This is a genomic window from Kribbella swartbergensis, assembly GCF_054784135.1.
Window position 1 is genome coordinate 230211 of sequence record NZ_BAAGPM010000026.1, and the last position, 111317, is coordinate 341527.

At 69.3% G+C, this 111317-nt stretch carries 112 protein-coding genes, 2 tRNA genes and 1 pseudogene; 83 read left to right on the top strand and 32 right to left on the bottom strand.

The window, feature by feature from the left end; all coding sequences use genetic code 11:
• Window positions 1–3 precede the first annotated feature (3 nt).
• The 4 genes from ACYVOK_RS25155 to ACYVOK_RS25170 all read left to right on the top strand — a co-directional run bounded on the left by ACYVOK_RS25155 (window position 4) and on the right by ACYVOK_RS25170 (window position 1855).
• Window positions 4–942 carry a lysostaphin resistance A-like protein gene (locus ACYVOK_RS25155; RefSeq protein WP_460664999.1) on the top strand — a complete coding sequence of 313 codons (939 nt, stop codon included), beginning with the start codon at window positions 4–6 and terminating at the stop codon, window positions 940–942.
• 133 nt (window positions 943–1075) lie between these two features.
• Window positions 1076–1147 (top strand) — tRNA-Gln (locus ACYVOK_RS25160).
• 78 nt (window positions 1148–1225) lie between these two features.
• Window positions 1226–1301, top strand: a tRNA-Glu gene (locus ACYVOK_RS25165).
• Window positions 1302–1342: 41 nt separating this feature from the next.
• Entirely contained in the window at window positions 1343–1855 is a 513-nt protein-coding gene (locus tag ACYVOK_RS25170) for a 2'-5' RNA ligase family protein (protein ID WP_460665000.1), read from the top strand.
• Here the strand turns inward: ACYVOK_RS25170 and ACYVOK_RS25175 are convergent, their stop codons facing one another.
• Entirely contained in the window at window positions 1856–2575 is a 720-nt protein-coding gene (locus ACYVOK_RS25175) for an IclR family transcriptional regulator (RefSeq protein WP_012922430.1), read from the bottom strand.
• 163 nt (window positions 2576–2738) lie between these two features.
• Here ACYVOK_RS25175 and leuC point away from each other — a divergent pair, with 163 nt between their 5' ends.
• The 5 genes from leuC to ACYVOK_RS25200 all read left to right on the top strand — a co-directional run bounded on the left by leuC (window position 2739) and on the right by ACYVOK_RS25200 (window position 7246).
• A complete protein-coding gene (gene leuC, locus ACYVOK_RS25180; protein ID WP_460665001.1) occupies window positions 2739–4169 on the top strand; it encodes a 3-isopropylmalate dehydratase large subunit in 1431 nt (476 codons plus the stop codon).
• 18 nt (window positions 4170–4187) lie between these two features.
• Window positions 4188–4787, top strand: a complete 600-nt coding sequence (leuD, locus tag ACYVOK_RS25185; protein WP_460665002.1) for a 3-isopropylmalate dehydratase small subunit — start codon at window positions 4188–4190, stop codon at window positions 4785–4787.
• A 303-nt stretch (window positions 4788–5090) separates the two neighbouring features.
• Entirely contained in the window at window positions 5091–6239 is a 1149-nt protein-coding gene (corA, locus tag ACYVOK_RS25190) for a magnesium/cobalt transporter CorA (protein ID WP_460665003.1), read from the top strand.
• 60 nt (window positions 6240–6299) lie between these two features.
• Entirely contained in the window at window positions 6300–6485 is a 186-nt protein-coding gene (locus ACYVOK_RS25195) for a hypothetical protein (protein WP_460665004.1), read from the top strand.
• A gap of 212 nt (window positions 6486–6697) precedes the next feature.
• Window positions 6698–7246 carry an HU family DNA-binding protein gene (locus tag ACYVOK_RS25200; RefSeq protein ID WP_460665005.1) on the top strand — a complete coding sequence of 183 codons (549 nt, stop codon included), beginning with the start codon at window positions 6698–6700 and terminating at the stop codon, window positions 7244–7246.
• A gap of 119 nt (window positions 7247–7365) precedes the next feature.
• On the opposite strand, the gene ACYVOK_RS25205 is transcribed toward ACYVOK_RS25200, so the two are convergent.
• Together ACYVOK_RS25205 and cofC are read right to left on the bottom strand one after the other, a co-directional pair.
• Window positions 7366–7572, bottom strand: a complete 207-nt coding sequence (locus tag ACYVOK_RS25205) for a hypothetical protein (protein WP_460665006.1) — start codon at window positions 7570–7572, stop codon at window positions 7366–7368.
• A gap of 1 nt (window position 7573) precedes the next feature.
• The gene (gene cofC, locus ACYVOK_RS25210) at window positions 7574–8245 is read right to left on the bottom strand and encodes a 2-phospho-L-lactate guanylyltransferase (RefSeq protein ID WP_460665007.1); all 672 of its coding nucleotides are present in this window, start codon (window positions 8243–8245) and stop codon (window positions 7574–7576) included.
• A gap of 16 nt (window positions 8246–8261) precedes the next feature.
• Between cofC and ACYVOK_RS25215 the strand changes: the two genes are divergently transcribed.
• The 3 genes from ACYVOK_RS25215 to ACYVOK_RS25225 are packed head-to-tail and all read left to right on the top strand — an operon-like array spanning window position 8262 to window position 10974.
• Window positions 8262–9071 carry a lysophospholipid acyltransferase family protein gene (locus ACYVOK_RS25215; protein WP_460665008.1) on the top strand — a complete coding sequence of 270 codons (810 nt, stop codon included), beginning with the start codon at window positions 8262–8264 and terminating at the stop codon, window positions 9069–9071.
• Window positions 9068–10072 (top strand): NAD(P)H-dependent glycerol-3-phosphate dehydrogenase, encoded by a 1005-nt coding sequence (locus tag ACYVOK_RS25220; RefSeq protein WP_460665009.1) that lies wholly within the window; start codon window positions 9068–9070, stop codon window positions 10070–10072. The genes ACYVOK_RS25215 and ACYVOK_RS25220 overlap by 4 nt, the downstream gene beginning before the upstream one ends.
• Window positions 10063–10974 (top strand): aminoglycoside phosphotransferase family protein, encoded by a 912-nt coding sequence (locus tag ACYVOK_RS25225; protein ID WP_460665010.1) that lies wholly within the window; start codon window positions 10063–10065, stop codon window positions 10972–10974. The genes ACYVOK_RS25220 and ACYVOK_RS25225 overlap by 10 nt, the downstream gene beginning before the upstream one ends.
• Here ACYVOK_RS25225 and ACYVOK_RS25230 read toward each other — a convergent pair.
• Window positions 10950–12077 carry an ROK family transcriptional regulator gene (locus ACYVOK_RS25230; RefSeq protein ID WP_460665011.1) on the bottom strand — a complete coding sequence of 376 codons (1128 nt, stop codon included), beginning with the start codon at window positions 12075–12077 and terminating at the stop codon, window positions 10950–10952. The two genes, ACYVOK_RS25225 and ACYVOK_RS25230, sit on opposite strands and share 25 nt — an antisense overlap.
• Before the next feature lie 75 nt (window positions 12078–12152).
• Here ACYVOK_RS25230 and ACYVOK_RS25235 point away from each other — a divergent pair, with 75 nt between their 5' ends.
• Both ACYVOK_RS25235 and ACYVOK_RS25240 read left to right on the top strand, forming a co-directional pair.
• The gene (locus ACYVOK_RS25235) at window positions 12153–13247 is read left to right on the top strand and encodes a Gfo/Idh/MocA family protein (RefSeq protein WP_460665012.1); all 1095 of its coding nucleotides are present in this window, start codon (window positions 12153–12155) and stop codon (window positions 13245–13247) included.
• Window positions 13248–13258: 11 nt separating this feature from the next.
• Window positions 13259–14266 carry a sugar phosphate isomerase/epimerase family protein gene (locus tag ACYVOK_RS25240; RefSeq protein ID WP_460665013.1) on the top strand — a complete coding sequence of 336 codons (1008 nt, stop codon included), beginning with the start codon at window positions 13259–13261 and terminating at the stop codon, window positions 14264–14266.
• A gap of 4 nt (window positions 14267–14270) precedes the next feature.
• Here the strand turns inward: ACYVOK_RS25240 and ACYVOK_RS25245 are convergent, their stop codons facing one another.
• The 3 genes from ACYVOK_RS25245 to ACYVOK_RS25255 are packed head-to-tail and all read right to left on the bottom strand — an operon-like array spanning window position 14271 to window position 16198.
• The gene (locus ACYVOK_RS25245) at window positions 14271–14654 is read right to left on the bottom strand and encodes a PPOX class F420-dependent oxidoreductase (protein ID WP_460665014.1); all 384 of its coding nucleotides are present in this window, start codon (window positions 14652–14654) and stop codon (window positions 14271–14273) included.
• 12 nt (window positions 14655–14666) lie between these two features.
• Window positions 14667–15608, bottom strand: coding sequence for an NAD-dependent epimerase/dehydratase family protein (locus tag ACYVOK_RS25250; RefSeq protein ID WP_460665015.1), 942 nt, complete (start codon window positions 15606–15608; stop codon window positions 14667–14669).
• Window positions 15605–16198, bottom strand: a complete 594-nt coding sequence (locus ACYVOK_RS25255) for a dihydrofolate reductase family protein (protein ID WP_460665016.1) — start codon at window positions 16196–16198, stop codon at window positions 15605–15607. The genes ACYVOK_RS25250 and ACYVOK_RS25255 overlap by 4 nt, the downstream gene beginning before the upstream one ends.
• A gap of 88 nt (window positions 16199–16286) precedes the next feature.
• On the opposite strand from ACYVOK_RS25255, the gene ACYVOK_RS25260 reads away from it, so the two are divergent.
• On the top strand, window positions 16287–16742 hold the full coding sequence (locus tag ACYVOK_RS25260; protein ID WP_460665017.1) for a winged helix-turn-helix transcriptional regulator: 456 nt from the start codon (window positions 16287–16289) through the stop codon (window positions 16740–16742).
• On the opposite strand, the gene ACYVOK_RS25265 is transcribed toward ACYVOK_RS25260, so the two are convergent.
• The gene (locus ACYVOK_RS25265) at window positions 16735–17889 is read right to left on the bottom strand and encodes an MFS transporter (RefSeq protein ID WP_460665018.1); all 1155 of its coding nucleotides are present in this window, start codon (window positions 17887–17889) and stop codon (window positions 16735–16737) included. The genes ACYVOK_RS25260 and ACYVOK_RS25265 overlap by 8 nt on opposite strands.
• A gap of 76 nt (window positions 17890–17965) precedes the next feature.
• Between ACYVOK_RS25265 and ACYVOK_RS25270 the strand changes: the two genes are divergently transcribed.
• Together ACYVOK_RS25270 and ACYVOK_RS25275 are read left to right on the top strand one after the other, a co-directional pair.
• Window positions 17966–18703, top strand: coding sequence for a DeoR/GlpR family DNA-binding transcription regulator (locus tag ACYVOK_RS25270; RefSeq protein WP_460665019.1), 738 nt, complete (start codon window positions 17966–17968; stop codon window positions 18701–18703).
• Window positions 18700–19869: an MFS transporter gene (locus ACYVOK_RS25275; RefSeq protein ID WP_460665020.1), complete on the top strand. Its 1170-nt coding sequence runs from the start codon at window positions 18700–18702 to the stop codon at window positions 19867–19869. Before ACYVOK_RS25270 ends, ACYVOK_RS25275 begins: the two co-directional genes overlap by 4 nt.
• Here ACYVOK_RS25275 and ACYVOK_RS25280 read toward each other — a convergent pair.
• Complete coding sequence (locus ACYVOK_RS25280; protein WP_460665021.1) at window positions 19853–20965, bottom strand: trans-sulfuration enzyme family protein; 1113 nt, start codon at window positions 20963–20965, stop codon at window positions 19853–19855. The genes ACYVOK_RS25275 and ACYVOK_RS25280 overlap by 17 nt on opposite strands.
• 121 nt (window positions 20966–21086) lie before the next feature.
• Here ACYVOK_RS25280 and ACYVOK_RS25285 point away from each other — a divergent pair, with 121 nt between their 5' ends.
• Window positions 21087–22217 (top strand): D-alanine--D-alanine ligase family protein, encoded by a 1131-nt coding sequence (locus tag ACYVOK_RS25285; RefSeq protein WP_460665022.1) that lies wholly within the window; start codon window positions 21087–21089, stop codon window positions 22215–22217.
• 175 nt (window positions 22218–22392) lie between these two features.
• Here the strand turns inward: ACYVOK_RS25285 and ACYVOK_RS25290 are convergent, their stop codons facing one another.
• The 4 genes from ACYVOK_RS25290 to ACYVOK_RS25305 all read right to left on the bottom strand — a co-directional run bounded on the left by ACYVOK_RS25290 (window position 22393) and on the right by ACYVOK_RS25305 (window position 24868).
• Window positions 22393–23607, bottom strand: coding sequence for an RNA polymerase sigma factor (locus ACYVOK_RS25290; protein WP_460665023.1), 1215 nt, complete (start codon window positions 23605–23607; stop codon window positions 22393–22395).
• A 5-nt stretch (window positions 23608–23612) separates the two neighbouring features.
• A complete protein-coding gene (locus ACYVOK_RS25295; RefSeq protein WP_460665024.1) occupies window positions 23613–24029 on the bottom strand; it encodes a YciI family protein in 417 nt (138 codons plus the stop codon).
• Between the two features lie 118 nt (window positions 24030–24147).
• Window positions 24148–24603 (bottom strand): DUF3515 domain-containing protein, encoded by a 456-nt coding sequence (locus tag ACYVOK_RS25300; protein ID WP_460665025.1) that lies wholly within the window; start codon window positions 24601–24603, stop codon window positions 24148–24150.
• A gap of 28 nt (window positions 24604–24631) precedes the next feature.
• Entirely contained in the window at window positions 24632–24868 is a 237-nt protein-coding gene (locus tag ACYVOK_RS25305; protein WP_026163142.1) for an Lrp/AsnC family transcriptional regulator, read from the bottom strand.
• A gap of 138 nt (window positions 24869–25006) precedes the next feature.
• Here ACYVOK_RS25305 and ACYVOK_RS25310 point away from each other — a divergent pair, with 138 nt between their 5' ends.
• The 3 genes from ACYVOK_RS25310 to ACYVOK_RS25320 are packed head-to-tail and all read left to right on the top strand — an operon-like array spanning window position 25007 to window position 27391.
• The gene (locus tag ACYVOK_RS25310) at window positions 25007–25969 is read left to right on the top strand and encodes a thiamine-phosphate kinase (protein WP_460665026.1); all 963 of its coding nucleotides are present in this window, start codon (window positions 25007–25009) and stop codon (window positions 25967–25969) included.
• A gap of 1 nt (window position 25970) precedes the next feature.
• Window positions 25971–26774, top strand: coding sequence for a bifunctional hydroxymethylpyrimidine kinase/phosphomethylpyrimidine kinase (gene thiD / locus ACYVOK_RS25315; protein WP_460665027.1), 804 nt, complete (start codon window positions 25971–25973; stop codon window positions 26772–26774).
• Window positions 26771–27391 (top strand): DinB family protein, encoded by a 621-nt coding sequence (locus ACYVOK_RS25320; protein WP_460665028.1) that lies wholly within the window; start codon window positions 26771–26773, stop codon window positions 27389–27391. Before thiD ends, ACYVOK_RS25320 begins: the two co-directional genes overlap by 4 nt.
• On the opposite strand, the gene ACYVOK_RS25325 is transcribed toward ACYVOK_RS25320, so the two are convergent.
• Window positions 27369–28529: an ROK family transcriptional regulator gene (locus ACYVOK_RS25325; protein WP_460665029.1), complete on the bottom strand. Its 1161-nt coding sequence runs from the start codon at window positions 28527–28529 to the stop codon at window positions 27369–27371. The two genes, ACYVOK_RS25320 and ACYVOK_RS25325, sit on opposite strands and share 23 nt — an antisense overlap.
• Before the next feature lie 47 nt (window positions 28530–28576).
• Between ACYVOK_RS25325 and ACYVOK_RS25330 the strand changes: the two genes are divergently transcribed.
• Both ACYVOK_RS25330 and ACYVOK_RS25335 read left to right on the top strand, forming a co-directional pair.
• A complete protein-coding gene (locus ACYVOK_RS25330; protein ID WP_460665030.1) occupies window positions 28577–29233 on the top strand; it encodes an HAD-IA family hydrolase in 657 nt (218 codons plus the stop codon).
• Window positions 29230–30483, top strand: a complete 1254-nt coding sequence (locus tag ACYVOK_RS25335) for an MFS transporter (protein ID WP_460665031.1) — start codon at window positions 29230–29232, stop codon at window positions 30481–30483. Before ACYVOK_RS25330 ends, ACYVOK_RS25335 begins: the two co-directional genes overlap by 4 nt.
• Here ACYVOK_RS25335 and ACYVOK_RS25340 read toward each other — a convergent pair.
• A pseudogene (locus ACYVOK_RS25340) lies at window positions 30412–31914 on the bottom strand (GxGYxYP domain-containing protein); the annotation flags it as partial. The gene ACYVOK_RS25335 and the pseudogene ACYVOK_RS25340 sit on opposite strands and share 72 nt — an antisense overlap.
• Window positions 31915–32000: 86 nt before the next feature.
• Window positions 32001–32603 (bottom strand): HAD family hydrolase, encoded by a 603-nt coding sequence (locus ACYVOK_RS25345; protein WP_460665032.1) that lies wholly within the window; start codon window positions 32601–32603, stop codon window positions 32001–32003.
• 154 nt (window positions 32604–32757) lie between these two features.
• On the opposite strand from ACYVOK_RS25345, the gene ACYVOK_RS25350 reads away from it, so the two are divergent.
• From ACYVOK_RS25350 to rpmB, 5 genes are all read left to right on the top strand, one after another.
• The gene (locus ACYVOK_RS25350) at window positions 32758–34041 is read left to right on the top strand and encodes an ABC transporter substrate-binding protein (protein ID WP_460665033.1); all 1284 of its coding nucleotides are present in this window, start codon (window positions 32758–32760) and stop codon (window positions 34039–34041) included.
• 1 nt (window position 34042) lies between these two features.
• Complete coding sequence (locus ACYVOK_RS25355) at window positions 34043–35038, top strand: carbohydrate ABC transporter permease (protein ID WP_460665034.1); 996 nt, start codon at window positions 34043–34045, stop codon at window positions 35036–35038.
• Window positions 35028–35855 (top strand): carbohydrate ABC transporter permease, encoded by an 828-nt coding sequence (locus ACYVOK_RS25360; RefSeq protein WP_460665035.1) that lies wholly within the window; start codon window positions 35028–35030, stop codon window positions 35853–35855. The genes ACYVOK_RS25355 and ACYVOK_RS25360 overlap by 11 nt, the downstream gene beginning before the upstream one ends.
• A 28-nt stretch (window positions 35856–35883) precedes the next feature.
• Window positions 35884–37872, top strand: coding sequence for an aldo/keto reductase (locus tag ACYVOK_RS25365; protein WP_460665036.1), 1989 nt, complete (start codon window positions 35884–35886; stop codon window positions 37870–37872).
• A 105-nt stretch (window positions 37873–37977) separates the two neighbouring features.
• On the top strand, window positions 37978–38199 hold the full coding sequence (rpmB, locus tag ACYVOK_RS25370) for a 50S ribosomal protein L28 (RefSeq protein WP_131355194.1): 222 nt from the start codon (window positions 37978–37980) through the stop codon (window positions 38197–38199).
• Between the two features lie 144 nt (window positions 38200–38343).
• On the opposite strand, the gene ACYVOK_RS25375 is transcribed toward rpmB, so the two are convergent.
• Window positions 38344–39339 carry an SAM-dependent methyltransferase gene (locus tag ACYVOK_RS25375; protein ID WP_460665037.1) on the bottom strand — a complete coding sequence of 332 codons (996 nt, stop codon included), beginning with the start codon at window positions 39337–39339 and terminating at the stop codon, window positions 38344–38346.
• 35 nt (window positions 39340–39374) lie between these two features.
• On the opposite strand from ACYVOK_RS25375, the gene ACYVOK_RS25380 reads away from it, so the two are divergent.
• The 10 genes from ACYVOK_RS25380 to smc all read left to right on the top strand — a co-directional run bounded on the left by ACYVOK_RS25380 (window position 39375) and on the right by smc (window position 50990).
• Window positions 39375–40997 (top strand): DAK2 domain-containing protein, encoded by a 1623-nt coding sequence (locus ACYVOK_RS25380; RefSeq protein WP_460665038.1) that lies wholly within the window; start codon window positions 39375–39377, stop codon window positions 40995–40997.
• On the top strand, window positions 40994–43258 hold the full coding sequence (gene recG, locus ACYVOK_RS25385; protein WP_460665039.1) for an ATP-dependent DNA helicase RecG: 2265 nt from the start codon (window positions 40994–40996) through the stop codon (window positions 43256–43258). The genes ACYVOK_RS25380 and recG overlap by 4 nt, the downstream gene beginning before the upstream one ends.
• 25 nt (window positions 43259–43283) lie before the next feature.
• On the top strand, window positions 43284–43871 hold the full coding sequence (gene rsmD / locus ACYVOK_RS25390) for a 16S rRNA (guanine(966)-N(2))-methyltransferase RsmD (RefSeq protein WP_460665040.1): 588 nt from the start codon (window positions 43284–43286) through the stop codon (window positions 43869–43871).
• A complete protein-coding gene (gene coaD / locus ACYVOK_RS25395; protein WP_460665041.1) occupies window positions 43868–44338 on the top strand; it encodes a pantetheine-phosphate adenylyltransferase in 471 nt (156 codons plus the stop codon). The genes rsmD and coaD overlap by 4 nt, the downstream gene beginning before the upstream one ends.
• 129 nt (window positions 44339–44467) lie before the next feature.
• A complete protein-coding gene (locus tag ACYVOK_RS25400; protein WP_460665042.1) occupies window positions 44468–44989 on the top strand; it encodes a YceD family protein in 522 nt (173 codons plus the stop codon).
• Window positions 44990–45056: 67 nt separating this feature from the next.
• Entirely contained in the window at window positions 45057–45248 is a 192-nt protein-coding gene (gene rpmF / locus ACYVOK_RS25405) for a 50S ribosomal protein L32 (protein ID WP_077012766.1), read from the top strand.
• Window positions 45249–45261: 13 nt separating this feature from the next.
• On the top strand, window positions 45262–45990 hold the full coding sequence (gene rnc, locus ACYVOK_RS25410; RefSeq protein WP_460665043.1) for a ribonuclease III: 729 nt from the start codon (window positions 45262–45264) through the stop codon (window positions 45988–45990).
• 1 nt (window position 45991) lies between these two features.
• Window positions 45992–46846, top strand: coding sequence for a bifunctional DNA-formamidopyrimidine glycosylase/DNA-(apurinic or apyrimidinic site) lyase (mutM, locus tag ACYVOK_RS25415; protein ID WP_460665044.1), 855 nt, complete (start codon window positions 45992–45994; stop codon window positions 46844–46846).
• Between the two features lie 187 nt (window positions 46847–47033).
• Entirely contained in the window at window positions 47034–47189 is a 156-nt protein-coding gene (locus tag ACYVOK_RS25420) for a hypothetical protein (RefSeq protein WP_233712037.1), read from the top strand.
• Between the two features lie 240 nt (window positions 47190–47429).
• Window positions 47430–50990, top strand: a complete 3561-nt coding sequence (gene smc, locus ACYVOK_RS25425) for a chromosome segregation protein SMC (RefSeq protein ID WP_460665164.1) — start codon at window positions 47430–47432, stop codon at window positions 50988–50990.
• A 59-nt stretch (window positions 50991–51049) separates the two neighbouring features.
• Here the strand turns inward: smc and ACYVOK_RS25430 are convergent, their stop codons facing one another.
• Window positions 51050–51373 carry a nuclear transport factor 2 family protein gene (locus tag ACYVOK_RS25430; RefSeq protein ID WP_460665045.1) on the bottom strand — a complete coding sequence of 108 codons (324 nt, stop codon included), beginning with the start codon at window positions 51371–51373 and terminating at the stop codon, window positions 51050–51052.
• 87 nt (window positions 51374–51460) lie between these two features.
• On the opposite strand from ACYVOK_RS25430, the gene ACYVOK_RS25435 reads away from it, so the two are divergent.
• From ACYVOK_RS25435 to ACYVOK_RS25455, 5 genes are all read left to right on the top strand, one after another.
• Window positions 51461–51955 (top strand): hypothetical protein, encoded by a 495-nt coding sequence (locus tag ACYVOK_RS25435; protein WP_460665046.1) that lies wholly within the window; start codon window positions 51461–51463, stop codon window positions 51953–51955.
• 46 nt (window positions 51956–52001) lie between these two features.
• The gene (locus tag ACYVOK_RS25440) at window positions 52002–52550 is read left to right on the top strand and encodes a sigma-70 family RNA polymerase sigma factor (protein ID WP_460665047.1); all 549 of its coding nucleotides are present in this window, start codon (window positions 52002–52004) and stop codon (window positions 52548–52550) included.
• Window positions 52547–53218, top strand: coding sequence for an anti-sigma factor family protein (locus ACYVOK_RS25445; protein ID WP_460665048.1), 672 nt, complete (start codon window positions 52547–52549; stop codon window positions 53216–53218). The genes ACYVOK_RS25440 and ACYVOK_RS25445 overlap by 4 nt, the downstream gene beginning before the upstream one ends.
• Before the next feature lie 31 nt (window positions 53219–53249).
• A complete protein-coding gene (locus ACYVOK_RS25450; RefSeq protein ID WP_460665049.1) occupies window positions 53250–54341 on the top strand; it encodes a threonine aldolase family protein in 1092 nt (363 codons plus the stop codon).
• 177 nt (window positions 54342–54518) lie between these two features.
• Window positions 54519–55076 (top strand): dihydrofolate reductase family protein, encoded by a 558-nt coding sequence (locus tag ACYVOK_RS25455; RefSeq protein WP_460665050.1) that lies wholly within the window; start codon window positions 54519–54521, stop codon window positions 55074–55076.
• Here ACYVOK_RS25455 and ACYVOK_RS25460 read toward each other — a convergent pair.
• Both ACYVOK_RS25460 and ACYVOK_RS25465 read right to left on the bottom strand, forming a co-directional pair.
• Window positions 55069–55974: a M56 family metallopeptidase gene (locus ACYVOK_RS25460; RefSeq protein ID WP_460665051.1), complete on the bottom strand. Its 906-nt coding sequence runs from the start codon at window positions 55972–55974 to the stop codon at window positions 55069–55071. The genes ACYVOK_RS25455 and ACYVOK_RS25460 overlap by 8 nt on opposite strands.
• Entirely contained in the window at window positions 55971–56357 is a 387-nt protein-coding gene (locus tag ACYVOK_RS25465) for a BlaI/MecI/CopY family transcriptional regulator (protein ID WP_460665052.1), read from the bottom strand. The genes ACYVOK_RS25460 and ACYVOK_RS25465 overlap by 4 nt, the downstream gene beginning before the upstream one ends.
• Before the next feature lie 78 nt (window positions 56358–56435).
• On the opposite strand from ACYVOK_RS25465, the gene ACYVOK_RS25470 reads away from it, so the two are divergent.
• The 8 genes from ACYVOK_RS25470 (at window position 56436) to ACYVOK_RS25505 (ending at window position 66648) form a co-directional block, all read left to right on the top strand.
• Window positions 56436–57851, top strand: coding sequence for a cytochrome ubiquinol oxidase subunit I (locus ACYVOK_RS25470; RefSeq protein WP_460665053.1), 1416 nt, complete (start codon window positions 56436–56438; stop codon window positions 57849–57851).
• Window positions 57852–57866: 15 nt separating this feature from the next.
• Entirely contained in the window at window positions 57867–58865 is a 999-nt protein-coding gene (cydB, locus tag ACYVOK_RS25475) for a cytochrome d ubiquinol oxidase subunit II (protein ID WP_460665054.1), read from the top strand.
• A complete protein-coding gene (gene cydD, locus ACYVOK_RS25480; protein ID WP_460665055.1) occupies window positions 58862–60487 on the top strand; it encodes a thiol reductant ABC exporter subunit CydD in 1626 nt (541 codons plus the stop codon). Before cydB ends, cydD begins: the two co-directional genes overlap by 4 nt.
• A 236-nt stretch (window positions 60488–60723) precedes the next feature.
• Window positions 60724–62352, top strand: coding sequence for a thiol reductant ABC exporter subunit CydC (gene cydC / locus ACYVOK_RS25485; RefSeq protein ID WP_460665056.1), 1629 nt, complete (start codon window positions 60724–60726; stop codon window positions 62350–62352).
• A 43-nt stretch (window positions 62353–62395) separates the two neighbouring features.
• Window positions 62396–63568: a signal recognition particle-docking protein FtsY gene (gene ftsY / locus ACYVOK_RS25490; RefSeq protein ID WP_460665057.1), complete on the top strand. Its 1173-nt coding sequence runs from the start codon at window positions 62396–62398 to the stop codon at window positions 63566–63568.
• 81 nt (window positions 63569–63649) lie between these two features.
• Window positions 63650–64951, top strand: coding sequence for an NAD(P)/FAD-dependent oxidoreductase (locus ACYVOK_RS25495; RefSeq protein WP_460665058.1), 1302 nt, complete (start codon window positions 63650–63652; stop codon window positions 64949–64951).
• An 81-nt stretch (window positions 64952–65032) separates the two neighbouring features.
• Entirely contained in the window at window positions 65033–65440 is a 408-nt protein-coding gene (locus ACYVOK_RS25500; protein ID WP_460665059.1) for a YciI family protein, read from the top strand.
• Window positions 65437–66648, top strand: coding sequence for an RNA polymerase sigma factor (locus tag ACYVOK_RS25505; RefSeq protein ID WP_460665060.1), 1212 nt, complete (start codon window positions 65437–65439; stop codon window positions 66646–66648). Before ACYVOK_RS25500 ends, ACYVOK_RS25505 begins: the two co-directional genes overlap by 4 nt.
• Window positions 66649–66650: 2 nt before the next feature.
• Here the strand turns inward: ACYVOK_RS25505 and ACYVOK_RS25510 are convergent, their stop codons facing one another.
• Window positions 66651–67226, bottom strand: a complete 576-nt coding sequence (locus ACYVOK_RS25510) for a helix-turn-helix domain-containing protein (protein ID WP_460665061.1) — start codon at window positions 67224–67226, stop codon at window positions 66651–66653.
• Between the two features lie 81 nt (window positions 67227–67307).
• Here ACYVOK_RS25510 and ACYVOK_RS25515 point away from each other — a divergent pair, with 81 nt between their 5' ends.
• From ACYVOK_RS25515 to ACYVOK_RS25525, 3 genes are read left to right on the top strand one after another with little or no spacing between them, the layout of a single operon-like run.
• A complete protein-coding gene (locus tag ACYVOK_RS25515) occupies window positions 67308–68252 on the top strand; it encodes an NAD(P)/FAD-dependent oxidoreductase (RefSeq protein ID WP_460665062.1) in 945 nt (314 codons plus the stop codon).
• Window positions 68253–68278: 26 nt separating this feature from the next.
• Window positions 68279–68731, top strand: coding sequence for an RNA polymerase sigma factor (locus tag ACYVOK_RS25520; protein WP_460665063.1), 453 nt, complete (start codon window positions 68279–68281; stop codon window positions 68729–68731).
• On the top strand, window positions 68728–69966 hold the full coding sequence (locus ACYVOK_RS25525) for a TolB-like translocation protein (protein ID WP_460665064.1): 1239 nt from the start codon (window positions 68728–68730) through the stop codon (window positions 69964–69966). The genes ACYVOK_RS25520 and ACYVOK_RS25525 overlap by 4 nt, the downstream gene beginning before the upstream one ends.
• On the opposite strand, the gene ACYVOK_RS25530 is transcribed toward ACYVOK_RS25525, so the two are convergent.
• Window positions 69922–70566, bottom strand: a complete 645-nt coding sequence (locus ACYVOK_RS25530) for a TetR/AcrR family transcriptional regulator (protein ID WP_460665065.1) — start codon at window positions 70564–70566, stop codon at window positions 69922–69924. The genes ACYVOK_RS25525 and ACYVOK_RS25530 overlap by 45 nt on opposite strands.
• A 253-nt stretch (window positions 70567–70819) precedes the next feature.
• Between ACYVOK_RS25530 and ACYVOK_RS25535 the strand changes: the two genes are divergently transcribed.
• The 4 genes from ACYVOK_RS25535 to ACYVOK_RS25550 are packed head-to-tail and all read left to right on the top strand — an operon-like array spanning window position 70820 to window position 75826.
• Window positions 70820–72169, top strand: coding sequence for an ammonium transporter (locus ACYVOK_RS25535; RefSeq protein ID WP_460665066.1), 1350 nt, complete (start codon window positions 70820–70822; stop codon window positions 72167–72169).
• On the top strand, window positions 72166–72504 hold the full coding sequence (locus ACYVOK_RS25540) for a P-II family nitrogen regulator (protein WP_360486332.1): 339 nt from the start codon (window positions 72166–72168) through the stop codon (window positions 72502–72504). The genes ACYVOK_RS25535 and ACYVOK_RS25540 overlap by 4 nt, the downstream gene beginning before the upstream one ends.
• Complete coding sequence (locus ACYVOK_RS25545) at window positions 72505–74769, top strand: [protein-PII] uridylyltransferase (protein WP_460665067.1); 2265 nt, start codon at window positions 72505–72507, stop codon at window positions 74767–74769.
• Window positions 74770–74779: 10 nt separating this feature from the next.
• Window positions 74780–75826 carry a DUF2332 domain-containing protein gene (locus ACYVOK_RS25550; RefSeq protein ID WP_460665068.1) on the top strand — a complete coding sequence of 349 codons (1047 nt, stop codon included), beginning with the start codon at window positions 74780–74782 and terminating at the stop codon, window positions 75824–75826.
• On the opposite strand, the gene ACYVOK_RS25555 is transcribed toward ACYVOK_RS25550, so the two are convergent.
• From ACYVOK_RS25555 to ACYVOK_RS25565, 3 genes are all read right to left on the bottom strand, one after another.
• On the bottom strand, window positions 75817–76557 hold the full coding sequence (locus tag ACYVOK_RS25555; protein ID WP_460665069.1) for an arginase family protein: 741 nt from the start codon (window positions 76555–76557) through the stop codon (window positions 75817–75819). The genes ACYVOK_RS25550 and ACYVOK_RS25555 overlap by 10 nt on opposite strands.
• 270 nt (window positions 76558–76827) lie before the next feature.
• Window positions 76828–77826: a hypothetical protein gene (locus ACYVOK_RS25560; RefSeq protein ID WP_460665070.1), complete on the bottom strand. Its 999-nt coding sequence runs from the start codon at window positions 77824–77826 to the stop codon at window positions 76828–76830.
• A complete protein-coding gene (locus ACYVOK_RS25565; protein WP_460665071.1) occupies window positions 77823–78248 on the bottom strand; it encodes a hypothetical protein in 426 nt (141 codons plus the stop codon). The genes ACYVOK_RS25560 and ACYVOK_RS25565 overlap by 4 nt, the downstream gene beginning before the upstream one ends.
• Window positions 78249–78389: 141 nt before the next feature.
• Between ACYVOK_RS25565 and ffh the strand changes: the two genes are divergently transcribed.
• The 7 genes from ffh to ACYVOK_RS25600 all read left to right on the top strand — a co-directional run bounded on the left by ffh (window position 78390) and on the right by ACYVOK_RS25600 (window position 87359).
• The gene (ffh, locus tag ACYVOK_RS25570) at window positions 78390–79958 is read left to right on the top strand and encodes a signal recognition particle protein (RefSeq protein ID WP_460665072.1); all 1569 of its coding nucleotides are present in this window, start codon (window positions 78390–78392) and stop codon (window positions 79956–79958) included.
• Between the two features lie 124 nt (window positions 79959–80082).
• Window positions 80083–81447 (top strand): lytic transglycosylase domain-containing protein, encoded by a 1365-nt coding sequence (locus ACYVOK_RS25575; protein ID WP_460665073.1) that lies wholly within the window; start codon window positions 80083–80085, stop codon window positions 81445–81447.
• Between the two features lie 239 nt (window positions 81448–81686).
• Window positions 81687–82856 carry a lytic transglycosylase domain-containing protein gene (locus ACYVOK_RS25580; RefSeq protein ID WP_460665074.1) on the top strand — a complete coding sequence of 390 codons (1170 nt, stop codon included), beginning with the start codon at window positions 81687–81689 and terminating at the stop codon, window positions 82854–82856.
• A gap of 24 nt (window positions 82857–82880) precedes the next feature.
• Window positions 82881–83990, top strand: coding sequence for an amidohydrolase family protein (locus ACYVOK_RS25585; RefSeq protein ID WP_460665075.1), 1110 nt, complete (start codon window positions 82881–82883; stop codon window positions 83988–83990).
• 154 nt (window positions 83991–84144) lie between these two features.
• Window positions 84145–85494, top strand: a complete 1350-nt coding sequence (locus ACYVOK_RS25590) for an N-acetylmuramoyl-L-alanine amidase (protein ID WP_460665076.1) — start codon at window positions 84145–84147, stop codon at window positions 85492–85494.
• A gap of 69 nt (window positions 85495–85563) precedes the next feature.
• The gene (locus ACYVOK_RS25595; RefSeq protein WP_460665077.1) at window positions 85564–86733 is read left to right on the top strand and encodes a sensor histidine kinase; all 1170 of its coding nucleotides are present in this window, start codon (window positions 85564–85566) and stop codon (window positions 86731–86733) included.
• Entirely contained in the window at window positions 86721–87359 is a 639-nt protein-coding gene (locus ACYVOK_RS25600) for a LuxR C-terminal-related transcriptional regulator (RefSeq protein WP_460665078.1), read from the top strand. Before ACYVOK_RS25595 ends, ACYVOK_RS25600 begins: the two co-directional genes overlap by 13 nt.
• Window positions 87360–87423: 64 nt before the next feature.
• Here ACYVOK_RS25600 and ACYVOK_RS25605 read toward each other — a convergent pair whose 3' ends face one another.
• Window positions 87424–88776 carry a flotillin family protein gene (locus tag ACYVOK_RS25605; RefSeq protein ID WP_460665079.1) on the bottom strand — a complete coding sequence of 451 codons (1353 nt, stop codon included), beginning with the start codon at window positions 88774–88776 and terminating at the stop codon, window positions 87424–87426.
• 23 nt (window positions 88777–88799) lie between these two features.
• Window positions 88800–88994, bottom strand: a complete 195-nt coding sequence (locus tag ACYVOK_RS25610; RefSeq protein ID WP_460665080.1) for a hypothetical protein — start codon at window positions 88992–88994, stop codon at window positions 88800–88802.
• Window positions 88995–89101: 107 nt separating this feature from the next.
• Here ACYVOK_RS25610 and ACYVOK_RS25615 point away from each other — a divergent pair, with 107 nt between their 5' ends.
• Both ACYVOK_RS25615 and ACYVOK_RS25620 read left to right on the top strand, forming a co-directional pair.
• Window positions 89102–89503, top strand: a complete 402-nt coding sequence (locus tag ACYVOK_RS25615) for an effector-associated constant component EACC1 (protein ID WP_460665081.1) — start codon at window positions 89102–89104, stop codon at window positions 89501–89503.
• A 1-nt stretch (window position 89504) separates the two neighbouring features.
• A complete protein-coding gene (locus ACYVOK_RS25620; RefSeq protein ID WP_460665082.1) occupies window positions 89505–91727 on the top strand; it encodes a caspase family protein in 2223 nt (740 codons plus the stop codon).
• Here ACYVOK_RS25620 and ACYVOK_RS25625 read toward each other — a convergent pair.
• Genes ACYVOK_RS25625 through ACYVOK_RS25640 form a run of 4 tightly spaced genes read right to left on the bottom strand, consistent with a single transcriptional unit; the run spans window position 91693 to window position 95711 of the window.
• A complete protein-coding gene (locus ACYVOK_RS25625) occupies window positions 91693–92517 on the bottom strand; it encodes a carbohydrate ABC transporter permease (protein WP_460665083.1) in 825 nt (274 codons plus the stop codon). The two genes, ACYVOK_RS25620 and ACYVOK_RS25625, sit on opposite strands and share 35 nt — an antisense overlap.
• Window positions 92517–93467, bottom strand: a complete 951-nt coding sequence (locus ACYVOK_RS25630; protein ID WP_460665084.1) for a carbohydrate ABC transporter permease — start codon at window positions 93465–93467, stop codon at window positions 92517–92519. The genes ACYVOK_RS25625 and ACYVOK_RS25630 overlap by 1 nt, the downstream gene beginning before the upstream one ends.
• A complete protein-coding gene (locus ACYVOK_RS25635; RefSeq protein ID WP_460665085.1) occupies window positions 93464–94753 on the bottom strand; it encodes an ABC transporter substrate-binding protein in 1290 nt (429 codons plus the stop codon). Before ACYVOK_RS25635 ends, ACYVOK_RS25630 begins: the two co-directional genes overlap by 4 nt.
• A 4-nt stretch (window positions 94754–94757) precedes the next feature.
• Window positions 94758–95711 (bottom strand): carbohydrate kinase family protein, encoded by a 954-nt coding sequence (locus ACYVOK_RS25640; protein ID WP_460665086.1) that lies wholly within the window; start codon window positions 95709–95711, stop codon window positions 94758–94760.
• Window positions 95712–95837: 126 nt separating this feature from the next.
• Here ACYVOK_RS25640 and ACYVOK_RS25645 point away from each other — a divergent pair, with 126 nt between their 5' ends.
• The 14 genes from ACYVOK_RS25645 to ACYVOK_RS25710 all read left to right on the top strand — a co-directional run bounded on the left by ACYVOK_RS25645 (window position 95838) and on the right by ACYVOK_RS25710 (window position 106984).
• A complete protein-coding gene (locus ACYVOK_RS25645) occupies window positions 95838–96590 on the top strand; it encodes a DeoR/GlpR family DNA-binding transcription regulator (RefSeq protein WP_460665087.1) in 753 nt (250 codons plus the stop codon).
• On the top strand, window positions 96587–97963 hold the full coding sequence (locus ACYVOK_RS25650; protein ID WP_460665088.1) for a 6-phospho-beta-glucosidase: 1377 nt from the start codon (window positions 96587–96589) through the stop codon (window positions 97961–97963). The genes ACYVOK_RS25645 and ACYVOK_RS25650 overlap by 4 nt, the downstream gene beginning before the upstream one ends.
• 172 nt (window positions 97964–98135) lie before the next feature.
• Window positions 98136–98678 carry a 30S ribosomal protein S16 gene (rpsP, locus tag ACYVOK_RS25655; protein ID WP_460665089.1) on the top strand — a complete coding sequence of 181 codons (543 nt, stop codon included), beginning with the start codon at window positions 98136–98138 and terminating at the stop codon, window positions 98676–98678.
• A 5-nt stretch (window positions 98679–98683) separates the two neighbouring features.
• Window positions 98684–98935 carry an RNA-binding protein gene (locus ACYVOK_RS25660; RefSeq protein ID WP_460665165.1) on the top strand — a complete coding sequence of 84 codons (252 nt, stop codon included), beginning with the start codon at window positions 98684–98686 and terminating at the stop codon, window positions 98933–98935.
• Between the two features lie 139 nt (window positions 98936–99074).
• Complete coding sequence (rimM, locus tag ACYVOK_RS25665; protein WP_460665090.1) at window positions 99075–99623, top strand: ribosome maturation factor RimM; 549 nt, start codon at window positions 99075–99077, stop codon at window positions 99621–99623.
• Window positions 99623–100822 (top strand): tRNA (guanosine(37)-N1)-methyltransferase TrmD, encoded by a 1200-nt coding sequence (gene trmD, locus ACYVOK_RS25670; RefSeq protein WP_460665091.1) that lies wholly within the window; start codon window positions 99623–99625, stop codon window positions 100820–100822. Before rimM ends, trmD begins: the two co-directional genes overlap by 1 nt.
• Before the next feature lie 154 nt (window positions 100823–100976).
• Window positions 100977–101336: a 50S ribosomal protein L19 gene (gene rplS, locus ACYVOK_RS25675; RefSeq protein WP_460665092.1), complete on the top strand. Its 360-nt coding sequence runs from the start codon at window positions 100977–100979 to the stop codon at window positions 101334–101336.
• 143 nt (window positions 101337–101479) lie between these two features.
• Entirely contained in the window at window positions 101480–102109 is a 630-nt protein-coding gene (lepB, locus tag ACYVOK_RS25680; protein ID WP_460665093.1) for a signal peptidase I, read from the top strand.
• Window positions 102106–102873 (top strand): signal peptidase I, encoded by a 768-nt coding sequence (gene lepB, locus ACYVOK_RS25685; RefSeq protein WP_460665094.1) that lies wholly within the window; start codon window positions 102106–102108, stop codon window positions 102871–102873. Before lepB (ACYVOK_RS25680) ends, lepB (ACYVOK_RS25685) begins: the two co-directional genes overlap by 4 nt.
• Window positions 102874–103008: 135 nt before the next feature.
• On the top strand, window positions 103009–103707 hold the full coding sequence (locus ACYVOK_RS25690) for a ribonuclease HII (protein ID WP_460665095.1): 699 nt from the start codon (window positions 103009–103011) through the stop codon (window positions 103705–103707).
• A gap of 76 nt (window positions 103708–103783) precedes the next feature.
• Complete coding sequence (locus tag ACYVOK_RS25695) at window positions 103784–104107, top strand: DUF2469 domain-containing protein (protein ID WP_012922325.1); 324 nt, start codon at window positions 103784–103786, stop codon at window positions 104105–104107.
• An 89-nt stretch (window positions 104108–104196) separates the two neighbouring features.
• Window positions 104197–104553 carry a YraN family protein gene (locus ACYVOK_RS25700; RefSeq protein WP_460665096.1) on the top strand — a complete coding sequence of 119 codons (357 nt, stop codon included), beginning with the start codon at window positions 104197–104199 and terminating at the stop codon, window positions 104551–104553.
• Window positions 104553–106130 (top strand): YifB family Mg chelatase-like AAA ATPase, encoded by a 1578-nt coding sequence (locus tag ACYVOK_RS25705; RefSeq protein WP_460665097.1) that lies wholly within the window; start codon window positions 104553–104555, stop codon window positions 106128–106130. Before ACYVOK_RS25700 ends, ACYVOK_RS25705 begins: the two co-directional genes overlap by 1 nt.
• Entirely contained in the window at window positions 106127–106984 is an 858-nt protein-coding gene (locus tag ACYVOK_RS25710; protein ID WP_460665098.1) for a DNA-processing protein DprA, read from the top strand. The genes ACYVOK_RS25705 and ACYVOK_RS25710 overlap by 4 nt, the downstream gene beginning before the upstream one ends.
• A 289-nt stretch (window positions 106985–107273) precedes the next feature.
• On the opposite strand, the gene ACYVOK_RS25715 is transcribed toward ACYVOK_RS25710, so the two are convergent.
• Window positions 107274–108881 (bottom strand): APC family permease, encoded by a 1608-nt coding sequence (locus ACYVOK_RS25715; protein WP_460665099.1) that lies wholly within the window; start codon window positions 108879–108881, stop codon window positions 107274–107276.
• A 136-nt stretch (window positions 108882–109017) separates the two neighbouring features.
• On the opposite strand from ACYVOK_RS25715, the gene ACYVOK_RS25720 reads away from it, so the two are divergent.
• Together ACYVOK_RS25720 and ACYVOK_RS25725 are read left to right on the top strand one after the other, a co-directional pair.
• Window positions 109018–109959: a tyrosine recombinase XerC gene (locus ACYVOK_RS25720; protein ID WP_460665100.1), complete on the top strand. Its 942-nt coding sequence runs from the start codon at window positions 109018–109020 to the stop codon at window positions 109957–109959.
• An 85-nt stretch (window positions 109960–110044) separates the two neighbouring features.
• Window positions 110045–110524: an RrF2 family transcriptional regulator gene (locus ACYVOK_RS25725; RefSeq protein ID WP_460665101.1), complete on the top strand. Its 480-nt coding sequence runs from the start codon at window positions 110045–110047 to the stop codon at window positions 110522–110524.
• The last annotated feature ends 793 nt before the right edge of the window (window positions 110525–111317 follow it).

The following is a 111317-nucleotide window of genomic DNA, read 5'->3' on the forward strand; positions in this document are numbered from 1 at the left end:
CTGATGCCGTACGACGTGACGCCGGCGACGGACCGGGGCGACGCAGGACCACAGCCGTACCACCGGCTGCTGCGGAACCCGGTGAGCCCGACCGGTTACGTGATCCTCGGGGCCTTCACGATCTTCGCCGGATGGATCGTCGCCAGCCTGGTCATCCTGTCCGCCCAGCAGCTGATCCGGAAGGACCCCGAGGGGACCGTCTCCTGGTTCGGGTTGCTGGCGACGAACCTGTCGCTGATCGTGCTGATCCCGTTGGCCATGCTGGTCGCGCAGAAGCTGAACCGGCAGGCTCCGGGACTGTTGTCCTCGGTGGCCGGCCGGCTGCGGTGGCGGTCGCTGGGCTGGTTCGCGCTGGCCGCCGTACTGCTCGAGTTGCTGATGCTCGGTGTCATCAAGGTCGGCGGTGTCGAGCTGCTGGGTGACGGGAACGGCGGGATCGCGCCCGATGCGGCCGCAGTGATCGCGGTCACTCTGCTCACGTCGACGTTCCAGGCGGCGGGGGAGGAGTACTTCTTCCGCGGGTATCTGCTGCAGGCGGTCGGTGCGCTGGTGCGGAGCTCGGTGGTGGCGGTGCTCGTCACCACCGTGCTGTTCACGATGGCGCACGGGATCTGGCCGTGGGAGAGCCCGGCGTTGTTCCTCGACCGGTTCGCGTTCGGTGTGGTGGCCGGCTTCCTCGTCGTACGGACCGGTGGGCTGGAGGCGTCGATCGCGGTGCACGCGGCGAACAACGTGGTGACGTTCGTGTTCGCCGCGCTGACCGACAGCGTGGGCGCAAGCCTCGGCGCCGACGACGCGCCCTGGTCGCTGGTCGCGGTGGACGTGGCGAAGTTCGTCGCGTTCGGCCTGGTCGCGTTGTGGCTGGCGCGGCGGGCGAAGCTGTCGGCGGTGTGCGACCTGCCGCTGACGGCCGCTCCGCTGCCCGGGCTGCGGCTGAACTGATTCGGGGCTGGTGTGACGGGAGTGACAACCCGTCGGCGGGACCTCGTTTTGGAATCCTGGCCCTTGCTCGGGTAGGCTCAGCGGGCCAGGTTGTGAGGGCGGAGACGAACTCACAGCAGCAGTGAAATGCCTTTGGGGTATGGGGTAATTGGCAGCCCGACTGATTCTGGTTCAGTTAGTCTAGGTTCGAGTCCTAGTACCCCAGCGGATTGGACCCAGCCGATGGAAATCGGTAGAGTTCAACCTCGTTGCCCGGCCCGCAAGGACCGGACGACAACCCTCTGGCCCCGTTGTGTAGCGGCCTAGCACGCCGCCCTCTCAAGGCGGTAGCGCGGGTTCGAATCCCGTCGGGGCTACCAGAGAACGAGAGCCTCTCACCACTTGGTGAGAGGCTCTTCTCATGGCACTCGCCGTCTGTCTGTTGTTCGATCGGCGCTCGGAGCGGATCCTGCGCGGACTGTGGGACCGGCTGGAGGATCTCGGCGTACCGACGCTGAAGTCGCACACGCACGGGCGGCATGTGCCGCACCTGTCGCTGGCGGTGCTGCGAGAGTGGGACCAGGAGAAGGTGATCAAGGCCGTCCAGCCGCTGATGGCCGACGGGCCGGTCGGCTTGTACTTCGACGCGCTCGGCACGTTCCGGCGCGGCCGGGCCTGGCTGGTCCCGGCGGTCGGCGCCGAGGTCCTGCGACGTCAGGAACAGGTGGTCTCGGCGATCACGGCGACCGGTGCCGACCTGCACCGGCATTACCAACCAGGGCTCTGGGTCCCGCACTGCACCCTCGCACCACGGGTCCCACTGGTCGCGTTGCCGATTCTCGCGGCGGCGGTGTACGACGTACTGCCGCTCGAGACGACCGCCGACCATGCCGCCCTGATCGACAGCGGCACGGGTCAGGTCTGGCCGCTGTAGTTACTCGGAGGCGCGGCGGAGGGCTTCGGAGAGGCGTTCGGCGGCGGCCATGACGGCGGGTGCGTGCATGCGGCCGGGCTGCCGGGACAGGCGCTCGATCGGGCCGGAGACGGAGACGGCAGCGATCACCTTGCCACTGGGGGAGCGGACCGGTGCGGACACCGATGCCACGCCCTGTTCGCGTTCGCCGACCGAGTGGGCCCAGCCACGACGTCGTACGCCGGCCAGGGCGGCCGCGTTGAACGTGGCGTTGTGGAGGCCGCGGTGCATCCGCTCCGGGTCCTCCCACGCCAGCAGGATCTGGGCGGCGGAGCCGGCCGCCATGGTCAGCTGGCTGCCGACCGGCACCGTGTCGCGCAGACCGGACGGACGCTCGGCGGCCGCGACACAGACCCGGTACTCACCCTGCCGGCGGAACAGCTGCGCCGATTCACCCGTGATGTCACGCAGTCGCGCCAGCACCGGGCCCGCTGTCGCGAGCAGCCGGTCCTCACCCGCGGCGGAGGCCAACTCGCTGAGTCGCGGACCGAGCACGAACCGTCCCTGCATGTCCCGGCCGACCAGCCGGTGGTGCTCCAGGGCCACAGCCAGCCGGTGCGCGGTCGGGCGGGCCAGACCGGTGGCCGCGACCAGCCCGGCCAGCGTCGCCGGCCCGGACTCGAGCGCGGACAGAACGAGGGCTGCTTTGTCGAGAACGCCGACTCCGCTAGAGTTGTCCATGAGACGATATTGCCGTCTCGAATCGTGGAACGCAAGTCGCTTCTGAGACTCATTGCGGAGCACGCTGAAACGACGCAGTGAGGGCACTGTGAGCGATACGGCACCTCATCACACGGCCGACCGGGGCGGTGGGGTGGAAAAGTACTCGAGGAGGAGAAGTCTGATGGGTAGGACGTTGTCGGAAAAGGTCTGGGATGCGCACGTGGTGCGCCAGGCCGACGGAGAGCCCGACCTCCTCTACATCGACCTCCACCTGGTGCACGAGGTGACCAGTCCGCAGGCGTTCGACGGCCTCCGGCTGGCCGGCCGGCAGGTGCGGCGTCCGGACCTGACCATCGCCACCGAGGACCACAACGTCCCGACGTACGACGTGGACAAGCCGATCGCCGACCCGGTGTCGCGGACCCAGGTGGAGACGCTGCGCCGCAACGCCGAGGAGTTCGGCATCCGGATCCACACCCTGGGCGACCCGGACCAGGGCGTCGTGCACGTGATCGGCCCGCAGCTCGGCCTGACCCAGCCCGGCATGACCGTGGTCTGCGGTGACAGCCACACCTCCACCCACGGCGCGTTCGGCGCGATTGCCTTCGGCATCGGAACCAGCGAGGTCGAGCACGTGCTGGCCACCCAGACGCTGATGCAGGCCCGGCCGAAGACGATGGCCGTCACGGTCGACGGCGTACTGCCCGACGGTGTCTCGGCCAAGGATCTGGTGCTGGCGCTGATCGCGAAGGTCGGCACCGGCGGCGGCCAGGGCTACATCGTCGAGTACCGCGGCGAGGCGATCCGGGCGCTGAGCATGGAAGCCCGGATGACGATCTGCAACATGTCGATCGAGTGGGGCGCCAAGGCCGGCATGATCGCGCCGGACGAGACCACCTTCGCGTATCTGAAGGACAAGCCGCACGCGCCGCAGGGCGTGGACTGGGAAGCCGCGGTCGAGTACTGGAAGAGCCTGGCCACCGACGCCGACGCCACCTTCGACCGCGAGATCGTGCTGCGCGCCGAGGAGATCGCCCCGTTCGTCACCTGGGGCACCAACCCCGGCCAGGGTGTACCGCTGTCGGAGAAGGTCCCGTCGCCGGACGACTTCGAGACCGAGGTGGACAAGCGCGCGGCCGAGCGGGCGCTGGAGTACATGGGCCTGACCGCCGGGACGCCGATGCGCGACATCCGCATCGACACCGTGTTCCTGGGGTCCTGCACCAACGGCCGGATCGAGGACCTGCGTGCCGCCGCCGGAGTGCTGGCCGGCCGGAAGGTTGCCGAGGGCACCAGGATGCTGGTGGTCCCGGGCTCCGGCCGGGTCCGGCTGCAGGCCGAGGCCGAGGGCCTCGACACGATCTTCAAGGAGGCGGGCGCCGAATGGCGCGGCGCGGGCTGCTCGATGTGCCTGGGCATGAACCCCGACCAGTTGGCGCCGGGAGAGCGCAGCGCCTCCACGTCGAACCGGAACTTCGAGGGCCGGCAGGGCAAGGGCGGCCGGACGCACCTGGTCTCGCCGCTGGTCGCCGCCGCGACCGCCGTGACCGGAACCCTCGCGGCCCCGGCGGACCTGCCGCCCCTGGATGTCGCGGTACCCGAGAACGTCTGAGACCAGAGGAACCGAACCATGGATGCCTTCACCCAGCACATCGGTACGGCGGCCCCGCTGCGCCGCAGCAACGTCGACACCGACCAGATCATCCCAGCCGTCTACCTGAAGCGGGTCACCCGGACCGGATTCGAGGACGGGCTGTTCGCGGCCTGGCGCAACGACCCGTCGTTCGTGCTGAACCAGCCTGAGTACGAAGGGGTCTCGGTGCTCGTCGCCGGGCCGGACTTCGGCACCGGGTCGTCCCGGGAGCACGCGGTCTGGGCGCTGCTCGACTACGGGTTCCGGGTCGTGGTGTCGTCGCGGTTCGGCGACATCTTCCGGGGCAACTCGGGCAAGGCCGGTCTGCTCGCCGCCCTGGTGGAGCAAGACGTCGTCGAGCAGTTGTGGACCACGATCGAGACCGACCCCGGCACCAAGGTCACGGTCGACCTGGAGAACAAGACCATCTCGGCCGGTGACCTGGTCGCGCCGTTCGACATCGACGACTACACCCGCTACCGGCTGCTGAACGGTCTCGACGACGTCGGCATCACCTTGTCGCACGAGGCGGACATCGCCGCCTACGAGGCGACCCGGCCGAGCTTCAAACCGGCCACCCTGCCGGCCAAGGCCTGACTTCTTCTCTCCTCTCCGGTGGTACGGCGGCCGCCGCCGTGCCACCGGATTTCTGTGTGGAAACCTCGGCGTAACGCCAGGCACACCGGGGGCGATAACTTCGGTGTTACCCTTGCGTGGTTGTCAGCACAAGGCTTGCGAGATCCGGGAGGTGAGGCGCTCATGAACAGCGATCCCTCCAGACATACCGATCTCGCTCGACCTTCGAGAGGCTGATTTCTCCTTCTCTTGATGCGGCCGCGGGCCGCGGGGGTCGGGCAGACGTGTGCCCATACACACCCGCACCACGCATCTGGAGGACTCATGTCCGACCTGCGCACCCGCACGCTCCGTGCGTTCAGCCGCACCCCGATCCGTGCCGCCGCCCGCCGTGCCGTCACCCAGCCGGTCGAGCAGCCGGTCCGCGAATCCGCCACCCCGAAGCCCAACGGGCACAGCGTCGTCGACAGTGCGATCTACTGCGACGGCCGCCGGGTCGCGTCGCCGGAGTCGCTGGCCGAGACCTATCGCGTCCTGCACAACTCGCCGGGGAGCCTGGCCTGGATCGGCCTGTACCGGCCGGACCGGCGCGAACTCGCGTCCCTGGCCGAGGAGTTCGACCTGCACGAGTTGGCTGTCGAGGACGCCATCCAGGCCCATCAGCGGCCGAAGCTCGAGCGGTACGGCGACACGCTGTTCGTGGTCCTCAAGGCCGCCCGCTACCGGGACGCGACCGAGGAGGTCGAGTTCGGCGAGGTGCACGTGTTCGTCGGCCCGGACTTCGTAGTGACGGTCCGGCACGCCGAGGCCCCCAACCTGGCGGCGGTACGGCGCCGGGTCGAACGCGACCCCGAGTTGCTCGAGCGCGGCACCGAGGCGGTGCTCTACGCGATCATGGACAAGGTCGTCGACGGCTACGCCCCGGTGGTGGCCGGCCTGGAGAACGACATCGACGAGATCGAGACCGAGGTGTTCCGCGGCGACCCGAAGGTGTCGCGGCGCATCTACGAACTGTCCCGTGAGGTGATCGAGTTCCAGCGCGCGACCCGTCCGTTGGTCGGCATGCTCGAGGCGCTGCGCGGCGGGTTCGAGAAGTACGGCGTCGACGAGGAACTGCAGCGGTCGCTGCGCGACGTGGCCGACCACGTCACCGAGGTGGTGGAGAAGGTCGACGGGTTCCGCGAACTGCTGCGCGACATCCTGACCGTGAACGCGACGCTGGTGGCCCAGCAGCAGAACGAGGAGATGAAGAGCCTCACGATCGCCAGCAGCGAGCAGAACGAAGAGGTGAAGCGGATCTCGGCGTGGGCGGCGATCCTGTTCGCCCCGACCCTGATCGGCACCGTGTACGGGATGAACTTCGACCACATGCCCGAACTGCACTGGCAGTACGGCTATCCGTTCGCGATCGGCCTGATGGCCTTGGTGTGTGGAGGCCTGCACCAGATCTTCAAGCGGCGCGGCTGGCTCTGAATGGTTGGTGCCCGTCCCGGGCACTAGGGTGCAGACACCTGTCGATCTTGGAGGCGGACCATGTGGTTGTTCCTGCGCCGGCGGTTGATCCTGTGGGTGGTGCTGGCGATTGCCGTGCCGTTGCTGGACTACCTGCTGGGCAAAGTCAGTGACGAACTGCGGGCCAGGAAGGGCGAATCGGGTGTGACCCGAGGCCTCGACACGGCTCGATCGGGCCTGCGGTCACTGCGCGGCAAGCGTCGCTGAACCGGTCACGGATGGGGACCGGATCGTTGCTCTGAAGGGATTCCGGGGCGTGCGGAGACCCCGGAACGGGCGAATCGGGGTAAATTGTGGCCTGAATCGCCCAAAACAAGGCCGAATTGCCGCGTTGGTGTTTGTGAACGGCGGGTTCAGTCCATAACGTTCACGTGAGATCGAGCGCTGTGCTCGACGCCTAGTGTTCACGGAGGGAAGCAGTGAACAAGAGCCAGTTGGTCGAAGCGCTCGCAGTGCACTTCGACGGAAACCGCCGCCAGGCCCAGCACGCGTTGGAGTCGGTGATCGACACCGTCCAGCGCGAGCTGACCAAGAAGGGCGGCAAGGTCGCCATCACCGGCTTCGGTGCCTTCGAGGCCATCGAGCGTGGCGCGCGCATCGTGCGCAACCCGCGGACCGGTGAGACCAAGCGCGCCAAGAAGACCGTGGTCCCGAAGTTCCGCGCGGGTGCGGAACTGAAGGCCGTTGTCTCCGGTGCGAAGAAGCTGCCGAAGCTGGTCGTGCCGAAGCCGGCCGCGACCGCCAGCAAGGCGGCCGCCCCGGCGAAGAAGGCTGCTCCGGCCAAGGCCGCTGCGACCAAGACCGCCGCGGCGAAGAAGACGACCGCCAAGAAGGCCCCGGCCAAGAAGGCCCCGGCCAAGTCCGTTGCCAAGAAGGCACCGGCGAAGAAGGCGACTGTCGCCAAGAAGGCGCCGGCCAAGAAGACCGCCGCCAAGAAGGCCCCGGCGAAGCGCGCTGCTTCCCGCTGACCTTCAGCACTGCAGCACCGCACCATCAGCGAAGGCCGGTCACCCCACTCCAGGGGCGACCGGCCTTAGTGCATCTTGCCGCGCTGCCGCGCGGCGCGTCATGGGGCCTGCGGCAACCTTCAGAGCTCGGTGGCGAAGTGGACCTTGGTGATGGTCAGTCCTTCACCGGAACCGGTGGTTTCGAGCCGGACCCGCTGTCCGACGCGGAGATGCCGGACCGGGGTGTCGGCGACGGCGTGCACGGTGAAGGGCAGTTCGACACCCCGGTCGGTCAGTACCGCGCCGGAGAAGGTCTCGGTGTCGTAGCGGCTCACGGTTCCTTGCATGTCAGCAGGCTAGACCCTCGGTGCCGGTGGCGGCGCCGAGGACCAGCGACATCACGTCGGCGGTCGCCGGACCCACCCCGAGTTGTACGGCGTGGGCGAGATCGGCCGCGGTGTCGACGTCACGCCGTACCGACTCGATCCCGGCAAGCTGGATCGGGACCGCACCCGACACCTGATGGGCCAGCGCGGATCCCACGCCGAAGCGGGGATCCAGCGCGACTCCGGGTGCCGCTGCGAGCAATGTCGTACCGGTGCCGGGAAGGTCGACGACGAACGACCGCGGCGCCACACAGGCAGCCAGTACGGCGGTCAGTTCGGCCGGCCGCAGCGCGGGCAGATCCGCCGACAGCGCAACGACGCCGTGGGCCGGGAACTCCTCGGCGGCGATCCTGGCCCCGTGGAGCAAGGCCTCGTTGAGCCCGGTGGCCGGGAGGTCCGGCACCACCCGCGCACCGACCGCGGTGACGTCCGCGGCGACGACCGGATCGTCGGTGACGACCAGAACGGCGCGGACCAGGGGAGAGGCGAGGGCTGCCGCAGTAGTGTCGACAGCGAAGGCGCGGGCGAGCTCCGGTCGGTGCTGAGGGTAGGCCGCAGCGAGCCGGCTCTTCGCGATCGCCGTACGCTTCACCGGGATCGCCAGGGTCCAGGGAGCGACCTGTAGGTCTGCCATCAGGCAGGATTCTCCCATGACGGATGGCAGTGACGAGCACCAGGAGGCGGCAGTGGACGGCCAGCACGACGACGCCCGGGACGGCCGGCACCCGCGGCCGCGCCGGGGCTTCTGGTTCGGCCTGGTGGTCGCGATCGTCAAGCCGTTCATGCTGGTCTTCACCAAGCCGGAGTTCAGCGGGTTCGAGAACATGCCGCGGACCGGTGGGGTGGTGTTCGCGCCGAACCACATCTCCCACTTCGACCCGCTGGTGCTCGGGTTCTACATCTGGGAGTGCCGGCGGATCCCGCGGTTCCTGGGCAAGGCGTCGGTCTTCAAGATCCCGGTGCTCGGCCGGATCATCTCCAGCGCCGGGCAGATCCCGGTGTACCGGGAGTCGGCGCAGGCCGCGGACGCGTTCCGCGACGCGGTGGCGGCGGTCGAACGCGGTGAGTGTGTGGGCGTCTACCCGGAGGGCACGATCACCCGTGACCCGGATCTGTGGCCGATGTCCGGCAAGACCGGTGCGGCCCGGATCGCGTTGATGACCGGGTGCCCGGTGGTGCCGATCGCCAACTGGGGTGCGCAGGAGGTCTTCGAGTCGTACAGCGGCAGGCTGCGGATCCGGCTGCTGCCGCGCAAGCGGATCCAGGTCCGGGCCGGCAAGCCGGTGGACCTGAGCGAGTTCCAGGGCAGGCCGATCACCAACCAGCTGTTGCACGAGGCAACCGAGGCGATCATGCGGGCGATCGCGGAGACGCTCGGCGAGCTGCGCGGCGAGACCCCGCCCAAGGAACTCTTCGACCTGCGCAAGGCCCGGGCAGCAGACGACGAGGAGACGGCATGACCAAAGTCGCGGTGTTCGGTGCTGGATCGTGGGGGACGGCGTTCGCCACGGTGCTGGCGAATGCGGGCAACCAGGTGTCCGTCTGGGGCCGGCGGGAGTCGCTGTGCGAGGCGATCAACACCCGGCACGAGAACCCTGACTACCTTCCTGGTCTGCGCCTCCCGGACGCGATCACCGCGACCCACGATCCGGCCGCCGCCGCGGCCGGTGCGGAAGCCGTCGTGCTGGCGGTGCCGAGCCAGTCGCTGCGCGAGAACCTGAAGGACTGGGCCGGCGTGCTGCCCAACGCCGTACCCCTGGTCAGCCTGATGAAGGGTGTCGAGGTCGGTACGACGAAACGGATGAGCGAGGTGATCGCGGAGCTCACCGGCGCCGGCCCGGAGCGGATCGCGGTCGTCTCGGGTCCGAACCTGGCCCGCGAGATCGCCGAGGGACAGCCGGCCGCGTCGGTGGTCGCGTGCGCCGACGAGGGGACCGCAGCCCGGTTGCAGAAGCTGTGCCACTCGCCGACGTTCCGTCCGTACACGAACAACGACGTGATCGGCTGCGAGCTCGGCGGCGCGACCAAGAACGTGATCGCGCTGGCGGTCGGGATGGCGATCGGTCTCGGCTTCGGCGACAACGCCCGGGCGTCGGTGATCACCCGCGGCCTGGTGGAGACCGCCCGCCTCGGTACGGCGCTCGGCGCGCAGGAGCACACCTTCTCCGGCCTGGCCGGTCTCGGGGATCTGGTCGCGACGTGTTCGTCGCCGTTGTCGCGGAACCGCACGTTCGGCGAGAAACTCGGCCGGGGCATGACGGTCGCGGAGATCGCGGGCGGGACGCGGCAGGTGGCCGAGGGCGTGAAGTCCTGCGCCTCGATCACGGAGTTGGCCCATCACCACGACGTCGAGATGCCGATCGCCGAGCATGTCACCAAGGTCGTGGCCGGTGAGATGACGCCGAAGGACATGCTGTTCAGCCTGATCTCCCGCTCCGCGAAGTCGGAACGGTGGGGATAATCCCGGAGGCCTTCGCCCGGTCCACGATCGAACGCGAGGGTGAGGCGGGCGCCGCCTGGCTCACCGAACTCCCCGGCATCGTCGAGGATCTGCTGTCGCGGTGGAGGTGCGCCGTCGACGGTGAGGTCATGCACGGCGGGGTCGGCATCATCGTGCCGGTGCAGTCCGCTGCCGGGCCCGCGGTGCTGAAGGTCTCGTTTCCCCACCCGGGAAACGTGCACGAGCCGGATGCGTTCGCCGCGTGGGGCGGACGGGGAGCCGTGCTCCTGTACGAGCGTGACGACGAGCGGTTCGCGATGCTGCTCGAGCGAGCCCGGCCGATGACGCTGGCCGAGGGCGAGGACATCCCGAAGGTGGCTGGACGGCTCAGCCGCCGGCTGGCGATCGCCGCACCGGCGGGCTTGCCGCGGCTGCAGGACCGGGCCTACGAATGGGAAGAGCAGTTGCGCAGAGACGCCCAGGAGCTGACCCATCCGCTGCCGGGTGTGGTGGTGGACGCCGCTGTGGCTGTGATCGATGAGCTCGGCCGGGATCAGCCGGACCTTCTGGTGCACGGCGACTTTCATCCCCGCAACATCCTGCGCGGAGACCGGGAACCTTGGCTGGCTGTCGATCCCAAGGGGTATGTCGGAGACCCGGCGTACGACGGTGCCACCTTGCTCAAGCCTCGCGCGTTGGCGCTGATCGAGTCCGACGACCTGATGAAGGCGCTGCAGCGCGAGCTGGACGTGTTCGCCGAGGCCGCGGAACTCGATCGGGAACGTGTTCGGCGGTGGGCGCACCTGCAGATCGTGCAGGCCGCGTTCCACGCGCGGCGGCACGGCTTCCGGCGCGCTCGGAGCGGACCGTTGCTGGACCGGGTGATCGGCGTCGTGGATCAGCTGGCCGTCAGTTGGTGCTGAAGGACGAGCGTCGCGGCCCCACGCAGTGCGGCGTCCTGACCGGACCGACTGGTCACCACGCGTAGGTCGGTGGTGGCCAACGGCAACGATCTGGCATAGATCGCTTCCCGGATCCCGGCCAGCAGGCTGTCCCCGGCCTGGGAGAGCGAGCCGCCGACGACGATCACCGACGGGTTGAGCAGGCTGACGCAGGCGGCGAGGACAGTGCCGATCTCCCGACCTGCTTGACGGACCTCTGTGGTGGCGGCGACATCGCCCGCCCGCACCAGGTCCACGACACCTTGGCTTCCGGCGACTCCGAGCCGGGCTGCGATCGCCGCGGCCGACGCGACCGCCTCCAGGCATCCCGTGTTTCCACACCGGCAGATCTCACTGTGCCCCGGTGCCTGAATGTGCCCGATGTCCCCGGCGGCACCCTGGGCTCCACGATGCAGCCGCCCGCCGCTGATCACACCGGCACCGATCCCGGTCGCCACCTTCACGAACAGCAGGTGCTCGACGTCGGCGTACTCGGATGCGTGCTCGCCGAGCGCCATGATGTTGACGTCGTTGTCGACCAGCACCGGTCCGGGCAGTTCACGGCCCAGCCGTCCGGCCACGTCGTACGAATCCCAGCCCGGCATGATCGGCGGATGGTTCGGCCGGCCGGTGCTGTGCTCGACCGGTCCCGGCAATCCGACGCCCGTGCCGGCCAGATCCTTCAGCGATCGCCGCGCCGACCTGAGCAGCCCGCGCCCCGCCCGTACCACTGCACTCAGAACGGTCTCCGGGCCTTCCGCGATGTTCAGCCGGGTGGTCGACCGATCGAGGATCTCGCCGGTCAGGTCGGTGAGTGCGACCGACAGGTGCGTCGCACCGACGTCCGCGGCGAGGATGAGCCGCGCGGTCGGGTTGAACCGGAACCGCGCCGGCGGCCGCCCGCCGGTCGACGCCGCCTCACCCGACGGTACGACGAGACCCGCCGCGACGAGTTCCTCGAGCCGGCCGGCCACGGTCGACCGGGCCAGGCCGCTCAGGTCGATGAGTTCGGCCCGGGTCCGCGGGCGGCCGTCGAGGAGCAGGCGCAGGACCGCGCCGCTTCCCGCCGTACCCAGATCACTCATGCGCAGGACTTCCGTCGGAGGGCCGCTGGACTTTTGCTTGACAGGGTTCAAAAGTGTCACATAGCGTCCTTCAGCGTGTCCACCAGTGCGCGCAAGCTCCGGGTCGGGATCGTCGGCGGCGGCTTCATGGGCCGCGTCCACGGCAGGTCCGCGCTGGTCGCGGGCGCGCACGTGGTCGGTGCGATCGGTTCGTCACCGTCGAGGGCCGAGGCGGCGGCCGAGGCGACCGGCGCCGAGCGCGGGTTCGCGGACCTCGACGAACTGCTGGCCGCCGACATCGACGTGGTCCACGTCTGTACGCCGAACAACACCCACCTCCCGGTCGCTCTGAAGGCGCTGGAAGCCGGCAAGCACGTCATCTGCGAGAAGCCGCTCGCGACCTCGGTCCAGGACGCCGTCGGCCTGCACGCGGCCGCGCTCGAGGCGCAGCGGGTCGGGACGGTGCCGTTCGTCTACCGCTACCACCCGATGGTGCGCGAGCTCCGGACCCGGATCGCCGAGGGCGAAGCCGGCGTGATCACCAGCCTGCACGGGTCGTACCTGCAGGACTGGCTGGCCGGTGCGGACGACCAGAACTGGCGCGTCGACGACGAGACTGGCGGTCCGTCGCGGACGTTCGCCGACACCGGGTCGCACTGGTGCGACCTGACCGAGTTCGTCACCGCGGACCGGATCGCCGCGATCAGCGCACAGCTTCGGACGGTTCGTGCGCAGCGCGGCGGGACCGAGGTCCGGACCGAGGACCTCGCCACCGCGCAGTTCCGGACCGAGGCAGGGGTCGTCGGCACGATCGTGGTCAGCCAGGTCGCGGCCGGCCGGAAGAACCGGTTGTACCTCGAGGTCTCCGGGACCGAGTCCAGCTTCGGTTTCGACCAGGAGGACCCGGACCGGTTGTGGGTCGGCCGCCGTACCGCTTCACAGCTCCTGACCAGGGATCCCGAGACGCTGAGCCCGCCCGCGGCCCGGGTGAACCGGCTGCCGGCCGGGCACGCGCAGGGGTACCAGGACGCGTTCGACAGCTTCGTCGCCGACAGCTATGCCGCCGTACTGGGAGACCGCCCGGACGGCCTGCCCGATTTCGCCGCCGGTGCGCGGTCCGCCCGCGTGGTCGACGCCGTACTGCGTTCGGCCGCCGCCGACAGCGCCTGGATCACCGTCGACAACTCTTAGGAGCCAGTGAGATGCCACGTCCGATCACGTTGTTCACGGGTCAGTGGGCCGACCTGCCGTTCGAGGAGGTCTGCCGACTGGCGTCGTCCTGGGGGTACGACGGTGTCGAGATCGCCTGCTCCGGTGACCACTTCGACGTCCAGCAGGCGGTCGAGGACGACTCCTACGTGCAGAGCCGGCACGACATCCTGGACAAGTACAACCTGAAGGTCTTCGCGATCTCCAACCACCTGGTCGGCCAGGCGGTCTGCGACGACCCGATCGACTTCCGGCACCAGGCGATCGTGCCGTCGCGGGTGTGGGGCGACGGGGACCCCGAAGGTGTGCGGCAGCGGGCCGCCGAGGACCTGAAGAACACCGCGCGGGCCGCCGCCAAGCTCGGGGTGAACACGGTGATCGGCTTCACCGGCTCGTCGATCTGGCAGTACGTCGCGATGTTCCCGCCGGTCCCGGCCGAGCGGATCGCCGCCGGCTACCAGGACTTCGCCGACCGGTGGAACCCGATCCTGGACGTGTTCGACGAGGTCGGCGTGCGGTTCGCGCACGAGGTGCACCCGTCGGAGATCGCCTACGACTACTGGACCACCCAGCTCACGCTGGAGGCGATCGGGCACCGCGAGGCGTTCGGCCTCAACTGGGACCCGAGCCACATGGTCTGGCAGGACATCGACCCGGTCGCGTTCCTGTGGGACTTCAAGGACCGGATCTACCACGTCGACTGCAAGGACACCCGGATGCGGGTCGGCGGCGGCCGCAACGGCCGGCTCGGCTCGCACCTGCCCTGGGGTGACCCGCGCCGCGGCTGGGACTTCTACTCGACCGGCCACGGCGACGTGAAGTGGGAGGACTGCTTCCGGGTCCTCAACGCGATCGGGTACGACGGCCCGATCTCGGTCGAGTGGGAGGACGCCGGGATGGAGCGCAAGGTCGGCGCCGCGGAGGCCGTCAACGTCATCCGCGCCCTGGCCTTCGACCAGCCGGAAGCCTCCTTCGACGCCGCCTTCGCCACCGACAAGTAGGCCGTCAGCTCATCCCCACCTGCTGGCGGTCAGGCTCGATCAGCGCGATGACGCGTTCCTGCTCGCGCGGGTAGGGCCGGCCGATGTACTTCGTCGCGATCCGGTCGACGATCTCCCAGGCCGCGTCGCCCTCCAGCCACTCGACGACGCGGCCGCGGACGATCACCGGCTCGAACGGGTTGTCCACCGGAGTCAGGGAGAGCGCGACCCGCGGGTCCCGCCGCAGGTTGCGTGCCTTCTGCGAGCCGGGTCCGGTGAGGAAGGCGATGTGGTCGCCCACCGTCGTGACCCACAGCGGCACGGAGTGCGGTGAGCCGTCGGGAAGCACGGTGGCGAGGTGTCCGATCGCGGTGCTCTCGACCACACGTCGTACGTCGGGGTTCAGCATGGCGATCAGCTCCTAGCGAGGGTTGGTGGCGAGCCAGCCGACGTAGTCGGCGACGGCGGTGGTGGGGTCGTACCGCGGTGTGAAGCCGGTGTCGGCGTGAAGCCGGCTGATGTCGAGGTACGGCTCGATCGGGCCGCCGCCGGGTGTTAGGTCGACACGGGCGTCCGGTACGGCGGCCTCGAGCGCGGCAGCGAACTCGTGGTTGGCGATCGGGCGACCGCTCGACACGTTGTAGGTGTCGTGATTCAGCGTCGGGGCGGTCATGAGGAGCGCGATCGCCCGGCCGGCGTCGGGTGCGTAACAGCGGTCGCCGCCGTCGTCGGCGTACACCTGCGGTCGTTCGCCGCCGCGGACGACGGAGTTGATCAACGCCGGCAGCGGGTAGAAAGGTGACGCGGGATCGCCGAGCGGGCCCCACACGCTTCCGATCCTCAGCACCACCGGATGGACGCCGCTGCCGGCCAGAGCCTGCTTGGTCAGCGGCTCGGCCGCCTTCTTGAAGGCCAGGATCGGGTTGTCGAGCGTCAGCGGCGGCAGCGCGAGCTCTTCGTGGAAGCCGGCTTCCGGCCGGCCGAGGTACAGGCCGATGCTGCTGGCGACCGCGAAGCGGCGGACCTTCCAGGCCCGGGCGGCGTCGAGGGCGTTGAGCAGGCCGGTCGTGTTGATCCGGAGAAACTCGACGGGGTCGGCGACCGACACGCCGGTGGGGGACGGCGCGAACGGCGGACGCGGAGCCGCGAGATGCACGATGCCGGTGATGTCGTGACGAGTGCCGAGGTCGAGCAACGCGTCCCGATCGGTTACGTCGAGCTGTTCGACCGTGACCCGGCCCTCGAGGAAGGACGGAACGTCACCGCTGTGGTGTCGGGTGACGACCACCTGTTCACCCAGGTCGAGCAAAGCCTTCGCGGTGTGGGCCCCGATCATCCCGAGGCCGCCGGTCACGAGGATCATCGCTGCACCTCGTAGTGGAGGTGGGTGACACCTGGGGCGGCGACGACATCGACGATGCGCAGCCGGATGTGCTGGGGCAACTCCTGGAAGAACGGCCGGCCCGCGCCGAGCAGGATCGGCACCTGATGGAGGACCACCTCGTCGACCAGCCCTGCCTTCAGTGCCTCGGTGACGACCCCGCCGCCCATCAGTGCGACGTCCTTGTCGCCTGCTGCCTCCTTGGCGGCCGCCACCGCGTCCTCGATTCCGGTGGTGATGAATGTCTGGCGATCGCTGGTCTCCGGCGCCGGCCGGTGGCTGAGGACGAAGAGCGGCGCTGTCGGGTGCGGACTCCCACCGCCGAAGCCTTCGGAGTCGTCGTAGGTCTTGCGTCCGGCGAGGGAGGCGCCGACCCTGCCGGCGAGGGAGTCGAAGAGCCGGGCGCTGGGCTCGCTGAGCTTGAAGCCTTCGAACTCCTTGCTGGATACGTCGCCGTCGAAGTACCAGTCGAAGAGCCTCGAGCCGTCGCCGAGCCCACGCCCGGGACCGGGGTCGCGACCGGTGATGTAGCCGTCGACCGATACCGACAGTGCGGTGAGGACCTTGCTCATGGTCGATTCCTTCCGGGTTCCTTGAAGAGACTCCATGACCGTAACAGTCGGAGTTCCGTAAGGGAACCCCAAATGCTAGGCTGATGTCATGCAACGGACGAACTTCGGCGAGATGGTCTGCTCGATCGCGCGCACCCTGGACGTGGTCGGGGAGCCCTGGTCGCCGCTCATCCTGCGCGACGTGTGGGTCGGGATGACCCGGTTCGACCAGCTCCAGGCCGACCTCAAGATCTCGCGCAAGGTGCTGACCGAACGACTCAACCACCTCGTCGACCACGGCGTGCTCGAGCGCCGTCCGTACGACAACCGGCCGCGGTACGAGTACCACCTGACCGACAAGGGCGCCGAGCTCGTCGACCTGCTGATGGTGATGACCGCCTGGGGCGACAAGCACCTTGCGGGTGAGGCCGGTCCACCCGTGCTCTACCGCCACCACGCGTGCGGTCAGATCGCCAGTGTCGACCTCCACTGCAGCCACTGCGACAAGCCCATGCACTCCGGCGATGTGGACCCCGTGGCCGGTCCCGGCGCGGCTGTCAGCTGACCCGTGAGCGGCTGCGGGTGCGCAGTACCGGCGCGAAGATCGCCAGGCCGGTCGCGAGCAGGGTCACCACCAGGAACGAGATCGTCAGACTGCTCGCCTGTGCGATGCCGCCGATGATCGACGGAGCCACCAGCCCGGAGGCGTAGGTGATCGTCGCGACCCCGGCGATCGCGTGGCTCGCGTTGGCGCCGGTGCGTCCGGCCGCGGCGAACGCGAGCGGTACCACGACCGCGATCCCGATCCCGAGCAGGCCGAACCCGATGATCGCGACCACCGGATTCGGCGCGACCACGACCAGCACGCCGCCGATCGTGGCGATCACGCCGCTCCACCGGACCGTCCGTACGGCGCCGAACCGGTCGATCACCGCGTCACCGGTGATCCGCGCGACCGCCATCGTCAGCGTGAAGCCGGTGGTCGCGGCGGCCGCCACACCCGCCGAACTGTCGAGGATGTCGCGCAGGTAGACCGCCGACCAGTCCAGGCTCGCGCCCTCCGCGAACACCGCGCAGAACCCGACCGCGCCGATCAGCAACGCCGACCGCGGCGGCAGGGCGAACCGTGCCGGCGGCTCCTCGTCCTCCGACGGATGCAGGTTCAGCACGAACTGACACACCACGAGACCGATCACGGTCAGTACGGCGGCGGCCAGCGCATGGTGGATCTGGGCACTCAGTTCGGTGTGCGCGGCAACGGTTCCGACCGCGGATCCGATCAGCGCGCCGACGCTCCACAGGCCGTGCAGGCCGGACATGATCGACTTCTCCATCCGGTGCTCGACCTCGACACCGAGTGCGTTCATCGCGACATCGGCCATCCCCGCCGTACCGCCGTACACGAGCAGCGCCGCGCACAGGGTGAGCAGACCGGGGGACAGCGACGGGAGCACGAGCGACAGGGTCCACAGCGCGAGCAGGCCGCGCAGGGCGGTCCTGGTGCCGAAGGTGTGGGTGACGCGGGCCGCGAGCGGCATCATCAGCGCCGCGCCGAGTGCCGGGAACGCGAGCGCCAGCCCGAGTTCCCCCGCGGACACCCCGGAGTGGTCCTGGATCCAGGGCACGCGCGTCGCGAACGAGCCTGTCACTGCACCGTGGACGCAGAAGACCGCGGCCACGGCATACCGGGAACGGCGAACCAGGTCAGCCACAGGCAAACACTCTCTTTGTTCGATCGAACACGCGGATGATAGGTTTCTGCGCGTGAGGAGCGCAGAACGGCACCGAGTGATCGTAGAACGACTGCGCCGGCTGGAGAGAGTCTCGGTCCAGGAACTGGTCGAGGCCACTGAGGCGTCGGACATGACGATCCGCCGCGACCTCGACTTCCTGGCGGCGCAGGGCGTGCTCAAGCGCGTCCACGGCGGCGCGGTGTCCGCGATGCCGTCGGGTGTCGAGCCGCCGTACTCGCTGCGCGCCCAGGCCGCCGTCGCCGCCAAGCGGGCGATCGCCAGAGCGGCCGCCGAACACATCCACGACGGCGAGACGATCGTCCTCGACAGCGGTACGACGGCGCTCGAGGTGGCCAAGCTCCTGCATGACCGCGCGCTCACCGTCATGCCGCTCTCGCTGCACATCGCCCAAGAGTTGGCCGACGCGCCGCGGATTCGCCTGCTGATGCCCGGGGGAGAGGCACGCAAGGGCGAGTTGGCGCTGGTCGGCCCACTGACCATCGCGTCACTGCGAGCGCTGCGCTTCGACCTGGCCGTGCTCAGTCCCTGCGCCTTCAGCCTCGACGCGGGTCTGACCGCGTTCGACCTGGGGGACGCCGAGGTGAAGCAGACGGCGCTCGAGGTCGCCGCGCGGTCGATGGTGCTGGCCGACGGCGCCAAATGGGACCGGGCCGCGCTCGCCTACGTCTGCCCGGCCGACCGCCCCGATCTGATCATCACCGACCCGACCGCCCCGGAGGACCAGCGGACCATGCTCACCCAGCGCGGAGTACTGCTCGAGGTGGCCTCTTGAGCACCACCGATCTGCCGACGCGGACCGCGCCGCCCCGGGCCGCTCGCGTGGCCACCTGGACCTACTTCGGTCTCAACGGTTTCGCCGTCGGCATGTGGGTCGTCCACATCCCCAACATCGAGCACGCCACCGGGATCACACACAGCACCCTCGGTCTGCTGCTGCTCGTCCTCGGCGGCGCTGCATTCCTCGGCATGCAGGTCGCCGGCCCGCTCGTCGACCGCCTCGGCCAGCGCCGCCTGGTCCCGGCGGCCGGCATCCTCCTCGGCATCGCCCTGCCCTGGCCGGGCCTCGCCCAGAACTGGTGGACCCTCGGCCTCGCATTGATGATGCTCGGGTTCGCCAACGGCTCGATCGACGTGGGGATGAACGCGCAGGCTGTGGTGGTCGAACGCGGCTATCCGCGGCCGATCATGGCCGCCTTCCACGCGATGTGGTCGATCGGCGGTGCTTTCGCCGCGCTCATCGGGGCCGGCACGCTGCGAGCCGGCGTACCGACCGAGGTGACGCTCGGCATCGCGGGCGCCCTGTGTGTCGTGGTCTCGCTGGCCGCCAGCCGATTCCTGATCGAGGCAACGGCCGAGGAGCACGACGACGAGCAGGAGGAACGCGCGAAGCCGCCGGCCAAGCTGGTGTGGGCGCTCGGCGGGCTCGCCTTCGGCCTGATGCTCGCGGAGGGAGTCGCGAACGACTGGGCCGCCCTGCAGTTCCGCGACGTACTCGGCACCTCGGTCAGCACGGCGGCCTACGCGTACGGCGCCTTCGCCGTCGCGATGACCGTCGGGCGCTTCCTCACCGACCGCGTGGCGGCCGTCGTCGGCCCCGCCGCGATCGTCCGCTACGGCGCCGCGATGGCCGCGATCGGGCTGACGATCGTGATCGTCGTACCGTGGGTGCCGGTCGCCCTCTTCGGCTGGGCGCTGTTCGGTCTCGGCCTGGCCGGCGGCGTGCCGCAACTGTTCACCGCCGCCGGGAATCTCGACCCGCGTGCGGCCGGCGCGCTGATGGCCCGTGTCGTCGGCCTCGGGTACGTCGGTCTGCTGGCCGGACCGGCGCTGGTCGGCGGGCTCGCGCACTGGATGCCGCTGAACCTCGCGTTCATCCTGCCGGTCGTGCTGTGCGTACTGACGTTCCTCGGCGCGCCGGTGCTCAAGTCCCGGTCTTGAGGGCCTGCTCCAGATCCGCCCACAGGTCGTCGGGGTGCTCGATCCCGGCGGCCAGCCGGATCAGGTCCGCCGGGATCGTCGGCACCTCGATGGGCCAGCGGCGGCGGCGTTCCAGCATCGACTCGACCCCGCCGAGGCTGGTCGCGTGCACCCAGAGCGCCGTACTATCGCAGACCCTCTGAGCTCCCTCGGCGTCGCCGCCCAGCTCGAACGACAGGATCGCGCCGAACCCGGACATCTGCGCGGCGGCCCTGGCGTGGCCCGGGTCGTCCGGCAGACCCGGGTACCGCACTCGGCTGACCCTCGGGTGCCGCAGCAGCCGCTCGGCGAGGAACGCCGCGTTGGACTGTGCCCGCTCGAGGCGCAGGGCGAGAGTGCGCAGACCGCGCAGCGCCAGCCAGGCCTCCATCGGGCCGGGGATCGCGCCGAGACTGCGGCGGCGCAGTTCGATCGCGTTCCACAGGTCGTCGTCGGCGGTGACGACGGCGCCCAGGACGACATCGGAGTGGCCCGCGATGAACTTCGTTGCCGAGTGCATCACGATGTCGGCGCCGAGCCGGAGCGGTTGCTGCAGCAGCGGCGTGGCGAACGTGTTGTCGACGACCACGGTCGCCCCGGCCCGCCGTCCGGCCGCCGAGATCGCCGGGAGGTCGGCGACCTCCATCGCGGGGTTGGTCGGCGACTCGATCCACAGCGTGTCCGCACCCTCGACCGCCTCGCTGACCCGTGCGGTGTCGGCGATGTCGACCCGGTCGACGGTCAGCCGGCCGGTCGCCGCCTGCTGGTCGAGCAGCGCGAGTACGCCGGAATACGCGTGCTGCGGTGCGACCACCCGGCCACCGACCGGGACGAGGTCGACGATCGCCGCGACTGCCGCCATACCCGACGCGAACGTGCACCCGCGCCCGCCCTCGAGTTCTCCGAGTGTCTCCTCCAACGCGGTCCACGCGTCGTTCCCGAACCGCCCGTAGCCACGGTCCCCGCCGGCGACGTACGTCGAACTGAAGACGGGCGAGTTGCCGACCGGTGCGTTCGGTACCCGCTCAGGCCGTCCGGCGTGGACGACGACGGTGGAGGGATCGAGGTCGGGGGTCATACCGGAATTCTCCCGGCCGGGTCGGCGCACCCCGACGGCGGGGCGCTACGGACGGCGATCTGAAGAGCTCTTAACCGAACCCCGGTCGGAACTTGAACCCGGGGCCGCTACAGTCGAGCCGGTGAGTGAGTACTCGAGGGAACAACGCAAACCCCGCGTCGCCGTGGTGTTCGGCGGCCGGTCGAGCGAGCACGCCATCTCCTGCGTGACGGCGGCCAACGTTCTGCAGGTCATCGACCGGGACAAGTACGACGTCGTCCCGATCGGTATCAGCACCAGCGGTCACTGGGTCCTGGAGAGCGGTGACCCGGAGCGGCTGTCGATCACCGACGGGAAGCTCCCGGAGGTCGACGTGACCGCCCTGCCGGTGCTGTTCGGCGCGAACCGCGAGCTCGTGGTGAGCGAACCCGACCAGGTGCCGAGCACCCTCGGCGAGGTGGACGTGGTCTTCCCGCTGCTGCACGGCCCGTGGGGTGAGGACGGCACCATCCAGGGCCTGCTGGAGATGTCCGACATCCGGTACGTCGGCTCAGGCGTGCTGGCCAGCGCGGTCGGCATGGACAAGCACTACATGAAGGTCGTCTTCCAGGCGGCCGGGCTCGAGGTCACGCCGTACGTCGTCATCCGCGACCGCGACTGGACCCGCGACCCCGCGGCCTGCCGCGCGGCGGTCGACGCGCTCGGCTACCCGGTCTTCGTGAAACCGTGCCGCGGCGGGTCGAGCCTCGGCATCAGCAAGGTCGACAGCCTGGACGAACTCGACGACGCGGTCGCCGAGGCGCGCGCCCACGACCCCAAGGTGATCGTCGAGGCGTCCGCGAAGAACCCGCGCGAGATCGAGGTCGGCGTGCTCGGCGGCCTGGACGGCGGGCCGGCCGAGGTCAGCGTCTGCGGCGAGATCGCGGTGTCCGGCGGCGGGCACGTCTTCTACGACTTCGAGACCAAGTACCTGCCCGAGGGCGAGGAGTACACCGCCCTGTCCGTGCCGGCCGACCTCCCGGAGGAGATCGCGGCCGAGATCCGCGCCAAGGCACTCACCGCCTTCGACGCGATCGAGGGCGAGGGCCTGGCCCGGGTCGACTTCTTCCTCGACGCCGACGGCCGGGTCATCATCAACGAGATCAACACCATGCCGGGCTTCACCCCGACCAGCATGTTCCCGCGTCTGTGGGCCGCCACCGGCGTCGACTATCCCGCCCTCGTCGACCGCCTCCTCACCCTGGCCCTGACCCGCCGCACCGGCCTCCGCTGATCCACCCACCTACGGCCCAGGCAGCCGGCCGACTCCACCACGAGCTTGGACTCGTCGATCTCGAGATCGTCGAGTACTCGCCCGGCTCGGTGTGTCGCGCGGAACGCGGACATCCTCAGTTGCTCAGGCCGGTGGTGCGACGGTGGCGTCGCCTCGATCTGAGTCGATGCCGCCGTCAGAGGCGCCTCGCTCGTTCGTAGAGGTACCGCTGCTGCGGCAGACTCCTGGCCCGGCCGGCCGCCTCCTCGTACGCTGCCCGCGCACCCACCACGTCACCCGACATCTCCAGCAGATGCGCCCGCACCGCCGAGAGCCGGTGGTCCGACGCGAGCCGCTCGTCGTCCTCGATCGTGGCCAGCAACTCGAGCCCTTCGTCCGCCCCGCGCGCCATCGCCACCGCGACCACGTGGTTCAACGCCACCATCGGGTTGTCGACCAGTTGCAGCAGCACCTCGTACAACGCGACGATCTGCGCCCAGTCCGTCTCCGCCGCGGACGGCGCCTCGTCGTGCACCGCCGCGATCGCCGCCTGCAGCTGATACGGCCCCACCGGCCCCCGCGGCAGCGCCGCCGTGATCAGCTCGACTCCTTCCTGGATCAACTCCGGGATCCACAGCGACCGATCCTGCTCGGCCATCGGAACCAGCTCGCCGAGCGGCCCGGTCCGAGCCGGTCGCCGCGCGTCCGTCAGCAGCATCAGTGCCAGCAACCCCGCGGCCTCGCTGTCGTCCGGCAGCAACCGGTGCAGCATCCGCGCCAGCCGGATCCCTTCTGCCGCCAACTCGACCCGCTGCAGACTCGGTCCCGCCGTACTCGCGTAGCCCTCGTTGAAGATCAGGTACACGGCCTTCAGCACCGCGCCCAGCCGCTCGTCCCGATCCGCCGGCAACCCGAACCGCGCCCCGCTCTCCTTCACCGTCGCCTTGGCCCGGCTGATCCGCCGCGTCATCGTTGCCTCCGGCACCAGGAACGCCCGGGCGATCTCGGCCGTCGTGAGACCGCCGACCGCCCGCAGCGTCAACGCGATCTGCGACGCCGGCGACAACGACGGATGGCAGCACATGAACAGCAGGATCAGCGTGTCATCGGTGTCCCCGATCGGCTCACTCGGCCCTGGATCGGTCATCGTCGCCCACTGCGCCACTCGGTCCTCGCGCCGCTGCCGGGCCTGCTCACGACGGAGCAGATCCGTCAGGCGGCGCGAGGCCACCGTGATCAACCATCCCCGCGGGTTGTCCGGGACGCCCTCCACGGGCCACTGCTGCGCCGCGGCCAGCAAGGCCTCCTGCACCGCGTCCTCCGCGGTGTCGAAGTGCCCGTACCGCCGTACCAGCGCGCCGAGCACCTGCGGCACGAGCTCGCGCAGCAGATCCTGGAGAGCGGTGGACATCATGGTCAGTCCAGGATCTCGCCGCGGCCCTCGATGATCGGCCGGACGTCGGCGTACGCGGTCGACCGGACGAACTCGGGCGCCGGGACGTCAGCGAGCCGGGCGGCGATCTCGGTCGCCCGGTCGAACGACTCGCACTCGACGATCCAGTAGCCGGCCAGCACCTCCTGGGTCTCGGCGTACGGCCCGTCCGTCACGACCGAGGCGCCGTCCTTCGACCCCAGTCGCCGGGTGTGCACCGGCGCCGCGAGCCCGCGCGTCTCGACCAGTTCGCCGGACTCGATCAGGTCGTTGGTGAACTTCTCCATGAAGGCCCCCATCGCCGCGAAGTCCTCGGCGGTCCAGGCCGGCTTGCCGGTGTCCTTGCCCGCCATCCCGTCGTAGTCCTGCTGCGACGCGTAGGTCAGGATCATGTACTTCATCGGAATCTCCCGTCGTCCCGGGCACCACCTCGGTGCCTCTCGCCTGGTACGTCGCCCCCGCCGGACAGAACCGGACACCGCCGACGAACTTTTCGATGTCGACTGGAGTATGCCGTCGTCAGGTGCAGGGAGTGATGAGTTCGTTGAACCTGTGGACAGCGTCCGACACGTCGGTCAGCGCGTTCGCCTCGGGTGCGTACTCGGCCGGCACGGCGACCTCGAAGTACACCTTGCGGCCGATCGTGGTGAAGATGACGCCGTTCTCCACCTCCTGGGCGAACCAGCCGACGCCGTTCACCTCGAAACACTGCGACTGCGCCTGAGCCATTCCGGCCGGCGCGGCGACGCCACAGGTGATCTCGATCGGCGGATCGCCGTACGCGGCGGTGAGCGGGCTGACCGGCTCGGTCTCGCGCCGCTTCTCGTCCAGCACCTTCTCCGGCAGCGCCTTCACCAGCGGCTCACAGGCCGCGGCGACCTCGGGAGCGGGAGACGGTACGGCGACGGGCACCGGGCCCGGAGTGCACCCGGCCAGCACGGTCAGGCCGAGTGCGACGAACAGGACTTTGGGCATGCGAAAGGAGGGCGGGACCCCGTGGTGATCAGATGTGGACGACGGGGCAGGTCAGGGTGCGGGTGATGCCGGGTACGTTCTGGACCTTGGCGACCACCAGTTTGCCGAGCTCGTCGACGTTGCGGGCTTCCGCCCGGACGATCACGTCGTACGGACCGGTGACGTCCTCGGCCAGGGTGACGCCCTGGACCTCGGCGATCTGTGCCGCGACGTCGGCAGCCTTGCCGACCTCGGTCTGGATCAGGATGTAGGCCTGGACCACCACGTCGTTCTCCACTCAGTCGTCCTCAGCTGGCTCCGGCCGTGACACTGCGGGGGTACTGCGAGACGGCCGGGCGTACTCTTCGTTGCCCGGTCACGGTACCGCCTAGACTCCGGTTGGCGATATGGGAGGTCTGCTGACGTGACAGAGACGTTGGGGAGCACGGGTGAGTTCGGCCTGATCGCGGCCGTCACCAAGGGGCTGTCCACCAGTGAGGACGTCTTGGTGGGTCCTGGCGACGACGCGGCCGTGGTGGCCGTGCCGGACGGCAGGATGGTGATCACGACGGACCTGCTGGTGGAGGGTCGCCATTTCCGCCGGGACTGGTCGACGGCGTACGACGTGGGCCGCAAGGCCGCCGCGCAGAACCTGGCCGACATCATGGCGATGGGCGCCCGTCCGACCTCGCTCGTGGTCGGGTTCGGAGGTCCCGCGGACCTGCCGACCGCGTGGGCGCTGGAGCTCAACCAGGGGCTGGTGGACGAGGCGGAGCTGGTCCAGGCGAACATCGTCGGCGGCGACACCGTGCAGTCGGACAAGATCGTCGTCTCGGTGACCGCGTTCGGCACGCTGGACGGTCGTCCGCCGGTGCTGCGTTCCGGAGCCCGCCCTGGTGACGAGGTCGCCTTCATCGGGCGGCTGGGGTGGGCCGAGGCCGGGTGGGCGGTGCTGGCCCGCGGGTTCCGCTCGCCGCGAGCCGTGGTCGAGGCGCACCGCCGCCCGCAGCCGCCGTACGCGGAGGGCCCGCGAGCGGCCCTGGCCGGCGCTTCGTCCCTGTGTGACGTCAGCGACGGTCTGCTGGCCGATCTCGGCCACATCGCCGTCGCGAGCCAGGTGACCATCGACGTGCACTCCACGGCGTTGACCGTGCCGGAGCCGCTGCAGGCCGTGGCTGCCGCTACCGGCGCGGATGCGCTCAAGTTCGTCCTGACCGGCGGCGAGGACCATGCGCTGGTCGGTACGTTCGAGCCGGCCGACGTACCGGACGGATGGACGGTCGTCGGCTCGGTTGCTGAGGGCAACGAGGAACGACCCGCCGGGACGGTCACCGTGGACGGCGCCTCGTACGCCGCGGAGTCCGGTCACGCCCACTTCAGGAGTTGAGATGCTGCCCAGAGTGCTGACCATCGCCGGATCCGACTCCGGCGGCGGTGCCGGGATCCAGGCGGATCTGAAGTCGATGATGGCCAACGGCGTGCACGGCATGAGCGTGCTGACCGCGATCACCGCCCAGAACAGCCTCGGCGTCCAGGGTGCGTGGGAGCTGCCGGAGGAACAGGTGCGGGCGCAGTTCCACAGCGTGGTGGACGACATCGGCGTCGACGCGGTGAAGACCGGGATGCTGGCGTCCGCGTCGATGGTCCGGGTGGTCGCGTCGCTGCTGCGGACGCTGCCGCCGTCGGTACCCGTTGTCGTGGACCCGGTGTCGGTGTCCAAGCACGGTGACGCGTTGCTGGCCGCCGACGCGATGGACGCCGTACGGTCGGAGATCGTGCCGCTGGCAACTGTCCTCACACCCAACCTCACCGAGCTCGGACCGGTCGCCGGTCTGGAGTTGCAGACGGTGGAGGACCGGGAGCTCGCGGCAAAGGTGCTGCTGGACGCCGGAGCCTCCTGGGTGCTCGTGAAGGGCGGCCACGATGCGGGTACGGCGTCGGTCGACGTACTGCACGGTCCAGGGGTACGGCGGGCCTACAGCGCCGTACGAGCCGACAACCGGCACACCCACGGCACCGGATGCACGCTGGCCAGTGCGATCGCGTCGTACCTCGCCCGGGGGTACGACGTACCTGGCGCAGTGGGGGCGGCGAAGGAGTACGTGACCGGGGCGATCTCGGCCGGGTTCGCGCTGGGTGGTGGAATCGGTCCGGTCGATCACGCGTGGCGATTTCGAGGGAGCAGCAGTTGACCAAGCAGCAGCCGCCGGTGGACGGGTACTGCGAGCAGTGCGGGTTCAACTACGACACCGGCGATCTGCAGGGCACGGTGACCACTCTGGTCCGGCAGGCCGCGGACTGCAGCATGTCACTCACCAAGGCGGCTGCCGGTCCCGATCCGGACGTCGTACGGCTGCGGCCGGAGCCGGACGTGTGGTCTGCGATCGAGTACGCCTGCCACGTCCGCGACGTACTGGAGGTCCAGCGGCAGCGGATCGCTCAGTGCCTGGCGGAGGACCGTCCGGTGTACGCGCCGATGGACCGGACCGGTCGGGTGAAGGAGCTCAAGTACGAGGACCAGGACCCGATGGAGGTCGCGGCCGCGCTGATGCGGTTCGCCCGAGAGTTCGGTGCGGCTGCCCGGGTCCTGACGCCGCCGCAGCTGGGCAAGCTGGGTCTGTACAACTATCCGGTGCGTGCGCCGCGCACGCTGGGCTGGATCATCCGTCACACCGCTCACGAGATCCAGCACCACCGGCACGACATCATCACGGTCCTGGCCCAGGTGGAGCCGCCGATCGTTCCGAAGCCGAAGGAAGACGCCGAGCAAGAGGCCGAGAAAGACGTCAGCGTCGATCAGCCCAGCTAGCGATCGACGGCTCGGTGGTGAGGTGGTCGAGGGCCAGCGCCGCAGCGCCTCGCAGCGGACCGTCGGGCTGGTGGGTGGCAGACAGCACTGGTGGGGGAGAGGACCGGTGGAAGTTCATGAGGCCGGCCAGGTAGGCCTGCTCGAACGTCGGCTCGGCAGCAGCGCGGAGTGGAATGGCCAGCCCGCCTAGCGTGACCACGTCCGGGTCGTGCGCGTTGACGAGGCCCGCGATGCCTGTGGCGAGTGCAGTGACCACTCTGGCGACCGCACGGCTTGCAACACAGTCAGTACGTCGCAGGACTGCCTCTGCATAGCCGTACGGGTCGTCCGGCGTCGGCTCCTTGAGATGCCGAGCCAGCGCACGGCCGTCGACTTCCAGGTCCCAGCAACCCCGGGCGCCGCAGGGACACTGCCGAGCCGGCTCCCCGAACGGTATGTGACCGTACTCCCCACCAGCCCCTGACGCCCCCTGCGCCGGTACGCCGTCAATGAGCAGCGTGCCGCCGATACCCACCTCGACGATGAGGTGCAGCGCCGTACCGGCACCCGCCGCAGCCCCCGTGCGAGCCTCAGCCACACCACTCAGCGTCGCGTCGTTGCCGGCAAGCAGCGGGACGTCAATCCCGGCCGTAACGGTCTCCAGGTCCAGCTCCGCCCAGCCCAGCGTCGGTGCCTGCATCAGACGGTTGTCGCGGATGGTGCCCGGCGCTGCCACGCTCACCACTCGCAGGCGTTCGCCGTACTGCGCCTTCGTCTGCTCCACGACCCTCCGGAGGTTGCCGACCACCACCTGTGGCCGACGGCTCCTGTGGCGTCCGGACTGCTGTTCCAGGAACGACCCGTCCAGGGCGACCACAGCACTCCGCCAACTGCCCTGCCGCAGGTCGAGCGCCAGCACCACCGGCCCGCCCGGGTGCGCCCGCAGTACCGTCGTGGGCCGTCCACGGCCCTGACTGGGCGCCGGGACCTCGGTGAGCAGCTGCATGTCGCGCAGCCGCGCGGTCACCTCGGTCGCCGAACTCGTACTCAGCCGCAGTTCGCGCGCCACTGCAGCCCGGGTGATGCCTGGCCGGCGGCTCACCTGGGCGAGTACGTCGGCAGCCGTCTGCCACTGCCCTCGGCGTACTGCTGTTGTCATGGCGTGGTCCTACCTTATGCTCGGAGAACGAGTTTAATGGAGGGGCGATGGAGATCCGGGACATCCGCGCCGTGCTGTTCGACATGGACGGCACGCTGGTCGACTCCGACGCCGCGGTCGAGCGCGCCTGGACGGTCTGGGCGCGCGAGTACGACGTACCGATCGCCGACGTGCTCGCCATCGCCCACGGCAGCCCGGCCGAGTCCACCGTGGATCGCATGCGCTCCGATCTGTCAGCGGAGAAGAGGGCGGCCGCCGCGGACCGCCAGCTGCAGCTCCAGTACGACGACCTGTCCGACGTGGTGGCGACGCCAGGGGCGCACGAGGTGCTGAGCGTGCTGGAGAAGCTGGGTCTGCCCTGGGCGGTCGTGACGAGCGCGGACAACCGGCTGGCGAAGGCACGCCTCGGCGCGGTCGGTATCGAGCCGCGGATCCTCGTCACGGTCGAGGACATCACCCACGGCAAGCCCGATCCTGAGGGGTATCTACGCGCTACCGAGCTGGTCGGCGTACCTCCGCGGCGGTGCCTGGTCGTAGAGGACGCCGGCGTCGGTCTGGCTGCCGGGCACGCAGCAGGAGCTGTCACGGCCGGTCTGAAGGGTCTAGCGGCTGACATCGAGCTGAACGACCTGCACCAGCTTGCTGAGCTGTTCACTGCCGCCTGGGCGGACGACGCCGGGTCTACCGACCTGACTGCCGGATGAGTGCCCAGGCGGACGCGGTCCGCATCGGTGTCGGCCTGTCGTCGATGGGCTACCTCCTGGCCGGGCTCGGGGCCTGCATCGCCCTACTCGCGCGCGACCTGGACGAGTCCACAGGCCGGCTCGCGCTGCTGTCTTCCGGATTCGCAGTCGGGCTCTTGGCTGTAGCGGTCGTAGGACCGATGCTCTTGAGGTCCTGGCCGCTCACCACCGTGCTCCGCCTGGGTTCCCTCGTGTGTGCCGTTGGCGCGGTCCTGCTGGCGCTGGCACCTGCGTACGGCGTGGCGGTCGCAGGCGGACTGTGCATTGGACTGGGTGGGGCGCTGCTCGTTCTGGTCGCACCACTCATACTGCACGGCCCCACGGCTGCTTCGCGGTTGAGCCGCGTCAACGCGGTCGCCAGTGCCACGGGCATTCTCGCGCCTCTCGCCATTGGTGCTGTGGACTCTTTCGGTCCCACGGGTCGGCTGGCGTTGCTGGCCGCCGTACCGCCGCTTGTCGCCCTCGCCGTACTGAAGGGCAAGAAGCAGCCGCCCGTTGAGGCACCGCCTGACGAACCGCATCCGGGGTCGACCGGGACCGTTGCCGCGGCTGTCGCCATGGGGTGGCTACGAGTGGTGTTGGCGGTGGGCGTCGAGTTCTGCTTCGTGGTCTGGGCGGTCGCACGCTTGGTTGCCACGGGCTTGCCGCTGGCAACGGCCGCGCTGCTGGGCAGTGCGTTCCCGATCGGCATGGCGCTCGGTCGTGCGATCGGCCCGATCCACTGGCGCACCTGGTCCCCGGTCGTCCCCGGCGGCCTGCTGGCGATCGCCGGGACTCTCCTGGTCAGCCTGCTGGACTCACCCGCCGCCGTAGCCATCGGCCTGATCGTCGCCGGCACCGGCGTAGCCCCGCTCTACCCGGTCACCCTCGCCGCCCTGGTCGCCACCCCAGGCCTCACCCCCGCCCGCCTCTCAGCCATCGGCGCCCTGGCCTCCGGCGCCGCCATCCTCGTCACCCCCGCCGCCCTAGCCGCAATCGCCCGCGTAGTCGAACTCCGCACCGCCTACCTGATCACCATCCCGCTGATCCTCGCCCTGGTCGGCCTGAGCCGATGGTCGGGTCTAGGGCCGCGCGTAGCGCCGGACCATCTTCACCAGGGTGTCCGGCGGGACGACCTTCACGTGCGGAGCGAGGCCGTCGACGACGGTCATCACGTTGTCGACGGACTTGCTCCAGGCGTGCCAAAGGACGACCGAGTAGCCGGCAGTTGACGCCGGGTTCCGCGTTGCGCTGTTGAGCTCCGCGATCACCGACGCCTCGTCGGCGCCCGGCAGACCGTCCCACAGCATGGTGCGGGCTGAGATGACGGGCTTGCCTTCGGACCAGACGACCTTGCCCTTGTGGGTGTCGTAGCGGGAGTACTCGAGGTAGATGAGGCCGTCGATCTGCGGGTGTTTGAGGTACGACGACCACAGGCGGGTGTCCTGGAACGAATCGAAGTCGATGATCTGGACCGCGGAGAGGTCCGCTCGTTCCATCGACTGCGCCAGAGAGGCGGTGTGCTTGTCGAGGGCGGCAGTGGGGTAGCGGCTCGGGTACATGTAGCCGCCGCCGGACGGGCCGACGACCCAGCGGTCTTTCACCGACTGGTCGTAGTACCAGCGCATCACCGACGGTGCGAGATCGATGAGCGAGGGGGAGATGCCCCAGCCCAGCTCCACCTGGCCGCGTCGTGGGCTGCCGAACCAGCGCTTGTCGGTCGGGAAATCGCCCAGCATCCACTGAATGTTGTCGCCGTCGGTGATGAGGAAGGTGACGTAGTGGGCATTCGGGTCCGGTGCGAGGGCCCTCCCCCCACCCCCTCCACGCTGGCTCAATCGGTCTTCGCGGATGCCGGACAGGACTGAGAGGTTGCGGGCGTGGTCGGCCGGGATCGCCTTGACGCCGGCGTCGGAGTTCGGGCCGATGAACGTGTCCTCGCCGTGCGAGGCGTCGCCCCAGCCGATCACCGTCGCGTCGTCGTCGAGCGCGTCGACCACCTCGGCGCGGAACGCCGAGTTGCCGTCGAAGAAGGCGAGCGTCCCCGCCATCGTGACGTAGTCCCGCAGTCGTTCCGGCCAGTCTCCTCTCTGCTCGATCGCGACGTCGTGCCGCAACCGTGGCCAGTAGTTGTCCATCACCCAGCGGTCGTCCTTGTCCCGCACGTCCAGGACCTTGCGCAATCCGTGCCGGATCGCGAGCGCCTCCAAGCTCTCCTCGACAGCCACGGCACCCGTCACGCCGGCGAGCGTGGTCGCCACGTTGACCGACGGTGTGCCCGTTCGGAAGAGAACATATCCGCGCACGCCCGACCGGGTGACGGTTTTCCACAGGTCACCGGGCCGCGCGTGGACGCCGTACCGGGCGACGAGGTCGTCGAGCCAGATCTGGTAGCCGAGCGAGGGAATGTTGAGGTACAGCGTCTCGCCACCACGACGTGCCAGCAGGCCTTGCAAGGTGGTGGCGAGCGTGCGTTCGGCCGGGCTCAGCGAGTCCTCGGCGAGCACGCTCAGAAGCCGCGGCCGCTGACCTTTCGGGTACGCCGAGACAGCAGCGGCACTCGAGCCCGCAAAGGTGGGAGTCGGAAGAACGAGGGAACCGAGGCCGACGCCGGCGGTCAGGCCGAGGGCGCGGCGGCGGGTGAGACGTCGTCGATCGGACATGCGGTGCCTCCAGGAGCGGCTGGTGACTGTCCTACGTTGTCATCTGCCCGGCGACGATGCCACAAGCGTCACCGCACCACAAGGGTTCAGGCCAGTTCGTACCGGCGAAGCAGGTCGACCAGCGCCCCCACACCGGATGACAGGTCGTACACCTCCGCATGCAGTCCGACGCTCGCGGCACCCGCAACGTTGCTTTCGTTGTCGTCGATGAACAGCACCGACGACGCAGGGAGCCCCAAGGCACTGAGGATGGCCCGGAAGTACGCCGGATCCGGTTTGGCCAGCCCGAGATCGCAGGAGTAGAAGGTCTGGTCGAACCACTCGCCGTACCCGCGTTCGTCCTGCATGATCGCCCGCCGGTACGCCTGCTGGTTGGTGGCGAGATGACAGCCGACGCCGTCGGCCCGCAGGCGCGCGATCAGCGAGACCACCTCCGGCTCCGCGGCGAACCAGTGCCATGGCTCCAGTGCCTCCTCCAGTGACACCGGTGAGTTCCAGCGAACCAGGACGTCGGCCACCGCGTCCCGGAAGTCGCCCTTGCCGACCAGGCTCGGCTTCTCGGCCTCCATCAGGTCGGCGACGAACGACGGACCGTCGCCGGCCGGGACGAACGACGTCAGCCGGGACCACCAGTCGATGGTCGGGCGCTGGATGACGCCGTCGGCGTCGAAGAGTACGGCGGAGATCATGCGGCCCATCCTGTCAGGCGGTGCCGAGGCCGGGACCGGACAGAGAGAACGTCGGCCCCTTGACCGGTTCAGTCGGTATGCGCTTACCTAATGGCCACTAAACATATCTGGACACCTTCCGGCGAAATCCAACAGAAAGCGCCAGGTGAGGCGTATGACAGTGAGCAGAAGGAAGTTCCTCGCGCTCGGGGCGGGCGCCGCCGCGGCCGCGAGCGGGCTGACCGGATGCGGATCCCGCAGTTCGCTGGGCGCGTCGAACGAGCTCAGCATGTGGACCTGGGTCGGTTCGGTGAACGACGACCTGATCGGGCAGGCGGAGAAGGCGATCCCCGGGTACGACGACATGCGTCTGGCGATGACCCGGATCGGCACCAACTACAAGACCAAGGTGCTCACCGCGCTGGCCGGCAAGTCGCTGGTCCCGGACATCGTGGCGATCAACGACGACGTGGCGACGTACTTCCCGAACGCCGACCAGTTCGTCGATCTCAACGAGCTCGGCGCCAAGGAGCACGAGAGGGACTTCCTCGCCTGGAAGTGGAAGCTCGGGATCACGCCCGAAGGCAAGATGATGGCGTATCCGATGGACACCGGCCCCACGGCGCTGTTCTACCGCACGGACATGCTCCAGAAGGCCGGTATCGACATCGATCCGGCCGCCGTCGCCGAGTTGGCGCCGACCTGGGACGCCTACATCGAGCTCGGAAAGAAGCTGAAGGCGGCCGTGCCCGGCTCGGCCATCACCGACAACATCACCGGTGTCTACAGCTACGCGCTGGCCCAGCAGTCGAAGCGCTATATGACCGAGGACGGCCAGTACATCGGCGACCAGGACCACATCCGCGAGCAGTTCGACCTCGCGATCCGGGTGGTGAAGGAAGGGCTGTCCGCGAACGCGCAGTCCGGTACGACGGACGCCAACGCCGTCGTCACCAACGGCAAGCTCGTCGCCTACAACGCGGCCGTCTGGTGGGCTCAGCTCGGGCCGAAGAACGCCGCGCCGAAGACCAAGGGACTCTGGCGGGTCACGACCCCACCCGGCGGCGCCGGCAACCGTGGCGGTTCCTTCCTGGCCATCACGAAGTACTGCAAGAACCCCGAGGCCGCGTTCGCGTTCATCAGCTGGCTGGAGTCGGCGAAGAACCAGGCGCAGGCATTCCTCGATCCGGTGCTGTTCCCGTCCACGCCGGCCAGTTACACCGACGAGCGGATGACGGCACCGGACCCGTTCTTCGGCGGTCAGCGGATCGTCGACGTGTTCGCCGCGTCGGCCAAGAAGTACCCGGGCGCCTACTTCAGCCCGTACGACTCGATCATCGGCGCACCGATCTCCGCCGAGCTGGTCAACGTCGAGGTCGCCGGCAAGTCGCCCGACCAGGCGTGGGCTGACGCGCAGCGGCAGATCGAACGCGAACTCACCCGAGCGGGGGCGATCTGACATGGCAGTGACCAGCAAGACACTCCCGGCCGCGATCAGCACCACCAAGGATCCCGGATCGAAACCGCCGGGCAGGTACCGGCAGGCGCTGCCGCAGTACGCCGCGATCTCGCCGTTCTTCATCCTGTTTGCCGTCTTCGGCGCCTTCCCGGTGCTGTTCTCGATCTGGATCTCGTTCCACTCCTGGGACGGCATCGGGGAGATGACGTGGGTCGGGCTGGAGCAGTACAGCTACCTGCTCGGCGACCCGAAGTTCTGGCAGTCGATCGGGAACACGCTGATCATCTGGGTGCTGTCCACCGTCCCGATGCTGCTGCTGGCCCTGGTGATCGCCAACGCGCTGCACAACGCCACCCGGTTCCGCAGCTTCTACCGGATCGCGTACTTCATCCCGAACGTCACCTCGGTGGTCGCCGTCACGATGGTGTTCGGCTCGATCTTCAGCAACAACTTCGGCCTGCTGAACGCGTTCCTGCAGTCCGTCGGGCTGACCAAGATCGAATGGCTCACCCAGCCGTGGGGCATCAAGATCGCGATCGCCACCATCGTCACCTGGCGCTGGGTCGGCTACAACGCGATCATCTTCCTGGCCGGCCTGCAGGCGATCTCCAGCGACGTCTACGAGGCCGCCAAGGTCGACGGCGCCTCGTCCCGGCAGACGTTCTGGCGGATCACCGTGCCACTGCTGCGCCCGGTCATCCTGTTCACCGCGGTCACCTCGACCATCGGCGGCCTGCAGATCTTCACCGAGTCCCAGGTCCTGGTCGGCGACACCGGCGGCCCGGGTGCCGCCGGGACGACGATCGTGTCGTACCTGTACGAGAGCGCGTTCCTGGACAACCAGTTCGGGTACGGCGCCGCGATCGGCTGGGCCCTGTTCATCCTGATCGTGCTGTTCAGCATCATCAACTGGAGACTGATCGGCGGCGGCGGGGACGAGCGGATCGCCCGCCGGGCCGCCCGCCGCGCCGCAAAGGAGACCGCCGATGCACGCTGACCGGGCCCGTAACGTGATCAGCCACGTCGTGCTGATGTTCGGCGTGGTGGTGTCGATCTTCCCGTTCTACTGGATGGTGGTGATGGCCTCCAACACCACCTCCGACATCTTCAGCTACCCGCCCAAACTCGTGATCGGCTCGCACCTGTTCGAGAACATGGGCAAGGTGCTCGACAACATCGACTTCTTCGGCTCGATGCTGATCACCCTGATCGTCTCGCTCGCCGTCACCGTGCTGGTGCTGTTCTTCGACTCGCTGGCCGCCTTCGCGTTCGCGAAGTACGAGTTCCCCGGCCGGGACTGGCTCTTCGGGTTGCTGCTGGCAACGTTCATGATCCCGGCCCAGCTGTCCCTGGTGCCGCAGTTCGTGACGCTGGCCGAACTCGGCTGGATCGGGTCGCTGAAGGCGCTCATCATCCCCGGCGCGGCCAACGCGTTCGGCATCTTCTGGATGCGCCAGTACGCCCGCGGCGCCATCCCCGACGAACTCATCTCCGCCGCCAAGGTGGACGGCGCCGGGTTCTTCCGCCAGTACCTCACCGTCGGTCTGCCGGTGCTCCGCCCCGGCTTGGCCTTCCTGGGTATCTTCACCTTCATCAACGTCTGGAACGACTACCTCTGGCCGTTGATCGTGATGACGGACCCGAACCGGCTCCCGCTCCAGGTCGCCCTGCAACAACTGAACGGCATCTACGGCACCGACTACTCGATGGTGATGGCGGGTGCTTTGATGAGTGTCATCCCGCTGATCGGCGTCTTCATCATCGGCGGACGCCACTTCATCGCCGACATCGCCGCCGGCGCCATGAAGTTCTGACCCATACCGACAATCGAACGGGACACCCTTGACTGCGCCTGAAACCAAAGTCCGCTGGGGAATCATCGGCACCGGGAACATCGCGTCCCGGTTCGCCAGCCAGGTGCCGGCGTCGGCGACCGGTGAGGTCGTCGCCGTCGGCAGCCGGTCGATCGACTCGGCAGGAGCCTTCGCCGACAAGTGGGACATCGCCAACCGGTACGGGTCGTACGACGACCTGCTCGCCGACGACAGCGTGGACGCGGTGTATATCGCCACCCCGCACCCGATGCACGTCGAGTGGGCGATCAAGACCGCCGAGGCCGGCAAACACGTGCTGTGCGAGAAACCACTCGCGATCAACCGGGCCTGGGCCGAGGTGATGATCGAGGCCGCGGTCGCCAACGACGTCTTCCTGATGGAGGCGTACATGTACCGCTGCCTGCCGCAGACCAAGCTGATCGCCCAGCTGGTCCGCGACGGCGAGCTCGGCGCCGTGCACCAGATCCAGGCCTCGTTCGCGTTCAACTCGTCGTTCCGGCCGGAGAGCCGGATCTTCGCCGACGAGCTGGCCGGCGGCGGCATCCTCGACGTCGGCGGCTACCCGGTGTCGATGGCACGGCTGATCGCCGGCGCCGCGACCGGGCAGCCGTTCGCCGACCCGGCCGCGGTGACCGCCGTCGGTCACGTCGGCGAGACCGGTGCCGACGAATGGTCGGTCGCCACGCTGTTCTTCGACGGCGGCGTCACCGCCCAGGTCAGCACCGGCGTACGGCTCAGCGACGACAACCAGGTCCGCATCCTCGGCAGCGAGGGCTACCTCGTCGTCGAGGACCCGTGGTTCGGCGGCGACGGGAAGCCGACCCACGTCACCCTGCACAAGGTGGGGGAGGAGCCGCGCGACATCGCCGCCGAACCCGCCCTCATCTATGCCGCCGAGGCCGACGCGGTGGCGGCCGCGATCGAGCAGCGGCAGGCGCCCGAGATGAGCTGGGCCGACACGCTCGGCAACCTGACCGTCCAGGACGCCTGGCGCAAGGCGATCGGGCAGCAGTACGCCGGTGAGCGCGACGACGCGATCATCCCGACCGCGACCGGCCGGCCGCTGGCACGCAAAGCGAACGCACCGATGAAGTACGGCCGCGTCCCGGGGCTGGACAAGGACGTGTCCAGGCTCGTCATGGGCGTGGACAACCAGGAGACGCTGACGCACGCGGCGGCGATCTTCGACGATTTCGTCGAGCGCGGCGGTACGACGTTCGACACCGCCTACATCTACGGCGGCGGCCGCGGCGAGAAGCTGCTCGGGCAGTGGATGAAGTCGCGCGGCAACCGCGACGAGGTCGTTGTCATCGGCAAGGGAGCGCACACCCCGCACTGCGACCCCGAGTCGATCACCCGGCAGCTGCACGAGAGCCTCGAGCGGCTCCAGACCGACCACGTCGACCTCTACCTGATGCACCGCGACAACGAGGACATCCCGGTCGGCGAGTTCGTCGACGTCCTGGACGAGCACTTCAAGGCCGGCCGGATCAAGGCGTACGGCGGCTCCAACTGGTCGACCAGCCGCTTCGACGAGGCCAACGCGTACGCCGAGGCGAACGGCAAACAGCCGTTCACGCTGCTGAGCAACCACCTCAGCCTCGCCCGGGCGTACGACGTACCGTGGAAGGGCTGCCGGCACGTCGCCGACGACGAGTCGCAGGCGTGGTTGCGGGAACGCCAGGTCGCACTGTTCCCGTGGTCGAGCCAGGCCCGCGGGTTCTTCACCGGGCGCGCCAAGCCGGAGGACCGCTCGGACGAGGAACTGGTCCGCTGCTTCTACTCCGACGAGAACTTCCGCCGCCTCGACCGGGCCCGCGAACTCGCCGCTGCCAAGGGGGTCGAACCGACCGCGATCGCACTGGCCTGGCTGCTGCACCAGCCGTACCCGGTGTTCCCGCTGATCGGCCCGCGCCACATCAGCGAGACGCGGACCTCGATGCCCGGCCTGTCGGTCGAGCTCACCCCCGAGGAAGTGGCCTGGCTCACAGCCTGAACCGAGCCCGGGCCGAGCCTGAAACCAGGACTCACCCGAATTGGTCGTGCGGTGGCGCCCATGTAACATGGTCTGTCGGTGTCACGACCCTGAACACGGAGAATCATGTCTAAGAAGTGCGATGTCTGCGGCAAGCAGCCGACGTTCGGCAACAACGTTGCCCGCCTGGGTAAGGGCGCGATGATCCGCCGGGTCAAGGCTCGCACGCCGCGGCGGTTCAACCCCAACATCCAGCCGGTCCGGGCGCTCATCAAGGGCACCCCGACCCGCCTGAAGGTCTGCACGTCCTGCATCAAGGCCGGCAAGGTCCAGCGCGTCGTCGGCTGACCTCGAGCTTTCCTCCGTGTAGGGCCAATAGTGCGCTGAACAGGCGCCCGGGATCCCCCCGGGCGCCTCTTCGCGTCTGCTCACAGTTCCGACCACAATGCCGACTCGGAGCTTCGGCTCGGAGCTTCGACTCGGGGCTTCGAGTCAGAGCTTTCGGGCGACCACGGTGATCTCGTTGCGGTTGTGATGCAGTTGCCGGGCGTGCAGTACGGCGTACTCCTGCCGCAGCACGTCCATCCCACGCCGCGCCCCGTCGAGCGGGTTCCTCCCGCCGCCCTTCAACGTGACGACCGCCAGCCCGCCGCGGCGCAGGTGTGACGCCGCGTCGACCATCATCCGGGCGCTCATCACCTGGTCCATCCGCATGTCGTTCACCACCACGTCGAACCGGACCCGGTTCTCGGCGAAGAACCGCCCCGCCGTCGTCGCCGCGTGGTGAATCCTCCGGTCGCCGCGCAACCGGGCGTCCAGGGCACCGGGATCCACCGACCAGACCTCCTGACCGTGCAGGCGCAGGATCCGCGTCCATCCGCCCGGAGAGGCGCCCAGGTCCAGCGCCTTCCCGCCGGCCGGCAACTCCAGCCCGAAGGTCGCGATCGCCTCCTCCAGCTTGAACTCGGACCGCGACACCCGATCGTCCGAGCGAGCCAACCGCATCCGCCCACCCGGCCAGTCCGACAGGCTGTATTCGCGCCTGTTGAGGCCGAGGAGGACAGCGCGGCGGCCGGCGAAGCACGAGACGACGACGTCCTGGCCGGACCGCGTCACGGTCACTCCACGCTCGGTGAGGGCCTGCTGGATCCGGTGGTAGTACGAGCCGCCGGTGCCGGCTCCGTCGGTCCAGGCCTGGACCGCGAGCGCCTTCGGGTACTCAGGCAGCTCACCGAGCACCACGTCGGCGAGCTCGTAGTCGGGCGGCAGCTCCTCGAAGCTCGCGATCTCCCTGGTCAGGTGCCGGACGAAGACGATCCGCCCGGCGCCGCACGCCGCGGCAAGCTCCTCGACCGACGGCCCGGCGACACGCCCGAGGTCGCCGCTGACCCGCTCGATCCGAACCTCCCGGCCGAACTCGCCGCGGATCTCCCGCGCCGCCCACTCATAACTGTCGGCAGCGACCGAGAACAGGATCGGGGAGAGCACAGCACATGTTATGCGGACGGGTTAGCCTTCCGGGCGTGGAGGAACTGACCGTCGAGGTGTTGCGGGCGTGGGCTCGGACCGCACTGGCCGAGCTCGGCCGGGCGCGGACCGAGATCGACGAGCTGAACGTGTACCCGGTGCCCGACGGCGACACCGGGACGAACCTCTACCTGACCTGGGAGGCCGCCTGCGACGCTTTGCCCGACGGTGACCTGACCTTCGCCGAGGCGGTCCAGGCGTTCGGCCGCGGCGCCCTGCTCGGCGCCCGCGGCAACTCCGGCGTCATCACGTCCCAACTCGTCCGCGCCTGCGGTCTCCGCCTCGCCGAGAACCTCCCGCGTCACCAGGACGCCGAGGCCGCCGCCGTACTGGCCGATCCCAGGATGAGCGAGCCGGTCGCCTTCGCGGACGCGCTCCGGTACGCCGCCGACGCCGCGTACGGCGCGGTCGCACAGCCTGTCGAGGGCACCATGCTGACCGTCGCCCGAGCCGCCGCCACCGGGGCGATGACGGCCGCGAACGACGGGAAGAGCCTGGCCGACGTCTGCCTGGCCGCGGTCGCCTCCGCGCGGCAGGCGCTCACCAAGACGACCGAGCAACTGGAGGTACTGCGGCGTGCGGGCGTCGTGGACGCCGGGGGAGCGGGCCTGGTCGTCATCCTCGGCGCGATGGAGTCGGTGCTGACCGGTCGGCACGTGCGGGTCGACGTACCGGCCCGGGTGCAGCCGCAGGGGGAGAGCGCCGAGAGTCAGGAGGGACCGGCGTACGAGGTGATGTACCTGCTGGACGCGCCGGACGACAAGATCGGCGACTTCCGGCAGACCCTGGCCGGACTGGGCGACTCGGTCGTGGTCGTCGGCGGCGACGGGCTGTGGAACGTGCACGTCCACACCGACGACGTGGGCGCGGCGATCGAGCAGGGCATCGACATCGGCCGACCGCACCGGATCCGGGTCACCCACTTCGACGATGTCGCCCACCACCACGAGCCGGTCCCGGGCCGCGCGGTGATCGCGGTCGTCGCCGGCGACGGCCTGGCGGACCTGTTCACCCAGGCTGGGGCGCAGGTGATCCGCGGCGGTCCCGGAAGGCGGTGCTCCACCGGTGAGCTGCTCGAGGCGATCGAGAAGTCGAAGGCGCCCGAGATCGTGCTGCTGCCGAACGACAAGGACTCGATCGCGGTCGCCGAGGCCGCCGCGACCGCGGCCCGCCAGGACGGCATCCGGGTCGCGGTGATCCCGACCCGCGCACAGGTCCAGGGGCTGGCCGCGATCGCCGTCCACGATCCCGAACGCAGCTTCGACGACGACGTCGTTCACCTGTCCGCCGCCGCCGGTCAGACCCGCCACGGCGCGGTGACGATCGCGGTCAAGGACGCCTGGACGATGGCCGGGAGGTGCCGCGTCGGCGACGCGCTGGGCGTGGTGGACGGCGACTTCGCGCTGATCACCGAGGACCTCGAGGCCGCTGCCATCGGTGTCGTCGACCGGCTGCTCGGCGGCGGTGGCGAGCTGCTCACGATCGTCACCGGGCGGGACGCGGACCCCGGTCTGGTCCAGGCGGTCGAGCGGCACGTACGGCGGAATCGCAAAGATGTCGATGTCGTGGTGTACGACGGAGGACAGGACAGGTACCCGCTGCTGATCGGGGTCGAATGAAGACTGATCTGGACCGCAAGCTCCGCGACTTCCTCGGTGCCCGGACGGCCAAGACCTTCTCGGACGTGCTCGGGATCGAGACCGTCGGCGAACTGCTGCGCCACTACCCGCGCCGCTACCTGAAGAAGGGTGAGCTGACGCCGTTCGACGAGCTCGAGGTCGGCGACCAGGCCACCGTGAACGGCCGGGTCAAGAAGGTCACCGTCCGGTCGCTGGACACCAAGGCCGAGATCCCGCTCACCGACGTCCAGAAGTGGGCCCGGCGCCGGACCCTGACCAAGGTGGTCGTCACCGACGGCCGGCGCGACCTGGAGCTGGCCTTCTTCAACCAGCCCTGGCTGGCGACCAAGCTGCAGCCGGGCACCGCCGCCCTGTTCTGGGGCGAGGTGACGATGTTCCGCGACACCATGCAGCTGAAGAGCCCCGGCACCGAGATCCTCGACACCGACGACCTGTCCGAGGCCGAGATCGAACGCCGGGCCAGGCCGTTCCGGCCGCTCTACCCCGCCAGCGCCAAGTTGCCCACCGCAACGATCGAGCGGAGCATCAAGATCGTCCTGGACAGCCTGGACGAGAACCTGGACGACCCGATCCCCGAGCTGATCCTGCGCCAGGAGAGGCTCCTCGGGCTGCCGGAGGCCCTGCGGAAGGTGCACCTGCCGGACACCGAGAAGGACATCCGCGACGCACAGCACCGGTTCCGGTTCGAGGAAGCGCTGGTGATGCAGACGATCCTCGCCCAGCGCCGCGCCGTCACCGACGCGCTCAAGGCGGTGCCGCGGCCGCGGACCGAGGGCGGTCTGCTGGACGAGTTCGACCGGCGGCTGCCGTTCAAGCTCACCGAGGGCCAGGCGGAGGTGTGCGAGGAGATCTTCGCCGACCTGGCCCGCCCGCATCCCATGCACCGGTTGCTCCAGGGCGAGGTCGGCTCCGGCAAGACCGTGGTCGCGCTGCGGGCGATGCTGTCGGTCGTGGACGCCGGGGGCCAGGCCGTCCTGCTGGCTCCGACCGAGGTGCTCGCGACCCAGCACCACAAGACGCTCACCAAGATGCTCGGCGACCTGGCCGAGGCGGGCATGCTGGGCGGCGCCGAGCGGGCGACGCGGGTCGGCCTGCTCACCGGGTCGCTCGGGGCGGCAGCCCGCCGTACGGCGATGCTCGACGCGGCCGGCGGGGCTGCCGGGATCGTGGTCGGCACGCACGCGCTGCTCGAGGACAAGGTGCAGTTCGCGGACCTCGGACTCGTGGTCGTCGACGAGCAGCACCGGTTCGGGGTCGAACAGCGGGCCGCGCTGAGCCAGAAGTCGGGGGAGAACACCCCCCACGTGCTGGTGATGACCGCGACCCCGATCCCGCGGACCGTGGCGATGACCGTGTTCGGCGACCTGGCGGTGTCGACGCTCACCGAGTTGCCCGCCGGACGCTCACCGATCCAGTCGTCCGTGGTCCCGGCCAAGGAGAAGCCGGACTGGCTGCAGCGGGCCTGGCAGCGGGTCCGGGAGGAGGTCGGCAAGGGGCACCAGGCGTACGTCGTCTGTCCGCGGATCGGCGACGAGGTCAAGAACGCCGCCGACGAGGAGGGCGAGTTCGTCGGCGGCGAGCCCGAGGAAGCTGCGAACGCTGCCCAGGATCGGGCACAGAAGCAGGCCCGGCCGCCGATCTCGGTGATGCAGGTGTCCGAGGCGCTGGCCGAGATCCTGCACGACCTGCGGGTCGAGGTCCTGCACGGCCGGCTGCCGGCCGAGGAGAAGGACGCGGTCATGTCGCGGTTCGCGGCCGGCGAGGTCGACGTGCTGATCGCGACCACGGTCATCGAGGTCGGCGTCGACGTACCGAACGCGTCGACGATGGTGATCATGGACGCCGACCGGTTCGGCATCTCCCAGTTGCACCAGTTGCGCGGACGGGTCGGCCGGGGCAAGGTGCCCGGGTTGTGCCTGCTGGTCACGGATCTGTGGCCGGGGTCCAAGTCGTACGCGCGGCTGGACGCGGTCGCGTCGACCACGGACGGGTTCGAGCTGTCCCGGATCGACCTGGAGACGCGGCGCGAGGGTGACGTGCTGGGCGTGGCGCAGTCGGGCAAGCGAAGCAGCCTCAAGCTGCTCAGCGTGCTGCGGGACGAGGACGTCATCTTCGCTGCGCGGCACGTGGCGAACTCGATCGTCTCCGTCGACCCGGACCTGGCCGAGTACCCGGCGCTGCGGTCGTTCGTGCGGACCGCTCTGGAGTCCGAGACCACGGAATACCTGGAGAAGACGTGACGGTATTCGATCACCGGGAGGTCCCGTGACCAGGATCGTCGGGGGAGCGGCCGGTGGGCGGCGGATCGCCGTACCGCCGGGGACCGGGACCAGGCCGACCGCGGACCGGGTCCGGGAGGCGCTGTTCTCGTCCCTGGAGTCGGAGTTCGGCAGCTTCGACGGGCTCGCCGTGCTGGACCTGTACGCCGGGTCCGGGGCGATCGGGCTCGAGGCGCTGTCCCGGGGCGCCGCGCGGGTCGTGCTGGTCGAGTCGGATCGGCGGGCCGCCGACGTGATCGCTGCGAACGTCCGGACGGTCGGGCTGCCGGGTGCGACCTTGCTCACCCGGCCGGTGGAGAAGCTGGTCACCGGCGCGAGCCCGGCGGTCTTCGACCTGGTGTACGCGGACCCGCCGTACAAGCTGGAGACCGCCGAGCTGCAGGAGATCCTGGTCGCGCTGGCCGCCAATGGATGGCTGGCAGGCGACGCGGTCGTGGTGGTCGAGCGGGGGAAGCGGGAGCCGTGGGAGTGGCCGGACGGGTTCGCTGCGCTGCGGGAGCGCAAGTACGGCGAGGCCCGGCTTTGGTACGGTCACCGCCATGAGCACGGCATGGCCGGCGGGGTGGCGGAATGAGTAAGGCCGTCTTTCCCGGCACCTTCGATCCGCCCACGAACGGGCACCTCGACATCATCGCGCGGGCGTCGGCCGCCTTCGACGAGGTGATCGTCGCGGCCGGGGTGAACCAGTCCAAGCAGCGGCTGTTCGACGTGGCCGAGCGGATCGAGATGCTGACCGAGATCGCCGCGCCGTACCCGAACGTCCGGATCGGCACCTTCGAGGGCCTGCTGGTCGACTACTGCCGGGCCGAGGGCGCCGGCGTCATCGTCAAGGGGCTGCGCTCGGCCGCGGACTACGACTACGAACTGCAGATGGCCCAGCTCAACCACGCGATGACCGGGGTGGACACGATGTTCCTGCCGACCCGGTCCGAGAACGCGTTCATCTCCTCCAGCTGGGTCAAGGAGATCGCGAAACTGGGCGGCGACGTCGCTTCCTTCGTGCCGCCGTCCGTTCACGCACGGTTACAGAAGGTGCTCTAGGATCGCCCCGAATTGGGCGTCAGGCCGCGGAGTTGGTAGTCTTGACCACCGGTCTCGACGAGACCGAGTTCCTGCCTGCCCACGCCTGAAAGGGATGTCCTGAGCGTCTTGGACCCGCGGTCCCCACTCGTGATCGATACGCACGAGCTGACACGCCGCGCCGGGTCCCAGCGCGAAGTCACCTTCACGGCACCGGCGCCGGCGGATCTCGGTATCGGCGTGATCGGCGTCCCCGAGGGCGAGCCGATCCAGTTCGATCTACGGCTGGAGTCGGTCGTCGAAGGGGTCCTCGTCACCGGTACGGCCCGCGGCCGTCTGGCCGGGGAGTGCGCACGGTGCCTGGTCGACATCGAGGACGAGTTCCTCGCTGACGTCCAGGAGCTGTACGTCTACCCGGAAAGCGATGCCGAACCGGACGAGGCCAGCCGGATGGAGGGCGATCTGATCGACCTCGAGCCGGTGCTGAGGGACCAGGTGGTGCTCGCGCTGCCGTTCCAGCCGCTGTGTACGGACGACTGTCCGGGTCTGTGCCCCGACTGCGGGGTACGCCTGGCGGACGAGCCCGGCCATCAGCACCAGGAGCGGACCGACCCGCGCTGGGCCGCACTCGGCGGCCTGCTGAAGCAGGACGAACGACCGCACGACAACTAGATACCGAAAACACGTCAGCCAGCCGGCCGGGTCCACCAGCCCCCGGCCGAACCGAGGAGTCATAACCGTGGCCGTTCCGAAGCGGAAGATGTCGCGCAGCAACACCCGCAGCCGCCGGGCCCAGTGGAAGACCACTGCCCCGTCGCTGGTCACCTGCGTGAACCCCGCCTGCCGCGCGAAGCACCTGCAGCACACCGTTTGCCCCACCTGCGGCCAGTACGGCGCCAAGGGCGAGCGTCGCCAGGTCGTCGAGAGCTAAACGGCACCAGTCAGTGAATTCGGTCAACGAAACGGGGCTCTACGCCGAGCTGAACCAGCGGCTCGGCGTATCGCTGGCTGACGAACTACTGGAGCACGCCTTCACCCACCGCTCGTACGCGTACGAGAACGGCGGGTTGCCGACGAACGAGCGACTGGAGTTCCTCGGGGACTCCGTGCTCGGCGTCATCGTCACGGAGTCGCTGTTCCGCAACCACCCGGACCTGTCCGAGGGCCGGCTGGCCAAGTTACGCGCCGCCGTGGTCAACATGCGCGCGCTGGCCGGGGTCGCGCGGGAGCTCAAGCTGGGCAAGTACCTGCGGCTCGGCCGGGGCGAGGAAGCGACCGGCGGGCGGGACAAGTCGTCCATCCTGGCCGACTGCGTGGAGGCGCTGATCGGTGCCGTCTACCTGGACCGCGGTTTCGAGACCGCGGGCCAGGTCGTGCACAAACTGTTCGACGACCTGATGGAGTCCTCGGCCCGGCTCGGCGCCGGCCTGGACTGGAAGACCTCGCTGCAGGAGCTGGTCGCCCAGCTCGGCGTCGGGGTGCCCGAGTACGTGATCGCCGAGTCCGGCCCGGACCACGCCAAGACCTTCGAGGCGCGGGTCCGGATCGGCGCGGACACCTACGGCCACGGCATCGGGCGGAGCAAGAAGGAAGCCGAGCAGCAGGCCGCGGAGACCGCCTGGAAGGCGCTGCGCGCCGCACATCCCGACAGCACGGACCCCTCGCAGTCCTGAGGTGCCCGAGCTTCCGGAGGTCGAGGTCGTACGCCGCGGGCTGGCGCAGTTCACCACCGGGCGGACGATCGACGCCGTCGAGGTCCTGCATCCCCGCCCGGTACGGCGGCACGCCGCCGGGCCGGACGACTTCGTGGCCCGGCTCAAGGGCCAGGTGTTCGCCGAACCGGCCCGGCGCGGGAAGTACCTCTGGCTGCCGCTGGAGTCCGGCGACGCGGTGCTGACCCATCTCGGCATGAGCGGGCAGTTCCGGGTCCAGCCGGTCGGCGCCCCGGACGAGCCGCATCTGCGGGTCCGGTTCCGGTTCGCCGACGACGGCGGAGAGGTCCGGTTTGTGGACCAGCGGATGTTCGGTGGTCTGTCCTACTCCGAGGGCGGTGCGGGGCTGCCGGCGGAGATCGCTCACATCGCCCGCGACCCGTTCGATCCTCTGTTCGATCCGGACGCCGTGGTGGCCGCCGTACGGCGCCGCAGGACCGGTCTGAAACGCGCTCTGCTGGACCAGACCGTGGTCAGCGGGATCGGCAACATCTACGCCGACGAAGCGTTGTGGCGGGCCAAGCTGCACTACGCCCGGGCGACCGAGACGCTGAAACCCTTGCAGGCAAGGGAGATTCTGCGGCACGCGCACGAGGTGATGGCCGAGGCGCTGGACGTCGGCGGCACCAGTTTCGACGCCTTGTACGTCAACGTGAACGGGGAGTCCGGGTACTTCGAACGGGGCCTGAACGTCTATGGACAAGAGGGTTCGCCGTGCCCGCGGGACGGCCGGCCGATCCGTCGCGAGCCGTTCATGAACCGTTCGTCGTACCGGTGTCCGAGATGTCAGCCGGTCCCTCGCCACGTCCGGTGGTGAGAGAGGTATCGTTAAAGAGTGAGGACCCAGGTTGACCACTGGGCCCGCCGGTGTCACCCTGAAAGACGGCACACATTGTTTGTTCAGGCGCTCCGGGGACCAGGAGCGCTCACAGGCCAGAACCCTTCCGGAGGACAGCACAATGGCCAAGGCTCTTCTAGGGCACCTTGGAGGCACTGACCCGCGCATGCTCGAGCAGGTTCGTCTGCTCAACCGGCGTGTCGCCGATCTGGAGGCGCACGTGATGCGTCTGCAGGCAGAGAACGACCACCTCGTCGCACAGGTCCACGAGGGCCGGCTGCTCACCGTCGACGAGGCGCTGCGCGCCCCTGCTTCGGTCTGAGGACCCGAGCCGCAGACACAGAGTTCATCTCTACCGTCCGCACCAACCACGGCGGTGGCCCCCGTCCGGGCCTCCGCCGCCTTTTTTGCCCATTGTGATCGGTCGGCCTCCACCGGTTCGCGTCGTCGAGTTTGTAAACTGCGAAGCGGAACTACTTCCCCCGGGTAGCGGCAGCGTCACGAGCAGTTACGACGGTTCCTTCGGTATCGTCTGTCCTTTCACGGGTTGGAGAGCTTCGCTTTGTACCTGAAGAGCATGACGCTCCGAGGCTTCAAGTCGTTCGCGTCGGCCACGACGATGAACTTCGAACCGGGCATCACCTGCATCGTCGGCCCGAACGGCTCCGGCAAGTCCAACGTCGTCGACGCCCTCGCCTGGGTGATGGGCGAGCAGGGTGCCAAGTCGCTGCGCGGCGGCAAGATGGAGGACGTCATCTTCGCCGGCACCTCCGGCCGGGCCCCGCTGGGCCGGGCCGAGGTGGTGCTGACCATCGACAACACCGACGGCGCGCTGCCGATCGAGTACGCCGAGGTGACGATCTCGCGGACCATGTTCCGCAACGGCGGGTCCGACTACCAGATCAACGGCCAGAACTGCCGGCTGCTCGACGTCCAGGAACTGCTCAGCGACTCCGGTATCGGCCGTGAGATGCACGTCATCGTCGGCCAGGGCCAGCTCGACTCGATCCTGCGCGCCACCCCGGAGGGCCGGCGCGGCTTCGTCGAGGAGGCGGCCGGTGTCCTGAAGCACCGCAAGCGCAAGGAAAAGGCGCTCCGGAAGCTCGAGGCCACCGAAGGCAACCTGCACCGGCTCGGGGACCTGATCACCGAGATCCGGCGTCAGCTCAAACCGCTCGGGCGCCAGGCGGAGGTGGCGCGCCGGGCGGTGACGATCCAGGCGGAGGTCCGCGACGGCCGGGCCCGGCTGCTCGCCGACGACATCGTCCAGGCCCAGTCCGCGCTGGAGGCAGAGCTCAAGGACGAGGCCATGCTGAACCAGCGCCGGGCCGAGACCGAGGCCAAGCTGCGCGAGGCCCGCGAGTTCGAGGCCGAGCTGGAGGACGCGCTGCGCGAGGATGCGCCGGCCCTGCAGGCGGCCCAGGACACCTGGTACCAGCTGTCCGGCTTCAGCGAGAAGATCAAAAGCACGGCGCGGATCGCCGCCGACCGGATCCGCTCGCTGAACGACGAGGCCGAAGAGCCGAGGCCCGGACGTGACCCGGAGGAGCTCGAGCTGGAGGCGGCCCGGGTCCGGGAGACCGAGGCCCAGATCGAGGCCGAGGTCGAGGCACACTCCGAGCTGCTCGCCGAGGCCGTCGAGCGCCGCCAGCACGTGGAGGCCCAGGAAGCCGAGGAGGAGCGCCGGGTCGCCGCGCTGATCCGCGCCGCCGCGGACCGCCGCGAAGGCCTGGCCCGGTTGACCGGTCAGGTGAACGCGCTGAAGAGCCGCGCGGCCGCCGCCGAGTCGGAGATCGGCCGGCTCACCACCAACATGCGCGAGGCCGAGGCACGGGCCGCCAAGGCCCAGCACGACTTCACCGCGCTGGAGACCCAGGTGGCCGGCCTCGACGCCGGCGAACGCGGCTTGGACGAGGAGTACGAGGCGGCCCAGGCCGTACTCGACGAGCTGGACGAGCGTCTGGCCAAGCTGCGTGCCGAGGAGCGTGACGCCGAGCGCGAGCGCACCGGTCTGGCAGCCCGGAAGGAAGCGCTGGAGCTCGGTCTCAACCGCAAGGACGGCGCCGGCGCCCTGCTGGCCGCCTCCGAGCAGGTGAACGGCCTGATGGGCTCGGTGGCCGCGCTCCTGAGCGTGCGGCCCGGCTACGAGACCGCCATCGCGGCTGCGCTCGGTGAGGCCGCTGACGCCGTCGCGGTGACCCACGCCGACGCTGCCCTCGCGGCAGTCGGTCACCTGAAGCAGCACGATCTGGGCCGTGCCGGGATGCTCTTGGGTGACGCCCCGGCCGACGACTACGCGACCTGGCCCCAGCTGCCGTACGGAGCGTCGTACGCCGTTGACGTCGTGGAGTGCCCGCAGAGCCTGCGTCCCGCGTTGCGGCGGCTGCTGCGCAAGGTCGCCGTGGTGGACGACGTACCGGCTGCTCAGTCGCTGGTGCGTCACCTGCCCGACGTCACCTGTGCCACACGTGGCGGTGACGTACTGGGCGCTCACTTCGCGTACGGCGGCTCGGACGCGGCGCCCAGCCTGATCGAGGTGCAGTCCGCGATCGACGAGGCCGCGGAGAAGCTGACCGAGGCGACGGCGCGGAGCGAGCGGCTGCGGTTCGAGCTGGCCGCGCTCGAGGACGAGCGTGCGCGGCAGAAGGAGTCCGTCGAGATCACGCTGGCCCGGCTGCACGAGTCGGACGCGGCGATGGCCGCGGTGGCCGAGCAGTTGGCGCATTTCGGGTCGCTGGCCAAGGCGTCCCGCGGCGAGGCGCAGCGGATGGCCGAGGCGATCGCGGCGGCCGAGGAGGAGCGCGACCGGAACCTGTCCGGCCTGGCCGAGCTGGAGGAGCGCCTCAACGACGCCGAGCAGTTCGACGACGAGGGCGACGAGCCGGACACCACCGAGCGCGACCGCCTGGCCGAGGCGGCCAAGGCGGCGCGGGCCGCCGAGATGGAGGCGCGGCTGGCGCTGCGGACCACCGAGGAGCGGGCACGGGCACTGTCCGGGCGTGCTGACTCGCTGGAGCGCGCGGCGCGACAGGAGCGCGAGGCACGGGCGCGGGCGATCGCACGGGCTGAACGGCGCGCGCGGCAGGCGGAGGCGGCGCAGGCCGTGCACCTGGCGGCCGGCCATGTGCTGGCCCGGCTGGAGTCGTCGCTGCAGCTGGCCGCGGCCGAGCGCGCCGCGATCCAGGCGCAGCGGGCGGACCGGGAGCAGGCGCTGGCGCAGGCCCGGTCGGCGACGCGAAACCTGAGCTCCGAGCTGGAGCAGCTGACGAACACCGTCCACCGCGACGCGCTGGCTCGGGCCGAGCAGAAGATGCGGCTCGAGGCGCTGTACGAGAAGGCGCTCGGCGAGCTCGGTATCGAGGTCGACGCGCTGGTCGCGGAGTACGGCCCGGACCAGCTGGTGCCGCCGCTGCCGAAGGACGGCCAGGAGGACACCCTCGAGCTCGAGGGCGAGCCGTTCGACCGGGCCAAGGTGGAGAAGCGGCTCAAGCAGGCCGAGCGGGCGCTGAACCAGCTCGGGCGGATCAACCCGCTCGCGTTGGAGGAGTTCGAGGCGATGGAGGAGCGGCACCGGTTCCTGTCCGAGCAGCTCGACGACCTGAAGAAGTCCCGGCGCGACCTGATGGACATCGTCAAGGAGGTCGACGACCGGGTCGAGCAGGTCTTCACCGAGGCCTACCGCGACGTCGAGGTCGCCTTCCAGCACGTGTTCAGCCGGCTGTTCCCCGGCGGTGAGGGCCGGCTGGTGCTGACCGACCCCGACGACATGCTTGCCACCGGCATCGATGTCGAGGCGCGCCCGCCGGGCAAGAAGGTGAAGCGGCTGTCACTGCTGTCCGGTGGTGAGCGGTCGCTGGTCGCGGTCGCGTTCCTGGTCGCGCTGTTCAAGGCCCGGCCGTCGCCGTTCTACATCCTCGACGAGGTCGAGGCGGCCCTGGACGACACCAACCTCGGCCGGCTGCTGGAGATCTACGAGGAACTGCGCGAGAACAGCCAGCTCCTCGTCATCACCCACCAGAAACGCACCATGGAGGTCGCCGACGCCCTGTACGGCGTCACCATGCGCGGCGACGGCGTCTCCTCCGTCATCTCCCAACGCATCCGCGAACGCGAATCGGCCTGACCTCACCAGCTGTTGCCGGCTCCCGCCGCCGGAGTCGGGGGGTGCTTTCAGGCGTGTGATCAGGCGGTGATCGTCATGGAGGCGATCTGGTCGTTCCGCACGTCGAAGGTGAAGTGGGAGGGGCCGTTGTAGCCGTCGCCGCCGACCTGGGTGACGATGGTCAGCGGGTTGCCCGGGGTGGACACCGACGTGTCGGTGAAGGTGGCGCGCTTGCCGATCAGCTCGTTCTCGCTCCAGGCCCGGATCCGGTCCGGACCGCGGAACTGGCGGCCCCAGTCGTCGACGTACCCGTCCGGCGCGAAGGCCGCCACGAACGCGTCGTTGTCCTGCTCGTCGATCGCGGTCAGTACCCGCTGGACAGCGGCCGGGATCTCTTCGCTCATGCCGACGACGATAGCCCTGGTGGTTGAACCGGGGCGGGATTCCGCTCGTGTGGGGGGTGACAGCGGGAATCTCGAGGGGAGATCGTCATGAAGCGGCTGGGCAGTGTGATCGCCGTGGTGGTACTCGGCCTGGGCGGGCTGACGGCGTGCGGTGACGAGAGCGACACACCGGCGAGCGGTCCCACCGCCGCGAAAGCCGGGACGAAGCTGGCGACGGCGGAGGTGGCCGGCCTGGGCAAGATCGTTGTCGACGGCAACAGGCGGACGGTGTACGTCTTCGACAAGGACACCGCGGGAAAGTCGAACTGCGAGGGCGACTGCCTGGCGAAGTGGCCGGTGGTGCCGGCCGGTGACGGCGATCCGCAGCTCGACGGCATCGACGCCTCCCTGGTCGGTACGGTGACCCGCAGCGACGGCAGCAAGCAGCTGGCGATCGGCGGGCTGCCGATCTACCTGTTCGCCCAGGACACCAAGGCCGGCGAGGCCAAGGGCCAGGGGGTCGGCGGTGTCTGGTGGGTCGTGGGAGCGGACGGCAAGAAGATCACCACACAGCCGTCCGGCGATGGCAACTCCGGTTATTGAGTTGTTCCCCGTGTGGGTACCTGCCGCGACCGGTATCGTGCGGTCGGTGGGTGACTACCGGGGTCCGGAGGCAGCCGAGGCGCTTGTCCGGTCCCTGTACGCCGAACACGGCCGCAGCCTGCTCGCGTATGCGACCCGGCTCACCGGAGACCGGGCAGCCGCGGAGGACGTCGTACAGGAGACCCTGGTACGGGCGTGGAAGCACGCGGACGACCTGACCCAGGGCACGGGGTCGGTGCGCGGGTGGCTGCTCACTGTGGCGCGCAACATCGTCACCGACCGGGCCAGGGCGCGAGCGGTACGGCCGGCCGAGGTTGCGGACGTGGACGACCGGCCGCCGGTGGAGGGTGACCACTCCGAGTCCGTGGTGAACACCATGGTCGTGCTGGCCGCGCTGGACAAGGTTTCTGCCGAGCACCGTGAGGTGCTGGTGCAGCTGTATTTCCACGGCCGGTCGGTGACCGACGCCGCGAAGGAGCTGGGGATTCCGCCCGGTACGGTGAAATCGAGATCGTATTACGCCCTCCGAGCTCTGCGTGCGGTGATGGCCGAACAGCCTGTGTTGGCCGGCGAGGAAGGGGAGGTGGCCCGATGACTGAGCATGACCGCTCACAGCTCGGCGCCTACGCCCTGGGCGCGCTGGAGCCCGACGAGGCCCGCGAGGTGGACCAGCACCTGACCACCTGCGCGGAGTGCCGCGCCGAGCTGGCCGAGCTCGAGGAGGTGAAGGCATTCCTCGGCGAGGTACCGCCGGAGGCCTTCCTGGACGGCCCGCCACCTGACGGCGACCTCCTGCTGCAGCGCACCCTGCGTGAGGTCCGTACGACGACTCCCGTGCCCAAGAAGCGCTCACGCTGGCTCCTGGTCGCCGCGGCGGTCGTCGTGGTGGCCGGTGCGCTCGGTGGTGGCGTGCTGATCGGGCGGCAGACCGTGGAGCAGGACGACGAGCCGGTGGCCGGATCCAAGCACGTGACGGCGACAGACACGACCACTGGTACGACGATGGCCACCACAGTGGAGCCCCGGACCGGCTGGAGCTGGGTTCAGGTGCAGATCACCGGTCTGAAGGCCGGTGCCGAGTGTGAGCTGCTCGTGACCGACAAGGCCGGTAAGAAGTGGGTGGCCGGCACCTGGGTGGTGTCCGAGAAGGCAGCCCGCGACGGCAGCCGCTTCGGCGGCGGTGTGCTGGTCCCGATCGACCAGGTCAAGGCAGTCGAGATCAGGACGATCCAGGGGCAGCACGTGGTCACCACGACGCTCTGAGACGTGCGGGTCCGCCTGAGAGGATGGGGGTGTGGCTACTACCTCCGACGACCTTCGGGCCCGCCGTCAGGCTGCGGCTGACAACTGTGAGCGCTGGCTGTCCATGCCCAGGCTGCCGGTGCCAGAGAGGTTGCAGCGACTCGCTGAGGTCGCTGGGGAGGACAAGCCCGACGTGTACGGCAGCGGTGGAGACGTTGCCGCGTTGGAGCAGGAGGTGGCCGAGCTCCTTGGCAAGCCTGCGGCTGTGTTCATGCCAACGGGGATCATGGCCCAGCAGAGCGTCCTGCGGGTGTACGCCGACCGCGCAGGCACCAGCCGGGTAGCGGTGCACGGCCTGGCCCACCTCCTCGTCCATGAGCTGAACGCGCTGGAGGAAGTACACGGGCTCCGGGTCGAGCGGCTGACGTCAGAGCCGCGGCAGCCGCGACCGGACGAGTTGACCGCCATCCCGGGGAAGCTGGCCGCGGTGACGCTCGAGCTGCCGTTGCGGGAGGCCGGGTTCGTCCTGCCGACGTGGGACGAGCTGGTCGTGTTCGCGGAGTCGTGTGCGGAGCGCGGCGTACGACTGCATCTTGACGGCGCCCGGTTGTGGGAGAGCACGCCGTACCTAGACCACACCCTCGCAGAGATCGCTGCACTGGCTTCGAGCGTCTACGTGTCCTTCTACAAGGTGCTGGGCGGTCTGAGCGGTGCTGCGCTGGCCGGGCCGGAGGACGTGATCACAGAGGTACGGCGTTGGCAGCGGCGGCTGGGCGGCAACCTCTTCACGCTGTTCCCGTACGCCGTGTCCGCCCGCGAAGGACTCAAGACTGTACTGCCGCTCATGGGCGACCTGTACGAGCGGGCGGTCGAGCTCTCGATGGCCTTGCAGAGCGAGGGCTTCCGGGTGTTCCCGGAGCCGCCGCACACCAACTCGTTCCGCGTCTACGCGCCCCGGGCGGCGGAGGCGATCGACCGGGCCGCGATCGAGCGGATGGAACGGACACGGGAGGCGATCTGCCAGCCGTGGCAGCCGGCCGACGTACCGGGCTGGTCGTGGGTGGAGCTCGTGGTGACTCCGAACACGTTGGACTGGCAGGTGGACGAAGTGGCCAAAGCCTACGGGGAACTTCTGGAACAATGAGCTCGTAGCACCAGCAGTGAGGTTGGTGTGGGGATACGGGGAGAGATGTGCTGACATTCGTTGTCACCATGGTTGTTCTGCTGGTTCTGTCGGGGCTCGTGCTGCTGGCGGTCGCTCGGGGGGAAGGGAAGCATTTCGGGTAGTCACCGCAGCGGAAAGGTTCGGTACCGTGCCTGGATGAGACGGTTGATCTTCCAGGAGTACGTGACACTCGACGGGTACGCCGCCGATCCGGATGGTGGGCTGGAGTTCTTCGAAACGATCGGCGACGACGTGGATGCCGACAACCTGGCCTTGCTCGACGGCATCGACACCATGCTGCTCGGGGCCGAGACGTACCGGCTGTTCGCGGCCTTCTGGCCGACGGAGGCGTCGGCCGACGAGGTGCTCGCGCCCAAGCTCAACGCCTTGCGCCTGGTGGTCGTGTCGACGACCCTCGACAGCGCGCCGTGGGGTTCGTACGAACCCGGTCTGGTGCTCCGCGACATCGACCAGGTGCGAGAGCTGAAGGCCGAGGCCGGCAGGGACATCATCCTGTGGGGCAGCATCACGTTGTTCCACTCGCTGCTGCACGCCGGTCTGGTCGACGAGGTGCAGCTGCGGATCTGCCCGGTGCTGCTGGGTGCGGGCAGGAGCGCGTTCCCCAGCGGCGGTTCACCGGTCGGGCTGGAGCTGATCGAGGCCAGGCCGTGGTCGCAGGGCGGCGCTCTGCTGCGCTACGGCATGGCTAGCTGACCGCGTCGACGATCGCCTTCACGATCGGTGCCGCGACGGTGAACGTCGGCAGGATCAGCAGTCCGGCGGCAACGGCGTACGTCCCTGCCGAGAGCAAGGGGTAGCGGGGCTCGGGGTCAGCCAGCCGCTGGACACGCAGCACGGTGGCTGACTTGGCCGCGGCCAGTCCCGCCTCTGGAGCCGGTGCGCCGGCCAGTGCGACGAGTGCACGCGCCAGTGGGCGAGGGCCGTTGCGGCGGCGGGCGTCGTCGTCCGCCAGCAACTCGACCAGCGTGCGTGCCTGCTCCAGGGCGACCTCACTGCGCACCCAGCGCGGGAAGGCTTCGTGCAGCGCGGTGAAGGCCTCCAGCACCAGGTCATGCCGGGCGCGTAGATGCGCTTGCTCATGCGCCAGTACGGCGCGTAGTTCACTCTCATCGAGTCGCTCGAGGGCTCCGACCGAGACGACGACCCGTGAACCGCGAAGCGAGGGCAGGCAGTACGCGAGCGGCGTCTCCTCGGACAGGACCCGTAGGCCGGGGATGAGGCCATCCGGTGTCGCCAGTACGTCGACGAGGTCGCGGTGCCGCTTCCGGCGTGCCCTAGTACCGACCGCCACTCGTCCCGCGGCCCACAGGAGCCTCACCAGGACCAGTGCGGTCAAGGCGAGGATGGCAGCGGCGAGGAGGTCCCTGCCGGACGACGGGTCGAACCGCGGCTCACCCGGCTGGCCGGCGGTGGAGTAGGACAGTGCTACGCCCGCGCCGAGTGCTGCCAGGACGGCCGCGAGGGCTATCGCTTGCCAGAGCGCCACAGCAGCCCGGGGGATCCGGTAGGGCCAGGTGGAGCGGGCCAGCAGTGCAGGTGCCGGTCCGGTCAGCACCAGGGCCAGTGCGGCGAGCAGGACCGGGGTGATCACCCGTCCCGCTCCTCCAGCCGAGCCAGAGCCTCGCGCAGGAGCGCGGCCTCCTCGTCGCTGACCTGGCCGACGAAGCGGACCAGGGCCTCGCGACGGTCGCCCGCGCGGTCGAGGGCGTCCCGCATCAGATCGGCGGCCAGCTCCTCGCGGGGGGCGGCGGCCCGGTAGCGCCAGGCCTTCCCGTCGCGCTCCCGCTCGGTCAGCTTCTTCTTGGCCAGCCGGTCCAGGACCGTCATCACGGTCGTGTAGGCGAGTTCGCGGGTGGTTGCCAGTTGCTCGTGCACCTCGCGGACGGTCAGCGCGCCGGGGGACGCCCACAGCTGCTCCATCACCAGCCGCTCCAGGTCGCCCAGCGGACGCGGTGCCTTCTCGTCGATCGCCACGTGACCAGTATAACTACACGTCGTAGTAGATCCGCGCTACCATCTACTACGTAACGTCGTAGATGGAGAGGCCGGCACGTGGACACCCTGGATCTGGCGCGATGGCAGTTCGCCGTCACCACCGTGTACCACTTCTTCTTCGTCCCGGTGACGATCTCGCTGGTCGCGATCACCGCCGGGTTGCAGACCGCGTGGTACCGGACCGGCAAGGAGAAGTACCTGCGGCTGACCAAGTTCTACGGGAAGCTGTTCCTGATCAACATCGCGATGGGTGTCGTCACCGGCATCGTCCAGGAGTTCCAGTTCGGGATGAACTGGAGCGACTACTCGCGGTTCGTCGGTGACGTGTTCGGCGCCCCGCTGGCGCTGGAGGGGCTGCTCGCGTTCTTCCTCGAGTCGACGTTCATCGGGTTGTGGATGTTCGGCTGGGACCGGTTGCCGAAGCTGGTCCACCTGGCCTGCATCTGGATGGTGGTGCTCGGCACCCAGCTGTCGGCGTACTTCATCCTGGCGGCCAACTCCTGGATGCAGAACCCGGTCGGCTTCCGCTACAACGCCGAACGCGGCCGGGCCGAGCTGACCGATCTGTGGGCGGTGCTGACCAACAAGGTCGTGCTCGTCACCTACCCGCACACGATCTTCGCCGCCTTCATGGTCGGCGGCGCGTTCGTCGCCGGGGTGGCGATCTGGCACCTGGTACGGCGCCCGGACGTCGACACCGACGTGTTCCGGACGGCGCTCAAGCTCGGCGCGGTGATCGTGATCGCGGCCGGTGCCGGGGTCGCGATCAGCGGGGACCAGCAGGGCAAGGTGATGACCGAGGTGCAGCCGATGAAGATGGCCGCCGCCGAGGCGCTGTACGAGACGGAGAAGCCGGCGTCGTTCTCGGTGTTCACCGTCGGCACGCTGGACGGGTCGCGGGAGATCTTCTCGATCAAGGTGCCGTACCTGCTGTCGTTCCTGTCGACCGGGCACTTCGACGGCGAGGTGAAGGGGATCAACTCGCTGCAGGAGGCGTACGAACAGCTGTACGGGCCGGGCTCGTACAAACCGAACATCCCGCTGACCTACTGGACCTTCCGGCTGATGATCGGGGTCGGGATGGCGTCCGCGGCGATCGCGCTGTGGCTGCTGTGGACGACCCGCCGGGGCCGGGCGCCGAACCGCCGGTGGGTCTGGCTGGCGATCCCGCTGCCGCTGCTGCCGCTGGCGGCGAACTGCTTCGGCTGGATCTTCACCGAGACCGGGCGGCAGCCTTGGCTGGTGTTCGGACTGCTGCCGACGGCATCGGGTGTGTCGCCCGGGACGACCAGCGGCGAGGTGATCACGTCACTGGCCGGGTTCACCGTGCTGTACGGCGTACTCGCCGTGGTCGAGGTGAAGCTGATGTTCCGCACCATCCGGGGCGGACTGGCCGGGACCGACGGGACGGCCGGGCACGACGATCCGCCCGACGACGCGCCCGAGCAGAAGCCGCTGTCGTTCGCCTACTGAGAGGGCTGGGGAGAGATGGAACTCACGACGGTCTGGTTCATCGCCATCGCCGGGCTGTGGATCGGGTACTTCGTGCTGGAGGGGTTCGACTTCGGCGTCGGCATGCTGCTGCGCGTGCTCGGCCGCAACGAGCCCGAGCGGCGGGCGGTGATCACCACGATCGGGCCGGTCTGGGACGGCAACGAGGTGTGGCTGATCGTGGCCGGCGGGGCGACGTTCGCCGCGTTCCCGGAGTGGTACGCGACGCTGTTCAGCGGGTTCTACCTGCCGCTGTTCGCGATCCTGGTGTCGCTGATCCTGCGCGGGGTCGCGCTGGAGTACCGCGGGAAGCGTGACGACTCGAGCTGGCGTGGGCGGATGGACACGTTGATCACGATCGGGTCGGTCGTGCCCGCGTTCCTGTGGGGACTGACGTTCGCGAACCTGGTCCGCGGCGTGCCGCTGGACAATTCTTTCGAGTACGTCGGCGGCCTCGGCGACCTGTTGAGCCCGTTCGCCCTGCTCGGGGCGCTCGCCTTCACCGCGGTCTTCGTCGCCCATGGCGCGATCTTCCTGGCGCTTCGGACGACGGATGACCTCCGCGCCCGCGCCAACCGGCTGGCTTCCCGTGCCGGTGTCGCCGCTGCCGTTCTGGTGATCGCGTTCCTCTGGTGGACGCAGACGGTCCGCGGGGACGCCGGGTCGGTGGTCGTCGCGGCCTTGGCGGTGCTGGCGCTCGCCGGCGGACTGGTCGCGAACCGGGTCCGTCGCGAGGGCTGGGCTTTCGTCGGTACGACGTTCGCGGTCGGGCTGGCAGTGACCTCGCTGTTCGTGGCGATGTTCCCGGCCGTGATGCCGTCAACACTTGATCCCGGATCAACATTGACAACAGTTGATGCCGCGTCAACGCCGTACACGTTGAAGATCTTGACGATCATTGCCGCGATCTTCACGCCGATGGTGCTGCTGTACCAGGGCTGGACCTACTGGGTGTTCCGGAAGCGCGTCACCGTCGAGCCGGTTGCGGTCTCATGAAGCCGCTCGACCCGCGGTTGCTGCGCAGGGCGCGTGCTGCTCGGGTCTTTCTGGCCGCGTCGGTGGTCATCGGCGTCGCCAGCGGGCTGCTGATCATCGTGCAAGCCGTCCTGCTGGCACGCGGGATCTCCGGTGTCGTGCTGCACGGTGATCCGATCACAGGTGTGGCCTGGGCGCTGGGCGCCGTCGTGGTGGGGCGGGCGCTGCTCGTGTGGGGACAGGAGGTGGTTGCACAGCGGGCGGCAGCCGCCGTCAAGTCGACGTTGCGGCGGCAGGTGCTGGAGCACTCGCTGAAGCTGGGACCGGTCTGGCTGAGCGGCGAGCGCAGCAGCGCGTTGACGACGCTGCTCACCAAGGGTCTCGACGACCTGGACCCGTACTTCGCCCGCTACCTCCCGCAATTGGTGCTGGCAGCAACAGTTCCCGCCGGCGTCGTCGGCTGGATGGCCACCGGCGACCTGATCGCCGCGGGGACTGTAGTCGTCACGCTGCCGCTGATCCCGATCTTCATGGCGCTGATCGGCTGGGCGACCCAAGCACACAGCAGGCGTCGCCAGCGCGCCTTGTCCGTTCTGGCACACCACTTCGCGGATGTGGTTGCCGGTCTGCCCACGCTGAAACTGTTCGGTCGGGCCACGGCTCAGGAGTCCGCAGTACGACGGGTGACCGACAGGCACCGGGTGGCGTCGATGAGCAGTCTGCGGCTGGCGTTCCTGTCGTCGCTGGCGCTGGAACTGCTGGCCAGTATCTCGGTCGCGTTGGTCGCGGTCGGGGTCGGGCTTCGGCTGGTCGAAGGCAGGCTCGGCCTCGAGACGGCGTTGATGGTGCTGATCCTCGCCCCTGAGGCCTACCTGCCGCTGCGGCAGGTAGGCATGCACTTCCACGCCAGCGCCGACGGCGTTGCTGCCAGTGAGGAAGTGTTCCGTGTGCTGGAGACGCCGCTACCCGAGCGTGGCGACCGCACCGATGTACCGGACCTCCGGGAGAACTCGCTCCACCTGTACGACGTGACAGTGCGGTACCCGGGTCGCGACGAGCCGGCACTGGACAGCTTCGATCTCGACGTCAGGCCAGGCGAGGTCGTGGCACTCACCGGGCCGAGTGGTGCCGGGAAGTCGACCGTGCTGGCCGTGCTGCTCGGCTTTGTCGAGCCGGAGCGCGGTGTGGTGATTGCCGGGGGGAGTGCGGCCGACGAGTTCGACCCGGCGGTGTGGCGGCGGCAGTTCGCGTGGGTGCCACAGCGGCCGGGGCTGCGGATGGGCACGGTCGCGGAGAACGTGCGGATGGGCTGCCCGGGTGCGTCGGACGACGACGTACGGGTGGCGCTGCTTCGGGCCGGGGCAGGTGAGCTCAACCTCGACAAGCCGGTGGGGGAGCAGGGGCAGTTGCTCTCGGGCGGACAGCAACGGCGGGTGGCGCTGGCGCGGGCGCTGATCACGGACGCCCCGGTACTGCTGCTGGACGAGCCGACGGCGGGGCTGGACGCGGATGCGGAAGCGGCCGTCGTCGCGGGTCTGCGATCCAGCGGCCGGACAGTTCTGATGATCGCCCACCGCCCCGCCCTCATCGCCGCCGCAGACCGAACAGTCCTCGTAACCCCCCGACAACTGGTGAACGCATGAACACAACAACCACCGACGCGGTCGGCGGACCGGACCCCCACGGCGCCGTCGGCCGGCCTGCCCCCCACGGCGCCGTCGGTGGGTCAGCCCCACGCGGCGCGGCCGGCGGCTTGGACGCGCGCCGCGTGGTTGGTGGGTTGGAGGCACGGGGCGTGGTTGGTGGGGCGGGCGCGGGCGGGGGCGAGGGTGGGTTGGTCGGACGTGGGGGTGTTGGCGGGGCCGATGTACGTGGGGTGGTGGGTGGGTTGGGGGTTTGGGGGTTGGTTCGGCCTGAGGGGGGTGTGTGGGGGCGGTTGTTGGTGGCGTTGGTGTTGGGGGTTGCTGCGGCGGGGTCGGCGGTGGCGTTGTTGGCTACCTCGGCTTGGTTGATTACCGCTGCGGCGGCTCAGCCGCCGGTGCTGCTCCTGATGGTGCCGATCGTGGCGGTACGGGCGTTCGGCGTCGGCCGGGGCGTGTTCCGGTACGTCGAGCGGCTCATAGGGCACGACGCGGCGTACCGGGTGCTGGGTGAGACCCGGGCACGTATCACCGGCCGGCTGGAGAAGCTGGCACCGGGAGGACTCAGCTCACGACGCAAAGGTGACCTGCTGGCGCGACTCGTGCTCGACGTCGACGCAGTCCTCGACCTCTGGCTGAGAGTCCTGCTGCCCGTCGCAGTCGCCGCAGTCACCGCAACCGCGACGGTGGCCCTCCTAGCGCTTCTGCTGCCGGCAGCAGGAGCCGCGGTAGCACTGGCGGTCCTCATCGCCTGCACCGTCGTACCGTGGCTGACTGCCCAAACCGCCGCGAGAGCCGAGCGGAAGATCGCAGGCTCTCGCGGCGAGGTCGCGGCCGCAGCCACCGAGACTCTGCTCACCGCCGGCGATGTGCTCGCGTTCAACGCCGTCGACGACGTACTCAGGTCCTTCAGCGCGACTGACGCGAAGCTCGCCGCAGCCGAGCGGCGGTCGGCGTGGAGCGCGGGACTCGGCAGTGCGTTGCTCATGCTGTGCGTCGGCGGTGCAAGCGTGGCTGGGCTGGTCCTCGGCAGTACGGCGGACATAACCGGCGCGGTGTTCGCAGTACTCGTCCTGACGCCGCTCGCACTCGCCGACGTACTTGGAGGCATTCCAGCCGCCGCACAGCTCGCCATCCGCGTGCGCTCCTCACTTGGACGCGTGCAAGAGCTACTGGACAGCCCCGAGCCCGTGACCGAGCCGGCCACCCCACAGCCGTTGCCGAGCGGCCGCGACCTGCAGGTGAACCTCCTACGGGTCGGGTACGGCGACGACGACGTACTGGACGGCTTGAGCCTGGACATGCCGGCCGGGAGCCGAGTGGTGATCACTGGGCCGAGTGGCTCGGGCAAGAGCACCCTGGCGGCGGTGCTGCTGCGATTCCTCGAGCCGCGAGCCGGTCAGGTACTGCTCGACGGTGTTGACCTGGCAAGACTCGAGGGCGACCAGGTGCGGTCCGTGGTCGGGCTGTTGACGCAGGAGAGTCACGTGTTCGACACGAGCATCCGGGAGAACCTCCTGCTCGCGAAACCGGGTGCGAGCGACCTGCAGCTGTGGAAGGCGCTGTACCGGGCTCGGCTCGGGGTTTTCGTGGAGAAGCTGCCGGACGGGCTCGACACCATGGTCGGTGAGCACGGTGCGCGCCTGTCGGGCGGTGAGCGGCAGCGGCTCGCGTTCGCCCGGCTGCTCCTCGCCGATCGCGACGTACTCGTGCTCGACGAGCCGACCGAGCACCTGGACGAGGAGACCGGCCGGGCGTTGCTCGAGGACCTCTTCGCCGCGGCCGGTCGCCGTACCGTCGTCCTCCTCACCCATCGGCCCGAACTGGTTCCTCCTCACGTAACGCGACAGGTGGTGCGCCTGACGTGACGGATGCGGGGAGCGGGCCGGGCGTCTGTCAAGATGGGGAACCGTGTTGACTCCTCTGCTCGCAGACTCGGTTCTGATCGCCATCATCGTGGCTGTTGTGGTCGTGGTCGCCGGTACGGCCGGACTGGTCGTGACCCGGCGTCGCAGGACCGAACTGCCGCCGTCCACCCCGCCGGCGCCGCTGGAGACCGCGGAGCCGAAGGTCGGGGAGGATGCGGAAGAGCCGCGGGACACGCCGACCCGGACGCTGGAGGACACCGAGCTCCCCGAGGAGCCGGTCTCGACCATCGAGAAGCCGGAGTCGGCCCAGGGCCGGCTGGTACGGCTGCGGGCGCGGCTGGCGCGGTCGCAGGGCTCGCTGGGCAAGGGCCTGCTCGCCCTGCTCTCGCGGGACAAGCTGGACGAAGAGGCGTGGGAGGACATCGAGACCACCCTGATCACCGCTGACGTCGGCGTGACCCCGACCCAGGAGCTGGTCGAACGGCTGCGGACCCGGATGCGGGTCGAGGGCGTCGGCGGCGACCAGGCCCGGCAGATCCTCCGCGAGGAGCTGATCGAGCTGGTCAACCCGTCGCTGGACCGGTCGCTGAAGGTCACCCGCAAGGACGGCCAGCCGGCCGTGGTGATGGTGGTCGGCGTGAACGGCACCGGCAAGACCACCACCGTCGGCAAGTTGGCGCGGGTCCTGGTTGCCGAGGACAAGCACGTCGTACTGGGTGCGGCGGACACGTTCCGGGCGGCGGCCGCGGACCAGCTGCAGACCTGGGGAGAGCGGGTCGGCGTGCGGACCGTCCGCGGGCCCGAGGGTGGCGACCCGGCCAGCATCGCGTTCGACTCGGTCAAGCAGGGCATCGAGGAGGAGGCGGACGTCGTCATCGTCGACACCGCCGGCCGGCTGCACACCAAGACCGGCCTGATGGACGAGCTCGGCAAGGTGAAGCGGGTCATCGAGAAGTCGGCCGAGGTGGACGAGGTGCTGCTCGTCATCGACGCCACCACAGGGCAGAACGGTCTCACCCAGGCCAGGGTGTTCGCCGAGGTCATCAACGTCACCGGTCTGGTGCTGACCAAGCTCGACGGTACGGCGAAGGGCGGCATCGTGATCGCGGTGCAGCGCGAGCTCGGCGTCCCGGTGAAGCTGGTGGGTCTCGGCGAGGGGGCGGACGACCTGGCGCCGTTCGATCCCGAGCAGTTCGTCGACGCCCTGCTCGACTGAGTCCGCTCCGGGCTGAGCTCTCGAGCTCGGGTTCGGCCTGCGCTCTCGTGTGGCCTGGGCGGAATCTGGTACCCAGGAGGAATGAATCGACCGAGGATCGTCATCGTCGGGGCCGGCTTCGCGGGCTACAACGGGGCGAAGACGCTGTGCCGGCTGGCCCGTGGGCGGGCCGACATCGTGGTGGTCAACCCGACGGACTACTTCCTGTACGTGCCGTTGCTGCCCGAGGTGGCGACCGGGATCGTCGAGCCACGGCGGTTGACCGTGTCGATCGCCGACACCCTGCCCGACGTACGCCTGGTCCTCGGTGAGGTGGACGGGCTCGACCTCGATCGCAGGAAGGTGCAGTACGTCGATCCTCGGGACAGACGCGAGGAGATCCGGTACGACCGGCTCATCATCGCCGCCGGCAGTGTGAACAAGCTCCTGCCGATTCCCGGCGTGACCGAGTACGCACACGGCTTCCGCGGCATTCCCGAGGCCGTCTTCCTCCGTGACCACCTGACCCAGCAGATCGAGCTGGCCGACGCCACCGACAATCCTGCGGAGCGGAACGCGCTCTGCACCTTCGTCGTCGTGGGAGCCGGCTACACGGGCACAGAGGTCGCTGCGCACGGTGTGCTCTACACAGAGCTGCTCAAGAAGCGCCGGCCACGCCTACGCCACCAGCGGATGCGCTGGATGCTCCTGGACATCGCGGACCGGGTTCTGCCCGAGTTGGACGAGCGGTTGTCGCGTACGGCGGACAAGGTACTGCGTGAGCGCGGTGTCGACGTACTCATGGGCACATCGGTCGAGGAGGCCATGCACGACGGCGTACGACTCACCGACAAGTCGTTCGTCCCGACACACTCGCTCATCTGGTGCGTCGGCGTACGACCGGATCCCATGGTCGACGGACTGGGCCTGAAGACGGAGAAGGGCCGTCTGCTCGTCGACGAGTACCTGAACGTGCCGGACCACCCCGATGTGTTCGCCTGTGGTGACGCGGCTGCTGTGCCGGACCTGACCAGGCCAGGCGAGCTCACACCGATGACAGCGCAGCACGCCGAGCGTCAGGGCAAACGGGCTGCCAAGAACGTCGCGGCCGGCTTCGGGACGGGTGAGCGGCAGCCGTACGTGCACCACGACCTCGGGTTCGTCGTCGACCTCGGCGGTACCCAGGCAGCCGCCAACCCGCTGCAGATCCCGCTCTCCGGCCTCCCGGCGAAGGCGGTGACCCGGGGCTATCACCTGCTCTCCATGCCCGGTAACCGCCTCCGCACGGCCACCGACTGGTTGTACGACGCAGTGCTGCGGCGCCAGACCACTCAGCTCGGTGTCATCCCCGCGGCCGACGTACCTCTCGAGACAGCGAGCCCGGAGCGGACCAGAAGACACTGACACCAGAACGTAGAGAACCGCGCGCCGGTCTCGCCCTCCGGGTGAGAAGGCCCCAGGATGGGGCCCGGAGGAGGAGATGAGATGACCAGGTTCTTGCTGCTGGTGAACTATGACGGCGGGAACGTCGACACGCCGATGCTGGAGTGGGACGAGCCCGACATGAAGGCGCACATGCAGTACCTGAACGACCACCTCGAACGGCTGCGGGAGAGCGGCGAGCTGGTCGAGGCACAGGCGCTGACGTGGGCCAAGCACGCGAAGGTGGTCCGTGCGGCCAGCGTGAACGCGCCGGTGCTGACCGACGGCCCGTACGCCGAGTCCAAGGAGGTGCTGGCCGGCTACGAGATGATCGACGTCGAGTCCGAGGAGCGGGCGATCGAGATCGCGGCCGAGCTGTCCATGGTGCCTGGCCCGGGTGGTGTCCCGACCGAGCAGCCCATCGAGGTCCGCCGGGTGATGGACTCGGACTCCGACCTCTACGACGTGTGACCGGCCAGAGCATCGAGGACCTGCTGCGTGAGCTGACGCCGCAGGTCCTCGGCGCGGTCGTGCGGTGGTCCGGCGACTTCGCCGCGGCCGAGGACGCCGTACAGGAGGCCCTGCTGGCGGCCGCGACCACGTGGCCGCGGGACGGTACTCCGGACAAGCCGAAGGCGTGGCTGATCCAGACGGCGTCGCGCCGGCTGATCGACGAGGTGAGGCAGCAGCAGGCGCGGCGACGCCGCGAGGAGCGTGCCGCGCTGCGGGACGTGCCGCCGGAGGACGTCGAGGAGCAGGACGACACGCTGCGCCTGCTCTTCCTCTGCTGTCATCCGGCGCTGACGCCCGCGTCCGCGATCGCATTGACGCTGCGGGCCGTCGGCGGTCTCACCACGGCGGAGATCGCCAGCGCCTACCTGGTGCCCGAGGCCACGATGGCGCAGCGGATCAGCCGGGCCAAGCAACGGCTCAAGGGTGCGGCCTTCGAACTGGACGCCAGCGAGGAGCGGCTGCGGAACGTCTTGCACGTGCTCTACCTGATGTTCAACGAGGGCTACACGAGCACCAGCGGTCCAGAACTGCACCGCAGCGACCTGTCCGGTGAGGCGATCCGCCTGACCCGCACTGTGCACGCCTTGCTTCCTGACGACGGTCAGGTGACCGGACTGCTCGCGTTGATGCTCCTCAACGACGCACGCCGTGCAGCACGCACTGGTAAAGCGGGAGAGCTGATTCCGCTGGCAGAGCAGGACCGAACGCTGTGGAACAAGGACTACATCACCGAAGGCGTCGCTCTGGCAGTGGAAGCGTTCAGTACGCCGCCACTCGGTGAGTACCAGATCCAGGCCGCGATAGCCGCGCTGCACGACGAGGTGGACCGGCCGGAAGACACCGACTGGCCGCAGATCCTCGCACTGTACGGCCTCCTCGAGAACCTCTCCGGCAACCCGATGGTCAAGCTGAACCGAGCCATCGCGGCAGCGATGGTCCAAGGCCCCGACGCCGGGCTGAAGCTCCTGGAGTCGTTGGACAAGGAGCTGGCCGGTCACTACCGCTTGGACGCTGTACGAGGGCACCTGTACGAGATGCGCGGCGACGCCGAGCTTGCAGCACACCACTTCCGTGAAGCGGCCCGCCGTACGACGAGCAAGCCGGAGCGGGACTACCTGGCCACCAAGGCCGCTGCAGCCGCCGGCACTGCGCGACAGCCGCAGTGAGGTCAGCGGGTGCGGGCGCGGACATGCATCCGCTCGCCCTGCGGTCCGTACAGGCAGAGCATCTCGGCCGGGCCCGGACCGGGGTTGCCGAACCAGTGCGGCACCCGGGTGTCGAACTCCGCCGCCTCGCCCTCGGTCAGCACGAAGTCCTTGTCGCCGAGCACCAGCCGGATCCGTCCTGACAGCACGTAGACCCAGTCGTAGCCCTCGTGCGTCTTCTGCTCCACCTCACCGCCCGGCCAGCCCTCCGGCACGATCTGCTTGAACGCCTGCAGTCCACCGGGCCGCCGCGACAGCGGGATGTGTACCACGCCGTGATGCTTGATCGGCTTGGCGTGGATGCGCGGATCGCCCGTCGGCGGCGCGTCCACCAGTTCGTCCAGCTGCACCTGGTGCGCACGGGCGAGCGGCAGCAGCAGCTCCAGCGTCGGCCGGCGCTGCCCGGACTCCAGTCGGGACAGCGTGCTCACCGAGATCCCGGTGGCCTCGGACAGCTGGGCCAGCGTCGTCTTCCGCTCGGCTCGCAGCTTGCGCAGCCGCGGGCCGACCGCCTCCAGTACGTCCTCGAACGAATCCATGTTTGCCATTGTGGCAAAGAAAGTTGTCGAAAACGATAACCATCACGGATTCTCGGGAGTACCGAGAGAGGAGTCCGAGAGATGAAGACCTACGACGTGATCGTGATCGGCGGGGGAGCCGCCGGGCTGAGTGGTGCGCTGGCGCTGGTGCGGTCGCGCCGGTCCGTGCTGGTCGTCGACGACGGTACGCCGCGCAACGCCCCGGCTGAAGGCGTGCACAACTTCCTGACCCGCGACGGGATCCCGCCCGCCGAGCTGTACGCGATAGGCCGCCAGGAGGTCGCCGGGTACGGCGGTGAGTTCGCCACCGGCACCGTGGTCGCCGTCCGCCGGGACGAACTGTTCACGGTCCAGCTTGCCGACGGTACGACGTACCAGGGCCGGCGGCTGCTGGTGACCACCGGGCTGACCGATGTGCTGCCCGACGTCGGTGGCCTGGCCGAGCGGTGGGGCCGGGACGTGGTGCACTGCCCGTACTGCCACGGCTGGGAGATCCGCGATCAGGCGATCGGGATCCTGGCGACCACCGAGATGGCCCTGCACCAGGCACAGCTGTTCCGGCAGTTGAGTGACAAGGTGACGCTGTTCCTGCACACGGCGCCGGAGCCGACGGATGAACAGTGGGAGCAGCTGGCGGCCCGTGGAATCGCTGTAGTGCATGGGAAAGTCGAGCAGTTGGAGGTGGAGAACGACAAGCTGACAGGTGTGCGGTTGGAAGGCGGCAAGGTGATCCCGGTCGATGCTTTGGCTGTCCAGACCAGCCTGCGCGCCCGTGCGGACTTCCTGGCCGACCTGGGCTTGGAGATCGTCGTACAGGAGTCCGGCGGTCTGGAGATCGGCACCGTCGTCGCGGCCGACCCGATGGGCACCACGGCCGTGCCGGGTGTCTTCGTGGCCGGCAACGTGACCGACGCGCGGGCGACGGTCGTCCCGGCGGCCGCGTCCGGTCTGATGGCGGCCGGAGGTATCAACGGGGATCTGATCGCCGAAGAGACCCGTCTGGCGGTGGCCGCACGCAGTAGTTGAGGCGTTGAATAGAGGCGGGAGGGTGGATGCAGGAATCGGTCGACCCGGACTTCGCCTCGTATGTCGACGCGCGGCAGGGCAGATGGCTCCGTACGGCGTACCTCGTGTACGGCGACCTCGAACGTGCTGAGGAAGCACTCCTGCACGCCTTCACCCGGCTGTCCCTGTGCTGGACCAAGGTGGACGACCCGGACGCGTACGTCCAGCGGCTGCTCTACCAACCGGCTCTGGTGCGGTGGAACCGGGTGAAGGCGTTCCCGGACGAGGACGACCCGGTCAAGCGCGCACTGGCCGAGCTGACGCCCGTGCAGCGGGCCGTGTTCGTGCTGCTGCACCTCGAGGAACTCACCGAGTTCGAGGTGGCCGACCTACTCAACATGTCCCACGCCACGGTGCACGCACACGGCCTGGCCGCCTTCAGCCGGTTCCGTACGGCGCTCGGCGCGGGGGACTGGCGTGACGCGGGAGAACCGCGATGAGGCGCGAGGACATCCAGCCACTGCTCTACCAGGCGTCGGACCTTCTGCCCGAGCCCGATCTGGCGGACTCGGCTTGGGTCGGCGGACTCGCTGCCCGGCGCCGTCGGCGTCGTAGCGTCGTGATCGGACTGGTGGCCGGTCTCGTCGTCGCTGTGGTGGCTGCGGTAGGAGTCGGAGTGAACGGGACCAGGAGTTCCGAGCTTGTCCCGCCGCCGACGACGCCGACGCAGCCGCGCGATTACGTCCCGGCAGCCGGACAGATCGCCGGGATCGACTACTGGGTAGCACCTCCGGCGGGCAGCGAGCCGTTCCTCGACAGGCTGCACACACCGCTCGGCGACCGCCTTCGGCCGCCGGAAGACGCAGAGCCGCTGGCCGAAAGCCCGATCGACCACCTGGCCGCTGTGGTGCTCCAGGAGCACAGCGGCCGGTACGACGCCCTCCTGCTCGGTGCCGACTCGAGGTGGGCGCGTGCCGACCTGGAACTGCTGCCGATCCGGACTGGATCGCCACTCAGCTCTGGCGCGATCTCGCCGGACGGGCGGTTCGTCGCGTTCCCACAGCCTGGAGCGCTGGTCACCGTCGACGTGACGACCGCGGAGGTCTTCCGCGTCGCCCTGCCCTCCCAGGACGTCAGCAGCGTGTCCTGGCTGTCGAACGGCGAACGCATCCTGGTGAGCGGCCCGAACGTCGCCTATCGCGTGCTGGTGGGGGAGGGTCGCTACGACGAGCAACCAGTCACCCCGGTCTCGGCGTCCAGGAATCCCGCGTCGATCACAGCGCCGTACCGGATCGACAGCGGAGCAGTGCTCCGGTACATGATCAACGGCCAGTACACCGTGGACAGCGAGTTGCGGCTGCCGGTGCGGACCTGGGTCGGCCAGACGTTCTCGACGTACACCATGGCGGCCCGGCTCTTTGTCGCCGACGACCTCCAGCAGGTGCCCACCAAGTCGTCTCAGCCCCAGGTCGTGGCCGCGATCTCCACGCTGCGGGCACTGCCCAGCGCCCTGCTCGTCCTGGCGGAGACCGAGCCGTCGACACCGGGCACGGCCGACCCCGCCCACGTCCGGGAGCCGGGCTGCTGCGCCGTACTGGGCTGGTACGACGACTACAAGCCGCTGATCCAGGTCCAGGGCTGGATCCTCGCCTGGGACGTCCGGAGCGGCAAGGTGCAGCGCGTCACCGAGCTAGACGTCGACGGCGTCGCCTTCGGTCCGGGGCTTCGGCCCTGAGCCGTCGTCGATGATGCAGCGCATGGTGAACTGCAGCAGGCGGTCCCCGTCCTCCGGCGTCGGCATCGGCTCGCCGGTCAGTGCGCGGATCACGAACACGCCGGCCAGCCAGTGCACCATCAGCACCGGGTCCACGTTGCTCCGGATCGGTTCGCCGCGGGCCCGGGCCCGGTCCAGCGCGGCCTGGGTCAGCTGGATCCGCCGGTTCAGGAACTCGCGGTAGATCGCGGCGGACCGCTCGTCCCGGTTCGCCTCCGACACCGCCAGCCGGACCAGAGCCAGCCCCTCCTTGCTGTTCACGAACGCCAGGGCATCGGTGTAGACCTGGCGCAGGTCGCCCTCGATCGACCCGGTGTCGGCATCGGGGATCTCGATGTCGAACAGGTCGGCCAGCGCGTCGTTGGCCAGTTGCTCCTTGCTCGCCCAGCGCCGGTAGATCGTCGCCTTGCCGACCCCGGCGGCCTCGGCGACGTCGTCCACCGTCATTCCGTCGAATCCTCGCTCCAGCAGCAGCTGCACGGTGTACCGGCGGATCCTCGGCTCCGCGTCCGGGTCCCGTGGCCTGCCGCGGCGCGGCCTCACCCCGTGGTTCGTCCCCATTTCGCGTCCCCAGCTCGGACGGGTGCAGTGGCGCGGCTGCAGACCCGTGTGGTCCAGGCCAGAGTGCCACAACTTCGGCGATGTCACGTCGATGTCACCTGAACGCCCGCTTTGTCACATGCTTGAAACAAATCGACCGATCGGCTGAAACGGCGCGCCGACACCGTGTGCGGTGTGGCTGAGCGCGGGCTCCCCGGCGATGTGGAGTTCTCCCGACTGAGGACGCCGGCCACCCCCCAGATCGATGGAAGGGATGACGTTGATGGAGATCAACGCCGGCGATACCGCCTGGGTCTTGGTAAGCGCCGCCCTGGTGATGCTGATGACACCGGGCCTGGCTTTCTTCTACGGCGGCATGGTGCGCGTCAAGAGCGTGCTGAACATGATGATGATGAGCGCCATCACCATCGCCGTCGTCACTGTGTTGTGGGTGCTGGTCGGCTACTCGCTGACGTTCGGTGGTGACACCGGGCACGTGATCGGCAACTTCTCCGAAGTCGGCCTGTCCGGGCTGATCGCCCCCGAGGCGGTGACCGGGACGATCCCGACGCTCGCCTTCGTCGCCTTCCAGCTGATGTTCGCGATCATCACGCCGGCGCTGATCTCGGGTGCCATCGCCGACCGGGCCACGTTCCGTGGCTGGATCGCGTTCGTCGTGGGCTGGACGCTGCTGGTGTACTTCCCGGTCGCGCACTCCGTCTGGTTCCTCGACGACGGCAACGGCGGCTGGATCGGCGACAAGCTCGGCGCGATCGACTTCGCCGGTGGTACGGCGGTGCACGTGAACGCCGGTGCCGCCGCGCTCGCGCTGGCGATCGTGCTCGGCAAGCGGATCGGCTGGCGCAAGGACCCGATGCGGCCGCACAGCCTGCCGCTGGTCGTCCTCGGCGCCGCACTGCTGTGGTTCGGCTGGTTCGGCTTCAACGCGGGCTCCGCGCTGAGCGCCGGCACCACCGCCGCGGTCACCTTCGTGAACACCCAGGTCGCCACCGCCGCCGCGGTGATCGGCTGGCTGATCGTGGAGCGGATCCGGCACGGCAAGGCCACCACGCTGGGCATGGCGTCCGGTGCGGTCGCCGGTCTGGTCGCGATCACCCCGGCCTGTGGCGCGCTCACCCCGGTCGGCTCGCTCATCCTCGGTGTCGTGGCCGGCGGGATCTGCGCCTTCGCGGTCTCGCTGAAGTACAAGCTGGGCTTCGACGACTCCCTCGACGTGGTCGGCGTCCACCTGGTCGGCGGTCTGGTCGGCTCGCTGGCGATCGGCTTCCTGGGTACGGCGGCCGCGCCGTCGGCCGTGGACGGCCTGTTCTACGGCGGTGGCGCCTCGCAGCTGGGCAAGCAGGCCCTGGCCAACGTGGTCGTCGCGCTGTACTCGTTCGTGGTCGCCTTCGCCCTGGGCAAGATCATCGACCTGACCATCGGCTTCCGGCTGAAGGAGGACGACGAGGTCACCGGTGTCGACCAGGTCGAGCACGCGGAGACGGCGTACGACTTCCTCGGCGCGTCCGGTCTGCGCGGCCACAGCCCCCTCGCCCGGCCGCAGGCCACGGCAGGGGCCGACAATGAGACCACCGAGGCTTCGAAGGAAGGTGCCAACGCATGAAGCTGATCACCGCGGTGGTCAAGCCGCACAAGCTGGAGGACGTCCGGGCCGCGCTGGAGACGTTCGGCGTCACCGGCATGACGGTGACCGAGGCGAGCGGCTACGGCCGGCAGAAGGGCCACACCGAGGTCTACCGCGGCGCCGAGTACGAGGTCGACCTGGTGCCGAAGGTCCGGGTCGAGGTCGTCGTCGAGGACGGCGACAGCGCGGACGTGGTGGACGTCATCGTCAAGGCCGCGCAGACCGGCAAGATCGGTGACGGCAAGGTCTGGGTGACCCCGGTCGAGACCATCGTCCGGGTCCGGACCGGTGAACTGGACGGAGACGCGCTGTAGATGGTGGACCGGGCAGAACAGCGGCGCGGGCGTGCCGAAGAGGCCGACGCGCTGCTGTACCTGCTCCTCTCGAAAGCCTGTGACGCCCTCGGTGTGCCCACCGAGGGCGTCGCGCTGGTCGCGGTCGGCGGCTACGGCCGGGAGGAGCTGTCGCCGTACAGCGACCTCGACGTGATGCTCGTGCACGCCGAGGGGTACCCACGGGTGGACGAGCTGGCCGCACAGATCTGGTATCCGCTGTGGGACTCCCGGACCAAGTTGGACCACAGCGTCCGCACGGTCGAGGAAGCCCGGAAGGCGGCTGCCGACGACATCAGGGTCGCCCTCGGCCTACTCGACGCGCGGCACGTCGCGGGGGACTCTCACCTCACCCTGCAGCTGCGGTCCGTCCTGATGGCGGACTGGCGCCGTACGGCTCGTGACCGGCTGCCAGGACTCGCTCAGGCGTGCAAGGACCGCGCCTCGAACGTCGGCGAGCTCGCACACCTTGCCGAGCCCGACCTCAAGGAGGCGTACGGCGGTCTGCGGGACGCCGTCGTACTGCGTGCCCTGGTGGCGTCGTGGCTGATCGACGTACCGCATCCGGTGGTGGAGCGGGCGCGACTGGACCTGCTGGACATCCGGGACGAGCTGCACTCGGTTGCAGGGCGTGCCACCGACCGCCTGGTGGCTGACGTGGCTGGAGAGGTTGCCGCGGGCCTGGGGATGGACGGCCGGGACGAGCTCCTGCGGCACGTGTACTCGACCGGCCGGACGCTCGCACACGTGTGCGACGTGTCATGGCGGCGGATCGAGAGCCTCATGACCCGTCCGCCACGGTCCCGACGTCGTCAACGCACGGGGGGACCGTTGCTGCTGGCACTCGACGAGGGAGTGGGGCAGCACGAGGGTGAAGTCGTACTGATGCCGGACGCGCGCCCGGAGCGGGACGCCGTACTGGGTCTGCGCGCCGCTGCTGTTGCCGCGGACCGTGAGCTCGTCCTGTCGCCTGCTGTCTGTGCGCGCCTCGCCAACCGCGCTATGGCTCTTCCTGAGCCTTGGCCGGGGGAGGCGCGGCGGCTGTTGTGCGCTCTGCTCGGTGCTGGCAGCGGCCTGCTCGAGGTCTGGGAGGCATTGGACCAGGCCGGCTACATCTCGCGGATTCTGCCTGAGTGGGACAGCGTGCGGTTCCGGCCGCCGCAGTCGGCCGTCCACCGGTTCACAGTCGATCGGCACCTGCTGGAGACCTGCGTCGAGGCCTCCAAGATGGTCCGCGACGTACGGCGGCCTGACCTGCTGCTCGTGGCCGCACTGCTGCACGACCTCGGTAAGGCGGTCGAAGGCGATCACAGCGTCACAGGTGCGGTGATCGCCGCGGCAGTGGCTCGCCGGATCGGTTTCTCCGAGTCGGACGCGGACACGATCGCACTGCTGGTCCGGCAGCACCTGATGCTCGCGCAGGTCGCCACCCGGCGGGACCTGGAAGACCCCATGACCGTGGAACTGGTGGCCGGGATCGTCCACAACACCGAGACGTTGGACCTGCTGGAAGCTCTCACGTACGCCGACGCGCGGGCAGCCGGTCCCGCGGCCTCCTCGCCGTGGCGGATGCGGCTGGTCGGTGAACTCTGCCGACGCGTGCGCAGCGAGCTGTCCGGGGGAGGGGAGAGCATGTGGACCGAGACTCCACCGATCCCCGTCCCCACGCTGCACCAGGTAGTTGGAGTCGGGCGGCTCGGTGTGACCGTGTCCGACCATCACGGTGACCTGCGGATCAACGTCGCCGTACCCGATCAGGTGGGCACGCTGTCGACTGTTGCGGCTGTCCTGGCAGTCGAGCGGCTCGCCGTACGGTCCGCGGTCATCACGTCCGTCGAGGGCCTCGGCATCTCACAGTGGACGGTGGCCGGCTCGCCTCCTGACCCGGTGCGGTTGCGGGACCGGCTCGCGGTGGCTCTCCGCGACGACGCTGACCTCGTACGTCGGTTGGCTGCGCGCGACTCGTCCGCAGTACAGGCACGGGTCGCCAGCCGGGTGGACCTGTTGCCTGGTGCATCGGAGACGGCCACGGTGCTGCAGGTACGCGCACACGACCGTCCAGGCCTTCTCTACGACGTCACTTCGGCTATCGCGTCGACTGGCGCTGACATCCGTTCTGCCCACGTCAGCACGCTGGGAGCGGAGTGTGTGGACGTCTTCTACCTCACCGACACCCACGGCTCACCTCTGGACGACGAGGACGCGCGTACGACGGCAAAGACGGTTCTGGATCGCTTGACCTTCTAGTGTCGGCAGTGTGCACGTCGTAGAGACTCTTCAACGCCAAGCGGTCGCCTGCGAGAACCTGGGGTCGTCGATGTACGCCGACCTGTGCCGGCTCCTCGTGGACGACTACGAGGTCGGTGGGGTGTCAAGCGCCGTACTGGCCGGCTACGAGGACCGTCCGTTCGGAGACGCGATCGCACTGCGGTTGCTGGGGTCGGTGCACCGGCTGGTGCTGGCCGGCGAGGTGCCGGAGCTGGCCGCGTTCTATCCGAGCGTGGGTGGGACGTGGGACCCGGTGCTGGGCTGGGAGGCGTTCGAGCAGGTACTGCAGTCCCGGTCCGCCGAGCTGCGGGCGCTGCTGACCCAGCCGCCGCAGACGAACGAGGTGGGTCGTGCTGCCGCGCTGTACGGCGGTCTGTTGCAGCTGGTCGACGCTGTGCCTCTGCCGGTGCGGCTGTTCGAGATCGGGGCCAGTGGCGGGCTCAACCTGCGGGCGGATCACTTCCGGTACAACGTGGCCGACGGGACGTCCTTCGGCCGTGCGGACAGCCCGGTGGTCTTCGACGAGGCGTGGTCCGGACGGCCGCTGACGGCCGTGGCGCTGCGGATCGCGGAGCGAGTCGGCAGCGACATCGCGCCGGTGAACCCGCTGACCGAGGAGGGTGCGCGCACGCTGACGTCGTACGTGTGGCCGGACATGCCGGCCCGGCTGGCACGGTTGCGCGGCGCGCTGGCGATCGCGCGCGAGGTGCCGGCCGACGTACGGCGGGAGGACGCGGTCTCCTTCGTGCGCGGGCTGGAGCTGTCACGCGGGCACGTGACTGTGCTGTGGCACTCGATCATGTGGCAGTACCTGACCCGTGACGACCGGGCCGCGGTCGAGGAGCGGTTGGCGGAGCTCGGAGCCACCGCTGACGAGTCGTCGCCGTTGGCGCGGTTGAGACTCGAACCGCTGCGGCGCACGGCCGGAGGGTCGTACGACTTCCTGGTCGACCTGCAGGTGTGGCCGGGCGGCGTACGGCGGATCCTCGGCCGCGCCGAGCCGCACGGTCAGGACCTCGTCTGGGATCAGGTGTAGGCGAGGGCAGCCACCAGCGTGTCGGTGAGTTCGGCGGCGTACTTGCCGTCCGGGTCCAGGTCGGGGTCGAAGATGCCGATGTCGATGCCCACGCATTCGGATGCCGCGAGCAACGGCCGGAGCAGCTCGACGAGCTGGGCGTGGTCGATGCCGCCCGGGTCGGGACTGTCGACGGCCGGCATGATCGCGGCGTCCAGGATGTCGACGTCCAGATGCACCCAGAATCCGTCGAGATCCCGCAGGTGGTCGCGTACGCCGTTCGCCGCCTTGCCGGGGTCCTCGGCGATCTCGCGGGCCCGCCAGACCGGGATCCCGGCCGCCTCGACGTCGCCGACGTACTCGTCGTCCTCCCGGATGCCGAGGAGCGCCGCGTCGGTGTCCCGGGTGTACGGGCCCAGTCCTTCGAGATCGGTGAGGTCGGCCTGGCCGCGGCCGGTGATCAACGCCAGCGCCTCACCGCCGGCGGCCCCGACGGACGGGGAGTTGTCGACCGTCCGGAAGTCCGAGTGGCCGTCCAGGTAGACGACGCCGTACCGCCCGCGCCGCCTCAACGCCAACGCCGGGCCGAGCACGTTGCTGCACTCACCACCCAGCAACACGACGAACCGTTCCTGGTCGAACAACTTCGTCAACCGGTCCGCCAGCTTCACCGTGTACGACGCCATCGCCGCCGCGTTGAAGACCCCGTCCCCGGGCTTCCACCCGTCCCGGTCGTACCGAGGCGGCGTCACACACCCAGCGTCCTCGGCCCCGATCCGCCCCAGAAACCCCTGATCCCGCACCGCCCCCGCCAACTTGTAACACCCCGGCACCGCCCCCACCACCGGCGGCCGCAACCCCAAATTAGAAGGCCCATCCACCACAACCCGCCGCTTCCCCACACCACACCCCTAACCACTAGTCACCAACCAACCGGTTAGATCCTGTCCCCCGGCCGCAGCCATGTCAACGGCGCCGCAACGGGAAGCCGGGACCGACGCCATTCGGGGGCACTCGTCACCTCATCCACCTCCTTCACGCTCCATTCCTCGCCGCATGAACGGAGCTCCTGGCTTTCGACGGCCGTCCTCCAGCGGTGGACGCCTTTGGGTCGCCAGCGCGGCTGGGGCCAGGCCGGTGAGGAACCTGAGCTCGGGAGCGACCTGCTGACTGTCGGGTCGCTCGCTTGTCGGTGGCCGGTCGGTCTTCGCATCGCGCGGCGCTGTCGGTGACGGGGCGGCGGGCGCCGAACGGTAGTGGTGACGAAGCTCGTCGACCTTGGCGTTGAGCGCCTGGCGGATCTCGTCGGCGACCGACCGGCCGGAATCCGCGGGGCGGTGCACGAGGGTTTCCCACTGCGGATGAAGCATCGTCTGGATCAGAGCCGCCCGCACGGTACGCCGCTCCTCGGCGCGGAACGGGACGACCTCGGCGAGGCGGTTCTGCAACACGGCCTCGGCGATCTGGTCGAAATGCATGACTCCCGGGCCCTGCGCGAGCCGATCGATCAGCTGCTGCGAGTCCACCCGGAGACCCGCGGCCTGTTTCAACAGGCCCTCGGTCGCTGTGAAGGCACCCTCGTACTGCGGTTCGCTGAAAACGAGACCCGAATACCCGGCGAGCTCGGCGAAGACCTGGAAGTCCTGCGCTGCCCGCAGCTCGGCGAAACCCTCGGTCAGACCCAGCGAATGGGCCGTGCGTATGGCGTTCGGCTCCGCCGGCGCATCGAGCGTCATGCCTGCATGCGTTGCCTCGTGCAGGACCGTCGCGAGTGCCTGGGCCTGGCGCCGGCGGTTCGCATCAGCGCGGCCGGTCAGGTATCGAAGGACGAGCGGACCGTTCACCTTCATCGACCCGCTCCGACGGTCGAAGCCGCCCAGGCTGTCGCTGTTCGTCGCGTAAAGCTCTCCGTTCCACCCGTCGACCGCGGTCGGCCGAATGCTCCGCGCCAACCGGTACAGCCGGGCGAACTCCCGGTACGGCGGCGAGCCGGGTGGGAGCCGTATCGCGCTCTCGGTCATCCCTCGTGCTTCGGCCAGGACGGGTCGCGGAGTTCGTTCTCGAGGTGCTCGAGGACCCGAGTCATCGCGCGAATGTCGGCTTCCTCGTCAGCCGGCGCGCGATCGGCGATCTCCCAGATCCTGCGGCGTGCATCCTGCAGCGCAGCGATCTGCTCCTCCACGGTGCCTTCCACGGCGTACGCGGCGGCATGGATCCGGCCGGCTTCGTGATACAGCTCGCTGCGTTCCCGCGCGGGTGCCGGCTGCTCGGCGAGGCCGGCGATGAGCCGGGTCGTCCAGGCGCGGTCGTGATCCGACGCGTCCGCGGGCACCAGGGCACGTAGCCGCTCCTGCTCGGCGGCGATGTCGACCGGCTGCCCGCCGTGGACGCGGTCACGCGTACGGTTGAACTCCTTGGTGAACGTCGGAACGTCGAGTGGCATCCGGCTTCTCCTGACGTGTGCTCGAAGGTCAGATCACGGTAGCGAGCTCCGGCACCGGCTCGTGGGAGTTATCCACAGGTGGGGTGGTCGGTAGACTCGGTGGGGTTGTGCTGGGGTTGTCTCTGGAGAACGGACTGTTTCGTGTTCGACACGCTTTCTGATCGGTTGTCCGCCACGTTCAAGAACCTGCGTGGCAAGGGCAAGTTGACCGATGCCGATATCGAGGCGACGACGCGGGAGATCCGGATCGCGCTGCTGGAGGCGGACGTCGCGCTGCCGGTGGTGAAGGACTTCATCGCGGCGGTCCGGCAGCGGGCCGGTGGGGCCGAGGTGCGCGGCGGGCTGAACCCGGCGCAGCAGGTGATCAAGATCGTCAACGAGGAACTGGTCACGATCCTCGGTGGCGAGACCCGCGAGCTGCGGATGGCGAAGCGGCCGCCGACGGTGATCATGCTGGCCGGTCTGCAGGGTGCCGGTAAGACCACCCTGGCCGGGAAGCTGGCCAAGTGGCTGAAGGAGACCCGGCACCAGACCCCGATGCTGGTGGCGGCCGACCTGCAGCGCCCGAACGCGGTGACCCAGCTGCAGGTGGTCGGCGAGCGGGCCGGCGTGCCGGTGTTCGCGCCGGAGCCGGGCAACGGCGTCGGCGACCCGGTGGACGTGGCCCGGCGGGCGATGGACGAGGCGCGGACCAAGCAGCACAGCGTGGTGATCGTCGACACGGCCGGCCGGCTGGGTGTCGACGAGGAGCTGATGAAGCAGGCCGCCGACATCCGCGACGCGGTGTCGCCGGACGAGATCCTGTTCGTGGTCGACGCGATGATCGGTCAGGACGCGGTCACCACGGCGCAGGCGTTCCTCGACGGGGTCGGGTTCGACGGCGTCGTACTGTCCAAGCTGGACGGTGACGCCCGCGGTGGTGCCGCGCTGTCGATCGCGCAGGTCACCGGCCGCCAGGTGATGTTCGCCTCGAACGGCGAGAAGCTCGAGGACTTCGACGTCTTCCACCCCGACCGGATGGCCTCGCGCATCCTCGGCATGGGTGACGTGATGAGCCTGATCGAGCAGGCCGAGCGCACCTTCGACGCCGAGCAGGCCGCCAAGACCGCGGCCAAGCTGCAGAAGAAGGGCGGCAAGGACTTCACCCTGGACGACTTCCTCGCCCAGATGCAGTCGGTCCGCAAGATGGGCCCGCTGACCAAGATCTTCGGCATGCTGCCGGGCGCGTCGCAGTTCAAGGACCAGCTGGAGAACTTCGACGAGCGCGAGATCGACCGGATCGAGGCGGTCATCCACTCGATGACACCGGCCGAGCGGGCCGACCCGAACATCATCAACGGCTCCCGCCGGGCCCGGATCGCGAAGGGTTCCGGCACCGAGGTCGCCACCGTGAGCGGGCTGGTCGAGCGGTTCTTCGAGGCCCGCAAGATGATGAACGCGATGGCGACCGGCAAGGGTCTGCCGGGGATGCCGGGCATGCCCGGGATGCCGGGGATGGCCGGTGGCGGCGCCCGGAAGGCGAAGCAGCAGGCGAAGAAGGGCAAGAAGCGCGGCTCGGGCAACCCGGCCAAGCGGGCCGGCCAGGCTGGTCAGCGGCCGTCCGCGCCGGAGCCGGGCCAGCTGCCGGCCGCGTTCGGGGGCGGCGGCCAGAACGGCGGCGACTTCGAGCTTCCCGACGACCTGAAGAAGATGCTCGGCGGCGGCCAGTAGACCGGTTCCTCCCTCGTGCCCGAAAGGGCACACCGTTCCCGGTTGTCCGCGACCCTGTGAGGACTAAGATCGTCCCTACGCCCGAAGACCCGGTACTGCGGAAGACGTCGAAGGACGGTTTCGGATGAGGCAGCAGTTCAAGAACCTGGACACGTGGCGGGGGAAGCTCACCGCCACCTGGGTGATCTTGGCTCCGCCCACCGCGATGGTCGCCGTCTTCGTCGCCGGCGGGATCACCTCGAACACTTTCATCGTCGACGCGCACGCGCTGGCCCAGCCGCGCCCGGACACCCAGTTCGACGAGCTGGCCAACGACCTGCCGACGCAGCCCGGGGCGGACGGCAGCCTCCCGACGCAGCAGAAGTCGCAGATCCAGGTGCCGGTGACCGGTGCGGTCGACGGCCCGGTGCAGCCGATCCCCGGCATCACCGGCAACCCCTCGGGCATCCCGGGGACCGTGCTGGCGGCGTACCAGAAGGCTGCGAACGAGCTCGCCGTCGCGATGCCCGGCTGCCGCATCACCTGGCCGCTGCTGGCCGGCATCGGCAAGGTCGAGTCCGCACATGCCAGCGGCGGCCGGGTCGAGCCGAACGGGAACACCCGCGGCAAGATCCTCGGCCCGGTCCTCGACGGCGGCCCGGGGATGGCCGCGATCACCGACACCGACCAGGGCCTGTACGACGGGAACACGGCCTGGGACCGTGCCGTCGGGCCGATGCAGTTCATCCCGGGGACGTGGAAGGCGTTCGGGGCGGACGGGAACGGTGACGGGGTCAAGGACCCGCACAACATGTTCGACGCGGCCCGTGCGGCCGGCGACTACCTCTGCTCGGGCGGTGCGAACCTGTCCGACCCGCAGGGCCTGGTGCAGTCCGTGCTGCGCTACAACCACTCGATGGACTACGTGTCGACCGTGCTGCGGTGGATGCAGACGTACGCCAACCAGACGGTGACGATTCCGGACACCGACGGCGTGATCAACCCGCCGTCCGACGACACCGGCAACGTGGACTACTCGAACGACCCGACCCGCACGGACACGACGACCACGACACCGCCGACGACTCCGACGCCCACGGTGGCGCCGACGACTCAGCGCAGTACGCCGATCCCGTCGCAGACCACGTCCAGGCCGACGTCGGCCAGGCCGACCAGCCCGTCGACCACGACGCCGAAACCGCCGATGACGTCGTCACCGAAGCCGACCACCAGGCCGACGTCGCCGACCACCACTCCGTCGGAGACGCCGACCACGACGCCGACACCGACGAAAACGCCGACCACCACGCCCACGCCCACGCCGACGCCGACGGAGACGCCGAGCACGCCGGCGCCGACCTGTGCCCCGACGCCGACCGGAACGCCGACGGCCACCCCGACGCCGACTCCGACGGAAACACCGATCCCCTGCACCACCGCGGAGGCACCGGATGCGGAGCAGACCGGAGCCGCCGCCACACCCGGGCAGGCCCCGCAGCCAGCGAAATGAGGCGGCCGGACACTCCGTCTGTGTAGTGACCGGCACGCGGCTATGCGCTGTCCGGCACTGGCACTGGACCGACACCACAAGGTGCGTGTTGGCGGGTCAGGTAACTTTGCGTCGACTTGATGTAACTTTCTGGCGTATGGATCGTTGAGGGGACTATGCGCCTAACCCGTAGTGGTAACCGTCGGGTCAAAATCATCATCGCTTCACTGTGCACAGCCCCGCTCCTGGTCGGGGCCATCGTGACAGTCGCCTCGGGCGGGGCCGGTGCCTCCGGTCAGCTCGCGGCGGACAGCCCGGTCGCCCCATCGCCTGGGGCCGGGCTCAACAGCGGTGAGTTCGACGAACTGACGATGATCGTCCCGCAGCGTCCCGGAGTGGACGGCCGGCTCGGTTCCGACAAGCCGGCCCGTGCGGATGTGCCCGTCCAGGGTGCGACCGACGGCCGGTCCGTGGTCCGGCCGGGACGACCTGATGCCGTGAACGGCATCCCCCGCGGGGTGTTCCCCGCGTACCGCCGGGCCACCGCCAACCTGGCCGTGGTCCGGCCGAACTGTGGGCTGACCTGGCCGTTGCTGGCCGGGATCGGCAAGGTCGAGTCCGACCACGCCAGCGGCGGCCGGGTCGACGTGGCCGGCACCACCCGGGGCAAGATCCTCGGACCGGTGCTGAACGGCCGGCGCGGCAACGGCCGGATCACCGACACCGACAAGGGCCGGTACGACGGCGACCTGACCTGGGACCGTGCGGTCGGCCCGATGCAGATCATCCCGCAGGTGTGGAACGACTTCGGCGCCGACGGCAACGGCGACGGCTTCCGCAACCCGAACAACGTGTACGACGCGGTCACCACGGTCGCGGTGTACCTGTGCTCGGACGGGGGTGACCTGAAGCAGCCGCGGGACCTGGTCGCGGCCCTGCTGCGGTACCAGCACTCCAAGGACTTCGTCGCCACCGTGCTGAAGTGGATGCGGGTCTACAGCAAGAACGCGGTGCTGATCCCGAACGAGAAGGGCAGCCTGTCGACGCCGAAGGCGAACGGCAACGCCGAGCGCAAGGTGGACCCGCGCGCGGTCCCGGACGTCCCGGACGACACCACGCCGGCGACGCCTCCGGCCGCCACCACGTCCGCCACGCCGAAGCCGAAGCCGACCGTGCCGTCCAGCACCGACGGGCCGACGCTGCCGGACCCGGTGGACACGCCGACCAAGGAGCCGACGCACAAGCCGACGAGGCCGACGACCCGGCCCTCGCCGACCCCGACGCCGACTCCCACGCCGACGCCCACCCCCACATCGACGCCGACCACGACGCCGACGCCCACCCCGTCGGACACGCCGACCAGTTCGCCGTGCTCGACGACTGACCCGACCACACCGACCTGCACCCCGGGCGGCGGCTCGCACGGCTGACGTCAGGCCGGTTAACGTCGCGGTATGACGGACAGCGGTAGGACGGAAACCGGCGTACTCAGACTCGTCGGCACGGTGTTGCCGGCCGGTGAGCAGCAGGAGATCCACCTCAGCGGTGGGCTGGTCGTGGACCGGCCCACCGCTTCCGATGTCAGCACTGTGCACACCGGCGGCTGGATCGTGCCCGGCCTGGTCGACGCGCACTGTCACATCGGGCTGGACCAGCACGGTGCCGTCGACCGGGAGACCCAGGTGCAGCAGGCGGTCGCCGACCGGGACGCCGGTGCACTGCTGGTGCGGGACGCCGGCTCGGCTGCGGACACCCGGTGGATCGACGAGCGCGAGGACCTGCCGAAGATCATCCGGGCCGGCCGGCACATCGCCCGCTCGAAGCGGTACATCCGCAACTACGGCTGGGAGATCGAGCCGGACGAGCTGGTCGCGTACGTCGAGCAGGAGGCCCGCCGGGGTGACGGCTGGGTGAAGCTGGTCGGCGACTGGATCGACCGCGACGCCGGCGACCTGACGCCGTGCTGGCCCGCCGAGGCTCTGGACGCGGCGATCGCCCGAGCGCACGAACTCGGCGCCCGGGTCACCGCGCACGTGTTCGGCGAGCACGCTCTGCCGGACCTGCTTGCCGCCGGCATCGACTGCATCGAGCACGGCACCGGTCTGCTCCCGGACATGCTCGACCGGATGGCCGAGTACGGGGTCGCGGTGGTCCCGACGCTGGTCCAGCTGGAGAACTTCCCGCAGTACGCCGATCAGGCCGCCGCCAAGTTCCCGGTGTACTCGGCCCACATGCGCGAGCTGTACGACCGCCGCCTGACCCGGCTCCGGGACGCTTACGAGGCCGGTGTGCCCGTGTATGCGGGGACCGACGCCGGCGGTGTGCTCGGGCACGGCCTGGTGGCGCAGGAGGTCCAGGCGCTCACCACGATCGGCATGTCGGGCGAGCAGGCGCTCGCCGCCGGGTCGTGGGCGGCCCGCGAGTGGCTGGGTGCCCCGAGCAACCTTCAGCCCGGCGATCCGGCCGATCTGGTGGTGTACGACGAGGACCCGCGGGCCAATCCCGCCGTCCTGACGCACCCGCGGGTGATCCTCCTGCGTGGCAAGGTCGTCTTCTCGGTGTGACGAGCCGAATTCACCCCGTGACGGGAAAAAGTTCACTCGAACCCTGGTCGCGGCGGAAGATCTTGCCTTAGCGTGACATCCGGGACCGCCGACGCCCCTCGGCGGACCGCATCAGGGAAGGAACCGCCCAATGGGGAAAACCGCCCGAGTACCCATGTCCAGACTGTCCGCTCTGCTTGCCACCGCGGCCGCCGGCGCCCTCGCACTGAGCGCCCTGCCGAGCAACGCCGCCGAGCCGGCCGAGCCGGCCAGAGCATCCACTGACCTGGCCGTCGCGTTCGAGACCGCGGCCGCCAAGTACGACGTACCGAAGGAAGTGCTCGTCGGAGTCGGCTACGCCGAGTCGCACCTCGACGGCCACAACGGCCTGCCCAGCCAGGCGAACGGGTACGGCGTGATGCACCTGGTCAGCAACGACCGGAACCCGACGATGTCCGAGGCGACCAAGCTCACCGGCCTGCCGGTCGAGAAGCTGGCCAAGGACACCGCGTCCAACATCCTCGGCGCCGCCGCCGTCCTCGACGCGTACGCCGATGCCGCGAGGCTGACCGACCGCTCGAACCTCGGCAAGTGGTACGAGGTGATCGCGAAGTACTCGCACTCCGCCGACGCCCCGACGGCCAGGCTCTACACCGACGAGGTCTACCGAATCATCGGCCGGGGTGTGAATGCCGCCGGCGTCACCATCGAGCCGAAGAAGGTCACCCCGGACCGCGGTGCCTATGCCAAGGTCGCCCCGCTCGGAACCCGTACGCCGGCCTCGGTCGCGGCCGTGGACTACCCCGGTGCGATCTGGAACCCGGCCAGCACCAGCAACTACCGCGTCGGCCGGACCGCGGCGATCACCACGATCGTCGTCCACGTGACGCAAGGCTCGTACTCCGGCACGATCAGCTGGTTCAAGAACCCGTCGGCCAAGGTGAGCGCGCACTACGTGATCCGCTCCAGCGACGGCCAGGTCACCCAGATGGTGGCCGAGAAGGACACCGCCTGGCACGTGCGGACGGAGAACCCGTACACGATCGGCATCGAGCACGAGGGCTGGGTGGACCAGCCGTCTTGGTTCACCGACGCGATGTACCGCTCGTCGGCCGCGCTGACCCGCAACATCGCCGATCGTCGCGGCATCCCGAAGGACCGGGCCCACATCAAGGGTCACAACGAGATGCCGAACAACGACCACACCGACCCGGGTCCGAACTGGAACTGGACCTACTACATGCAGCTGGTGAACGGCGCGAACCCGCCGCAGTACAACTTCACCACCTATGGCACCGGTGTCCGGGTCCGTTCGGCGCCGAGCCTGTCCGCCTCGATCGTGACCACGCTCCCGGGACCGACCCAGGTGTACGTCGAGTGCCAGGTCGAGGGCGACCCGGTCACCGCCGAGGGGACCACGAACAACTGGTGGTCCAAGCTCCGTGACCAGCGCGGCTACATGACCAACATCTACATCGACCACCCCGACCCGAAGCTCCCCGGCGTACCGGAGTGCACCGGCTAGTAGGCACCCGGGCGAAGAGTGGAGCCTGCTCTACCGACCGGGGGCTGTGGGGTGACGCAGGATTGAGGCATGTTGACGAAGATCCTGTCGCGAGGCGGTCCGGCTTGTGGATACTTGGCGGTCCGCTTCGTGACAGGCATAGGCGTGCTCGTGGCGCTCCCGCTGGGTCTGCTGTTGGCGTGGCTTCCTTCCGTGCGGGCGGGCCTGGTACGGCTGGCGCAGGTCGAGCGGTCCCAGGCGTCCAAGTACCTCCGGCTACCGGCAGCAGCCGGCACCAACTCGTTCAGGCGCAGCCTGTGGCTCCTGTTGATGCCACTCGTGACGGTGCCCGAGCTGTTCGTCGCCGTGACCGCTGCGATCGGCGCGCCGGCCGCACTGGCCGGCATGGCGCTGTGGAAGCTTGACCCGGGCAACTTCACACTGATGGGTTTCGGCGTCGACAGCTGGCTCGAGGCGCTCGTCCTCGGTCCACTGCAGATCCTGGTCAGTCTGGGGGTGCTGGGCTGGGTCGCACCCGCACTGGCGCGCCGCCACGCTGAGGTGGTCCGCGACGTGCTGGCGCCAAGTGAGGCCGAGCAGCTCACACAACGAGTGGAGGAGCTCACGCGCAGCCGGGCCGGTGCTGTCGACTCGCACGGCGCTGAGCTACGGCGCATCGAGCGGGATCTGCACGACGGGGCCCAGGCACAGTTGGTTTCACTTGCCATGCGCATCGGTATCGCGAAGCAGATGATGGCCGATGACCCGGAGCGGGCCGCCAAGCTGCTCGACGACGCCCGTGACGGTGCAGAGCAGGCAATGAACGAGCTACGCGGCGTACTGCGCACCATGTACCCGCCGATCCTCGCCGATCGCGGTCTGGCCGGTGCGGTCTCCGCACTGTGCGCCCGCTGCCCACTGCCGGTGGAACTCCGGCTGGGCGAGCTCGGGCAGGTTCCGGCGGCTGTGGAAGCTGCCGCGTACTTCGTCGTCGCCGAGTCACTCACCAACATCACCAAGCACTCCGCGGCCGGGCACGTCGACGTACTGATGGAACGGCGTGGTCCAGGGCTCTACCTGGCGATCACCGACGACGGCATCGGCGGGGCGCGGATCAGCGAACGGTCCGACCTGCTGGGCCGGGGGAGTGGTCTGCATGGCATGCTCCACCGGGTGGAGGCCATCGACGGACGGCTCGAGCTGGAGAGCCCGATCGGCGGGCCGACGACGGTCGAGGTGGTGCTGCCGTGCGGGTCGTGATCCTGGAGGACAACCCGATCCTGGCCGAGGGGCTCGGCCTGCTGCTCGGCAACTCCGGGTACGAGGTGGTCGCGGTCGCCGGTGACGCGGACGAGTTCGCCAAGGTGATGGCCGACAGCACCCCGGACATCGCGATCGTCGACGTACGGCTGCCACCTACGTTCACCGACGAGGGGCTGCGCGCCGCCATCGAGGCCCGCCGGGTCCGCCCGGGCTTCCCGGTGCTGGTGTTCTCGCAGTACGTCGAGGAGGTGTACGCCGCCGAGCTATTGGCTGCCGGGAGTGAGAGCGTCGGCTACCTGCTCAAGGACCGGGTGTCCCGCGTGGACGAGTTCCTGGAAGCGGTACGGCGGGTTGCCGCCGGCGGGACCGTGTTGGACCCCGAGGTGGTCAGCCAGCTGATGGTGAAGCGCAGCAGCCCGCTGGACCGGCTGACACCGCGGGAACGCGAGGTGCTCGCGCTGATGGCCGAAGGGCTGGGCAACACGGCGATCGCGGAGAAGCTGGTGATCTCCGAGGGCGCGGTGCACAAGCACGTCGGCAACGTCTTCCTCAAGCTCGATCTTCCCCCGACGGACTCCGGTCACCGCCGGGTTCTCGCCGTACTGGCCCATCTCGGCCTCTGACGACTCCGCCTTGACGAGCGATGCCGGATCCCCGCCGTACAGCGGGGATCCGGCATCGGTTGGGTCACGCGGTTTCGTTCGGCACCGGCTCGAGGGTCGGCTTGTCGTCGGCCTTGGTGGCCGACAGCGAGTCGATCAGCTGCTTGGCCAATGCGAAGCCGGAGCCGCCCATGGTGATCGTCTTCACCAGGGTGTCCTCGATGCCCTGGGCACCGTTCAGCACCACCATGTTGCCGACCTTCTCGAACGAGGAGGCCGCCGCGGAGACGATCTGCGGGTACGCCTCGGCCAGCTGCTGGGCGACGACCGCGTCGGTGTTCGTCGCCAGCGCCTCGGCGCGGGCCTTGATACCGGCCGCCTCGGCCATCGCCTTGGCCTGGACCGCGGCCGCCTCGGCCCGACCGGTCAGCTCGGTCGCCTTCGCCTCGGCCTCACCGCGCAGCGCGACCTCGCGGGCGTTCGCCTCGGCGGCCGCGATCTGCGCGTCCCGGGCGGCCTGGGCCAGCGTGCGCTGCTTGTACGCCTCGGCGTCGGCCGGCTTCAGCACCGACGACTCCAGCTGCTTCTCGGCCAGCGAGGCGTTCAGCTTCGCGGTCTCGGTCTCGGCGACGACGACCTCTTGCCGGGCCAGCGCCTCGGCCAGCGGCCCGGCCTGCGACGCCTTCGACTTCGCTTGGTCGACCTCGGCCTGGTAACCGGCCTGGGCGATCGAGCTCTCCCGGACGGCGGCGGCCTTCTGGGCGGCCGCGGCCTGCTCGCGCTCGGTCGCCTCCCGGTCCCGCTCGGCCTGCGCGATCCGGGCCGCGGCCTCCACCGCGGCGGCCTGCGGACGGCCGAGGTTCTTGATGTAGCCGGACTCGTCGTCGATCTCCTGGATCTGGAGCGAGTCGACCACCAGGCCCAGCTTCTCCATGTCGCCGGCCAGCGAGCCGCGGATGTTCGTGGTCAGCGTCTCCCGGTCGTGCAGCATCTCCTCGACCGTCGTCGAGCCGACGATCGCGCGCAGGTGACCCGCGAACAGCTCGTGGATGGTGCTCATCACCTGCTCGTCGCTCTGCTCCAGGAACCGCCGGGCAGCGTTCGCGATCGAGCCGTAGTCGTCACCGACCTTGTACGCCACCACGCCTTTGATGTGCAGCGGGATGCCCTGACTGGACACACAGGTGACCGTCAGCGGCGTGGCGCGGATGTCGAGCGGCAACCGCCGTACGGTCTGGAAACCGGGCAGCACCGCGGTGCCGCGGCCGACGACGATCTTGAAGCCGAGCGTCTCGTTGACCTGGTCGGTGCTGGAGTGCGCGCCGAGACCGGAGATGATCAGCGCCTCGTTCGGTTCGGCCACCCGCCAGACCATCCGGAACAGGATGAGCAGGACCACCAGCGCGACGGCGCCGCCGATCAGATACGTCCAGAGCATTTCCCCTCCAAGGGAACAGAAGTTCAGAAGGCGCGAGCGACGTACACCGTGCGGGGTGGGTCGAAGTCGACCACCACCACCGGCGTGCCCACCTCGATCACCTCGTCGGTCGCCGGGTAAGCGTAGAAGGCCTCGGTGGCACCCCGGACCGGCAGCATCACTTCGCCGACCGTCCCGGGTGCGATCCGGCCGATCACGCGTCCCCGCTTCCCCACCATGACGCCCCTCCGACGCAGCTGACCCGACAACAGTTCCCGAAGCCTAATGCCATCACGGCTTGTGGCCGCGCCGGTACAGGCGCATCGTTGGAGGTGTCGGCCTGGGGATGTTGGCGGAGGACCTGATGGTCGCGGAAGTCCGGGTCGGGGTTGTCGAGCAGGGGTCCGACGACGCCCGGTTGGAGGAGCTGGCCCTGCTGCTGCGGCAGGAGTTGCTGGCCCTCGACGTACGCGCGGTCGAACCGTATCGGGAGGGTGAGGCGCCGGAGGGGTCGCGGGGCGGTCTCGCCGCCATCGCCGGGGTGCTGAGCGTGTCACTCGCGCCCGGACTGCAGGTGCTCGGCACAGTCGTGTCGGTGGTGCGCGACTGGCTGCGCAGGTCGGGCAGCGGCCGGACGGTGAAGGTCACCATCGACGGTGACACGATCGAGCTGACCGGCGCGAACGACGCGGTCCAGCAGCAACTCGTCGACGCGTTCGTCAGGAAGCATTCAGAAACGGTCGCCTGAGATGGACGGCTCGCGCGTCGCGCTCGTGATCGCGAACGACCGGTACGACGACCCGGGCCTGCGCCGCCTGGTCGCGCCGGCCCAGGACGCGGCCGCGCTGGCGGAGGTGCTCGCGGATCCGTCGGTCGGCGGGTTCGAGGTGCGGGTCCTGCACAACGCCTCGGCCCAGGAGATCCGCTTCGCTGTCGAGGACTTCTTCGCCGACCGTGCGCCCGAGGACCTGCTGATGCTGCACTTCTCCTGCCACGGGCTGAAGAATGCGGCCGGCGAGTTGTTCCTCGCGGTTGCCGACACGAAGCCGACCCGCCTGGCCTCGACCGCGGTGTCCGCGGACTTCGTCAACCGCCAGATGGCCGACAGCCGGGCCCAGCGGATCGCCTTGTTTCTCGACTGTTGCTACGGCGGCGCCTTCCCGCGCGGCATGGTCGTCCGCGCGGCCGGCGAGGCACAGGTGCGGGATGCGTTCGCCGGTCAGGAACAGGTCGGCGGTGGACGCGGTCGCGTGGTGGTCACCGCGTCCAGCGCGATGGAGTACGCCTTCGAGGGCGGGCAGTTGGCCACGGACGCGTCCGCGCCGTCGGTCTTCACCAGCGCGGTCGTCGACGGGTTGACGACCGGGGAGGCCGATCGCGACGGCGACGGCTGGGTCGGCCTGACCGAACTGGTCGGGTACGTCACCGACCGGGTGCGCCGAGTGACCCCGAACCAGAACCCGCAGATGTGGACCTTCGGCTCCCAGGGCGAACTCCTGCTCGCCCGCAGCCGCATCCGCCGGATCACCCCGGCACCGCTCGCCCCCGAACTGATCCAGGCGATGGAGAGCCCGTTGCCGGCCGCAAGGTTCGGCGTGGTCGACTACCTGCGCGAGCGGCTGATCGGGAACGATCTGAGTCAGGCGTACGCCGCCTGGCAGGCCTTGCAGCGCATGGTGGACGACGACAGCCGCCGGGTCGCCCTCGCGGCCGCGGAGGCTCTGAAAGCGGGAGTTCCACAGGTGACCCCGGCCGTCCTCGACCTCGGTCTGACCGGGGAGGGAGAGCTGCGGATGGAAGGTACGCCGCTCGCGTTGACCGCGGTGGCGTCGTCGAGCGCCGACTGGCTACGAGTCGAGCAGGACGGCGCGACCATCCGGGTCCGCGCCGCGGTGGCGGGAGCCGATGAGGCGTCGGTGATCCTCAGCGGACCGACCGGTGAGCAGACGATTCCGGTCCGTGTCACCCTCCCCGACACCGAGTCCGAGCCACCCCCGCCACCGCCCGAACCGAAACCTGAACCCGCCCCGCTCCCACAACCAGAGCCCCCAAGGGTCCAGGGACCGGCCCCACAACCCAAGCCAGGTGGGGTGCAGGCGCCGGCTCGGCAACCCGAGTCGGCAACTGCGCCGCCGCTCACGCCACCCCCGGTGTTCGCGGGGAAGACTGCCACCCGGGACCTGCCGACCGAGCCGGCGGCGACGGTCCCCTGGTGGGTGGTCGCCGTACTGATCATCGGCTCCGCCGTCCTGATCTACCTGAACTGGCCGGGGGAGGCGGGGTCGCGCAAGATCTGGTACGACGCCGACAACACCGGTTGGTACGTGTACCGGAGCTCGGGCGACCCGATCATCCTGTCGTCGTTCGCCGCGTTGCTGGCGAGTGTGATCGCTCGATGGTCGGGACCGATCGCGCTGGGCATCGTCGCGGGATGCGTCGCCTCGCTGCTCGAGGACGGTCTGCTGGTCCTTGTCGGTGGTATCTCGTCCGACGAAAGCACCATGTTGTTCGGTATCTGGACCGACGAGACCACCGCGTGGCTGCTGACCGGGCTGGTCGCCGCCGCGATGGCCGCCGTACTGCTGACCGTGCTGTGGCCCGGCAGGTGGCCGCTCAGGCCGGTGCCGCCGGTGCCCATGGTCGTGATGGTTGCCGGCGGCATCCTCCTGCTCGCGAGCGCGCTGATTCGGCACCCCGATGGCGTGTCCTTCTTCACCGTCACCAGGCTTGCCGCCGTGGAGCCGTTCGTCACGGTCGCGCTGGCCTGGCTCGCGCTGGCGGCGACAGAGGGCCGGGCCCGGATCTGGCTGACCGCGGCCGCGGCGACGTACGCGATGATCAGCATCGTCGCGGCGTTCCCCGCTCTGACCGAGGGGGACTCGCCGCCTGCGTTCCTCACCGCGCTGCTCGGCAACGGGCTCATCGCCGCCGCCGTGCTCAGCCGCGGATTGCGCCTTCCGTCGCACCCTTGATGAACTGCCGCGCGAAGATTCCGAACACGATCACCAGCGGCACCATCGCCATCAGCGCACCCGTCATCACCATGCTGTAGTCGACGCCGTGGCTGCTGTTGAGCGTGGACAGCGCCACCTGCAGGGTGAGGTTGTCGGGGTTGGTGAGCACGATCAACGGCCACATGTAGTCGTTCCAGGACGCGACGAAGGTGAAGATGCCGAGGAACGCCAGCGCCGGCCGGGCCGACGGCAGCGCGACATGCCAGTAGACGCGGAGGAACCCGCAGCCGTCGAGGGTCGCGGCCTCGACCAGTTCGTCGTGGATCGAGTTCTGGAAGTACTGCCGCATCCAGAAGATCCCGAACGCGTTCGCCGCACCCGGGATGATCAACGCCTTCAGCGAACCCACCCAGCCGAGCAGCGCCATCGTCTGGAACTGCGGTACGGCGGCCAGTTGCGCCGGCAGCAGCATCGTCGCCAGCAGGACGACGAACAACGCGTTCCGGCCGGGGAACCGGAACTTGGCGAACGTGAACGCGGCCAGCGAGTCGAAGAACAGCACCAGCAGCGTGGTCGAGACCGCGACGATCGCGGTGTTGGCCATCGACTGGAAGAACGCGACGTTCTCGAGCACGTGCCGGACGTTGTCGTCGAACTGCGAACCGAAGGTGAACTTCGGCGGGAACCGGTAGATGTCCGCGGTGCTGTTCGACGCCATCACGACGGTCCACGCGAACGGGAACAGGAACACCACCAGGGCGGCGATCAGGGCGGTGTGCAGCGCGATCCCGCGCAGCCGTTGACGCATCACTTGGCCTCACCCCTGCCCCGGAAGATCCGCCAGTTGATCGCGGTGAACAGCAGCACGAGCAGGAAGATGCTGAGCGCGATCGCGGCCGCGTACCCGTAGTCGTTGTCCAGGAACGCGGCCCGGTAGAAGAACAGCACGACCGTCATCCCGCTCTGACCGGTGCCGCCGCTGTTGCCGACCATCACCTGCGGCTCGGTGAACGTCTGCAGTCCGCCGATGGTCGAGATGACCACGGTGAACAGCACGACCGGGCGCAGTTGCGGCAGCGTGATCGAGAAGAACGTCCGGACCGCACCGGCACCGTCGACCTTGGCCGCCTCGTATTGGTCCTTCGGGATGGCCTGCAGTCCGGCCAGGTAGATCAGCGTGTTGTATCCGACCCACTGCCACACGATCATCGTCGAGATCGCGATCTTGATTCCCCACGGCTGGCCGAGCCAGTCCTGTTCGGCGATCCCGAGCGACCGCAATGCGCCGTTGACCAGGCCGAAGTTGGTGCTGAACACGGAGCCGAAGAAGATCGCCATCGCCACCAGCGAGGTGACGTTGGGGATGAAGTACGCGATCCGGTAGACGTTCGTGAACCGTACGGCGGACTGCAGCATCACCGCGAGGACGAGCGCGATCGCCAGCGTCGGGAGCGTCGACATCAGGAACAGTACGACGGTGTTCTGCAACGCCAGCCAGAACGTCGGGTCCTCGACCAGGAACCGGAAGTTGTCCAGGCCGGTGAACTCGCGGGCGCTGAGGCCGTCCCAGCGCTGGAACGCCAGCACGATCGTGGACAGCATCGGGTACAACCCGAAGACCGCGAACAGGACGTAGAACGGCGACAGGGCCAGATAGAACCGCCAGTACGACCAGATCCGCCTGCGACGCCTCTGACCGGAGGAGGGCCCGGTCAGAGGCATCGCCGGCGCGGTCGGCACAGTCGTCGTACTGGTCACTGCACTCCTTGTCGCTTGGCGATCGCCTTCGCCTTCGACACCGCGGCGGACCAGGCCGCGTCGGAGGTCTTGGCGCCGGACTGCACGGTCTTGAGCTCGTCCTTGAACGGCTGCGCGACCGCGCCGTCGGACGGGGCCTCGTACGCCACCGGGATGGCCTTGGCCGCCGGGCCGAAGACCTCGATCGGCACCTGGCCGCCGAAGAACGCGTCCGCGACCTTCAGTTGCGGCTTGTCGTACGCCGCCGGCGTGGCCGGGAAGATCTGGGCGTCGGCGAACGCCTTCGCCTGGTTGTCCGGGTTGAGCATGTACTTGATCACCTCGAACGCCTTGGCCGGGTCGGCCGCGTTCTTGGTGATGGTGAGGAACGAGCCGCCGAAGTTCGCCGGGCCGCCCGGGGTCGGGGCCAGCCGCCACTTGCCGGCACTGGACTTGACCGCGGACTTGATGTCGAGCGCCACCCAGGCGGCGCCGACGTGGGCCGGGACGGTGCCCTGGTCGAGCCCGGCGTTCCAGTCCGGCGAGCCGCTCGCCGTCTTGCCGTCGATTTTCAGCGTCATCGCCTTGACCACGGTGTCCCAGGCCTTGCGGATGTGGTCCTGGTCGCCGATGAAGGTGTTGTCCCTGGAGACGTACCGCTCGGTGCCCTGGCCGACGACGATGTCGTATAGGTCGGTGGCGTCCCAGACGATCAGCGCCTTCGGGTTGGACTTCTTCAGCTCGACGCCGGCGGCGAAGAAGTCGTCCCAGGTCTTCAGTTGCCCGGCCACCGTCGCCGGGTCGCCCGGCAGGCCGCCCTTGGTGAACACGTCCTCGCGGTAGTACAGCGCGGTCGGGCCGATGTCGATCGGCAGGCCGATCACCTTGCCGTCCAAGGTGGTGGCCTGCTTGACCTTCCACTCGACGTACTCGCCGAGCACCGGGTCAGCGCCGACCGTCTTCAGGTCCACGAACCGCTCGGCCTGCGGCAGCATCGAGGCGATGTCCTCGCCCTTGATGCCGGTGATGTCCGGGATCGACGTTCCGCCGTTGAAGGTGGTGATCAGCTTCTGCTTGAAGTCGCCGCCGATCTCGGAGTACTTGATCTTCGGGTCCGGGAAGTGCGCGACGGTCTCGTCCAGCACCGACTTGCCCAGGCCGCCCGGCCAGCACCACAGCGTCAGCTCGGTGGCGGCGTTCTTCTTCGTCGTCGTACCGGTGTCCATCCCGGACGAGCAGGCGGCCACGCTGCCGCCGAGTACGGCTGCGAAGCCCCCAGCGAGCAGCGTCCGACGTGAGAGCTCCATGGTTCTACCTTCCTGAGTGGGCGCTGATCAGCGCTTCGAGGTCGTGGTCTTCGGGATGGGCGGCCTGCCACGCGGCCAGATCGGCCCAGCGCGGCGCGGCGTCGGCGCCACCGAGCCGGGTCACCGACAGCGCGGCCATCAGCGACGCGAACCGGACCCGCTGTTCCAGCGGCAGGTCCCACAGCGTGGCGGCGATGAAGCCGGCGGCGAACACGTCACCCGCCCCGGTGGTGTCCGCCGCCTGCACCGGATAAGCCGGTACGGCGACTCGTTCGCCGGTGGCGGCATCGAGCGCCAAGGCCCCGTCGGCACCGTTCGACACGACGACCAGCGGAACTCTGTCGGCCAGCCGGTCGAGGGCCTGCTCCGGACTGTCCGAGCGGGTGTAGCTCATCGCCTCACCGGCGTTCGGCAGGAACACGTCGCAGTGCTCCAGCTGGTCGAGCACGTGCGGGTCCCACTGCTCGGACGGGTCCCAGCCGACGTCGGCAAACACCACGCAGCCGGCCGCTTTCGCCTTCGCCAGCCACTCGTTCGGCCAGGGGCCGATGTGGGCGGCGACGGCTCGGGCGGCCGGCGGCGCGGTGATCAGCTCGTCGGCCGACAGCAGGGGAGGGGTGCCCCGGGTGACCAGTGCCCTGTCGTTGTCATAGGCAAGGGCCACGGTCAGCGGGGTCTGCCAGCCGACGAGCCGGCGGGACAGAGTCAGATCGATGCCTTCGCCGTCGGCGAGCCGGTGCCAGAGCCGGTCGCCGATGTCGTCCGCGCCGAAGGCGGCGGCCAGGCCGGTGCGCAGCCCGAGCCGGGCCAGCGCGACCGCGAAGTTGGCGATACCGCCCGGGCTCTCGAGCGAGTCCGTCGCCCAGACCTCCGTCCCGGGCCGCGGCGCGGTGGGCAGGCCGAGCACCAGGTCCTGGAAGACCAGGCCGGACACCACCACGTCCAGCTCACCGCGCATGTGACGCCACACTCCTGCACGCTCGATCAAACTCGTGCATGAATCTTGATTGTCTTGGTCAGGATGCGCAATACCTGATCACAATTTTGACTGAAAATGACGAAGTTTGCGTGATACGGTCTCACTGTGTTGCCAAAGCAGCGGCAGGATCAGATCGTGCGCGCGCTCCGGGCCGACGGCGCCGGAGGCGTGAAGGTGCTGGCCGAACGGCTCGGCGTGAGCGAGGCGACGATCCGTCGCGACCTCGAGCAACTGCACGCCGAGGGCCGGCTGACCCGGGTGTACGGCGGTGCGCTCGCGGTCGACGGCGGGGACGAGCCGTTCGCCGACGTCAACGCCGTTCACGCGGAGGAGAAGGACCGGATCGCCCGGCGGGCCGCGGAGCTCGTCACCGACGGCGAGTCGGTGCTGCTCGACATCGGGACCACGGCCCTGCGGGTCGCCCAACACCTGCACGGCCGGTCGTTGACGGTCGTGACGAGCAACCTCGCCGTACTCGAGGAGTTGCAGAACGACGAGCAGATCGAGTTGATCGTGCTCGGCGGCTTCGTCCGGCGGAGTTACCGCTCGCTCGTGGGGTATCTGACCGAGGAGAGTCTGCGGCAGATCCACGTCGACTGGCTGTTCCTCGGTACCAGCGGTGTCCGCCCCGACGGGCGGGTGATGGACAGCACGATGATCGAGGTGCCGGTGAAGCGGGCGATGATCAAGGCCGCCGACCGGGTGGTGCTGCTGGCGGACGCGACGAAGTTCCCCGGCCACGGAGTCGCGCGGGTCTGCGAGCCGGGCGAACTGACCATGGTGGTGACCGAGCCCGACGCCGACGAGGCGACCAGGGCCCAACTGACGGAGGCAGGCGTACAGGTGGTGTTGGCGTGAGACTGACCATCCTCGGTGGCGGTGGGTTCCGGGTGCCGCTGGTGTATCAGGCGTTGCTCGGGGACCGCGGTGACGGCCGGATCACGTCGGTGGTGCTGTTCGACACGGACCGCTCCCGGCTGGCGTCGATCGGAGCGGTACTACGGCAGCAGGCCGCCGCGGCCACGGCCGGCGGCGCCGGCTTGGAAGCCGGGCCGGTCGTGCCGCCGGTGGTGACCGAGACGACCGACCTGGACGAGGCGCTGCGCGGCGCGGACTTCGTGTTCTCCGCGATTCGCGTGGGTGGACTGGAGGGGCGGACGGTCGACGAGCGGGTCGCGCTGGACCTCGGCGTACTCGGGCAGGAGACCGTCGGCGCCGGAGGGATCGCCTATGGCCTGCGGACCCTGCCGGTCGCCGTGCGGATCGCGCAGCGGATCGCCGCGGTGGCACCGGACGCCTGGGTCATCAACTTCACCAACCCGGCCGGCATGGTGACCGAGGCGATGATCCCGTACCTGGGTGACCGGGTGATCGGGATCTGCGACTCGCCGTCCGGGCTGGGGCGGCGGGCGGCGTTGGCACTCGGCGTCGATCCGTCGACCGCCTTCTACGACTACGCGGGGCTGAACCACCTCGGGTGGCTGCGCGGGCTGCGGTCCGGTGGTGTCGACCACCTGCCGGGCTTGCTGTCGTCCGGTCATGCGCTGGCCTCCTTCGAGGAAGGACGGCTGTTCGGCGCGGACTGGCTCCGGTCGCTCGGCGCCATCCCGAACGAGTACCTGCATTACTACTACTTCGCCCGCGAGACGCTGGCCGCCGTACAGGCCGTGCGGCAGACGCGGGGGACGTTCCTGCTCGAGCAGCAGTCCGCCTTCTACGCCGAGACGGCCCGCCATCCGGAGCAGGCGCTGGAGTTGTGGCAGAAGACCCGGGCAGAGCGTGAGTCGACGTACATGGTGGAGAGCCGTGAGGTCGCCGACGCGGGGGAGCGGGACGAGCGGGACATGGCCGCGGGTGGGTACGAGCAGGTCGCGCTGTCGCTGATGCGGGCGATCGCCCACAACGAGCGGGCGTCGCTGATCCTGAACGTACGCAACCGGGGTGTACTGCGGCACCTGGACGACGACGCGGTCGTCGAGATCCCGTGCACGGTCGACGCCAACGGCGCGCTGCCGGTCACGGTCTCCCAGCTCACCGACCACCAGGCCGGTCTGGTCTGCGCGGTGAAGGCCGTCGAGCGCTCCGCGATCGAGGCGGCCGCGAGTGGGTCGAGGGACGCCGCCCTGCGCGCCTTCGCCTGGCACCCGCTGGTCGACTCGGTCACCGCCGCCCGGAAGCTGCTCGACGCGTATGCTGAACAACTACCTGAGCTGGCGCCGTTCCGGAGCTGACCTCGGGTTGGTCGGCGTGCCCCGCATCTGGCACAATGGCCTGCTGAGTCCGTCCAGGTTCGTGCAGCCCTCTAACTCCACTGCCTGGCCGGCCCATCCGAGTGGTCACCCGTTGTCCCCACGACGTTGTGCTGCTCACCCAGACATGTAATCCAAGGGAGACCCCACAAACGTGGCAGTCAAGATCCGTTTGAAGCGCATCGGCAAGAAGCGTGCGCCGCACTACCGCATCGTCGTGATGGACGCCCGGACCAAGCGGGACGGCCGGGCCATCGAGGAGATCGGCAAGTACAACCCGAAGGCCGAGCCGTCGTTCATCCACGTCGAGTCGGACCGGGCGCAGTACTGGCTCAGCGTCGGTGCGCAGCCGACCGAGGCCGTCGAGGCGATCTTCAAGGCTTCCGGCGACTGGCAGAAGTTCAAGGGTGAGGCCGCGCCGGCGCCGCTGAGGGTCAAGGAGCCGAAGCGGGACAAGCAGGAGATCTTCAACGAGGCCCTCGCCGAGGCGCACGGCACGCTGAAGACCGAGGCCGTCACCGCGAAGAAGGCCGCGGCGAAGAAGACCGCCGCCAAGGCTGACGACACGGCCAAGGCCGACGACACCGCCAAGGCTGACGACGCTGCGAAGGATGAGGCGCCGAAGGACGAGGCGCCGAAGGCTGAGGCCGCCGAGGCCCCGGCCGAGGCCGCGCCGGCCGACGACGCCAAGGCCTGACCATGATGGAGACCGAGGCGCTCGAGCACCTGGTCCGAGGCATCGTGGACAACCCCGACGACGTCAGCGTCCGGGCCCGCAACCTGCGGCGCGGCCGCACCCTCGAGGTGCACGTGCACCCGGACGACATCGGCAAGGTGATCGGCCGCAACGGCCGGACCGCCACCGCGATCCGGACCGTCGTCGGCGCGCTGAGCTCGGAGAAGTCGCTTCGCATCGACTTCGTCGACGAGGTGAACCGCCGCAGCCGCCGCTGACGCGAGGCATCCCGAAGGGCCGCATCCACCCGGGTGCGGCCCTTCGCCTGTCCTGGTACGGGGTCCCGTGCCTGCGGTCGCGGCGACGGGCGACAGAATGGCTGGTGACAGTGAACGGATCTCAGAGAGGGTTCATCGGGTGTTGGTGACAGTCGGACGGATCGGCCGGCCGCACGGGATCAAGGGCGAGGTCGGCGTGGACGTCCGGACGGACGAGCCGGACCGCCGGTTCGCCGACGGGGCGACCGTCGTCACGGACTCCAAGGTGCCGCGCACGCTGACCGTCGAGGCCAGCCGGTGGCACAGCGGACGGCTCCTGGTGAAGTTCGCCGAGGTGCCGGACCGGACCGCGGCCGAGCAGCTGCGCAACCTCGTCGTGCAGTCCGAGGTGGACGACGACGAGCGCCCGGAGGACCCGGACGAGTACTACGACCGCGACCTGATCGGCCTGGCCGTCCGCACAGCCGACGGTGCAGAGGCGGGTGAGGTCATCGACGTCGTCCACCTGCCGTCGCAGGACCTGCTGGAGATCCGCCGGCCGGCCGGCAACGCCGTCCTGGTGCCGCTGGTGGAGGAACTCGTCCCGGAGCTCAACGTCGACAAGGGGTACGTCGTCGTCGCGGACCGGCCCGGCCTGCTGGAGCCAGAGGGCGCCGAGGTGGTTCCGACCGATCCGGACGCGGACTGATGAGGCTGGACGTCGTCACGATCTTCCCGGAGTACCTCGCCGCGCTGGACGTCTCCCTGGTCGGCAAGGCGGCGAAGAGCGGTCTGCTCGACATCCACCTGCACGACCTGCGCGACTGGACCCACGACCGGCACCGGACCGTCGACGACACCCCGTACGGCGGCGGCGCGGGCATGGTGATGAAGCCAGAGCCCTGGGGGGAGGCGCTCGACGCCATCGCACCCCCTGACGGCCCTGCACAACCCAGACTGATCGTGCCCTCGCCCGCGGGTCGGCCGTTCACGCAGCAGCTCGCGTACGAGCTTGCAGCCGAGCCATGGCTTGCCTTCGCGTGCGGCCGCTACGAGGGCATCGATGCGCGCGTCACGTCGTACGCGGGGGAGCGGATGCAGGTCGACGAGGTCTCCATCGGCGACTACGTGCTGAACGGCGGTGAGGTCGCCGTACTGGTCATGGTCGAGGCAATCGCCCGGCTTCTGCCAGGAGTCATCGGCAACCCGGAGTCCCTGTCCGAGGAGTCCCACGCGGGTGACGGCCTGCTGGAGTACCCGGTGTACACCAAGCCGCCGAGCTGGCGTGGGTACGACGTACCGGAGGTGCTCCTGTCCGGCAACCACGGCCTGATCGCTGCCTGGCGTCATGAGGAGTCGGTACGGCGTACTGCGGAGCGTCGGCCTGATCTGCTCGCTGCGTGGGGTGATGCGGTCGCAGGCAAGGACGATGCGACGTCACAGGTCAGGATACTGCCCGCCACCAAGGCCGACGCGGGCGAGATCCACACGCTCCAGTTGGCGGCCTTCCTGTCGGAGGGGCTGGCGTACGACGACCTGTCCATCCCGCCTCTGGTGGAGGACGTGGAGGCGAGTGTCCAGCGGCTCAAGCAGGGCGGCGTACTCAAGGCTGTGGCGGGCACCAGGATCGTCGGGTCGGTGCAGACGACCGTGGACGGCTCGGTCGCGCGGATCGGCCGGCTCATCGTGGCACCGGACTGGCAGGGCCGCGGTCTGGGCAGCCGGCTACTCCGTGTGGCCGAACAGCTCGCGCCCGCCGAAGTAACGTCGTACGAGCTCTTCACCGGTGCGGAGAGTGACCGCAACCTCGGTCTGTACCGGAAAGCCGGTTACCGAGAGGTACGACGGGAGCGGCAGACGGCGAAGGTCGAGCTGGTCCTGCTGGCCAAACGGCGCCGCCGGCGCTGATTTCGTTGTCGCCGGGGCGGTGTGGCAAGATTGATCGCTGCTGCCCTTCGGTGCTCCTGCCACAGGGGGTGACCACCGACCGGCAGCCTTTTGATGACTTCATCACCACGAGATTCGTGGGTGACCTGTGGCACGCGCGAGGAAGAGACACCTGATGAGCAACGTCCTGAACGAGCTCGACAACGCGAACAAGCGCGACGACATCCCCGCCTTCCGCCCCGGTGACACCGTCAAGGTGCACGTCAAGGTCGTCGAGGGCAACCGCTCCCGCGTCCAGGTGTTCCAGGGTGTCGTGATCCGGCGCCAGGGTGGTGGCCTGCAGGAGACCTTCACGGTCCGCAAGGTCAGCTTCGGCGTCGGCGTCGAGCGGACCTTCCCGCTGCACACCCCGATCGTCGAGAAGATCGAGGTCGTGACCCGCGGCGACGTCCGCCGGGCCAAGCTGTACTACCTGCGCGACCTGCGCGGCAAGGCAGCCAAGATCAAGGAGAAGCGGGAAGTCCCGGCCTCCTGAGCCGCTGACGACGACGGTCACCTATGGCGCCGAGCACTGCGACTCGCGCTCGCCCTCGCCCGGCAGCCAGGAGGGCACGTCGCACCAAGGGACGTCACCGCAGGCTGAAGCAGCGGAATCCGCTGCTCAGCCTGCTCGTGGAGATGAGCACCGTCACGGTGCTCGCCCTCGTCATCACGGTGGTACTGCGGCTGTTCGTCGCGGAGGCGTTCTACGTCCCGTCGGAGTCGATGTACGACACGCTGACCACGAACGACCGGATCCTGGCCGAGAAGATCAGCTACATGCACCGCGACGTGGATCGCGGCGACATCATCGTCTTCAAGGACCCCGGCAACTGGCTGAACGAGGAGCAGGTCGAGCCCGGCCCGTTCCGGCGGGTCGGTGAGTTCGTCGGCATCCTGCCGCGCAGCGGTGAGGGTCACCTGGTCAAGCGGGTGATCGGGGTCGGCGGTGACCGGGTGATCTGCTGCGACCGGGCCGGCCGGATCACCGTGAACGGCATCCCGCTGGACGAGCAGGAGTACCTGCTCCAGGACGCCAGGCCGTCGCTGCAGCCCTTCAACGTGCTGGTGCCGGCCGGTCACCTGTGGGTGATGGGCGACAACCGCGCCGAGTCCGCCGACTCCCGCGCCCACATGGGCGGCCCCGGCGGCGGATTCGTGCCGGTCGAGAACGTGGTTGGCCGGGCCTGTTGCGTAATCTGGCCGTCTGACCGGATGACGATGCTGCGTCCTCCGGAAACCTTCAAGAAGCCGGGGCTGGAGAAGTGACAGATACGCCGACGAAGACGCCGGAGAAACCCGCACACCGTTCGGGGTTCGCCGCCGCCGCCCGTGAGTTCGTCCTGATCGTGGTCGGGGCACTCATCGTCTCGTCGATCCTGCGGGCCTTCGTCGGGCAGATGTTCATCATCCCGAGTGAATCGATGGAGAACACCCTGCTGGTCGGTGACCGGGTGGTGGTGGAGAAGCTCACCGGCGTGGAGCGCGGCGACGTGGTCGTCTTCGAGGACCCGGGCGGCTGGCTCGGCCCCGAGGAGAGCGGCCAGAAGCGCGGTTCGGTCGGGCGCTTCTTCGAGGTCGTGGGCCTGCTGCCGGACTCCAGCCACGGGCACCTGATCAAGCGGCTGATCGGCATGCCGGGCGACAAGGTCGCCTGCTGTGACGAGAAGGGCCGGCTGCTGGTCAACGGTCAGCCGCTGGACGAGACCAGCTATCTGTACCCGGGCGACGCGCCGTCGCAGCTGGATTTCCAGGTCACCGTCCCGGCCGGCCGGGTCTTCGTGATGGGCGACCACCGGTCCGCCTCCGGCGACTCGCGCGTCCATCTGCAGGACGTGGACGCGAACGGCGGCAACCAGGGCGACGCCGCCTTCGTCCCGATGGACAGGATCACCGGCCGCGCCGTCCTGGTCGTCTGGCCCGCCGGCCGCTGGAGCAAACTCGGCGTCCCCGACACCTTCAAGTCGGTCCCGCCCGCCGCCGAGCCGCCGCCGGACAAGCCTTCCATCTCTATGACCGCACCGCCCAAGTGAGCGAAACCCGGTGCCCTCGATCCCCCCTCACGCCCAGGCCCCGGTAGCCCCCTCGGAACACACCTCACCCCACCTGCCGCACCCGCTGCCTCCGGTGCCTAGGGTTGGGGTTGTGGGTGATGTCGGGAGGGCTGCATGAGTGTGATGCCTCGGGGAAGTACGGTGCGGCGGGACGCCGGGTTGTACGGGTACGAGCGTGCGCTGCGTCGCGTCGGCCTGGACCCGATCGCCGGTGTGGACGAGGCCGGTCGCGGCCCCTGCGCCGGGCCGCTCGTTGCCGCCGCGGTGATCCTGCCGGACGGCAAACGCGGCCAGATCCCGGAACTGGCCGACTCCAAGCTCCTCACCGCCAAGGCCCGCGAACGCTGCTACGACGAGATCCGCAAGCGCGCCGTCGCCTGGTCGGTGGTCTCCATCGAGGCCACCGAGTGCGACCGTCTCGGCATGCACGTGGCGAACGTCGAAGCGCTCCGCCGTGCCCTGTTCCGGCTCGACGTACGCCCGGCGTACGTGCTGACCGACGGCTTCGGCGTCGACGGCCTCGGCGTACCGGGCCTGGCGATCTGGAAGGGTGACCGCGTGGCGGCTTGCATCGCCGCGGCGTCTGTGATCGCGAAGGTGACCCGCGACCGCGTGATGGAACATTGGGACAAGGTGTACCCGCAGTACGGTTTCGGGATTCACAAGGGCTACTGCACGCCTGAGCACCAGGCGGCGCTGGACGAATACGGCCCGTGTCCGCAACACCGACGGCGGTTCGAGAATGTCCGCCGCAGTCTGCGGCCCGATATGGGACAGAATGTGACCAGTCCCACCGGAGTGGAGAGCCTGTGAGCGAGCGTAGCGAGCGAACCGACAACGCAGCGCCCTTCAGCGCTCATGCTGGAGCCGAGCGTAGCGAGGTGGAGGCATGAGTGCTGACGATCTCGAGAAGTACGAGACCGATATGGAGCTGCAGCTCTATCGGGAGTACAAGGACGTCGTCGGGATCTTCAAGTACGTCGTGGAGACCGAGCGGCGGTTCTACCTGTGCAACGCGGTCGACCTGAAGGTCCGCACCGAAGGTGGCGACGTGTACTTCGAGGTGACCATGGCCGACGCGTGGGTCTGGGACGTCTACCGTTCCGCCCGGTTCGTCAAGAACGCCAAGGTCGTCACCTTCCGCGACGTCAACATCGAGGAACTCGCCAAGTCCGACCTGGAAGTGCCCAAGGACTCCGACTTCGGCCGCTGACCGTCGCCTGCGCTTTGTCCACAGGCGGAAAACTGAGGTCCGCCGACGAGGGCTGATCCCGGCATGTTCTGTGTCGGAGGTGGTCACCGATGCGGACCAAGAACGCCGTCGGGCGGTACGGCGAGGACCTCGCCGCCAGGTATCTCACCGATGCGGGTCTCGTCATCCTCGAGCGCAACTGGCGCTGCGAGCTGGGCGAGATCGACATCGTCGCGCGCGAGCACGACACCCTGGTCGTCTGTGAGGTGAAGACCCGGCGCGGGCTGAACTACGGCAGCCCGCTCGAGTCGATCACCTACCGGAAGCTGACCACGCTGCGAAAGCTCGCCGGCCGCTGGTTGCAGACCCATCAGCTGAAGCCGGCCGCGGTCCGGATCGACGTCGTCGCCGTGCTCTTCGACCGGAGCACACCGCCGCGCGTCGACCACGTGCGAGGTGCGGCCTGATGGCGCTCGCACGGACCTGGTCGGTCGCCCTGGTCGGGCTCGAAGGCCACTTGGTCGAGGTGGAGGCCGACATCGCGCAAGGCTTGCCGAAGACCACGCTGATCGGCCTGCCGGATGCCTCGCTGTCCGAAGCCCGCGACCGGGTGCGGGCCGCGGTCGTGAACAGCGGCGAGCGGTTCCCGGATCGCAAAGTCACCATCGGGCTGTCCCCGGCGACGCTGCCCAAGACCGGCTCCCACTACGACGTGGCGATCGCCTGTGCGTTGCTCGCGGCCGCGGGGGTGATCGAGGTGGCGCCGCTGCGGCAGACCGCGATCATCGGCGAGCTTGGGCTGGACGGCCGGGTCCGCGAGGTCCGCGGGGCACTCGCCATGACCTTGGCAGCGGCCAGGTCCAGCTTCGACCGGATCGTGGTGCCCGAGCTGAATGCCGGCGAGGCGCGCCTCGTCCCCGGCATCGAGGTGTACGGCGTGCGCTCACTGCGGCAGGTGGTCGCGATGTTGCGGGGGACCGAAATCCCCGACGAGCCGCCACCTCGGGCCGAGCCGCGCTTGCTGTCCGAGTCGTTGACCCGGGTGCCCGAAGTCGACCTGGACGACGTGATCGGCCAGCACGAGGGGCGCCGGGCGATCGAGGCCGCGGCGGCCGGCGGCCATCATCTGTTCCTGCACGGTCCGCCGGGCTCGGGCAAGACGATGCTGGCCGAGCGACTGGCGGGCCTGATGCCGGACCTGAGTACCGACGATTCGCTGGAAGTGTCCGCGGTTCATTCGCTGGCCGGGCTGCTGACGAACGATGCCGAGCTCGTGGTTCGGCCGCCGTTCATCGCGCCGCACCACACGGCGTCGCTGTCCAGCCTCGTCGGCGGTGGTTCCGGTATGCCTCGGCCCGGGGCGATCAGCTGCGCACACCGGGGGATCCTTTTCATCGACGAGGCGCCCGAGATGCATCCGCTGACACTCGACACGCTGCGCCAGCCGCTGGAGTCGGGGTACATCGAGGTGCACCGCTCGGCGGCGGTCGCCAAGTTCCCGGCGCGTTTCATGCTGGTGCTTGCGGCCAACCCCTGCCCCTGCGGGCTGGCCGGCACAGCACAGGGGATCTGCAACTGCACGCCCCAGGTGCTGGCGCGTTATCAGCAGCGGATCAGCGGCCCGATCAAGGATCGCCTCGACATCCAGCGTCAGATCCTTCCAGCGGCGCGTGGAGCGGCAGACGCCGAGCGATCCGAGTCGACCGCAACCGTGGCCGAGCGGGTGAAGGCGGCTCGCGATCGGCAGGCGTTCCGGTATCGCGCCCTCGGCTGGACCCTCAACAGCGAAGTCCCGGGGCCGGTCCTGCGCCGCGAGTTCCCGTTGGATGCCGCGAGCCACAAACTGCTCGAAGACCTGTACTCCGGCGGCCGGCTCACGGCTCGCGGCTTCGACCGTGTTGTTCGCCTGGCCTGGACTCTCGCCGATCTCCACGGCACCGACCGGCCGACGGTCGAGCTGACCCACGAAGCGTTCCAACTCCGTACCGGAGAGCCCCTCACCGACTTGTCCGACCGCCGCTCCGTGAAAGGAACCGCCGCATGACCACCGATTGCACCCTCACGGCCGGCTCGGGTGGACGAGGCGGTGCGCTGCCGGCGTCCGTCAGCGGACCGGATGACCAGGAGCGCCTCATCCGCGCGGGGCTGTCGCGAGTCGTGGAGCCCGGGGATCTGGCGGCTCTGAAAACCTTCGCGGGGATGGAGGTGCTGGAGATCTGGGAGAGGTTGCGCGGGAAGGCACCGGGAACGGAGCGGTGGGCTCCCCGAGTGGACGTCGTTGAGCCCGAGAAGGAGTTGGAGCGTGCGGCCGCGGCCGGGGCGCGGTTCGTGATTCCAGGCGATGACGAATGGCCGGAACAGATCGACGTACTGGCCGAGGCCGGCCAACTCACGCGACGCGCCGGGGTGCCGTTCGGGCTCTGGGTCCGAGGTCCGGCGCACCTGCGGAAGACACTCGCACAGTCCGTCGCGATGGTCGGTGCTCGGGCGTCCTCGTCGTACGGCGAACACGTCGCAGGCGAGCTGGCGGCCGGATTGGTGGAGAACGGGGTCACGATCGTCTCCGGTGGCGCATACGGGATCGACGCCGCGGCACATCGCGGGGCCCTCGCCGCGGCAGGGGTGACGGTGGCGGTGCTGGCGTGTGGAGTCGATGTCAGCTATCCAACCCGCAACTCCGCCCTGTTCAGCCGGATCGTCGAGGAAGGACTCGTCGTCAGCGAGTTGCCACCAGGGTGTTCGCCGACGAAGCTGCGGTTCCTGGCGCGCAACCGGCTGATCGCGGCCGGCACGCAACGCCGTACTCGTCACCAGCGTCGCCGACATCATCGAGGCGATCTCCCCCCTCGGCACGCGTCTCACGCCGTACCCCCAAGCGCCCAAGACCCTTACCGATGACCTCCACCACGACCTTCGTCGCACCCTGGACGCCGTCCCCGTCCATCAGCCGGCCTCGGCCACCCGCATAGCCACCACAGCCGGACTGGACCTCGCCACCACCCAGACCTGCCTGCAAACCCTCGCCGACCTGACCCTCATCACAGCCACTCCCACCGGCTGGCGCCTGACCCCCACCACCCAACCCCCGTAACCCGAGAAACACGTGTGGGCTCCGGGATTCGGAGCCCACACGTGAATTCGGAGTCGGCTGGATTGGGTCAGCTGGACTGGTCAGCTGGATCTGTATTCAGCTGCGCATGTGTTTGCCGCGGGTCGGTTTTTGCGGCGGGGTGCGGACGGCGCGGAGTTCGGTCTCCGGGCGGATCGCCTGGAGACCGCCGGTGCCCGGGTCGGTGTCGACGTCGTAGTCCCAGCTGTCCTCGTTGGCGAGCCGGCTGTGCCAGCGGCCGTAGAGACCGTAGATCAGCAGGCCGAGGATCATCCAGATGCCGAACTTCGTCCAGGTGCTCGTCTTCAGGTTGAGCATCAGCCACAACGTCGACCCCAGTGAGATCAGTGGGATCAGCGGCACCATCGGCACCCGGAAGCCGCGCTCGAGGTTCGGCTCCGACCGGCGCAGTGTGAGTACGCCGATCGCGCAGAACGCGAAGCAGAACAGCGCACCGATGACCAGCAACTCCTCGAGTTCGAGCACCTGCGGGTACAGCGTCAGGGCCAGAGCGGCGAACCCAGCCGCGGCCGCAGCGCGCGCAGGGGAGGAGTACACGCGGCTGACTCGGCCGAGGCTCTTGGGCAGCAGACCATCGCGGCCCATGTTGAACAGCACGCGGCTCTGCGCGATGAGCACGACCATGATCACCGTCATCAGCGCGAGCAACGCGCCGAGATTGACTACCTTTGCGGCCCAGCCGACGCCGACAGCGGCGAGCGCTTCCGACACCGGTGCGCTGCCGCCGAGTTCGCCGTACGGGCGCATTCCGACCAGTACGACGGCCATGGCGACGTACAGGATCGTCACGGCGCCGACGCCGAGCAGCATGCCCTGCGGCACCGTCTTGCGCGGGTTCCGCGCGTCCTCCGACGCGGTCGCGATCAGGTCGAAGCCGATGTAGGCGAACACGATCGAGCTCGCCGCCGTGAAGATGCCCATCATTCCGAAGGAACCGAACGACGAGTCGAGAATCCAGCCGAGCAACGTCGGACTGGCGGTCGCGGGCGCGGCTCTCGCCATCGGCACGAACGGCTGGTAGTTGTCGGTATTGATGTGCATCGCGCCGACGACGACGACCAGCAGGATCACGGCGACCTTGGCGATCACCACGACCGTCAGGACCCGGGCCGACAGTTTGGTGCCGGTGACAATCATCGCGGTCAGGAACAGCAGGAGCAGTGGTGCGACCAGGTTGACCTTGGCGTCGGGTCCGAAGAACTGGGCGACACCGGCGGGCAGCGTCACCCCGAAGCCGTCCAGGGTGGCCAGGAAGTACGCCGACCAGACGCGCGCGACGATCGCGGCAGCGGTGACCAGTTCCAGCACCAAGGCCCAGCCGACCAGCCAGGCCCACATCTCGCCGAACGTCACGTAGCTGAAGGTGTAGGCGCTACCCGAGACCGGGATCGTCGACGACAGCTCGGCATAGCAGGCTGCGGCGAGCACGCACACGATCGCGGCGATGACGAACGACAGGATCACGGCCGGACCGGCGACCTTGGCCGCCTGGTTGCCGCTGATGCTGAAGATGCCGGACCCGATCATCACGCCCAGGCCGAGTACGACCAGGTCGCGACGACCGAACAGGCGCGGCAGACGGTGCCGCGCGTCCTCGACTCGAGTGAACGCCGACTCGACCGGCAGGCGCCGGCCTACGGTCTGTCCGTTCGCTGAGGGGGCCATGGTCAGGGGTGCCTCCGTTGCTACTAGGGCAATCGGGCCGAACAGTAGTCGACCGTCGGGCTGTCGACCAGACCTCCTTTCCTCGCCGTCCGCGCGGTGGCTTGCGGTGCCGGGTCCGCTCCCGCATGGTCGAGGCATGGCGCCGGACGATGTCGGTACGAACCCTTCCTGGCCGGAGGGATTCTCAGCGTTACTGGCCGACTACGAAAGGCATCTGACGGCGGAAAGAGACCTCAGCACTCACTCGGTCAGAGCGTACCTTGGAGACGTCGCGGATTTACTCGAACATTTGATTCGGCTTGGTCACGATGATCTCGAGGCCCTCGACATCCGCGGGCTGCGCTCCTGGCTGGCCAAACAGCAGAGCCTCGGCAAGGCGCGCAGCACGATGTCGCGACGGGCGACCGCCGCCCGGGTCTTCACCGCATGGGCGCAGCGGACCGGGCGCATCAGCACGGATCCCGGAGCGCTGCTGGCCAGTCCGCGGCCGCACAAGAGCCTGCCCGGCGTACTCGGCCAGGCCGACACCCGCGCCGTACTGGATGCGGCGGCGGTGGCGGCCGACGACGGCAGCCCGATAGGACTGCGCGACTTGGCGATCATGGAGTTGCTCTACGCAACGGGCATTCGGGTCGGTGAGCTCTGCGCCCTGGACATCGACGACATCGACCAGTCGCGCCGGGTGGTCCGCGTGTTCGGTAAGGGCCGTAAGGAACGCTCGGTCCCGTACGGCGTTCCGGCGTCGGACGCGCTTCGCCGGTGGTTGGACGAGGCGCGGCCACAATTGGTCAGGCCGGGGAGTGGCCCGGCGGTGTTCCTCGGAGCCCGCGGCGGCCGCATCGACCAGCGGGCGGTACGGCGCCTCGTGCACGAACGGATCGGAGCGGTCGACGCACCCGACCTGTCGCCGCACGGGTTACGCCATACGGCCGCGACGCACCTGCTGGAAGGCGGTGCCGACCTGCGCAGTGTGCAGGAACTCCTCGGTCACGCTTCGCTGGCGACGACGCAGATCTACACCCATATCTCGTCCGATCGGCTCCGAAAAGCCTACGAACAAGCGCATCCGCGAGCCTGACGTGCGGTAGCCGCCCGCCGTCCACCGGGTGTGTTTGCGGGTGGGGTGCGGCGGCGCGGTGGGGAAATGCGGCAGACTGCGGGGCATGCGGGTATCGGCGAAGTCTGACTATGCGTTGCGGGCGCTGATCGAGATCACTCAGCGCTGGGTGGCGAACGACCCGTCGGTCGTGTCGGCCGAGGAGCTCAGTCGCGCACAGGGGATTCCGCACGGCTTCCTGCAGGGGATCCTGGCCGACCTTCGACGGGCCGGCATTCTGGCGAGCCAGCGTGGGCAGTCCGGCGGGTGGAAGCTGGCCGTGGACCCGAACGAGATCTCCGTCGCCGACGTCATGCGCGCGGTCGACGGACCGATCGTGAGCATCTCCGGCGTCCGGCCCGAGAGTGTCGCCTACAACGAGCGCGCCGTCGTACTGCAGCGCGTCTGGATCGCCGCCCGCGCGAGCCTGCGGGACGTCCTGGAACACACCACCCTCACCGACCTCGCCAAGAACAAACTCCCCACCGGCGTAGAACGCCGCTCCCGAGACGAAGACGCCTGGCAAGCCCGAGTCCCCGGCAGCTGACGGGCACTCCTGCTACGGCCCACCTTCGAAGCCGCCGAAGCAGTGAGTTGAACACCCCAGGGGTGAGTTGAGCACCCCAAGGATGAATGCTGGAACACACCCCCTCACCCACCCGGCCAGAACAAGCCGCCCGCCGACGTACATCCCCGCGACAGATGACGCCTGGCAGGCCCGGGCCCCGGCAGTTGACCGGCAACTCCCGCCCCACGGCCCGACCTTCGAGGCCGACGAGCGATGAGTTGAGCCCGCCAGGGATGAATGCTGGAACACACCACCCTCACCAACCCGGCCAACAACATGCTCCCGTCGGCGTAGAACGCCGCTCCCGCGACGAAGACGCCTGGCAAGCCCGAGTCCCCGGCAGCTGACCAGCAACTCCCGCCACGACCCGACCTTCAAAGCCGACGAAGCGGTGGTTAACCACACCAGGGATGAATGTTGGAACACACCACCCTCGCCGACCGGGCCAAGAACAGCTCCCGCGGAGTAAAACGCCGCTCCGGCGACGAAGACGCCTGGCAAGCCCGAGTCCCGGGCAGCTGACCAGGAACCCCCGCAGACGGCCCGAGGTTCGAAGCCGACCCAGCGGTGAGGTGAACACCCCAGGGATGGAAGCAGTGAGTTCAACACCCCAGGGATGAATGGCCGCCTCGACCACCGGCGACGAGACGATCGCCAGCCAAGACCCGCAGCGATGTGCCCGTCTAGTGCCGCCTGATCATCAGCCCGGCGGCAAGCGTCAGGGCTGCCGCGCCGGCGACGACGGCCGTGGCCGTTCCGTCGCCGCGTGGGG

What these genes read in the sequence shown, in the direction of transcription:
- ACYVOK_RS25155 (WP_460664999.1), top strand. Translation starts at nt 4, where the DNA reads ATGCCGTACGACGTGACGCCGGCGACGGACCGGGGCGACGCAGGACCA.
- ACYVOK_RS25170 (WP_460665000.1), top strand. Translation starts at nt 1,343, where the DNA reads ATGGCACTCGCCGTCTGTCTGTTGTTCGATCGGCGCTCGGAGCGGATC.
- ACYVOK_RS25175 (WP_012922430.1), bottom strand. Translation starts at nt 2,575, where the DNA reads ATGGACAACTCTAGCGGAGTCGGCGTTCTCGACAAAGCAGCCCTCGTT.
- leuC (WP_460665001.1), top strand. Translation starts at nt 2,739, where the DNA reads ATGGGTAGGACGTTGTCGGAAAAGGTCTGGGATGCGCACGTGGTGCGC.
- leuD (WP_460665002.1), top strand. Translation starts at nt 4,188, where the DNA reads ATGGATGCCTTCACCCAGCACATCGGTACGGCGGCCCCGCTGCGCCGC.
- corA (WP_460665003.1), top strand. Translation starts at nt 5,091, where the DNA reads ATGTCCGACCTGCGCACCCGCACGCTCCGTGCGTTCAGCCGCACCCCG.
- ACYVOK_RS25195 (WP_460665004.1), top strand. Translation starts at nt 6,300, where the DNA reads ATGTGGTTGTTCCTGCGCCGGCGGTTGATCCTGTGGGTGGTGCTGGCG.
- ACYVOK_RS25205 (WP_460665006.1), bottom strand. Translation starts at nt 7,572, where the DNA reads ATGCAAGGAACCGTGAGCCGCTACGACACCGAGACCTTCTCCGGCGCG.
- cofC (WP_460665007.1), bottom strand. Translation starts at nt 8,245, where the DNA reads ATGGCAGACCTACAGGTCGCTCCCTGGACCCTGGCGATCCCGGTGAAG.
- ACYVOK_RS25215 (WP_460665008.1), top strand. Translation starts at nt 8,262, where the DNA reads ATGACGGATGGCAGTGACGAGCACCAGGAGGCGGCAGTGGACGGCCAG.
- ACYVOK_RS25220 (WP_460665009.1), top strand. Translation starts at nt 9,068, where the DNA reads ATGACCAAAGTCGCGGTGTTCGGTGCTGGATCGTGGGGGACGGCGTTC.
- ACYVOK_RS25230 (WP_460665011.1), bottom strand. Translation starts at nt 12,077, where the DNA reads ATGAGTGATCTGGGTACGGCGGGAAGCGGCGCGGTCCTGCGCCTGCTC.
- ACYVOK_RS25240 (WP_460665013.1), top strand. Translation starts at nt 13,259, where the DNA reads ATGCCACGTCCGATCACGTTGTTCACGGGTCAGTGGGCCGACCTGCCG.
- ACYVOK_RS25245 (WP_460665014.1), bottom strand. Translation starts at nt 14,654, where the DNA reads ATGCTGAACCCCGACGTACGACGTGTGGTCGAGAGCACCGCGATCGGA.
- ACYVOK_RS25250 (WP_460665015.1), bottom strand. Translation starts at nt 15,608, where the DNA reads ATGATCCTCGTGACCGGCGGCCTCGGGATGATCGGGGCCCACACCGCG.
- ACYVOK_RS25255 (WP_460665016.1), bottom strand. Translation starts at nt 16,198, where the DNA reads ATGAGCAAGGTCCTCACCGCACTGTCGGTATCGGTCGACGGCTACATC.
- ACYVOK_RS25260 (WP_460665017.1), top strand. Translation starts at nt 16,287, where the DNA reads ATGCAACGGACGAACTTCGGCGAGATGGTCTGCTCGATCGCGCGCACC.
- ACYVOK_RS25280 (WP_460665021.1), bottom strand. Translation starts at nt 20,965, where the DNA reads ATGACCCCCGACCTCGATCCCTCCACCGTCGTCGTCCACGCCGGACGG.
- ACYVOK_RS25290 (WP_460665023.1), bottom strand. Translation starts at nt 23,607, where the DNA reads ATGTCCACCGCTCTCCAGGATCTGCTGCGCGAGCTCGTGCCGCAGGTG.
- ACYVOK_RS25295 (WP_460665024.1), bottom strand. Translation starts at nt 24,029, where the DNA reads ATGAAGTACATGATCCTGACCTACGCGTCGCAGCAGGACTACGACGGG.
- ACYVOK_RS25300 (WP_460665025.1), bottom strand. Translation starts at nt 24,603, where the DNA reads ATGCCCAAAGTCCTGTTCGTCGCACTCGGCCTGACCGTGCTGGCCGGG.
- thiD (WP_460665027.1), top strand. Translation starts at nt 25,971, where the DNA reads ATGCTGCCCAGAGTGCTGACCATCGCCGGATCCGACTCCGGCGGCGGT.
- ACYVOK_RS25325 (WP_460665029.1), bottom strand. Translation starts at nt 28,529, where the DNA reads ATGACAACAGCAGTACGCCGAGGGCAGTGGCAGACGGCTGCCGACGTA.
- ACYVOK_RS25330 (WP_460665030.1), top strand. Translation starts at nt 28,577, where the DNA reads ATGGAGATCCGGGACATCCGCGCCGTGCTGTTCGACATGGACGGCACG.
- ACYVOK_RS25335 (WP_460665031.1), top strand. Translation starts at nt 29,230, where the DNA reads ATGAGTGCCCAGGCGGACGCGGTCCGCATCGGTGTCGGCCTGTCGTCG.
- ACYVOK_RS25345 (WP_460665032.1), bottom strand. Translation starts at nt 32,603, where the DNA reads ATGATCTCCGCCGTACTCTTCGACGCCGACGGCGTCATCCAGCGCCCG.
- ACYVOK_RS25350 (WP_460665033.1), top strand. Translation starts at nt 32,758, where the DNA reads ATGACAGTGAGCAGAAGGAAGTTCCTCGCGCTCGGGGCGGGCGCCGCC.
- ACYVOK_RS25355 (WP_460665034.1), top strand. Translation starts at nt 34,043, where the DNA reads ATGGCAGTGACCAGCAAGACACTCCCGGCCGCGATCAGCACCACCAAG.
- ACYVOK_RS25360 (WP_460665035.1), top strand. Translation starts at nt 35,028, where the DNA reads ATGCACGCTGACCGGGCCCGTAACGTGATCAGCCACGTCGTGCTGATG.
- rpmB (WP_131355194.1), top strand. Translation starts at nt 37,978, where the DNA reads ATGTCTAAGAAGTGCGATGTCTGCGGCAAGCAGCCGACGTTCGGCAAC.
- recG (WP_460665039.1), top strand. Translation starts at nt 40,994, where the DNA reads ATGAAGACTGATCTGGACCGCAAGCTCCGCGACTTCCTCGGTGCCCGG.
- coaD (WP_460665041.1), top strand. Translation starts at nt 43,868, where the DNA reads ATGAGTAAGGCCGTCTTTCCCGGCACCTTCGATCCGCCCACGAACGGG.
- ACYVOK_RS25420 (WP_233712037.1), top strand. Translation starts at nt 47,034, where the DNA reads ATGCTCGAGCAGGTTCGTCTGCTCAACCGGCGTGTCGCCGATCTGGAG.
- ACYVOK_RS25430 (WP_460665045.1), bottom strand. Translation starts at nt 51,373, where the DNA reads ATGAGCGAAGAGATCCCGGCCGCTGTCCAGCGGGTACTGACCGCGATC.
- ACYVOK_RS25435 (WP_460665046.1), top strand. Translation starts at nt 51,461, where the DNA reads ATGAAGCGGCTGGGCAGTGTGATCGCCGTGGTGGTACTCGGCCTGGGC.
- ACYVOK_RS25445 (WP_460665048.1), top strand. Translation starts at nt 52,547, where the DNA reads ATGACTGAGCATGACCGCTCACAGCTCGGCGCCTACGCCCTGGGCGCG.
- ACYVOK_RS25455 (WP_460665050.1), top strand. Translation starts at nt 54,519, where the DNA reads ATGAGACGGTTGATCTTCCAGGAGTACGTGACACTCGACGGGTACGCC.
- cydB (WP_460665054.1), top strand. Translation starts at nt 57,867, where the DNA reads ATGGAACTCACGACGGTCTGGTTCATCGCCATCGCCGGGCTGTGGATC.
- cydD (WP_460665055.1), top strand. Translation starts at nt 58,862, where the DNA reads ATGAAGCCGCTCGACCCGCGGTTGCTGCGCAGGGCGCGTGCTGCTCGG.
- ACYVOK_RS25495 (WP_460665058.1), top strand. Translation starts at nt 63,650, where the DNA reads ATGAATCGACCGAGGATCGTCATCGTCGGGGCCGGCTTCGCGGGCTAC.
- ACYVOK_RS25500 (WP_460665059.1), top strand. Translation starts at nt 65,033, where the DNA reads ATGACCAGGTTCTTGCTGCTGGTGAACTATGACGGCGGGAACGTCGAC.
- ACYVOK_RS25510 (WP_460665061.1), bottom strand. Translation starts at nt 67,226, where the DNA reads ATGGATTCGTTCGAGGACGTACTGGAGGCGGTCGGCCCGCGGCTGCGC.
- ACYVOK_RS25515 (WP_460665062.1), top strand. Translation starts at nt 67,308, where the DNA reads ATGAAGACCTACGACGTGATCGTGATCGGCGGGGGAGCCGCCGGGCTG.
- ACYVOK_RS25520 (WP_460665063.1), top strand. Translation starts at nt 68,279, where the DNA reads ATGCAGGAATCGGTCGACCCGGACTTCGCCTCGTATGTCGACGCGCGG.
- ACYVOK_RS25525 (WP_460665064.1), top strand. Translation starts at nt 68,728, where the DNA reads ATGAGGCGCGAGGACATCCAGCCACTGCTCTACCAGGCGTCGGACCTT.
- ACYVOK_RS25530 (WP_460665065.1), bottom strand. Translation starts at nt 70,566, where the DNA reads ATGGGGACGAACCACGGGGTGAGGCCGCGCCGCGGCAGGCCACGGGAC.
- ACYVOK_RS25535 (WP_460665066.1), top strand. Translation starts at nt 70,820, where the DNA reads ATGACGTTGATGGAGATCAACGCCGGCGATACCGCCTGGGTCTTGGTA.
- ACYVOK_RS25540 (WP_360486332.1), top strand. Translation starts at nt 72,166, where the DNA reads ATGAAGCTGATCACCGCGGTGGTCAAGCCGCACAAGCTGGAGGACGTC.
- ACYVOK_RS25545 (WP_460665067.1), top strand. Translation starts at nt 72,505, where the DNA reads ATGGTGGACCGGGCAGAACAGCGGCGCGGGCGTGCCGAAGAGGCCGAC.
- ACYVOK_RS25560 (WP_460665070.1), bottom strand. Translation starts at nt 77,826, where the DNA reads ATGACCGAGAGCGCGATACGGCTCCCACCCGGCTCGCCGCCGTACCGG.
- ACYVOK_RS25565 (WP_460665071.1), bottom strand. Translation starts at nt 78,248, where the DNA reads ATGCCACTCGACGTTCCGACGTTCACCAAGGAGTTCAACCGTACGCGT.
- ACYVOK_RS25575 (WP_460665073.1), top strand. Translation starts at nt 80,083, where the DNA reads ATGAGGCAGCAGTTCAAGAACCTGGACACGTGGCGGGGGAAGCTCACC.
- ACYVOK_RS25585 (WP_460665075.1), top strand. Translation starts at nt 82,881, where the DNA reads ATGACGGACAGCGGTAGGACGGAAACCGGCGTACTCAGACTCGTCGGC.
- ACYVOK_RS25590 (WP_460665076.1), top strand. Translation starts at nt 84,145, where the DNA reads ATGTCCAGACTGTCCGCTCTGCTTGCCACCGCGGCCGCCGGCGCCCTC.
- ACYVOK_RS25595 (WP_460665077.1), top strand. Translation starts at nt 85,564, where the DNA reads ATGTTGACGAAGATCCTGTCGCGAGGCGGTCCGGCTTGTGGATACTTG.
- ACYVOK_RS25605 (WP_460665079.1), bottom strand. Translation starts at nt 88,776, where the DNA reads ATGCTCTGGACGTATCTGATCGGCGGCGCCGTCGCGCTGGTGGTCCTG.
- ACYVOK_RS25610 (WP_460665080.1), bottom strand. Translation starts at nt 88,994, where the DNA reads ATGGTGGGGAAGCGGGGACGCGTGATCGGCCGGATCGCACCCGGGACG.
- ACYVOK_RS25615 (WP_460665081.1), top strand. Translation starts at nt 89,102, where the DNA reads ATGTTGGCGGAGGACCTGATGGTCGCGGAAGTCCGGGTCGGGGTTGTC.
- ACYVOK_RS25620 (WP_460665082.1), top strand. Translation starts at nt 89,505, where the DNA reads ATGGACGGCTCGCGCGTCGCGCTCGTGATCGCGAACGACCGGTACGAC.
- ACYVOK_RS25625 (WP_460665083.1), bottom strand. Translation starts at nt 92,517, where the DNA reads ATGCGTCAACGGCTGCGCGGGATCGCGCTGCACACCGCCCTGATCGCC.
- ACYVOK_RS25635 (WP_460665085.1), bottom strand. Translation starts at nt 94,753, where the DNA reads ATGGAGCTCTCACGTCGGACGCTGCTCGCTGGGGGCTTCGCAGCCGTA.
- ACYVOK_RS25640 (WP_460665086.1), bottom strand. Translation starts at nt 95,711, where the DNA reads ATGCGCGGTGAGCTGGACGTGGTGGTGTCCGGCCTGGTCTTCCAGGAC.
- ACYVOK_RS25660 (WP_460665165.1), top strand. Translation starts at nt 98,684, where the DNA reads ATGGAGACCGAGGCGCTCGAGCACCTGGTCCGAGGCATCGTGGACAAC.
- trmD (WP_460665091.1), top strand. Translation starts at nt 99,623, where the DNA reads ATGAGGCTGGACGTCGTCACGATCTTCCCGGAGTACCTCGCCGCGCTG.
- rplS (WP_460665092.1), top strand. Translation starts at nt 100,977, where the DNA reads ATGAGCAACGTCCTGAACGAGCTCGACAACGCGAACAAGCGCGACGAC.
- lepB (WP_460665093.1), top strand. Translation starts at nt 101,480, where the DNA reads ATGAGCACCGTCACGGTGCTCGCCCTCGTCATCACGGTGGTACTGCGG.
- ACYVOK_RS25690 (WP_460665095.1), top strand. Translation starts at nt 103,009, where the DNA reads ATGAGTGTGATGCCTCGGGGAAGTACGGTGCGGCGGGACGCCGGGTTG.
- ACYVOK_RS25695 (WP_012922325.1), top strand. Translation starts at nt 103,784, where the DNA reads ATGAGTGCTGACGATCTCGAGAAGTACGAGACCGATATGGAGCTGCAG.
- ACYVOK_RS25700 (WP_460665096.1), top strand. Translation starts at nt 104,197, where the DNA reads ATGCGGACCAAGAACGCCGTCGGGCGGTACGGCGAGGACCTCGCCGCC.
- ACYVOK_RS25705 (WP_460665097.1), top strand. Translation starts at nt 104,553, where the DNA reads ATGGCGCTCGCACGGACCTGGTCGGTCGCCCTGGTCGGGCTCGAAGGC.
- ACYVOK_RS25710 (WP_460665098.1), top strand. Translation starts at nt 106,127, where the DNA reads ATGACCACCGATTGCACCCTCACGGCCGGCTCGGGTGGACGAGGCGGT.
- ACYVOK_RS25715 (WP_460665099.1), bottom strand. Translation starts at nt 108,881, where the DNA reads ATGGCCCCCTCAGCGAACGGACAGACCGTAGGCCGGCGCCTGCCGGTC.
- ACYVOK_RS25720 (WP_460665100.1), top strand. Translation starts at nt 109,018, where the DNA reads ATGGCGCCGGACGATGTCGGTACGAACCCTTCCTGGCCGGAGGGATTC.
- ACYVOK_RS25725 (WP_460665101.1), top strand. Translation starts at nt 110,045, where the DNA reads ATGCGGGTATCGGCGAAGTCTGACTATGCGTTGCGGGCGCTGATCGAG.